Origin of the sequence: Photobacterium frigidiphilum (assembly GCF_003025615.1) — a bacterium.
Taxonomy (GTDB): Bacteria; Pseudomonadota; Gammaproteobacteria; order Enterobacterales; family Vibrionaceae; genus Photobacterium; species Photobacterium frigidiphilum.
The window spans coordinates 1-94,500 of the sequence record NZ_PYMJ01000026.1; the positions used below are offsets into that span (position 1 = coordinate 1).

General features: G+C 41.4%; 83 protein-coding genes, 3 tRNA genes and 3 pseudogenes. 46 read left to right on the top strand and 43 right to left on the bottom strand.

Annotated elements, in window-relative coordinates; translation table 11 throughout:
* Positions 1-186: 186 nt before the first annotated feature.
* The 3 genes from asnS to queE all read right to left on the bottom strand — a co-directional run bounded on the left by asnS (position 187) and on the right by queE (position 5,734).
* Positions 187-1,587 (bottom strand): asparagine--tRNA ligase, encoded by a 1,401-nt coding sequence (asnS, locus tag C9J12_RS20520; protein WP_107244462.1) that lies wholly within the window; start codon positions 1,585-1,587, stop codon positions 187-189.
* Between the two features lie 341 nt (positions 1,588-1,928).
* Positions 1,929-4,769 (bottom strand): hydrogenase expression protein HypA, encoded by a 2,841-nt coding sequence (locus tag C9J12_RS20525; RefSeq protein ID WP_107244393.1) that lies wholly within the window; start codon positions 4,767-4,769, stop codon positions 1,929-1,931.
* Between the two features lie 296 nt (positions 4,770-5,065).
* Complete coding sequence (gene queE / locus C9J12_RS20530; RefSeq protein ID WP_107244394.1) at positions 5,066-5,734, bottom strand: 7-carboxy-7-deazaguanine synthase QueE; 669 nt, start codon at positions 5,732-5,734, stop codon at positions 5,066-5,068.
* A 281-nt stretch (positions 5,735-6,015) separates the two neighbouring features.
* Between queE and mlc the strand changes: the two genes are divergently transcribed.
* Positions 6,016-7,230, top strand: coding sequence for a sugar metabolism global transcriptional regulator Mlc (gene mlc / locus C9J12_RS20535; protein WP_107244395.1), 1,215 nt, complete (start codon positions 6,016-6,018; stop codon positions 7,228-7,230).
* A 74-nt stretch (positions 7,231-7,304) separates the two neighbouring features.
* On the opposite strand, the gene C9J12_RS20540 is transcribed toward mlc, so the two are convergent.
* The gene (locus C9J12_RS20540; protein ID WP_107244463.1) at positions 7,305-7,868 is read right to left on the bottom strand and encodes an LON peptidase substrate-binding domain-containing protein; all 564 of its coding nucleotides are present in this window, start codon (positions 7,866-7,868) and stop codon (positions 7,305-7,307) included.
* Positions 7,869-8,002: 134 nt separating this feature from the next.
* Positions 8,003-9,268: an adenosylmethionine--8-amino-7-oxononanoate transaminase gene (bioA, locus tag C9J12_RS20545; protein WP_107244464.1), complete on the bottom strand. Its 1,266-nt coding sequence runs from the start codon at positions 9,266-9,268 to the stop codon at positions 8,003-8,005.
* A 173-nt stretch (positions 9,269-9,441) separates the two neighbouring features.
* Here bioA and bioB point away from each other — a divergent pair, with 173 nt between their 5' ends.
* From bioB to C9J12_RS20570, 5 genes are all read left to right on the top strand, one after another.
* On the top strand, positions 9,442-10,494 hold the full coding sequence (gene bioB, locus C9J12_RS20550; RefSeq protein WP_107244396.1) for a biotin synthase BioB: 1,053 nt from the start codon (positions 9,442-9,444) through the stop codon (positions 10,492-10,494).
* Positions 10,481-11,659 (top strand): 8-amino-7-oxononanoate synthase, encoded by a 1,179-nt coding sequence (bioF, locus tag C9J12_RS20555; RefSeq protein WP_107244397.1) that lies wholly within the window; start codon positions 10,481-10,483, stop codon positions 11,657-11,659. The genes bioB and bioF overlap by 14 nt, the downstream gene beginning before the upstream one ends.
* A complete protein-coding gene (bioC, locus tag C9J12_RS20560) occupies positions 11,649-12,488 on the top strand; it encodes a malonyl-ACP O-methyltransferase BioC (protein ID WP_107244398.1) in 840 nt (279 codons plus the stop codon). Before bioF ends, bioC begins: the two co-directional genes overlap by 11 nt.
* A complete protein-coding gene (gene bioD / locus C9J12_RS20565) occupies positions 12,481-13,161 on the top strand; it encodes a dethiobiotin synthase (protein WP_107244399.1) in 681 nt (226 codons plus the stop codon). Before bioC ends, bioD begins: the two co-directional genes overlap by 8 nt.
* 125 nt (positions 13,162-13,286) lie before the next feature.
* On the top strand, positions 13,287-13,469 hold the full coding sequence (locus C9J12_RS20570) for a hypothetical protein (RefSeq protein WP_107244400.1): 183 nt from the start codon (positions 13,287-13,289) through the stop codon (positions 13,467-13,469).
* Positions 13,470-13,577: 108 nt separating this feature from the next.
* Here C9J12_RS20570 and C9J12_RS30765 read toward each other — a convergent pair whose 3' ends face one another.
* The 3 genes from C9J12_RS30765 to C9J12_RS20580 form a co-directional block, all read right to left on the bottom strand.
* On the bottom strand, positions 13,578-13,742 hold the full coding sequence (locus C9J12_RS30765) for a hypothetical protein (RefSeq protein ID WP_170111833.1): 165 nt from the start codon (positions 13,740-13,742) through the stop codon (positions 13,578-13,580).
* 112 nt (positions 13,743-13,854) lie between these two features.
* A complete protein-coding gene (locus tag C9J12_RS20575; protein WP_107244401.1) occupies positions 13,855-14,703 on the bottom strand; it encodes a universal stress protein in 849 nt (282 codons plus the stop codon).
* Positions 14,704-14,713: 10 nt separating this feature from the next.
* A complete protein-coding gene (locus C9J12_RS20580) occupies positions 14,714-16,204 on the bottom strand; it encodes a SulP family inorganic anion transporter (protein WP_107244402.1) in 1,491 nt (496 codons plus the stop codon).
* Between the two features lie 587 nt (positions 16,205-16,791).
* Between C9J12_RS20580 and htpX the strand changes: the two genes are divergently transcribed.
* Positions 16,792-17,673 carry a protease HtpX gene (htpX, locus tag C9J12_RS20585; RefSeq protein WP_107244403.1) on the top strand — a complete coding sequence of 294 codons (882 nt, stop codon included), beginning with the start codon at positions 16,792-16,794 and terminating at the stop codon, positions 17,671-17,673.
* A gap of 151 nt (positions 17,674-17,824) precedes the next feature.
* Here htpX and C9J12_RS20590 read toward each other — a convergent pair whose 3' ends face one another.
* The 3 genes from C9J12_RS20590 to C9J12_RS20595 all read right to left on the bottom strand — a co-directional run bounded on the left by C9J12_RS20590 (position 17,825) and on the right by C9J12_RS20595 (position 20,400).
* Positions 17,825-19,063 (bottom strand): MFS transporter, encoded by a 1,239-nt coding sequence (locus tag C9J12_RS20590; protein ID WP_107244404.1) that lies wholly within the window; start codon positions 19,061-19,063, stop codon positions 17,825-17,827.
* Positions 19,063-19,236, bottom strand: coding sequence for a hypothetical protein (locus C9J12_RS30770; protein WP_006233584.1), 174 nt, complete (start codon positions 19,234-19,236; stop codon positions 19,063-19,065). The genes C9J12_RS20590 and C9J12_RS30770 overlap by 1 nt, the downstream gene beginning before the upstream one ends.
* Positions 19,237-19,464: 228 nt before the next feature.
* Positions 19,465-20,400 (bottom strand): LysR family transcriptional regulator, encoded by a 936-nt coding sequence (locus C9J12_RS20595; RefSeq protein WP_107244405.1) that lies wholly within the window; start codon positions 20,398-20,400, stop codon positions 19,465-19,467.
* Between the two features lie 141 nt (positions 20,401-20,541).
* Here C9J12_RS20595 and C9J12_RS20600 point away from each other — a divergent pair, with 141 nt between their 5' ends.
* From C9J12_RS20600 to C9J12_RS20610, 3 genes are all read left to right on the top strand, one after another.
* Positions 20,542-21,669 carry an efflux RND transporter periplasmic adaptor subunit gene (locus C9J12_RS20600; RefSeq protein WP_107244406.1) on the top strand — a complete coding sequence of 376 codons (1,128 nt, stop codon included), beginning with the start codon at positions 20,542-20,544 and terminating at the stop codon, positions 21,667-21,669.
* A 3-nt stretch (positions 21,670-21,672) separates the two neighbouring features.
* On the top strand, positions 21,673-24,774 hold the full coding sequence (locus C9J12_RS20605; protein WP_107244407.1) for an efflux RND transporter permease subunit: 3,102 nt from the start codon (positions 21,673-21,675) through the stop codon (positions 24,772-24,774).
* 208 nt (positions 24,775-24,982) lie between these two features.
* On the top strand, positions 24,983-25,414 hold the full coding sequence (locus C9J12_RS20610) for a DUF2442 domain-containing protein (RefSeq protein ID WP_227876419.1): 432 nt from the start codon (positions 24,983-24,985) through the stop codon (positions 25,412-25,414).
* A gap of 87 nt (positions 25,415-25,501) precedes the next feature.
* Here the strand turns inward: C9J12_RS20610 and C9J12_RS20615 are convergent, their stop codons facing one another.
* Together C9J12_RS20615 and C9J12_RS20620 are read right to left on the bottom strand one after the other, a co-directional pair.
* Positions 25,502-25,792, bottom strand: a complete 291-nt coding sequence (locus C9J12_RS20615) for a YkgJ family cysteine cluster protein (RefSeq protein WP_107244408.1) — start codon at positions 25,790-25,792, stop codon at positions 25,502-25,504.
* A gap of 100 nt (positions 25,793-25,892) precedes the next feature.
* On the bottom strand, positions 25,893-26,117 hold the full coding sequence (locus tag C9J12_RS20620; RefSeq protein WP_107244409.1) for a DUF6500 family protein: 225 nt from the start codon (positions 26,115-26,117) through the stop codon (positions 25,893-25,895).
* A gap of 150 nt (positions 26,118-26,267) precedes the next feature.
* On the opposite strand from C9J12_RS20620, the gene C9J12_RS20625 reads away from it, so the two are divergent.
* The 5 genes from C9J12_RS20625 to C9J12_RS20645 all read left to right on the top strand — a co-directional run bounded on the left by C9J12_RS20625 (position 26,268) and on the right by C9J12_RS20645 (position 32,792).
* The gene (locus C9J12_RS20625) at positions 26,268-27,878 is read left to right on the top strand and encodes an NAD(P)/FAD-dependent oxidoreductase (protein WP_107244410.1); all 1,611 of its coding nucleotides are present in this window, start codon (positions 26,268-26,270) and stop codon (positions 27,876-27,878) included.
* A 223-nt stretch (positions 27,879-28,101) separates the two neighbouring features.
* Positions 28,102-29,055 (top strand): HlyD family secretion protein, encoded by a 954-nt coding sequence (locus tag C9J12_RS20630; protein WP_107244411.1) that lies wholly within the window; start codon positions 28,102-28,104, stop codon positions 29,053-29,055.
* On the top strand, positions 29,045-30,019 hold the full coding sequence (locus tag C9J12_RS20635) for an ABC transporter ATP-binding protein (protein ID WP_107244412.1): 975 nt from the start codon (positions 29,045-29,047) through the stop codon (positions 30,017-30,019). Before C9J12_RS20630 ends, C9J12_RS20635 begins: the two co-directional genes overlap by 11 nt.
* The gene (locus C9J12_RS20640; RefSeq protein ID WP_170111834.1) at positions 30,019-31,143 is read left to right on the top strand and encodes an ABC transporter permease; all 1,125 of its coding nucleotides are present in this window, start codon (positions 30,019-30,021) and stop codon (positions 31,141-31,143) included. Before C9J12_RS20635 ends, C9J12_RS20640 begins: the two co-directional genes overlap by 1 nt.
* Before the next feature lie 779 nt (positions 31,144-31,922).
* Positions 31,923-32,792, top strand: coding sequence for a TPR end-of-group domain-containing protein (locus tag C9J12_RS20645; RefSeq protein ID WP_107244413.1), 870 nt, complete (start codon positions 31,923-31,925; stop codon positions 32,790-32,792).
* Between the two features lie 113 nt (positions 32,793-32,905).
* Here C9J12_RS20645 and C9J12_RS20650 read toward each other — a convergent pair whose 3' ends face one another.
* Positions 32,906-34,342 carry an aminotransferase-like domain-containing protein gene (locus C9J12_RS20650; protein ID WP_107244414.1) on the bottom strand — a complete coding sequence of 479 codons (1,437 nt, stop codon included), beginning with the start codon at positions 34,340-34,342 and terminating at the stop codon, positions 32,906-32,908.
* A gap of 152 nt (positions 34,343-34,494) precedes the next feature.
* Between C9J12_RS20650 and C9J12_RS20655 the strand changes: the two genes are divergently transcribed.
* Positions 34,495-35,400, top strand: coding sequence for a DMT family transporter (locus tag C9J12_RS20655; protein WP_107244415.1), 906 nt, complete (start codon positions 34,495-34,497; stop codon positions 35,398-35,400).
* A 31-nt stretch (positions 35,401-35,431) separates the two neighbouring features.
* Here the strand turns inward: C9J12_RS20655 and C9J12_RS20660 are convergent, their stop codons facing one another.
* Positions 35,432-35,767, bottom strand: coding sequence for a hypothetical protein (locus C9J12_RS20660; RefSeq protein ID WP_107244467.1), 336 nt, complete (start codon positions 35,765-35,767; stop codon positions 35,432-35,434).
* A 204-nt stretch (positions 35,768-35,971) separates the two neighbouring features.
* Here C9J12_RS20660 and C9J12_RS20665 point away from each other — a divergent pair.
* Positions 35,972-36,062, top strand: a tRNA-Ser gene (locus tag C9J12_RS20665).
* Positions 36,063-36,401: 339 nt separating this feature from the next.
* On the opposite strand, the gene C9J12_RS20670 is transcribed toward C9J12_RS20665, so the two are convergent.
* From C9J12_RS20670 to C9J12_RS20680, 3 genes are all read right to left on the bottom strand, one after another.
* Complete coding sequence (locus C9J12_RS20670) at positions 36,402-36,914, bottom strand: DUF1353 domain-containing protein (protein ID WP_227876420.1); 513 nt, start codon at positions 36,912-36,914, stop codon at positions 36,402-36,404.
* An 84-nt stretch (positions 36,915-36,998) separates the two neighbouring features.
* Complete coding sequence (locus C9J12_RS20675) at positions 36,999-37,709, bottom strand: NlpC/P60 family protein (protein ID WP_107244416.1); 711 nt, start codon at positions 37,707-37,709, stop codon at positions 36,999-37,001.
* Between the two features lie 343 nt (positions 37,710-38,052).
* Positions 38,053-38,949, bottom strand: a complete 897-nt coding sequence (locus tag C9J12_RS20680) for a dihydrodipicolinate synthase family protein (protein ID WP_107244417.1) — start codon at positions 38,947-38,949, stop codon at positions 38,053-38,055.
* 370 nt (positions 38,950-39,319) lie between these two features.
* Between C9J12_RS20680 and C9J12_RS20685 the strand changes: the two genes are divergently transcribed.
* The 8 genes from C9J12_RS20685 (at position 39,320) to C9J12_RS20720 (ending at position 47,796) form a co-directional block, all read left to right on the top strand.
* Positions 39,320-40,192 (top strand): MurR/RpiR family transcriptional regulator, encoded by an 873-nt coding sequence (locus tag C9J12_RS20685; RefSeq protein WP_107244418.1) that lies wholly within the window; start codon positions 39,320-39,322, stop codon positions 40,190-40,192.
* 562 nt (positions 40,193-40,754) lie between these two features.
* Positions 40,755-41,492, top strand: a complete 738-nt coding sequence (locus C9J12_RS20690; RefSeq protein WP_107244419.1) for an N-acetylmannosamine-6-phosphate 2-epimerase — start codon at positions 40,755-40,757, stop codon at positions 41,490-41,492.
* Positions 41,489-42,367 carry an N-acetylmannosamine kinase gene (locus C9J12_RS20695; protein ID WP_107244420.1) on the top strand — a complete coding sequence of 293 codons (879 nt, stop codon included), beginning with the start codon at positions 41,489-41,491 and terminating at the stop codon, positions 42,365-42,367. Before C9J12_RS20690 ends, C9J12_RS20695 begins: the two co-directional genes overlap by 4 nt.
* Before the next feature lie 50 nt (positions 42,368-42,417).
* Complete coding sequence (locus tag C9J12_RS20700; RefSeq protein WP_107244421.1) at positions 42,418-43,908, top strand: sodium:solute symporter; 1,491 nt, start codon at positions 42,418-42,420, stop codon at positions 43,906-43,908.
* A gap of 87 nt (positions 43,909-43,995) precedes the next feature.
* Positions 43,996-44,487 carry an N-acetylneuraminate anomerase gene (gene nanQ / locus C9J12_RS20705; protein WP_107244422.1) on the top strand — a complete coding sequence of 164 codons (492 nt, stop codon included), beginning with the start codon at positions 43,996-43,998 and terminating at the stop codon, positions 44,485-44,487.
* A 440-nt stretch (positions 44,488-44,927) separates the two neighbouring features.
* Positions 44,928-45,896 carry a sialic acid TRAP transporter substrate-binding protein SiaP gene (locus C9J12_RS20710; RefSeq protein ID WP_107244423.1) on the top strand — a complete coding sequence of 323 codons (969 nt, stop codon included), beginning with the start codon at positions 44,928-44,930 and terminating at the stop codon, positions 45,894-45,896.
* Between the two features lie 94 nt (positions 45,897-45,990).
* Positions 45,991-46,503 carry a TRAP transporter small permease gene (locus C9J12_RS20715; RefSeq protein WP_107244424.1) on the top strand — a complete coding sequence of 171 codons (513 nt, stop codon included), beginning with the start codon at positions 45,991-45,993 and terminating at the stop codon, positions 46,501-46,503.
* A gap of 9 nt (positions 46,504-46,512) precedes the next feature.
* Positions 46,513-47,796 (top strand): TRAP transporter large permease, encoded by a 1,284-nt coding sequence (locus tag C9J12_RS20720; protein WP_107244425.1) that lies wholly within the window; start codon positions 46,513-46,515, stop codon positions 47,794-47,796.
* Positions 47,797-47,986: 190 nt separating this feature from the next.
* On the opposite strand, the gene C9J12_RS20725 is transcribed toward C9J12_RS20720, so the two are convergent.
* The 3 genes from C9J12_RS20725 to aceB form a co-directional block, all read right to left on the bottom strand.
* The gene (locus C9J12_RS20725; protein WP_107244426.1) at positions 47,987-48,277 is read right to left on the bottom strand and encodes a hypothetical protein; all 291 of its coding nucleotides are present in this window, start codon (positions 48,275-48,277) and stop codon (positions 47,987-47,989) included.
* Positions 48,278-48,553: 276 nt separating this feature from the next.
* The gene (locus C9J12_RS20730; protein WP_107244427.1) at positions 48,554-48,985 is read right to left on the bottom strand and encodes a GlcG/HbpS family heme-binding protein; all 432 of its coding nucleotides are present in this window, start codon (positions 48,983-48,985) and stop codon (positions 48,554-48,556) included.
* Positions 48,986-49,028: 43 nt separating this feature from the next.
* The gene (aceB, locus tag C9J12_RS20735) at positions 49,029-50,675 is read right to left on the bottom strand and encodes a malate synthase A (RefSeq protein WP_107244428.1); all 1,647 of its coding nucleotides are present in this window, start codon (positions 50,673-50,675) and stop codon (positions 49,029-49,031) included.
* A 320-nt stretch (positions 50,676-50,995) separates the two neighbouring features.
* Here aceB and gcl point away from each other — a divergent pair, with 320 nt between their 5' ends.
* The 5 genes from gcl to C9J12_RS20760 all read left to right on the top strand — a co-directional run bounded on the left by gcl (position 50,996) and on the right by C9J12_RS20760 (position 56,616).
* A complete protein-coding gene (gcl, locus tag C9J12_RS20740; RefSeq protein ID WP_107244429.1) occupies positions 50,996-52,771 on the top strand; it encodes a glyoxylate carboligase in 1,776 nt (591 codons plus the stop codon).
* Between the two features lie 17 nt (positions 52,772-52,788).
* Positions 52,789-53,571, top strand: coding sequence for a hydroxypyruvate isomerase (hyi, locus tag C9J12_RS20745; RefSeq protein ID WP_107244430.1), 783 nt, complete (start codon positions 52,789-52,791; stop codon positions 53,569-53,571).
* 11 nt (positions 53,572-53,582) lie between these two features.
* Positions 53,583-54,470, top strand: coding sequence for a 2-hydroxy-3-oxopropionate reductase (locus tag C9J12_RS20750; protein WP_107244431.1), 888 nt, complete (start codon positions 53,583-53,585; stop codon positions 54,468-54,470).
* A gap of 345 nt (positions 54,471-54,815) precedes the next feature.
* Positions 54,816-56,156: a glycerate kinase type-2 family protein gene (locus tag C9J12_RS20755; RefSeq protein ID WP_107244432.1), complete on the top strand. Its 1,341-nt coding sequence runs from the start codon at positions 54,816-54,818 to the stop codon at positions 56,154-56,156.
* A gap of 97 nt (positions 56,157-56,253) precedes the next feature.
* Complete coding sequence (locus C9J12_RS20760) at positions 56,254-56,616, top strand: cupin domain-containing protein (RefSeq protein ID WP_107244469.1); 363 nt, start codon at positions 56,254-56,256, stop codon at positions 56,614-56,616.
* Positions 56,617-56,744: 128 nt separating this feature from the next.
* Here C9J12_RS20760 and C9J12_RS20765 read toward each other — a convergent pair whose 3' ends face one another.
* On the bottom strand, positions 56,745-57,851 hold the full coding sequence (locus C9J12_RS20765; protein ID WP_107244433.1) for a DUF6363 domain-containing protein: 1,107 nt from the start codon (positions 57,849-57,851) through the stop codon (positions 56,745-56,747).
* A 545-nt stretch (positions 57,852-58,396) separates the two neighbouring features.
* Between C9J12_RS20765 and C9J12_RS20770 the strand changes: the two genes are divergently transcribed.
* A complete protein-coding gene (locus C9J12_RS20770; RefSeq protein WP_107244434.1) occupies positions 58,397-59,005 on the top strand; it encodes a TetR/AcrR family transcriptional regulator in 609 nt (202 codons plus the stop codon).
* 153 nt (positions 59,006-59,158) lie between these two features.
* On the opposite strand, the gene C9J12_RS20775 is transcribed toward C9J12_RS20770, so the two are convergent.
* The 4 genes from C9J12_RS20775 to uraH all read right to left on the bottom strand — a co-directional run bounded on the left by C9J12_RS20775 (position 59,159) and on the right by uraH (position 64,274).
* Positions 59,159-60,523, bottom strand: a complete 1,365-nt coding sequence (locus C9J12_RS20775) for an 8-oxoguanine deaminase (protein WP_107244435.1) — start codon at positions 60,521-60,523, stop codon at positions 59,159-59,161.
* A 187-nt stretch (positions 60,524-60,710) separates the two neighbouring features.
* Positions 60,711-62,099: a nucleobase:cation symporter-2 family protein gene (locus C9J12_RS20780; protein ID WP_107244436.1), complete on the bottom strand. Its 1,389-nt coding sequence runs from the start codon at positions 62,097-62,099 to the stop codon at positions 60,711-60,713.
* Between the two features lie 180 nt (positions 62,100-62,279).
* Positions 62,280-63,629, bottom strand: coding sequence for an NCS2 family permease (locus tag C9J12_RS20785; RefSeq protein WP_107244437.1), 1,350 nt, complete (start codon positions 63,627-63,629; stop codon positions 62,280-62,282).
* Positions 63,630-63,920: 291 nt separating this feature from the next.
* Positions 63,921-64,274 (bottom strand): hydroxyisourate hydrolase, encoded by a 354-nt coding sequence (uraH, locus tag C9J12_RS20790; RefSeq protein ID WP_107244438.1) that lies wholly within the window; start codon positions 64,272-64,274, stop codon positions 63,921-63,923.
* Positions 64,275-64,646: 372 nt separating this feature from the next.
* Here uraH and puuE point away from each other — a divergent pair, with 372 nt between their 5' ends.
* The 6 genes from puuE (at position 64,647) to C9J12_RS20820 (ending at position 70,012) form a co-directional block, all read left to right on the top strand.
* Complete coding sequence (gene puuE, locus C9J12_RS20795; protein WP_107244439.1) at positions 64,647-65,570, top strand: allantoinase PuuE; 924 nt, start codon at positions 64,647-64,649, stop codon at positions 65,568-65,570.
* A 2-nt stretch (positions 65,571-65,572) separates the two neighbouring features.
* On the top strand, positions 65,573-66,088 hold the full coding sequence (uraD, locus tag C9J12_RS20800; RefSeq protein ID WP_107244440.1) for a 2-oxo-4-hydroxy-4-carboxy-5-ureidoimidazoline decarboxylase: 516 nt from the start codon (positions 65,573-65,575) through the stop codon (positions 66,086-66,088).
* Positions 66,089-66,185: 97 nt separating this feature from the next.
* The gene (gene alc, locus C9J12_RS20805; RefSeq protein WP_107244441.1) at positions 66,186-67,178 is read left to right on the top strand and encodes an allantoicase; all 993 of its coding nucleotides are present in this window, start codon (positions 66,186-66,188) and stop codon (positions 67,176-67,178) included.
* 79 nt (positions 67,179-67,257) lie between these two features.
* Positions 67,258-67,851: an ureidoglycolate lyase gene (locus C9J12_RS20810; protein WP_227876422.1), complete on the top strand. Its 594-nt coding sequence runs from the start codon at positions 67,258-67,260 to the stop codon at positions 67,849-67,851.
* A gap of 155 nt (positions 67,852-68,006) precedes the next feature.
* A complete protein-coding gene (locus C9J12_RS20815; protein ID WP_107244442.1) occupies positions 68,007-69,215 on the top strand; it encodes a urate hydroxylase PuuD in 1,209 nt (402 codons plus the stop codon).
* Between the two features lie 230 nt (positions 69,216-69,445).
* Entirely contained in the window at positions 69,446-70,012 is a 567-nt protein-coding gene (locus C9J12_RS20820; protein ID WP_107244443.1) for a cyclase family protein, read from the top strand.
* A gap of 126 nt (positions 70,013-70,138) precedes the next feature.
* Here the strand turns inward: C9J12_RS20820 and C9J12_RS20825 are convergent, their stop codons facing one another.
* The 3 genes from C9J12_RS20825 to C9J12_RS20835 all read right to left on the bottom strand — a co-directional run bounded on the left by C9J12_RS20825 (position 70,139) and on the right by C9J12_RS20835 (position 72,768).
* Positions 70,139-70,501 (bottom strand): hypothetical protein, encoded by a 363-nt coding sequence (locus C9J12_RS20825; protein ID WP_107244444.1) that lies wholly within the window; start codon positions 70,499-70,501, stop codon positions 70,139-70,141.
* 165 nt (positions 70,502-70,666) lie between these two features.
* Positions 70,667-71,500, bottom strand: coding sequence for a MalM family protein (locus C9J12_RS20830; RefSeq protein ID WP_107244445.1), 834 nt, complete (start codon positions 71,498-71,500; stop codon positions 70,667-70,669).
* A gap of 20 nt (positions 71,501-71,520) precedes the next feature.
* Positions 71,521-72,768 carry a maltoporin gene (locus tag C9J12_RS20835; protein WP_107244471.1) on the bottom strand — a complete coding sequence of 416 codons (1,248 nt, stop codon included), beginning with the start codon at positions 72,766-72,768 and terminating at the stop codon, positions 71,521-71,523.
* 284 nt (positions 72,769-73,052) lie between these two features.
* Between C9J12_RS20835 and C9J12_RS20840 the strand changes: the two are divergent.
* Positions 73,053-73,154: pseudogene (locus C9J12_RS20840) on the top strand (IS6 family transposase); the annotation flags it as partial.
* Positions 73,155-73,873: 719 nt separating this feature from the next.
* Here the strand turns inward: C9J12_RS20840 and C9J12_RS20845 are convergent.
* The 4 genes and pseudogenes from C9J12_RS20845 to merR form a co-directional block, all read right to left on the bottom strand.
* Entirely contained in the window at positions 73,874-74,104 is a 231-nt protein-coding gene (locus C9J12_RS20845) for a GDCCVxC domain-containing (seleno)protein (RefSeq protein WP_107244446.1), read from the bottom strand.
* Complete coding sequence (merP, locus tag C9J12_RS20850; protein WP_107244447.1) at positions 74,097-74,387, bottom strand: mercury resistance system periplasmic binding protein MerP; 291 nt, start codon at positions 74,385-74,387, stop codon at positions 74,097-74,099. The genes C9J12_RS20845 and merP overlap by 8 nt, the downstream gene beginning before the upstream one ends.
* 10 nt (positions 74,388-74,397) lie before the next feature.
* Positions 74,398-74,727 (bottom strand): annotated as a pseudogene (locus C9J12_RS20855) (mercuric transporter MerT family protein); the annotation flags it as partial.
* A gap of 70 nt (positions 74,728-74,797) precedes the next feature.
* Positions 74,798-75,181, bottom strand: coding sequence for an Hg(II)-responsive transcriptional regulator (gene merR / locus C9J12_RS20860; RefSeq protein ID WP_107244449.1), 384 nt, complete (start codon positions 75,179-75,181; stop codon positions 74,798-74,800).
* A 358-nt stretch (positions 75,182-75,539) separates the two neighbouring features.
* Here merR and C9J12_RS20865 point away from each other — a divergent pair, with 358 nt between their 5' ends.
* Together C9J12_RS20865 and C9J12_RS31210 are read left to right on the top strand one after the other, a co-directional pair.
* On the top strand, positions 75,540-75,806 hold the full coding sequence (locus C9J12_RS20865) for a thioredoxin family protein (RefSeq protein WP_107244450.1): 267 nt from the start codon (positions 75,540-75,542) through the stop codon (positions 75,804-75,806).
* Positions 75,807-75,900: 94 nt separating this feature from the next.
* Positions 75,901-76,162: pseudogene (locus C9J12_RS31210) on the top strand (DDE-type integrase/transposase/recombinase); the annotation flags it as partial.
* A 91-nt stretch (positions 76,163-76,253) separates the two neighbouring features.
* Here C9J12_RS31210 and C9J12_RS20870 read toward each other — a convergent pair.
* On the bottom strand, positions 76,254-76,490 hold the full coding sequence (locus tag C9J12_RS20870; protein ID WP_107244451.1) for a DinI-like family protein: 237 nt from the start codon (positions 76,488-76,490) through the stop codon (positions 76,254-76,256).
* A 422-nt stretch (positions 76,491-76,912) separates the two neighbouring features.
* On the opposite strand from C9J12_RS20870, the gene C9J12_RS20875 reads away from it, so the two are divergent.
* Positions 76,913-78,406: an alpha/beta hydrolase-fold protein gene (locus C9J12_RS20875; protein WP_107244452.1), complete on the top strand. Its 1,494-nt coding sequence runs from the start codon at positions 76,913-76,915 to the stop codon at positions 78,404-78,406.
* Between the two features lie 198 nt (positions 78,407-78,604).
* On the opposite strand, the gene C9J12_RS20880 is transcribed toward C9J12_RS20875, so the two are convergent.
* The 9 genes from C9J12_RS20880 to C9J12_RS20920 form a co-directional block, all read right to left on the bottom strand.
* Entirely contained in the window at positions 78,605-78,931 is a 327-nt protein-coding gene (locus tag C9J12_RS20880) for a hypothetical protein (protein WP_107244453.1), read from the bottom strand.
* A 111-nt stretch (positions 78,932-79,042) separates the two neighbouring features.
* A complete protein-coding gene (guaD, locus tag C9J12_RS20885; protein ID WP_107244454.1) occupies positions 79,043-80,380 on the bottom strand; it encodes a guanine deaminase in 1,338 nt (445 codons plus the stop codon).
* A gap of 27 nt (positions 80,381-80,407) precedes the next feature.
* Positions 80,408-81,241, bottom strand: coding sequence for a xanthine dehydrogenase accessory protein XdhC (gene xdhC / locus C9J12_RS20890; protein ID WP_107244455.1), 834 nt, complete (start codon positions 81,239-81,241; stop codon positions 80,408-80,410).
* Between the two features lie 23 nt (positions 81,242-81,264).
* The gene (gene xdhB, locus C9J12_RS20895) at positions 81,265-83,667 is read right to left on the bottom strand and encodes a xanthine dehydrogenase molybdopterin binding subunit (RefSeq protein WP_107244456.1); all 2,403 of its coding nucleotides are present in this window, start codon (positions 83,665-83,667) and stop codon (positions 81,265-81,267) included.
* Positions 83,660-85,108, bottom strand: a complete 1,449-nt coding sequence (gene xdhA, locus C9J12_RS20900; RefSeq protein WP_107244457.1) for a xanthine dehydrogenase small subunit — start codon at positions 85,106-85,108, stop codon at positions 83,660-83,662. The genes xdhB and xdhA overlap by 8 nt, the downstream gene beginning before the upstream one ends.
* 496 nt (positions 85,109-85,604) lie before the next feature.
* The gene (locus tag C9J12_RS20905; RefSeq protein WP_107244458.1) at positions 85,605-86,351 is read right to left on the bottom strand and encodes a GntR family transcriptional regulator; all 747 of its coding nucleotides are present in this window, start codon (positions 86,349-86,351) and stop codon (positions 85,605-85,607) included.
* Positions 86,352-86,696: 345 nt separating this feature from the next.
* A complete protein-coding gene (locus C9J12_RS20910) occupies positions 86,697-87,536 on the bottom strand; it encodes an energy-coupling factor transporter transmembrane component T family protein (RefSeq protein WP_107244459.1) in 840 nt (279 codons plus the stop codon).
* On the bottom strand, positions 87,536-89,230 hold the full coding sequence (locus tag C9J12_RS20915) for an ABC transporter ATP-binding protein (RefSeq protein WP_107244460.1): 1,695 nt from the start codon (positions 89,228-89,230) through the stop codon (positions 87,536-87,538). Before C9J12_RS20915 ends, C9J12_RS20910 begins: the two co-directional genes overlap by 1 nt.
* Positions 89,231-89,233: 3 nt before the next feature.
* Positions 89,234-89,785 carry an ECF-type riboflavin transporter substrate-binding protein gene (locus C9J12_RS20920; RefSeq protein WP_107244472.1) on the bottom strand — a complete coding sequence of 184 codons (552 nt, stop codon included), beginning with the start codon at positions 89,783-89,785 and terminating at the stop codon, positions 89,234-89,236.
* Positions 89,786-90,736: 951 nt separating this feature from the next.
* Between C9J12_RS20920 and uvrY the strand changes: the two genes are divergently transcribed.
* The 5 genes from uvrY (at position 90,737) to C9J12_RS20945 (ending at position 94,311) form a co-directional block, all read left to right on the top strand.
* On the top strand, positions 90,737-91,381 hold the full coding sequence (gene uvrY / locus C9J12_RS20925; RefSeq protein ID WP_006233648.1) for a UvrY/SirA/GacA family response regulator transcription factor: 645 nt from the start codon (positions 90,737-90,739) through the stop codon (positions 91,379-91,381).
* Positions 91,382-91,461: 80 nt separating this feature from the next.
* Positions 91,462-93,231 (top strand): excinuclease ABC subunit UvrC, encoded by a 1,770-nt coding sequence (gene uvrC, locus C9J12_RS20930; protein ID WP_407675695.1) that lies wholly within the window; start codon positions 91,462-91,464, stop codon positions 93,229-93,231.
* 58 nt (positions 93,232-93,289) lie between these two features.
* Complete coding sequence (gene pgsA / locus C9J12_RS20935) at positions 93,290-93,847, top strand: CDP-diacylglycerol--glycerol-3-phosphate 3-phosphatidyltransferase (protein ID WP_006233650.1); 558 nt, start codon at positions 93,290-93,292, stop codon at positions 93,845-93,847.
* Between the two features lie 293 nt (positions 93,848-94,140).
* Positions 94,141-94,214: transfer RNA gene (locus C9J12_RS20940), tRNA-Cys, on the top strand.
* Positions 94,215-94,235: 21 nt separating this feature from the next.
* Positions 94,236-94,311, top strand: a tRNA-Gly gene (locus tag C9J12_RS20945).
* The last annotated feature ends 189 nt before the right edge of the window (positions 94,312-94,500 follow it).

Consider the following 94,500-nt stretch of genomic DNA (forward strand, 5'->3'; position numbering starts at 1 on the left):
CAACGGCGGCTACAACCTGCAATTTAAAGCCCAAAGTATAATCGCGTTGAGTACGTTTAACGGAGGGGGTGATTGATGTAGTCATAATAAGTCCTAAATGTGTAAACACATTTCAGGACGGGACAACAGCTACAAAAAAGGCCACCAGAAGGCAGCCTTTTAATTCACGTTAGTTGCAATTTCAAATTAGAAGTTTGCAGAACGTGGTGCGCGTGGGAACGGAATTACGTCACGGATGTTTTGCATACCAGTAACGTAAGTAACCAAACGCTCAAAACCTAGACCGAAGCCTGAGTGAGGAACTGTACCGTAACGACGTAGGTCGCGGTACCATTCGATGTGGCTTGCATCGATACCCATTTCAGCAATACGCTTATCGAGATGCTCTAAACGCTCTTCACGCTGAGAACCACCGATAATCTCACCGATGCCTGGTGCTAGAACGTCCATAGCAGCAACCGTTTTACCGTCGTCATTCATACGCATGTAGAATGCTTTGATATCTTTCGGGTAGTTTTTAACAACTACAGGTGCTTTGAAGTGCTCTTCTGCAAGGTAGCGTTCGTGTTCAGAAGACATATCAATGCCCCATTCAACATCAAACTCAAACTTACGACCAGAATCTTGTAGGATCTGGATTGCATCAGTGTAATCAACTTGTGCAAAGTCAGATGTTACAAACTGCTCTAGACGAGTGATTGCTTCTTTGTTGATACGCTGTGCAAAGAACTCAAGGTCATCACGACGTTCTTCAAGTACGGCTTTGAATACGTACTTAAGCATGTCTTCAGCCAGTTTCGCTGCGTCATCAAGATCGGCGAAAGCAACTTCAGGTTCAACCATCCAGAATTCCGCAAGGTGGCGGCTGGTGTTTGAGTTTTCAGCACGGAAAGTAGGGCCGAATGTGTATACTTTGCTTAATGCACAAGCATAAGTTTCAGCGTTCAACTGACCAGATACTGTCAGGAATGTTTCTTTACCGAAGAAGTCTTTATCGTAATCAACTTCGCCAGCGTCCGTCATCGGAACGTTAGCCATATCAAGTGTTGATACACGGAACATCTCGCCCGCACCTTCACAGTCAGACGCTGTGATAAGTGGAGCAGACATCCAGAAGAAACCTTGCTCGTGGTAGAAGCGGTGAATTGCCTGAGACAGACAGTTACGTACACGCGCTACAGCACCAATCATGTTAGTACGCGGACGTAGGTGCGCAACTTCACGAAGGTATTCAATTGAGTGGCGAGTTTTCGCCATTGGGTATGTATCAGGGTCTTCAACTAAACCTACAACTTTAACTTCAGTTGCAGCAAGCTCAAAATCTTGACCTTTAGCTGGAGACTCAACAATTTTACCCGTTACCTCAACAGAGCAACCAGTAGTTAGTTTTAGGACTTCTTCTTGATAATTATTTAACTCATTCGGGACCACGGCCTGAATCGGGTCGAAACAAGAGCCGTCATAAATGGCAAGAAAAGAGATCCCAGCTTTGGAATCACGACGTGAACGGATCCAGCCTCGAACAGTAACTTCACTGTCTACTGCTAGCTTTCCGCTTAGTACGTCTGTTACAGGCGCGTAAGTCATGTTTAAAATATTCTCCGTTAAGGCACTCATACTTCATCATTAAAGATAAGTCGTGCTTTAAAATACATTCCGAATAATCAATATTACCTTTCTTACGTCAGGCATCAAGCTTTGTTATCACTTGAAAGCGTAAATAGCGAAAGTAATCGCTCTAGACGCTATGATTGCTGCCTAATAATTGCACGAATCTCTTAATGTTGAGGTTATTGTGCGTAATTTGACCAGAAATGGTGATGCTGAAGATGGCGTCATCCAATTAGGTAGGTGCAACGACTCGCGAAATAAATATAGGTAAAAAAAACAGGCAAGTATCCTTGCCTGATCATTATCATTTAAGTGGCCTAGGCTTGGTTAAGGTATTCACAGGTTTGACCGTCATTCAAAATCGTCCCTTTTGCAGGTACTGGTGGGACTTCTGGTTCTGCTTGTGGATCAACCGGTGTTTCTCCTTCTACTGGCACTTCAGGTTCAGGTGGAGGAGGCGGTGGAATGATGACTGCTTCAGGTATGTCATCAGCGCGGACTAAGGTCATAATGTCACTCCACATTTCACCTTCTTGCGTGGTGTACATTAAGGCTTCATCACTCTGCCAACGTGTTTGGTGATTAAAGGCTTTAATCGCAAAGCGCAGGCCATCAGATTCTGTGATTTTAATACGCTCATTCATTGAACCATCAAGTGCTTGATAATAAAGGGTGCCATCTTCTTCAATCCGCCACCTGATTTCGAAGTTAAAACCACAGCCATCAGTATCGCCGTATGAACCCTTGAAGTAGTCACCATCAAAATTATCCGTGAGTTTTAAATATCGTGAAGTATCGCCAGCAAACGTTAAAGCAAGGTCATCGCTGGTAACACCAGCATCATTAAGCAACATGTTTTCTGTAAAACGAGTGGTTCTTTGATCCCAGCTAACAAGGCAGGCTGCTGTTTGCGTGATGTATTGAGTCAGTGATTGCTTGGTGATAGGGGCAATGGTGTCAAAGCTCCAACCAGAATCATTGGTATCACAAGCTAAAAGCTGATCGGGCGCGTACTCTTTTATGATTTTAGAATAAATCGTTTCAGAGGGTGAGCCGACACCGTCATCGTCAATTGAATAGGTTTTTATCATATGTAATTTGTCGTTTAGATCGCGGCTTGTCCTTGCCCAGTAATCGAAGTTCTCATCATTGGCGGGTGATACCCAATCTAAACGTAAATAGCCATCGTCTGTTAAAGACCATGTTCTAGTTATATCTTCCTTAACGCTATTTTTGTAATACTCCCAATTATTACTTTCTTTTAAGATGATGGTATTTATTTTACCGTCAGGAGTGATTTGAACAATATGTTGATCGATTAACTCGCTAATGGTTTGAGTATTAAAACGATCATCGCCACCACATTCAGTCACAGCATTAAGGTATTTATCTTCATTCGCATTGGATGTGTTGCCATAATTACAAAAACCAAAAGCGGGAAGATTACTGCGTGAGGTGAGAGCAAAAATTTGTTCCTTAGCGGCAACGTTAAATCCTGAAAAATGAGATTTTTCACCATCGAGCAGTGTTTCACCGATATTGATGTAATTTTTATCATTTACTAAGAACAGTTGGCGTGTATTGAAGTCATAACTTGTATCAAGTTGGGTAATAAGATTGGGTACCTCGAAGCGAATGAGTTCTTTACCAAACGTATTGACTGAGCCCCATGTACCTTCGGCTTGAACTTGCCAATTATCACCTGCAACCTTGTACCAGTAAAAGACGGTATTGAAGTTATTACTAATAAATTCGGCCACGATATTATCTGAGATCTTAAAGCCATTAACGTTTAAGAATGTTTCGCTAGGCTCGTTGGTAAAGATATCGTCAAGGTCAGTGTAATAAAGAAGTGGGGCGATGATGGGTGCAATACGGCAATCAGCCACATCATTTCGGTTATTACATAATAGGTGTTGGTCTGTTTGAGGTTTCCATGTGAAATAAAAGCCGTATGCACCCTCTTCAAACACGCCATCTTCTTTTATGTATTTAGTCAGGCGGTGATTCTCTTCTGTCGCTAAATAATCATACATTTTTTTATCAGTTAACGCGTAAGCATTAACTTCAAGTGTTAGCCCTTTATCATCATCGTTATTGAGTGCTGCATTGGTCAAAATAGCGGTTCTTGGTGTAATAAACAGCACTTGTAAATAATCGTACAGCCCAACCCAACCTTCAGTGGTAAGAATTTGTTCCGTAATATCATTGTCACTGAATGCGGTTGTGCCGCTGAAGTAGGTGAAATATTCATTCAATGCGATGTCTGCATCATCATTTCTATCCCACTTATATTGAGCAGTTATGCTCTCTTGTCCGTCGTAAGACGTATGGTCGGCATTGATGTTATTACCATCGTTAGATGCTTGACTCTTTAGTTGCCAGAATCCTTCCGTTAAAATCGCTTCTACGTCTGAGATTTCGCTAGTTTGCTCAGTATATTTACGTTCAATTAAGCCTGATGTCATTGCTTTAACAAGGGTTAATGACATCATCTCTTCAATGGTTATTCCCCTTAAGCCAATTTGAGAAACTAAAATATTATTGAGTTCGGCACCTATTTCATCAAACATCTCTGTGGCAGTGCGTAATTCGATAAAGCCAGGTTTAGAAACGACCTCACTAAACATTCCCCAATCTTCATCATTAACTACTTTTTGTGCAACAGAGAAGTAGGCAAGTGTTGAGCTAAGCGTGACAGCAACATCGGTAGAGAGAAGTGGCGCAACAAAGACATTATCAGGCAGTGCTTCACCAAGGGTAAAGTCAGGTGTGTTGAAACGGCTAACAAGTACAACGGCATTAAAACGTGTAAGCGTATCGGCATCGATAATATACGTTCCTACTGGGTCTTCTTCCCAATGGGTTATATCAGCTTGTCGATAGATTTTACCTTCAGCATCAATCAGAACAATAGCAAAATTACGTTCACTAAGATTGATGAGTGCATCGGCATAGGTACTATTTATGATACTAGTCGTTGATTGATAAGCTGTGTTAACCCCAATCGGTACATCGACACTGACATTGAAGCGGGTTGAAATTGGCACTTGTGCCGCTGGTGCTGCTGCAACAGGATCTTCAGGTCCTCCGCCGCCACAGGCTTGTAATAAACCCAATGCCACAGCACAGAGTAATAGACTCAGATAATTGCGCATGCTGACTTCCCTAATTGGTAAATTTTTATGTGTCTTTATTTTTGCTGAGTATAGATATAGGGGAATTATTTTGTGTAAAAGGAGAGAGTCGATCTTGGCTATGGAACGAATTCTAATATTTGAGATTATTGTGAGACAGGTAATGAGAAGCGGGTTTACGATCTAGGCTTATGATGTTTTTTAAAGAAAAACGGTGCCTCATGATGAGCCACCGCTTTTCTTCATATATAACTGCTTAATACACAACAGTTGTCATATTTAACAATCGTTATAGGTAAAAATATGAACGTCAGAATTTAAGCAATAGCTAAATATTTGTGTGTCTGAATAGACAAGCGCCAGTTACGTTTAATGCAGGTTTCGATACATAAATCCGTTGCTCTCGGTTTCTGACTGATCGGCTGCAGGGCGATGGTCACGTTTTGTTTTAATGTTACGCCGTCAATAAGTGCATCAAGCTGTTCAATGTCTTTACTTGTGCCAACAGGGTGCTTGATTTCATCTGCACGTGAAAGTGCTGAAGCTAAAACGGGCAGCTTCGCTTTCATATTGATTTTAGGGGAAACCGTCACCCATGTGTTATCAGTTGCTAAAATCTCAGATGTACCACTGGTTTCTATCTGGCAGTTAAACCCAGCAGTTTCTAATGCTGCAGTTAATGGCACAAGATCATAAATACACGGTTCGCCACCAGTAATAACCACGTGCCTTGCTGTGTAGCCTTGATCTTGCAGTAGAGCGACAATACCTTGGGCGTCAATATTGGTCCAAAGGGGGGAGTCCCCTTTTTTTGCCATGATGTCATTTAGCGATGCGTAATCAGTTGGCTCTGCATCCCATGTTTGCTTGGTATCACACCATGAGCAACCAACAGGGCAAACCTGTAAACGAACAAATATCGCAGGAACACCAGTGAAAGTACCTTCACCCTGAATTGTCTCGAAGACTTCATTTATCTTGTACACCGCATAACCTCATGGCGAATCAGAATTGTGATGAGGAATTCTGATTCAAAAAATATAAAATTCATTTCCAAAATTAAATGTGCAAAAAACACAAGCGGGGCATTATGTCAGAACAAAAAGTGCTTGTCCTTACTCATTCCTCGTGACGTGTATCACGTACTGAGAATAATAGGCTTCATAATTACTTCGCAAAGTAAAAAAATTAGTTCGCAACGAAAAAGAATGTTATTTTTTATTTTTTATAGTATCTATTTTTTTACTTTTTAGATGGGAGTAATGGCATGTATGTCGCTCAGCCTGGACATATTGACCACATTAAACGAAATAATGCAGGCAGCGTGTACAAACTTATTGATTTATTTGGGCCTATTTCGCGAATTGAATTATCTAAACGAAGTCTGTTAGCACCTGCAAGTATTACAAAGATTACACGTGAGTTGATAGATGCGCATTTAATTAAAGAAGCACAGTGTCAAGAACCCCTAAGCCGTGGTCGTCCAGCGATAGGTTTATTGCCTGCTAATGAAGGTTGGCAGTTTCTATCAATGCGGCTTGGGCGTGGTTATTTAACCATTGCTTTACATGAATTAGGTGGCGATATCTTGGTTGAAGAACGCCAAGACATTGAAGAATTACAACAAGAAGCGGTTATTGATAAGTTACTTAGCGAAATTAACATTTTTTTTGCTAACCATGTCAGCGAATTAGATCGAATAACCGCGATAGCCTTAACATTACCTGGCTTGGTGAATTCACAAGAAGGCATTGTTTTACAGATGCCACATTACGATGTGAAAAATCTGGCGTTGGGTCCGACTATTCATGAAGCGACGGGGTTACCTGTATTTATTGGTAACGATACCCGATCTTGGGCGCTGGCTGAGAAGCTATTTGGTAACTCCCGAGGTGTTGCTAACTCCATTTTAGTCTCAATTCATAATGGTGTTGGTGCTGGTATTATTTTGGATGACAAAGTACTACAAGGCAGTACGGGCAATGTCGGTGAGTTAGGGCACATTCAAATCAAGCCTTATGGTAAACGCTGCTTCTGTGGCAATCACGGTTGTTTAGAGACCGTCGCTAGCTTAAAAGCGATTTTGGAACAAGTTGAACAGCGATTAAAAGAAGGTCACCCTTCTTGTTTGCATGGTACAACACTCACAATTGAAAGTATTTGTGATGCCGCAGTTGCTGGAGACACGTTAGCGCGTCAGATTATTATTGAACTTGGTCATCACCTTGGGCAAGCCATTGCGATTATGGTGAACTTGTTTAATCCAGATAAAATCTTAATCGGAGGGGAATTTAATCGTGCTAAAAAAGTGTTATACCCCGCGATATTAGAGTGTATTCGTAATCAATCTTTACCTGTTTATAATCGTGACTTAATTGTTGAAGAAAGTTGTTTTTATACACAAGCGACGATGCCTGGTGCCGCTCTGGTTAAACAAGCAATGTATGACGGCCACTTATTAATGAAGTTAGTTGATGGTTAGGCGTTTGTACTCAAAATAGAAAACGCAGTGAATCACTGCGTTTTTAATTTGAATATACAAATACAAAGTAGGTTTTATCTTTTTTTCAATTCTTCTTCAATCACAGTATGAAGAAAAGACATAGCGGCACGATTATCAACTCTGCTCATGAACCATTGTTTTTGATTCGTCTCGAGAGGTAATATTTCTAACCATCGCTGGCATACCCAGGTCATGTCATTGAAATCAGGTTCTTGATAGTACTCACCATGTTCAGGGTACTCCTTAAAAAGGGTTTTTAAGCTATTAGCAATATCGCGGTCAACAAATTTAATGTCGGATTTTGACCAATTTTCTAACATGGTTACCTCGCCGACAATTAAACCATCCTCTTCTTCCCAGTGGTCGTTAATTATAAATTTTTCAACACCTTTGATAGTGATACCAAGTAACCCATCAGGAAGAGCTTCAAAATCTGTAATGATGACACGAGTACCAAAGTGACAAAGTGTTTTATCATTTTTCATGCACAAGCCAAAGCCGTCATTGCAAGCCATCGCAAGCTTTACCAAACGTATGTAGCGTGGTTCGAAAATCCTAAGCTTACTGATACCACCAGGTAACAAATACATTTGCATAGGAAAAAGGGGCAGTTGCATCATTGATCACCCTTACTGTCGTTATATCTATATTACGTATGATGTTTCTTTAACGATCAGTATTCAGTATAAGCAGACAAATATAGGAATTTGTCTGCTTTTCGATAATACGAAAGAGTAATCGGCCTCTGAATTTATTGTGGTTTTAACGATCGCATTATTGCTACAGTGAGACAGCTAAGCTCTTGTGGCGTAATAATAAAAGGGGGCATGATGTAAATCAGTTTGCCAAATGGGCGAATCCATACCCCAGCGTCGACAAAACTTTTTTGAATTTCAGCCATGTTGACAGGTTCGTATAGCTCAACTACGCCAATAGCGCCTAACCATCTAACGGCTTTAACGCAATCAAGTTGACCAATTTCAGGCAATAGCTCTGATAATTGTTGTTCAATGCTTAAGACTTGTTGCTGCCAATTACCTTGCATTAAAATTTCGAGGCTGGCATTGCCAACGGCACAGGCTAACGGATTACCCATGAATGTGGGACCGTGCATAAAACAAGCGGCTTCACCACTGCATACCGTGTCAGCCACATGTTTGGTTGCTAGCGTAGCCGACAATGTCATATATCCACCGGTAAGTGCTTTGCCGACACACATAATATCAGGGCTAATTCCTGCATGTTCACAGGCAAACATTTTTCCTGTTCTACCGAAGCCCGTTGCAATTTCGTCTGCAATTAACAAAACATCATGTTCATCGCATAATTCACGAATGCGTTTGAGGTACATCGGGTGGTAAATACGCATGCCTCCTGCACCTTGAACAATGGGTTCAATAATCACAGCGGCTAATTGTTCTTTATTATTGTTTAGCTTCTCTTTGAAGTCGGTAATGTCACTTTCACACCATTCTTCGTAAAAACCACGTTCTGATGATTCCGCAAAAATGTGCTCAGGTAAGAAGCCTTTGTATAGGCTATGCATCGAATTATCAGGGTCGGTAACCGACATCGCAGCAAATGTATCGCCATGGTAACCGTGACGAACGGTTAAGAATTTAGGGCGAGGTTGTCCTTTTGCATGCCAATACTGCAATGCCATTTTTAACGAGACTTCAACCGCAACAGAACCAGAGTCAGCCAAGAAAACATGCTGTAAAGGTTCAGGCGTTATAGCGATCAGTTTACGGCAAAGTTCGACAGCAGGTTCGTGCGTAATACCACCAAACATGACATGTGACATTTTATCGATTTGATTTTTTGCTGCCTGATTAAGAGCAGGGTGATTATAGCCATGGATTGTTGACCACCATGAAGACATACCATCGATAAGCTTACGACCATCTTCCAACGTGAGATATACCCCATTGGCACTTTCAACCGGGTAACAAGGTAATGGATTTATCGTCGATGTGTAGGGGTGCCAAACATGCTGTTGGTCAAATTCCAAATCAATCTTGCTGGTTGTTTTTTGCACAGATGTAAACCTTGATGTCTATTGTATGTTGACAGTCTACTAACTCTCAGTAGACTAGCCAAGTATAGAAAGCCGCTAGATTCCATATATTTTCTTTTAAAGAGGATTCTAGTGAGAGCAACAATATTATTACTATAAAGAGGTTACATACTGTGGAAGTACGTCACGATTGGACAGTTACGGAAGTTCAAGCCTTATTCGAAAAGCCGTTTATGGATCTTGTATTTGAAGCCCAGCAAGTACATCGCCAATATCATGAACCGAACAAGGTACAGGTGAGTACATTACTTTCAATCAAAACGGGTGCATGCCCTGAAGATTGTAAATACTGCCCACAAAGTGCGCACTATCGTACAGATGTCGAGCGTGAGCGTTTATTAGAAGTTGAAAAAGTACTGGATGCTGCGCAGAAAGCGAAAGTATCGGGTGCGACGCGTTTTTGTATGGGTGCTGCTTGGAAGAACCCTAAAGAACGCGATATGCCGTACTTAATGGATATGATCCGCGGTGTTAAAGATATAGGCCTTGAGACGTGTATGACACTGGGTATGATCACGGGTGGTCAAGCCGATGAATTAGCGGGTGCCGGTTTAGATTACTACAACCATAACCTTGATACGTCGCCAGAATATTACGGTCAGGTTATTACAACACGTACTTACCAAGATCGCTTAGACACATTAAGCCATGTGCGTGATGCAGGCATGAAAATTTGTTCTGGCGGTATTATCGGCATGGGTGAAAGTTCACGCGACCGTGCTGGTTTATTGGTAGAGCTTGCAACATTGCCAACCCACCCTGAAAGTGTGCCAATTAATATGTTGGTAAAAGTAAAAGGCACACCAATGGAAAATGTGGAGGATGTCGACCCGTTTGATTTCATTCGTATCATTGCGGTGGCACGTATCATCATGCCAATGTCTTCAGTGCGTTTGTCTGCGGGGCGTGAAGACATGAATGAACAGATGCAAACGCTATGTTTCATGGCGGGTGCTAACTCAGTATTCTATGGTTGTAAGCTATTAACAACACCTAACCCAGGTGAAGATAAAGACATGCAGTTGTTTGCAAAGCTAGGTATTAATCGCCAAGAGCAAGCAGCGAAACCTGATGAAGTGCAAGAGCATGAATTATTAGGTCAGGTTGCACAACGTGTTGCTGCGCGCCCAGGTAAAGATGATTTATTCTACGATGCCACTGTCTAATCGTCGTTTTAACCACAAAATAAAACACGCGCTGGAAGCACGAGAAACCCAAGGGTTATATCGCCAGCGTGCTTGTTTGTCTCGTGCTGAGCAAAGTGTTTACCATCAAGGTGCATCATTACTTAACTTTTCGAGTAATGACTACCTTGGCTTGGCACAAGATCCCACCATACTATCGGCATGGCAAGAAGGGTTAACGCTATTCGGTGCTGGTAGTGGTGCATCACCATTAGTGACGGGTTTTCATTCTGCTCACAAAACACTAGAAGATCAACTTGCCGACTGGCTGGGTTACGATCGCGCGTTATTATTCAATAGCGGTTTCAGTGCGAACCAAGCGGTATTGTTTACGATTCCAGATAAGCATGATGTATTAATTCAAGATAAATTGAACCATGCATCATTGATGGAAGCTGGCATGTTATCACCTGCAACCATGCGCCGATTCGCTCATAATGATCTCTCTGCATTGGCTCGCTTACTTCATCAAACCAATGATAAATCTCCGTCTATTAACCCATTAGTGATTACTGAAGGGGTCTTTAGCATGGATGGTGATCTATCACCGTTGGCTACAATTTCTGAGCAATGTAGCCAGCATGATGCGTGGTTAATGGTTGATGATGCACATGGCTGTGGGGTATTGGGTGATAAAGGGCGAGGCAGTTGTGACTTTGCAGGGGTGAAAGCCGACATACTTATTGTGACATTTGGTAAAGCCTTTGGCTTATCAGGTGCTGCTGTCATGTGCAATAACGATACTGCTGAATACTTAATTCAATTTGCGCGTCATTTCATTTATTCGACGTCAATGCCTCCATCACAAGCTCACGCGTTAAGTGCGGCTTGTCGTCTTATTCAATCAGATGATTGGCGTCGTGAAAAATTGCACGATTTAGGGCACTTACTCTTTGAAAATGTCGAGAATTCAATACAACTGGTTGATACACACACGCCTATCAAACCCTTAATTATTGGCGATAGTCATAAAGCGTTATCGGTTTCCAATGCATTAAAAGCGAAAGGTTTATGGGTAAGTGCAATTAGACCACCAACCGTACCCGTAAATAGTGCGCGTTTAAGAATAACGTTAACAGCCGCACACACAGAACAAGATATTAAACGATTAGCAACAACGTTAAATGAGGTGATTAATGATGAATAAAGTTAATGCTGTCACCCATGACAAAGCAGAATTAAAAACAAACAACATTCCTCGAATTGATAAACAAGCCGTGGCAGAAGCATTTGGCCGTGCAGCTAAGCATTACGATAAAGCGGCTGCTTTTCAGCGCATTGTTGGTCATCAGTTGCTTGAGCGTTTACCTGCCGTTATTCCCACAGGTACTCGCGTATTAGATTTAGGGTGCGGCACGGGGTACTTTTCAGAACAATTAATGCAACGTGGTTATGATGTTTCTGCCGCTGATTTATCGATAGAAATGCTAGCACAGGCAAAGTCTCGTTGTGGCGATAGTGTTACCTATTTAGAAGCTGATGCTGAAAACTTACCAATTGCAGATAATCAGTTTGATGTTGCTTTCAGTAGCCTTGCCTTACAGTGGTGTGATGACCTGTCTGTACCATTGAAAGAGTTGCGTCGTGTGGTGAAGCCAGGTGGACGAATTATGTTTACCACTTTAGTAGAGGGTTCGTTATTTGAGCTTTCACAGGCATGGCAAGAGGTTGATCGATATCAACATGTGAATCATTTTCTTTCGCAAAAGGCGATAAAACTTGCGCTGGCGCAAGCGGGAGGGGCAATCGATACCCTAGACTTCAAACCAATTAGAGTGAATTATCCAGCGGCAGTTGGACTCATGAAGGACCTAAAAGGGATAGGGGCGACTCATTTACCACAAGGGCGCAAAGCAGGCTTGGCCGGTCGTAAAACGATCATGGCATTAGAGAGCGCCTACAATGAGTTTCGAGATGAGAATGGTCAACTGCCTGCTACATATCAAGTCTGTTTTGGAGTAATAATAAATGACTAACGCTTTCTTTCTTACAGGTACAGATACCGAAGTCGGTAAAACTGTAGCCTCTCGCGCAATTTTACACGCAGCTGGTAGCGCGAATATTAAGATGGCGGGTTATAAGCCTGTGGCATCAGATAGCACACCAACAGATGAAGGGATGCGTAATTCAGACGCATTGTATATTCAAGATGCTTCAGTGGTTGAACTGGACTATCAAGAAGTTAATCCATACGCATTCGAAGCCGCCATTTCTCCCCACCTTGCGGCAGAGCAAGAAGGGCAAGTGATAGATTTTGATGTATTAAGCGCAGGCTTAGAGCATCTTAAAAGTAAATCAGAAGCCGTACTTATCGAAGGTGCTGGTGGCTGGCGTGTGCCGATTTCTCATACCGATTTTCTATCAAGTTGGGTGAAGCGTGAAAAGCTGCCTGTTATCTTGGTTGTGGGTGTAAAACTGGGTTGTTTAAGCCATGCAATGCTTACTGCAGAAGCGATTAAAAATGATGGTTTAGAGTTGGTTGGTTGGGTTGCTAATCGTATTAATCCAGGCACAGAAAACTACGCTGATATTATTAAAATGCTAGAGCACAATCTGCCAGGTAAAAAGATGGGCGAAATCCCATATATGCCGGCAATTAAAAAACGTGACTTATCAAAGTTTATTGATTTAAGTGCGTTAGGTTTATAGCGCTGTTTAGTGTGTAAGTAAGCAATTACTAGATACTAGACATGAAAAAAGGCACTGAAAAGTGCCTTTTTTTGATCTTTCTCTTTATGGGGTACGTTTAGAAAAGAGAAAAAAGAGGGAGTTGGATGGAGTTATATCAAACGGTTTTAGTCGCTGCAGCAACTGGTTTTTGCTCTGCGTTTGGTACAGGCGTAGCCATGAAAACAGGCATTAAGTGGATGCGTGAAATGATGATAAAAATGGATGCTCGACTCACTCGCTTAGAGCAAAAAAATAAAGCCACTGGCTGGCAGTGGCTTTACTTATAATTACTTGGTGTGGACGCTGCGTGATCATCTATGTTTTAAATGCCATATAAAACATAATTTTGCGTTGTCACACAAAGCATTGAAATGCTTTTTTATAGCGTAATCATCTTAGCTGTTATCGCCTGTTAATCCGATAAGTGCTTCTTGGGTATTTGTCAGTTTAGGTTTACCTGATGCATCAAGCCCTAATTCCTTATGAGCTTCATCAACTGACATACCAAGATGACAGCAAAGAATATCAATCGCAACTTGGTAGTTCTCTTTGTCGGCCATCATTCCTCCTTGATAAATAGACTGGTGTTTAAAACACCTGACATCAACAATAATCAATATGCGCACTAGATGCAATAAGACTAAAGTCTAAGATTTAGTCTTATTTCCATTTCTAGCGAATGAGTAAGAGCGGTACTTGGCTTTTGGTTAGCATTTCAGTGGTATTACTGCCTAAGAAAAACTGCCTAACGCGTGAATGCCCATAAGCGCCCATCACAATAAGACCAATATCATTGTGTGTTTGATAGTGCACCAGTGCAGAGTGGATATCGCCCTCAATGATTTTTTCCAAGACATCGATATTTTCAGCATGTAATTTCTTAGCGGCAACATGGAAAGATTCTGTGCGATCATTCTCGTCTTTCACCATCACTAAGTGGCAGGTTAATCCATTTAATAACGGGGTTTTTATCGCTTTATCGATGAGTTTTTGGCTGATATCACTGCCATCAAATGCAATCATGAACGACTTTGGTTCGTTAAACGGCTTTATTGCGACTAAGGTATGTGCCTTTATAGAGCGAATAACACTTTCAAGCTGAGAACCAATCGCGGTGGTTTGATTTTGATGTGCTTCACCTGATTTACCAATCACCAGCAAGCGAGTTTCAGCTTCAATATCAAGCAGAGATTCAACAAAGTCACCGTGTCTTTGTTGTTTAATGACGTTAGGCAAACCTTGCTGATTCGCTCTTTCCATCATATCGGCAAGTAAATACTTCCCATGTTTAAGGGCCAATTTACTGCGTTGTTCATCTAGTGCCGTTAAATCTTCAAGAAGTTGCTCTCGGCTGCCTAATCCAATACTACCTGATAACTCACTTGTTACAGGGTATTCCGACTTATCTAATACATGCAGTATTTTTAAAGGGACGTCTAAGTGTTTGGCTGCCCAAATGCTAGCATCACACACAGTTGTCGACATGGATGAACCATCAATACACGCGATAATATTTTTCATTATAAATTCCTTAGTGACCAGCCATTAGTTTTTCAACTTCTTCAGGTTTGTCGTGAATACCAAATTTATCGACAAGGGTATTTGTTGCTTCATTCATTCCAATTAACTCAACGGTTGCACCTTCACGACGGAATTTGATAACGACTTTATCAAGTGCTGATACTGAGGTGATATCCCAAAAGTGGGCGGAAGAAAGATCGATAGTGACGTGATCTAACACTTCTTTAAAATCAAATGACTTTAAAAATTGCTCTGAAGAGGCAAAGAATATTTGTCCTATCACTTTATAGTGACGTGATGCACTAGCGGTATTGTTATCACTTTTCACTACCATAAAACGACTGATTTTGTTGGCAAAGAATAAAGCCGCGAGTAATACACCGACAAAAACGCCGATAGCGAGATTATGACTGGCAACCACCACAGCAACGGTAACCACCATCACAATATTGCTCGAAAGCGGATGCTTTTTTAGGTTTCGTAGCGAATCCCATGAGAATGTACCAATTGATACCATAATCATGACGGCAACTAACGCAGCCATTGGGATCTGCTTGAGCCAATCCCCAAGGAAAACCACCATCACTAACAAGAACACACCTGCCGATAAACATGACAACCGACCACGGCCGCCCGATTTAATGTTGATTATTGATTGACCGATCATCGCACAGCCCGCCATACCACCCATCAAACCCGCGCCAATATTCGCTAAGCCTTGACCTTTACATTCTCGGTTTTTATCACTTTCTGTATCGGTAAGATCATCAACAATGGTTGCTGTCATTAGGGATTCAAGTAAGCCAACAGCCGCTAACCCGAATGAGTAAGGAAGAATAATCAGCAATGTTTCTAGGTTTAAAGGAACATCAGGCCAAAGGAAGATAGGAAGTGTGTCGGGAAGCTGCCCCATATCACCCACGGTTTTAATATCTAAGCCGACCAAGATAGAAACAATGGTGAGGGAAACAATACACACTAAAGGAGAAGGTAATAATTTTCCGATAGCGGGTAGGTAGGGGAACAGGTAAATAATACCCAAACCAGCAGCTGTCATGGCGTAAACGTGCCAAGTTACATTAGTCAGCTCTGGTAACTGTGCCATAAAAATTAAAATGGCGAGCGCATTTACAAAACCGGTGACAACCGATCGAGAAATAAAGCGCATTAAGCTACCCAGTTTAAGATACCCAGCGGCTATTTGTATCACACCTGTGAGTACGGTTGCCGCTAATAGGTATTCCAGCCCATGATCTTTTACTAACGTGACCATCAGTAACGCCATTGCACCGGTTGCAGCTGAAATCATTCCAGGCCTGCCGCCTGTAAATGCAATAATAACAGCCATAGAAAATGACGCATAAAGACCGACTTTTGGATCGAGACCAGCAATAATTGAGAAGGCAATAGCTTCAGGAATAAGTGCCAAAGCAACAACAAGACCAGCAAGAAGATCGCCCTTCACATTGAAGAACCAATCTTTTTTTACAGTATCTAACATTCAATATACTCAAATTATTAAAATTTGCGCGAACGGAAACCATCAGGTAATAACCTGATAAAAATGTAGCGACAAATTTTATAGGGGTGCTGCTGGTGATTAAAACGCACAGCAAGATGGGCAGCAAAAGTGCTACCTAGATAGTGATTTGTTGGAACGAGAGTGTTCCGAAGTGATTGTCTAAGGCGGAGTGATCGTCAAAAGTTTATATCCACGAAATGTGTAGGCGCACATTGTAGAGATAAAGCAATGAAGAAACAAGTGAGTGCTTTACTCTTCGATTTACAATAGTGAACACTGTTCAGTTTTTAGACAGTCATGTTAGTTATAACAGTAGAATGATAATAATGACTAAATTTTGTCATTATGCCTCACTGGAATTGTAACGGTTTAATAACAAGACCTGTAAACCTTAAATTTACCTATGTAGCATTAACAATCATTCTTTAGCTTGATACGAATGGTAACAATTATGTTCTTTCACTTGTAATTGCTTTGAACGACCATATATAAAGTAGACTGTAGATGGCACATACCATCTATTATGTATTTGAAGCTTCTTTTATTTATTGGAGATAATTGGAAATATGAAGCGAATTGCTCTGTTCTTGGCAACCAACCTTGCCGTAATGCTGGTATTCAGCGTTGTCTTGAATGTTGTTTATGCTGTAACAGGTATGCAGCCTGGTAGCCTATCTGGCTTATTGGTAATGGCTGCGCTGTTCGGTTTTGGTGGCTCGCTATTCTCACTCTTCATGTCAAAGAAGATGGCTCTTCGTTCTGTTGGTGGTTCAGTTATTGAGCATCCTCGCAATGAAACAGAGCACTGGTTGATGGAAACGGTTTCGCGTCAAGCGCAACAAGCAGGCATTGGTATGCCAACCGTTGCGGTTTATGACTCTGCTGATATCAACGCATTTGCAACAGGCGCTAAGCGCGATGATTCACTGGTTGCGGTTTCAACGGGTTTGCTTCATAGCATGACACGTGATGAAGCTGAAGCGGTACTTGCTCACGAAATTAGCCACATCTCTAATGGTGATATGGTAACGATGACCTTGATGCAAGGCGTTGTGAATACCTTTGTTATTTTTGTTTCTCGTTTAGTAGCGGGTGCAATCAGTGGTGTTAACAACAGTGATGAAGAAGGCGGAGGCGGCAGTTACATAACGTACTTCATCGTCTCTTCAATTATGGAAGTACTGTTTGGCTTCTTAGCAAGCATTCTAACTATGTGGTATAGCCGACACCGTGAATTTAAAGCGGACGCGGGTTCTGCGAACTTAGTCGGTAAAGAAAAGATGATTGCTGCGTTAGAGCGTTTGAAAATGAGCCAAGAGCCACAGTTAGAAGGCTCTATGATGGCATTTGGTATCAATGGTAAGAAGAAGTCATTGTCTGAATTGTTTATGACTCACCCACCACTAGACAAGCGTATTGATGCTTTACGCAGTGGTGAGCACCTTTAATCAAGAATAGTTAAGCGTTTATAAACGTTACGTTATTTGATTATAGATGATCTTATTTGATTATAGATAAAGATAAGAAAACCCTTTTGACCTTTTGTTACGACGAGTAACAGGGCAAAAGGGTTTTTTATTGGATGTGGTATTACCCTTGTTATGCCGCTGCACTCAAGGCAGCTAAACGAGGAACGGGCTTGTCATTAATCGGCAAGTGAATTAATGCTGCGCAGAAGGCGAGAAAGACGGTAGACCACCAAATTGGATCGTAGCTGCCGTAATAGTCGTAAATACGGCCACCAACCCAAGCCCCTAAAAAACTGCCAACTTGGTGAGTGAAAAATACGAGTCCATATAGTGTCGACATGTATCGAGCCCCAAACATCTGACGTACTAAACCCGAGGTTAGTGGCACTGTGCCTAACCAGCAAAAACCGATCGCACCACCAAAAATAGCCGCGGTATCAACCGTTACAGGTAATGTCACAAAAGCTGCAATCACAACAGTTCGTATTAAATATAGCGATGTCATTACATAGCGTTTATCGAATTTATCACCCATCACGCCCCAAAAATACGATCCGAAGATATTAAAAATACCCACGTAGGCGAGCGCCATCGCAGCCGTTGATCCCGGCAGCCCTTTGTCGGCTAAATAACTAGGAAGGTGAGTGGCAATAAACATGACATGAAAGCCACAAACAAAAAATCCCGCATGAATTAACCAATAACTTTTATGGTTAAAGGCTTCCTTTAATGCTTCGCGCAAGGTTTGTGTATCATCTATTTTCGGTGCAGTAGACACCGCTTTTAATGAAGACTTAGCCTCTTTGTTGGCCGTTTTCATGAAACTGGCAAAAGCGATGATCACACAACATGCTAGGGCAAAAATTTGTAACGTTGTTTGCCAATCGTATGTATTCATGAGTGATTGTGCGCCAGGTATTACGGCAAACATGCCAAATGAGCCAGCGGCGGTGGTTAAACCAAAGGCTTTTGCCGTATGTTCTGCGGGTACTACGCGAGCAATAGATCCTAAAATAATCACATAGCTGGTGGCACTTAAACCAAAACCGATCAAAGCACCAAAGGTGACATAAAGAATGCTAGGTTCAGTTGCTAAAGAGGTCAGATACAAACCAGCCGCATACGATATAGCCCCAACGGTAATAATACGGCGTGAGCCCCAGCGATCGGCCGCCATACCTACGAATGGTTGGAACAGACCAAAAAGCAGGTTTTGCAGTGCAATTGTAAAGCTAAAGAACTCTCGACCGGTATTGAATGAATCAGATATTGGCATCATGAAAATGCCGAAAGATTGTCTTATCCCAAGACTAATAATTAGCGTCCCTATTCCCAACCATACTAATAGTGGAAAACGAAAAATACTCATTAATGGTGCTCTTTATTGTCGTGTTCGATAGATGATTGTTGGTGGCAACCACCGCTGGTGGCGTGTTGCGCCAACGCATCGAGTAAAGGTTGACAGTGATGCACGCCAAAAAGTGTAATTATGAGCAGTACTAGCATACGTAATAGCTGCGCAAATAATGATTGTGAAAACATCAGTGCCTCCGATCGCCAAAATTAGCGAGCGCGGATAGTAGAGAACTCAGTGACATTACACAAATGAATAAAAATCAGGACAGTCATGCATAATATGCACTTTGATAGGGAGGTGAGCATATTCAGGATAATTGAGGGCAGTTTGTTCCGAAATTTGCATTACGCCGTTGGTAGGCGTAACACAATATATTGATGATGATAGATTTTACGATAACCGATGAATAAAAATCACATTACGATTCCACGTACATCGGTTTTAATTTTCCCGCAAATTGGCTCTTTTTCTACTTCAGCCAGTATGAATTCCACAAAAGTACGAGCAGCTAAGGTCAGGTTTTTACGTGATGGGTAGACTAACCAACCATACTTAATCGATGGCTCAATGTGGTCGAATAAACGTATTAACATGTCACGTTCTTGATAATAATTACCAATATCTTCTGGAATAAAGACAATGCCTCGGTTCTGCAAACAAGCTTCCATACACAGTGACACGCTGTTCGTTACTAAGTTACCCGACACTTCTACCGTTTCATTTTTACCAAAAGGCAGCGTGCCGTATATTTGTCCGTTGGGAAAGCGAAAACGAATAACATTCAGTTGGCGTAAATCGTCAGCAGTTTGTGGCCTACCGTGTTGTTCTACGTATTCCTGTGTACAGAAAAACCCGAAAGAAGCATGTTTGAATGGACGCGCCACCAAGCTGGAATCTTCAAGGGTATTGCCTTCGCCAATACGCAGCGCAATATCTATGTGGTTCTCGACCATATTTTTATCTTCTGCGCTGGTAATGATCTCGACACTGATCTTTGGGTACATATCCATGAACGTGAAAATCATTCGGCCGATATCAAGAATCTCAGGAAAGGGCAGTAATTGAATACGCAGGTGTCCAGACACTTCATAAGTCGGTGCCGTGATTTCTTGAATACTCGCTTCCAAATCAATCAGCATCGCTTTGGTTTTTGTGTAGAACTTGGTACCTGCTTCTGTCAGCTGTAAAGCGCGGTTTTGGCGATGAAACAGCAGAATGTTCAGCTCTTCTTCCAGTGATTTGATACGTCGACTGATGTTCGACTTTGGTAAGTCGAAAATTTCAGATGCGCGATTTAAGCTACCCGTATCCACAATTTGGTGAAAGAGCTTGAGATCTTCTGTTTTCATGACGTTGCTCACAGTCTTAATGATAGATCAATAGATTAAGTGTTCCATAAAGTGAAACTCTCAGTTCTATATCGTTCGGTTATTCAGAACACGTTATCAGGTTATAGTTCGCGGTGAAAGATAACTATAAGGAATAATTCAATGATGTCAGCTAAACCGAGTTTGTTAGCACTGGTGCTAGGAACTGTTTTAATGAGCTCAGTTCTGACAGGGTGTGACTCTGCAGAGAGTGCTGTGGTAGCAACTGCCACCGTACGTCCGGTAAAATTAATCACAATTGGTGATGTAGCGTTTGAACAAAGTCGCATTTTTCCTGCTGAATTGGTGGCGAATCAACAAGCAGATTTAGCTTTTCGTGTGAGTGGTGAACTGGTTACATTAGATTTAATTGAAGGGCAGAAAGTTACAAAAGGACAACTACTAGCGAAGCTTGATGATCGAGATGCCAAGAATGCGCTATTAAATGCAGAAGCAAATTACGAGTTAGCCAATGCCGATTACAACCGTAAAGAACAGTTATTAGCCCGAAAACTTATTTCGAAAGCAGAGTTTGATTCTGCAAAAGCCACATTAAAGTCTGCCAAATCATCATTGAATTCAGCCAGAGATCAACTGCAATATACCAATTTAACGGCCCCTTTTTCTGGCATTGTTGCCAAAGTTGAATCTGATAACTATCAAATGATTCAAGCATCGCAGGTCGTATTATCGTTGCGAGGTGATCAGCTAATGGATGTCACTATTCAAGTGCCTGAGTCACTCATTATGCGTTTAAATAAAAAGAACTTAGATGAACATTACATGCCACGTGTGCGCTTTGTTTCTCAAGGTGAAAGTGTGACGACTTATCCTGTTCGTTTTAAAGAGAGCTCAAGTAAAGTTAGCCCTGGTACACAAACTTATGCCGTTACCTTTAGTTTTAAACCCGAAGATGGCTTGAACGTTATTCCGGGCATGAGTGCTGAATTATTACTCGATATGTCAATCGATCACCGTCGCTCTCAAGACAATGGGATAAGCGATTTCCTCACTATTTTACCGCAATCAGCCATCGTGAAAGCGGATGAAGATAACCAAATTAAAGTGTGGCGATACAATCAAGACAGTCACCGAGTTGAATCTGTAAATGTGACGTTAGGGCAAGTGCGAACGAATGGTATTGAAGTGTTATCTGGATTAAACAAAGGCGATCAAATTGTCAGTGTGGGGGCGAATGCGATTAAATCAGGCATGGAAGTAAAACCCCTTCGCTGGGAAAGAGGCGTGTAATTGATGAATATCGCGCATTACAGTATCAAAAACAAAGTCATCAGTTGGATGTTTATTTTACTGATGTTAATTGGTGGTGGAATTTCATTTACGGGATTAGGCCAATTAGAATTTCCTGAATTTACGTTAAAAAACGCCCTTGTTATTACCGCTTACCCAGGGGCTTCGCCTGAACAAGTTGAAGAAGAAGTAACGCTTCGGTTGGAAGATGCTATTCAGCAGATGCCACAGATAAAGCACATTACATCAATCAATAGTGCGGGTTTATCTCAAATAGAAATTGAGATGAAAGAGCAGTACGACGCGAAAGCCTTACCACAAATTTGGGATGAGCTACGTCGTAAGGTGAATGATGCGGTTGCCGATTTACCGCCAGGCGCTGTAATGCCGCAAGTGATTGATGATTTTTCCGATGTCTACGGTGTTTTAATGAACATTACAGGCGAAGGATATAGCTACCGAGAACTTAAAAATTATGCCAATTACCTACGTCGAGAATTGGTATTAATTGAGGGTGTTAAAAAGGTTTCTGTCGTCGGCGATCCGCAAGAGCAAGTCGTTGTCGAAATTAGCCAACAGAAACTGGCAACATTAGGGCTTGATCAAAATACGATATACAGCCAAATAAAGAATCAAAATGGTGTATCTAACGCCGGAAAAATTCGAGTAGGTGAAGGGCGAATTCGTATTCATCCTACGGGCGAGTTTATCGATGTTACTGATATGAAACGCTTATTGGTGAGCCCGCCAGGCAGTAAAGATATGGTGTATCTGGGTGATATTGCTAATGTCTATAAAACGGAAAGTGAAACCCCAAAGCTGATTTACCACAACATGGGCGAGAATGCGCTGTCTTTAGGGATATCCTTTAGCCAAGGTGTGAATGTTGTTGATATCTCGAATGAAATATCAGCAAAGATCACACAGTTTGAATCAGGTTTACCGGTAGGAATGAGCTTGAATACCGTGTATGACCAAGGTGCAATGGTTGATGTGTCTGTTACGGGTTTTTTGATCAACCTTGCTGAGTCTGTGGCAATAGTGATCGTGGTGCTATTGGTATTCATGGGCGTGCGCTCTGGGTTATTAATGGGTGCAGTGCTGTTACTGACTATTTTTGGTACGTTCATTGTGATGAGTGTATTGAATATTCAGCTGCAAATTATCTCATTGGGCGCACTCATTATTGCATTAGGTATGCTGGTTGATAACGCCATTGTGGTTACTGAAGGTATTTTAATCGGTATAAAACGGGGTCAAACCCGTTATGAAGCGGCAGGTCAGGTAGTTAAGCAAACTCAATGGCCATTATTGGGCGCGACAATTATTGCAATTTTAGCATTTGCACCCATTGGATTATCACAAAATGCCACCGGTGAATTTTGTAAATCGTTATTTCAAGTACTGCTAGTTTCACTGTTTATCAGTTGGGTTACAGCGATTACCATTACGCCATTTTTCTGTAATTTATTATTTAAAGATGGCGACGTTAGCGATACGCCGGAAGACTTATATAAAGGCTGGTTCTTTACGGCTTATCGTTCAATACTTTCGTTAGCCATGCGATTTCGTGTGCTCAGTTTAGGCTTAGTTATTGCGATGTTGTTTGTAGCGATAGTGGGTATGGGGCATGTAAAAAATGTATTCTTCCCACCATCAAGTACGCCTATTTTCTTTGTTGATGTATGGTTGCCAGAAGGCTCAGATATTCGTGCAACAGAAGGTTTTGTACGCGAACTTGAAGAGAAAATCATAGCAACCGACAAAGAGGTTGGCGTCGGGCTTAAAAATGTCACTTCGGTGATAGGTAAAGGTGCACAACGATTCGTCTTGCCGTATGTGCCAGAAAAAGGCTACGACTCGTATGCGCAGTTAATTATCGAAATGACAGATTTAGAATCGTTGAATGCAGGCGTACCTGAACTCACGAAAGTATTGCGTGATAATTATCCTGAAGCTGAGTTTCGCGTGAAATTGCTGAGTAATGGCCCATCACCAGCCGCTGCAATTGAAGCGCGGTTCTATGGTGAAGATCCCGTTGTACTGCGTCAGCTTGCTACTCAGGCAGAGCAGATCATGATTGATGAGCCGACAGCTGAAAATATTCGTCATAATTGGCGTAATCAGGTCAATGTTGTTCGTCCACAAGTGAATAATGCTCAAGCCAAAAAAGTGGGTATCAGTAAGCAAGATCTTGATACAGCCATGCTGATTAACTTTAGTGGCATGTCGGTTGGTACGTATCGTGAACAATCGCATTTATTGCCCATTGTTGCGCGTGCACCAGAGCAAGAGCGCCTTGATGCCGATAGTTTGTTAAAGCTACAAGTGTGGAGTGCTGAAAATAGTGCGTTTGTACCTGTTACCCAAATAGTATCGTCATTCGATACTGAGTGGGAAAACCCTATTATTATGCGTCGCGATCGCAAACGGGTATTAACTGTATTAGCTGATCCACTATTAGGTAGTAATGAAACAGCAGATTCAGTGCTAAAGATATTACGCCCTAAAATAGAAGCGATCCCTCTGCCTGCAGGGTATGAACTCGAGTGGGGAGGCGAATATGAAACAGCAGGTGAAGCACAAGCAGGTATTGCTAGCTCTTTACCATTGGGTTATTTAGCGATGTTCTTGATCACTGTTGTCCTGTTTAATTCCGTAAGACTCCCGCTGATCATTTGGTTCAATGTGCCTTTAGCGCTTATAGGTATTGCTGCTGGCTTATTGATCTTTGATGCACCATTTAGCTTCATGGCGATACTGGGTACATTAAGTTTAAGCGGTATGGTCATCAAAAATGGGATTGTATTGGTTGATCAAATTCAGGTTGAATTGGCTGAGGGTAAAGATCCGTATGATGCCGTATTTGAATCTTCAGTAAGTCGTGTTCGTCCTGTGTGCATGGCGGCCATTACGACAATGCTTGGCATGATACCGTTATTGTTTGACCCATTTTTCAAATCGATGGCGGTTACCATTATATTTGGTTTAGGTTTTGCCACGTTACTTACATTGATTGTGTTACCCGTTAGCTATGTTGTTATTTTCCGAATACCTAACAAGCAAAAAGAATCAATGAAGAATATACCATTGGTTACAGCGTAACTTTTTGAGTTTTCTGAATAGAAACAGCCTCAAAGAGAGAGGTATTAGCCTTTCTCTTTGAGGGTGATGCACTTATTGCTTGAATTGCTATAAATCTACCTCAGATAGTAATTCAATGATTTAATAGATAAAGTGCGCCAATTTGAATTTGGAGTGAGTTATTACGCTGAGTGGTGGGTTAGATGGAGAAAATGAAAGGCTAATACAAATGAAATTTATAAAAAGAATTAAGAGGAATGATCATATAACCACAGCCACATATATAAAAGATTTTACCTTGTATATTGAATTAAGTAGTGGCGAAAGGGGCGTGATTAACTGTTCACCATTGGCCGAACAACAGATTTTGTTTGAACAAGTTATTGCTGATGATAAACGTGATTCTTATTCGTTAAGTAACCGCGTTATTCAGTGGTACAACGATGCGTATATTCACATTGAGTGGATTAAGCGAAATATGGTCTCGTTAAGTATTGAACGACCGCTTGAAAGTGCAGCTTCCTACAATAACTGGGGCATAAAAATGAAAGATTGGTTTATTAATTTCACACGTTCTGATTTATCAGAAAATATAGGCTTTTTATTAATAGTCGTTTCATTTGGGATCGCAGGGTGGCTGATTGGCTCAATGTTTATTTAAGCGTATAAAGTCTCAGCTTTCACAATCCCTTTTTTGTCTGAAGTGAATTGATATGTTGACTAAACATGTACTGTAGAAGGAGTAGCGCTATAAATTAGCGTTACGCTCATCGATACATTCGTATTCCCCCATCTCAAACTCACGGCAGATAAATGGGCGAACTTCGTAAATTGAACACATTAATGTGTCGCGATCTAACGCGGCACACCAACCATCATCAAGACGGTTCATTACCTGACCACCCCAATCATCTGTTGCGATGTACTTTTTAGGTACGCCAGTATCGGTAATTAGCATTACCTCTAAACGGCAACAACAAGCCTGACAATTCGCACAGGTTATTTGAGGTTCCGGTATTACTTTAATTTCTATCGTCATAAACTACTACAGTGTCGACATTAATGGATAGCTTATAACAATGGTAGCACGTAGACGCAACTCAATTATGCGTTAGTCATCAACTCAGCCTGTACTGTTATTAGACTGGGTGCATATTTTCAACCATTTGTTTTATTTTTATCGCCTTCTCAAAATGATCTAATTGATGCGTCATTATCCACCATTGGGCGGCTTCCATTAATAATTCAGGGTTATCGTTTTTATTGGCGAAAAAAGCATAAAAAGATAATCCAACATTTTCGCCTTTTTGTGCAATTTTACGGTTACACACATCAATGATTTTCTGCTTTAAAATTGGGTTCATGTTGTCCTGTTTTTACTCAAATGAAGTAATGATGAAAATACACGGTTATTTAGTATGTTGAGCTTATCTTGCTAATTTCAATTTGGATCTAGATCACGTAAACTGCGCGCCATAGATTATGAACCATATGTCCTGTTAGGTGAACACACGATGATACGTCTAAACGAAGTCAAATTACCGTTAGATCATGATGAAGATGCATTGCGCAATTTTGTTTTCAATAAACTGTCGATTACGGCAGAGCAACTTGTCGACATCCATATCTTTAAACGTGGTTATGATGCTCGTAAACGTAATGTGATCACTTTAATTTATACGCTTGATTTAACATTGACCAATGTTGATGAAGACGAGCTATTAAGCCGTTTTGAACGTGATCAGCAAGTTAGACAATCTCCTGATACAGAGTATAAGTATGTTGCACAAGCACCTGCTGATTTAACAGAGCGTCCAATCGTTATTGGTATGGGGCCATGTGGTTTATTTACCGGTTTAATTCTTGCTCAAATGGGTTTCAACCCAATTATTTTAGAGCGTGGTAAATCTGTACATGAACGTTCAAAAGATACGTTCCGTTTTTGGCGTAAAGGTGAATTAAATACCGAATCAAACGTACAGTTTGGTGAAGGTGGTGCTGGTACATTCTCTGACGGTAAGTTATACAGCCAAGTGAAAGATCCAAACTTCCTAGGCTTAAAAGTAAAAGAAGAGTTCGTTGCCGCAGGCGCACCTGCAGAAATTATCTATGTGAGTAAACCACACATTGGTACGTTCAAATTGGTAACAATGGTTGAGCGCATGCGCCGCAAAATCATAGAGCTTGGCGGTGAAATTCGTTTTGAAACACGTGTTGACGAAATCAATATCGAAGATGACCAAGTAACGGGTGTTACGCTAAATGGCGGCGAAGTTATTAACTCAAAGCATGTAACGTTAGCGATTGGGCACAGTGCACGTGATACCGTACAAATGTTGCATGACAAAGGTGTTTACCTTGAAGCGCAGTCTTTCTCTGTGGGTTTCCGTATTGAACACAAACAAGAATTGATTGACCAAGCACGCTTTGGTACTAATGCAGGTCACCCAATTTTAGGTGCTGCTGATTACAAACTTGTTCACCACTGTGAGAATGGACGTTCTGTATACAGTTTCTGTATGTGTCCGGGTGGTGTTGTGGTTGCAGCAACGTCAGAAAAAGAAGCTGTTGTAACAAATGGCATGAGCCAATATTCACGTAGCGAGCGTAATGCAAACAGTGCGATTGTTGTTGGTATTGCACCAAGCGATTTTGATAATGATCCGCTTCAAGGTATCGCATTACAACGTAAGCTAGAGCGTAATGCTTATATTTTAGGTGGTAGCACTTACCAAGCACCTGCACAACGTGTTGGTGATTTCTTAAAAGGTGCAGAAGCGAAGCCATACGGTGAGATTGAACCATCATATAAGCCAGAAGTGACAATGACAGATCTAAGCACAAGCTTGCCTGATTTTGCCATTGAAGCAATACGTGAAGCACTGCCTGCATTTAATAAGAAAATCCGTGGCTTTGCACAAGAAGATGCAATGCTAACAGGTGTTGAAACACGTACTTCTTCACCAGTGCAAATCAAACGTGGTGCTGATTACCAGAGCTTAAGCACGAAGGGTTTATACCCCGCTGGCGAAGGTGCTGGTTATGCTGGTGGTATTTTATCTGCTGGTATCGACGGTATTAAAATTGCCGAAGCCGTTGCACTCGATATGCTGAAAACTGATTAATATTTAACTAGCTTGGTATAAGCTTTTTATATACAGATTTTTATATACAAATAAACAGCTCGCTAATTTTTAGCGGGCTGTTTTTTTTGATTATACAAACGTGAAGTTATTCAAATTCTGATCTTTGGCTGAATTGATTTAATTGTATACAAAGAAAAGAAGCGTAAACTTTTAACTAATTGTTTCATCAAAATTAATAATTGGATTCCTTATTGTGAATAGCATGCGTGTCGTTTTCATTTTGTTGATTGTTTTGTCTATTTTAGGTTGTGATCAAAATACCCCTTCGCAAGCGCTAGGTACACTAGAGCGTGACCGTGTGACATTGACAGCAACGGCAAATGAAATCGTTAGAGAGTTGCCAATTAAAGAAGGGCAATACATCAAAAAAGGTGATGTGTTAGTTAAGCTTGATACCACACAGCAACATGCCATTCTTGCCCGAGCAAAGGCAGAAGAAGCAAAAGCGGATGCGTATTTATTAAGGTTAACCAATGGTGAGCGAATAGAAGATATTGCTGCGGCGCAGGCTAAATTGTCGCGTGCTAATGCCATGCTAATTGAGGCTAAACTCAGTTACCAACGTACCAGTAAACTGGTGCTACAAAAATTAGCAAGTCTAGCTGCAAAAGATAAAGCACGTGCTGAAAAAGACGGGGCACAAGCCGATTATGATTCAGCAAATGAAAATTATGCCAAGATGACAAATGGCGAACGCCCAGAAGATATTAAGCAGGCACAAGCGTCATTAGCGGCAGCCAATGCGGAAGTGACACTTCAACAACAAATTTTGAATGATTTAACCGTTACTGCGACACGCAACGGGGTACTCGATAGCCTGCCTTACAACGTAGGTGAACGTGTTCCGATGAATGGTATTGTGGCAGCTATTCAAGCGGATACTGTTCCTTATGCACGTGTATATGTACCTGAACCTTATCGTGTGAAACTAAAAGCGGGTGACAAATTAGTTGTGCATGTTGATGGCTTAAATAACACCTTCACAGGCACATTACGCTGGATTGCAACAGAGCCTTCATTTACACCTTACTATGCGCTAAACGAAGAAGATCGTGCTCGTTTGGTGTATTTAGCTGAAATTGATTTACCCATTGAAGGGAAAGATCTTCCTGCTGGTGTGCCAGCACAAGTGGAGATGCCAATCAATGCTGAGTAATACAAATACAGTGGTTGAAGCTTGTGATGCTAGTGTGGCAATTGTTGCTAAGCAATTAACGCGTAAATTCGGCGATTTTACTGCGGTTGATGGTTTAAATTTAGTTGTTCCTAAAGGCAGTATCTATGGCTTTTTAGGGCCAAATGGCTGCGGAAAATCCACTACCTTACGGATGCTAACTGGGCTGCTTAGTCCTACATCTGGTGAGGTGAATGTGTTGGGTTTATCTATTCCAAAAGAAGCAGAAAAACTGCGTTTACGTATTGGGTATATGACGCAAAAGTTTTCCTTGTATGAAGATTTAACGGTATATGAAAATTTGCAGTTTATTGGGCAAATTTATGGCATGCCAAATAAACAGTTAACCCTGCGTATTCATGAACAAATGGCAACCTATGGGTTAGATCAACGTGCCAAGCAGCGGGCTGGCAGCATGAGTGGGGGGCAAAAACAGCGTTTGGGCTTGGCTGCTGCAACCATGCATAAACCTGATCTATTATTGCTAGATGAACCGACATCAGCGGTTGATCCTGAAAATAGGCGTGATTTTTGGGAGCAATTATTCGATCTCAGCGATCAAGGCACCACTATATTGGTGACCACTCACTACATGGATGAAGCTGAACGCTGTCATGGATTAGCGATTATGGAGTCAGGGGTTGTACGTGCCGATGGCGCGCCAGAACAGTTGATGGAGAACATGGGCGTGACGGTGGTAGAGCTGCAAGCGGAACAGTTACGTCATATTAAAGAAGCATTATTACGGTTACCAGAAGTGCGTTCTGCTGCGCAGTTAGGTATTCGATTACGGGTATTGATTCAAGCCTCGGTTGCTGACCCGATAGGTTGGTTAACGGCATGGCTAGCCGTGAATTTTCCTCAAAATACCCCACCGGAGCTGAGCATTGCTCGACCGAGTTTAGAAGATGTATTTGTAACCAGTACGGGTAAGGGGCGTCAATAATGTCGGGGCTTACTTTACATCAACGCATTGTTGGAAGCTTTTCTCGTATCAAAGCCATCATGATCAAAGAGATCCGTCAGCTATCGCGTGATCGTATCACGTTTGGCATGGTGGTGATGATCCCATTAATTCAGCTGTTGTTATTCGGATACGCGATCAATACCGATGTGCGTGATATTCCCATCGCAGTGGTTGATCAAAGTGAATCTGCTGTTGGGCGAATGATCACCGAATCGGTTAAAGCGACGCAAGTGATCACCGTTAAAGCGGCGTATGCGACAGTTGGTGAAGCAGAGCAGGCAATCACTGCGGGGGAAGTACGTGGCGCTTTAGTGCTGCCATCGGATCTAGCCCAGCGTATTGCTCAACACCGTACCGTGGGTCAGTGGCTGGTCGATGGTTCCGATACCATGGTGAGTGCTGCGTTATTGCAGTTGAGAGATATGCCCCTGCAAGAGCTGGTGAATTATGAACCTACAGGTCCTTCCACGTTTGAAGTTGCTTTGTTTTTTAACCCAGAGCGCAGGTCGGCGGTAAATATCGTACCGGGCTTACTGGGTATCATTCTAACCATGACAATGATTCTGTTTACGTCTGCTGCTATTGTGCGCGAAAGAGAGCGGGGGAATTTAGAGCTATTAATCACGACACCAGTACATTCACTTGAATTAATGGTTGCGAAGATTATCCCCTATATTTTCGTTGGGCTACTGCAAGTGTGCATTATTCTGGGGCTCGGGCATTATATTTTTGCTGTGCCTATTAATGGCGAATTGTCTCAAATATTGTTTGGTACGTTATTATTTATTTCCGCAAGCTTAACCTTAGGATTATTGATTTCGACAATAGCACAGACGCAATTGCAAGCAATGCAAATGACCATTTTTATTTTGTTGCCATCCATTTTATTGTCTGGCTTTATGTTCCCATATGAAGCGATGCCAATCGCCGCACAGTGGATTTCAGAGATATTGCCCGCGACACATTTCATGCGAATGATTCGCGGCATTGTATTGCGTGGTGCTGATTTGATGGACTTATGGCGTGATGCTCTGTGGTTATTTGGTTTTACTGTTGTCGGTATTATTATCGCCTCAATGCGCTTTAAGAAAAGTTTGGATTAAACCACATATCTTGGGTTAAAAATAAAGGGACAGGCGATAACGGCTGTCCCTTTTTCATGGCCTTTGAAAGGCGTAATGTACTGTACATGTGATGCTTTTTATAGAAATGGCTGCAAGATAAAGGCACCCAATACTGCCATGAGAATGCTAATACCAGTTGGAATAAGCCATAGATGTTTATCATCTGCTTTCATATTCTCTCCTTAGATCCGTTAATGAGAGGTGAATGTTGATTCAATGTTTCAGTAAACAAGCCTTATAGAACCTAGCTTGATGACTAAAAACAGTGTTCATTATTACGCTAATAATTATTAAATCAATAAAAACTTGTAACTTAATTGTTAATAGTGTGACTTGAGTTTACATGTTTTATATGTTTCTTTATTTATCAGTTGGTTATATGGTGATTTTGTTTGAAGTAAATGCGGAATCTTACAGCTGTGCAAAACGCTATAAATCTTTTGAACTTGATGTAATTTCTTTTATAAACCACGCCAGCGATGGACTTATCTTAATGAATCACTCCCGAAGGGCGAGTTTTGTTGGGCTCTATGCGGTGTTACTTATTTTCAACGTAGAACGACTAGGTCTATAAATCAGTGCCTTGCCTAGAGCCCAACAAATTCTCGCTGAAACGAGCATCTTGAGGTAACTTGGGTATAGATCTGTTAGGGTGTACATCGATTTATCGTACGAGATATGTGCGGCTACGTATTTTATGCAATATTGCGTACAGCGCGAAAAATATACTCCACATCAGACCGAAGGATTTTCGTATTATGCTCCCTAGAATTTTATTTGCTTTGACCTTGCTGTGCACAGCTTTGCCCGGATTGGCGCAAGAGCAGGCGTATGCAGAACAAAGCATTTATGATAAACCGCTAATGGAGCGATACGTACTCGACGAGTTGAAAACGCTTCGAACTGATCAGCAAGATCTCGAACGTCGATTAATAATACAAATTACTGATCGTGAATTAGCGGTAGCCGATAAATCGTTGAACTATGCCAATGTGACAGTGACGTATTTCTTCTACATTATCGCAGGTGTTGCGTCGTTAATTGCAATGATTGGTTGGCAATCATTACGTGAATTACGCACTAATACCAAGAAAATGGCAGATCAGCAGCTAAAAAATGCAGACGAAAAACTGCAAGAGATTGCAGAGTCATACGAGATGAAATTCCAAGCGTTAGAGCGTGAGTTAAAACGTAAAACACGCAACATCAGTGAGAACAACAAAGAAATTGAACGCATTAACGAAGTTCATAACTTATGGTTACGTGCGCAAAGCGCTCAGACATCAGAACAGAAAATTGAAGTATACGATGAAATCTTAAAAATACGTCCAGGCGACCTAGAAGCTTTAACCTATAAAGCGGATGCTGCTATGGAAATTCAAGAATTTCATTGGGCACTCAGCTTGTGTAATCGGGTGTTAGAAGTGGATGATACCAATGCGCATGCACTGTATCAGCGTGCCTGTGCGTATGCACGACTTGGGGTAGAAGAGCAGGCCATTTCTGATCTTGAGCGTGCCATTGTTGGCAGTGAATCATTACGTGAGCTAGCAGCGGAAGAAGCTGATTTTGAAACGTTATTTGGTAATGAGCGTTTTGATCTTCTTATTGAAAGTGGCGATAATTAATATTTTAATCATAAACATGCTTTTTATTTGTTGCTAATTTATCGATATTTAAAGTTGATGTTGGTGTTATTTATACACCAACATCGGTCCTTATCTTGCGCTATTTCCTGTCTTTATTTCGCTGTATCTTCTAAGTGAGCCGCGATAATTCTTGCTAGTAACGTGAGCCCTTGTTGCCACTGTCTATTATTCTGAAAACTAGCAAAGCTAAATCGTATACAGTGATTATATTGCCCTTGGGTAGAGAACATTTTTCCCGGTAATAAACTGATACCAGCAGCCAGTGCTGCTTGATAAATCACAAAGCCGTCAGCATGTTGGGGCAGGGTAAGCCAACACAAAAAGCTACCTTCAGGTTTAGACAAATGGTATTGCCCTTTGAGTGACGGACAGCGGTCGAAAGCGTGTGTTAAGCACGCAGTAAAGTCACGTTGGTTCACACGATAACTACGACGAATCTTATTCAAGTGTTGACGATATTTTCCGGTTGTTAAAAACTCACCTACAGCTGATTGCATCAAATTCAAGCTGCCCATATTATCGCTTATTAGGCGCTTTTCTATTTGGTGCTGGTATTTCCCCGCTAAAACCCATCCAAGACGTAAACGTGAATCAAGGGTTTTTGAAAGTGAATTGCAGTAAATAACACGTCCCTCAGTATCCAAGGTTTTCAAGGTTTGCGGACGGTTCTGGTAAGCCAAACCACCGAATACATCATCTTCGATAATGGGAATACCGGTAGTGAGGTTGAGTAGGGCATGCCGTGCAGAATCGGGCATTACTGCACCTGTTGGGTTGTTGTAACTTGGGTTTAATAGAATGGCTTTGACTGTCCATTGTTTAAGGGCTTTCGATAATTCCACTAAATCGATACCTGTGGTGGTATTGGTGGGAATTTCCAATGCTTTTAAGCCAAGTGATTCTAACAATAATAAGGTACCGAAATAACAGGGTGAATCCACCAATACAATATCACCTGCTTGAGTTAAGGCTTGTAAACTCAGGCTAATGGCTTGTTGTGCGCCATGGGTGATTAATATTTCGTTAGGGGAGGTGGCAACCCCTAATTCTTCATTGATATGTACCAGTTGCTTGACCAGAATTTCATTGCCTGGTGGCATTTGGTAATGGCAAGGAATGGCTGTTTGGTAGCGACTATGACGACCAATTTCAGCATACAACGACCGAATTGCAGGAAAGTCGGTATTCGGATGTGCAGAGCCCGCAGGCATTGAATACTGCTCTAAAGGATGCTTGAGAATGGTTTTGCTAATGGTCATTAAGTCGACATAGCTAGGTTCGTTAGCTGGTTGCGATGCAGGTTGGGTCGGTTGGCATACAACATAGCCCGAACGCGGCAGCGATGAAATGATACTAATAGCTTCTAATTCTTGGTAAGCACGAATAACCGTATTTTTGCTGACAGCCAATTGTTCACTTAACTCTCGAATCGATGGCAACTTATCACCGACTTGATAACTGCCTTGGTCGATACGTTTGGTGATGTACTGTTCTACATAATGGTATTTTTTACTTGTAGAGGCTGTCATTTAAGTTCGTCCTTTCTTAAAACATAATAAGTGTGGCTAACGCTGACCACTCAAATCAATCTGTACCCATAAAAAGAAAACAAACTGTCCCTTTTTAAAAATACTGTACCCATTAAAGTAATGGCAAATAAACAAAAAGAACAGAGGTTTTCATGTTAGCTCGCTTTGCACCTTTTATATTTGTCGTACTGTGGAGCTCAGGCTTTGTTGGTGCTCGCTTAGGGTTGGATTATGCTGAACCCGCCACATTTTTATTAATGCGTATGTTAGCCAACGTGGCTGTTTTTTTGGTGCTATTGGTGCTGCTGCGTGCCCGTTTACCCAGAGGTAAAGACTTGGGGCACTCTATGGTTGCGGGTCTGTTGATTCATGGTTTCTATTTAGGGGGTACTTATGAAGGCATTTCGATGGGTATGCCTGCAGGGTTATGTGCTTTATTAGTGGGGCTTCAGCCGATTTTAACCGCCGTATTATTAGTGAGTTTCAGTTCAGAGAAGCTGCGTTTATCACAGTGGATTGGCTTGGTCATTGGCTTTATCGGTATCACTTTTGTATTGCAAGGGAATATGGAATGGCAACAAGAAGGTCAACGTGAAGCGGCTTATAGTTTTGCAGTTTTGGCACTGTTAGGTATTACGTTGGGCACCTTGTATCAGAAGAAGTTTTGTCAGGGTGTCGATATGGTTGGTGGGGCTGTGTGGCAATATACTGCGGCTGCGCTGTTGTTTGTACCCATTGCGCTTACAACTGAAACAATGGTTGTACAGTGGACCACCGAATTTACGTTAACCTTATTATGGCTGGTATTTGTATTATCTGTAGTGGCGATTATGTTGCTGCTGTATATGGTGAAACACGGTGAATCATCTAAAGTCGCGTCAACGTTTTATCTTGTACCACCGATGACAGCATTCCAAGCATGGTTGGTGTTTGGCGAAAAGTTTGATGGTTACGGCGTGATTGGTTTTATGCTTGCTGCTTGTGCTGTTTTCCTTGTAACACGAAAGCCAAAGCTAAATACAGTGGCTGGCTCAACGGTAAAAAGCTCAGCATTATAATACCAATCCAAACAAGTAGTAGGTCAACTGCTTAATCAAGGCGACTGCTGTTAAAGCTTTGACCGACCTCTGCTTGTTTAGATTGTTTATTGTAAATACAAACCATTGATGAATCGGGGGCGCGTAACCCTGTGCTGCTTTTCAGTTTGCCTCTGGCTATCGCCATACCATAAGACTCTGTGCCGTATGGGTCGATATAGATATGATAACGAGAAAAAGAACGATCAAACTGAATACTGCATTGTGTTTTAACTGATTGCTCAAATTCTTCCCACGCCTCAGAAGAGGAGGCATGCACCGAGAATGCCGAAAAGACACCCATAATAAGGGTGAAGAAGAAAAGTGAAGGAAGTGCGTGTATTTTCACGGCATGTTTCTCGTTGTAGCTACATAGATTTAGTATCGCATGTTGTTTTAAGAGTGCAATGCTTGATTCAACGGCATTTTTTGATTGTTTTTGTATGTTATTTATTCTGATATAAGTTTTTATTACGATACTGCTCAATAACCATCCAGTTAGCATTGTAAGGTATTTACAACCCATTAGGGGATAGGTATTATTCGCCGCGTTGGAGAGATGGCTGAGTGGTCGAAAGCACCGGTCTTGAAAACCGGCAAGGGTTTATAGCCCTTCTAGGGTTCAAATCCCTATCTCTCCGCCACATTCAAAGAAGCCGCTACATTGTTAGCGGCTTTTTTACGTCTGTAGTTTGCCAAATAAGATAGGGATGCAGAATCCTAGACTGGGTTCACCTGAGCGTAGCGAAAGCACATTGCCTGTACCGAAGGTGCGAAAAGGCAATAGCCCGAAGGGTACGAGCTTGCGAGTAATAAATCCCTATCTCTCCGCCACCTTTTTGCATCTAGCATTTGTGTCTAGAGGGATTTGTTCCAAATCCGCCTTACCCAGAACACTCTGCCAGATTTAGAGAAGCCCAGCAGAAATGCCGGGCTTTCGTCATTTTGGGTCTGTGGAAATGAATTGAAAATACTCTCTTATCTCACTCTGGAACAACATCACCGTAATTTTTATTACGGTGTTTATCCCAAGAAAAGCGTCCCATTGTTGCTAAGGCCAGCCAAGCTAGAAAGTTGAGTGTTGTCATCCCGTTCACTTCAGTTCCGACCGAATAAAAAATCTGATCCCAATGGGCTTGTCCTGCTTTGTCATGTATTTTTTTATAGCTTTTACCTGCACCCGCATTGTGATCAGTCGCATCATGATCAATCGCCCATAGGTAATCGTAGCGGTAGCCAAAATCATGAATTAATCCTGGTACAAGTAATAAACCTGTTGGTGATAATATTCCCCACAGTGGGCGAGGTATAGATGCGCCATCAAAAACAAAGCCTTTAGGGATAACAATAGTTTCTTCATTAATTGTATATTGCCAATTCTCCATTACCTCCCATGAACGTACTTCTGTTACCCATGCCCAAATCCGGTTAAATGTGCTCTTACCGTTTGTTTTAATCGGTAATGGCCTAAGTACAGGCATATCTTGGTTATTCATTTGATTCTCCAAGTGGTTTAACGCGGCATGTATTAATGACTTAATCCAAGCCAGATCCGTAATAAGCGGTAACTGATATTTATATTAAGCTTCATTAACAGATAAAAGCTTACCGTTTGATGCCGCGATTCTTATCTGTACGTCACCCGGTAAACCTGTATGTGGCCACCTAGCGGTGATTAATCGACTCTTGGATATTCTGGTAACACTCACTGAGTCAGATTGATTGCCACCTAATACATGGTATGCATCGTCATCTTCTGCCCAATAAAAACCGACATGACCTTTCCAGCCATTTCGGCTTCCGCGCCAAAATACCAAAACAGAGCCAAAACGAGGACTGACTTCGTCACCAAACTGGCTCCACTTTCTTGCTCCTAGCGGGTTGGTGGGTAAGGGTTCTTCTGCCAGTTGTGATCCCACACAGTGTGCCACGAATAAACCACACCACGGAATGTCATCATCGTTGTATGATGTGATTTCAAGATCTTCCGCCCAGCCTAAAATAGCTTCATTTGAACCACGGCCAGGATTTTCTTGGGTGCCAATGAGTCGAAAAGCAGCATCCATCCAAGGGAGTGTAACTGGTATATCAAACTTACTATTTTCTGGCCGCTTATGGCCTTTAAATAAGAGGGCTGAAGTTTGAGGGCCGACGAGCCCGTCAGCCACTAAGTTATTACTGGTTTGGAATTGTTTTATCGCACGTACTGTTTTTCGGCCAAGAATTCCATCAATTGGCCCAGGATCAATCCCTTGATCTTGAAGTGCTTGCTGAATGGTTTTGATACTCATCTTATACCTCCGTTCAGGGTGTTTTTTAGCGCATTGATTATTTCGGCTGATAGCGAACTGTGCTCTTTACGAATGAAAGGCTACCGATTAGATCTTTTGTCACGGTGTGGTTTGCTCATTAAATAGCAGTACTCTAGGGGCTGGCTATATAAAGATATAGCACAGATTATTAGTCATTAAAGTCGATGTTATCGGCGATCTTAAAAACGAAACCCAAACAAGAACATTGACTTACTCAGCTATCTTATCGTGCATTTAGACTTTTCTATTTTATGAATAGAACAAAAAAAGCCTGTTAGCGTTTAACTAACAGGCATTTATAGTTATTAAGAGTCTTGTGTTGTTAGCGCTTAATAAAGTCTGCGTCGCGCATTTTATTGATTACATCTTGTTTTTGTTCAAGCGTTAAGGCTTTTAATGGAAGGCGAGGATCACCTGCATCAATATCATGTAATGCCATTGCTGCTTTACCCGCCGCTACGCCACCATATTCAACTAGCACTCGAATGAGTGAAATAACATTGTCCATGCCTGTAATAACGTCAGCATGTTTGCCGTTATGAAAATCTTCAATGATTTGATTAAAGTGCGGAGCGGCATAGTTGTACGTACTGCCTACCGCGCCAATAGCACCTACAGCTAGTGCGCCAGGTAAGAATTCATCAACGCCAAATGGAATATCAAATTTTCCATCGCATGCACGAAGGCAACGTTGGTATTCGTATAAATCACCGCTGTTAAACTTTAAGCCGTATAGGTTTGGAATACGGTTTTCCGCTTTGATTAAGAACTGCTCCATATCCAGATTTACACCAGACATACCTGAATGGTAGTAGTAGAAACCTTTTGATGGTGCAGCAGCAGCAACGGCAGCACAGTAATCGACAAGATCGTCAACACTACCTGGTTTGAAGAAGCATGGACCAATTGCTGAAGTGGCAAAAATATCAAGGGTGTCGGCATGGCGAGTTAATTCAAGCGTATCAACAATACTCAATGCGCCAGTATGAACGGTAATTTTTAAACGCCCTTGAGATACTTCAGCCCAACGCTCTGCGATTGCTTTGCGTTCTTCTACAGAACAGTGAATACCTTCACCGGTTGTACCGCAAATATAAACACCATTGACGCCATCTTTGATCAAGTGCTCTGCAATTTTATCAATGATCGGTAGGTTAACATTACCTTTCGCATCAAATGGGGTGTGAGGTGCAGCAATCAAGCCAGTAAGCTTTTCCATAGTAGCCCTTATAATAACCAGTGAAGTTAAACTTCAAATTGTTTGTCTTAAGTGGAGTTGGGGTTATTGTATGGAGTAATATTCCGAGAGGCAATTGACGATTACCGATTTAGACAACCAGAATTTAAAATTGTGACTTTGTCTACAAACCTTATTTTTAGTGGTCTTTTTTGAATATTTTATTGTTTTTTTCAGCTAATGATCACGGTAAATTTTATGTTTCCAATAATCAATCACTTTTGATTAAGAGCGAGATAGCTTCAATATTGATATTGTTTATTGAATTCTATGGAGTTTAGCTTCACATGAAGGTGTAAGCGTGTAAAATTACTTTTTAGAATTGAGATAAGCAAAAATAGAGGTAATAAGGATGACAGATCAACAAACACTTCTTAAAGCAGGAAAGGTAATCGACACCTTAGGCAGTCTATACGATAGCTTAACGCCTTCAGCGAAGCGTATATCTGATTACGTACTTGCTCATTCATCTGAAGTCACTAAGTTATCTATTGCGGAGCTATCTCAAGTTGCGAATGTCGGTGAAGCGACGATAATTCGATTTTGCCGAACTCTTGGCTTTAAAGGCTTTCAAGAATTTAAAATGGAGCTAGCGATAGAGCTTTCTAGTTTGAATCAACAAGAAAAATCAATTTTAGATACTGATGTTACCCCTCAAGATGATGCAGAGTTAATTGGGCAGAAATTACATAAAACCATTAATAATGTATTGGCAGAGACATTGAATTTATTGAATTTTGATACGTTAGAAAAAGTAGCAAAACAGATAAAGTCAGCTAAAGCAGTCTACTTTTTTGGGGTAGGGTCTTCGGGCATTACTGCTGAAGATGCAAAGAATAAATTTATGCGTATTGGTTTTAATGTTGATGCATTAACCAATAATCATTTTATGTATATGAAGGCCTCACTATTACAGAAGGGTGATTTAGCCGTCGGTATCAGTCATTCAGGTAGTTCGAAGGAAACGACAAAAGCCCTTCAACTCGCAAAAGAGGCGGGTGCCGATACCGTTGCAATTACCCATAACCCTCGTTCGGCCATCACTGAGTTTTCAGATTTTGTATTGGTGAATGGTAATCGACAAGGGAAATTGCAAGGGGATTCGATAGGGACGAAAATATCACAATTGTTTGTTCTTGATCTAGTGTATGCATTACTTGTTAATGAAGATGCGGAAAGTGCTAAAGAAAATAAAATTAAGACAACAAATGCGCTTGAAAGCTAACGCATAACCTCACCTCCTATCCCCCCAGATTAGCTGCCAATAATGCTTTTCTGGGTGAGTACCAACTTCTCTTAACTCCTCTATTATCGAAGATGTATATGCGCTGATTAATTGGATTAACGCACTGATCATTGTCCATATACTTCTTGTTATTCGACTTTCTGTTATGTCCCATTGGATAACAGCGCCTATTTATGCTGAATTCACTTCAAAATATGTTCTTTCATTTACGTTGTCATTATGGAGTTATATTTCATTCCCTTTCATGAGGTGACTGCTATTTTGTCAGTAATATGTTTTTATACATGGCGTAACGCTTAACTGATTACCTATGTTACTGACCTTTATATGCACCTACTTTGCGTTGTTGGAGTCTGACTCCGTATACGTTTATACGTAATTATAGGCTGAATAGTGAGCTGGATCTTATTTATCACCCCTATGACAATGAAAAATGAGGTAAGGATCGCTGTTTGAATAATTGTCTGTTGAAGTAAAACTTCATCGTGATTAAATTGGAGTCAAACTTCATTAGGTTATTAGTTTCGGAGCGGTACGACTTATGATTACCCAATCTAAGGCTTGTCTTAAAGTGAATAAGACACAAGAAAATGCTTTAAAGGCTTTGCAACAAGGATTTGTTGCATCATGTCAGCCTGTTGATGATGGACCTATGGATTCACCAATGATTGTCGCCGCTATGGCGCAAGCTGCTGTAGCGGGTGGTGCCGCGGGTATTCGCATTGAAGGTATAGAGAATGTTAAGGCGGTTCGCCCTCACGTAAATGTACCTATTATCGGCATTATTAAACGTGATTTGGAACATTCAGACGTTCGTATTACCCCTTTTATCGAAGATGTCTATGCGCTGAAAGAAGCAGGGGCAGATGTTATTGCAATTGATGCCACCCATCGCATTCGTCCAACTTCGGTTGAAGATTTGATTGATGCTATACACTCTGTTGGATGTTTAGCAATGGCTGATTGTTCAACGTACGATGAAGGTATGTACTGCCAAGCGCGAGGCGTTCAAATTATTGGTTCGACCTTATCTGGCTATACTGGTGGGCCTGTTCCAGCAGAACCTGATTTCGATTTAATTACTCGGCTTAAACAAGCAGGCTGCAGGGTTATGGCTGAAGGGCGCTTTAATACCCCAGAGTTAGCAGGCAAGGCCATTGAAGCTGGAGCATTCTGCGTTACAGTTGGTTCGGCGATTACACGTGTAGAACATATATGCAGTTGGTTCCAAGCGGAAGTTGAACTTGCTCATCAGGCACAATCTGAGGCTGTCGCATGAAAACGTGTTTAGCGGTCGATATTGGCGGTACTAAGATTGCCGCGGCTTTGGTTAAAGACAATGCTATCGTTACACGTGTTCAAATTTCGACACCCACTTCAAAAGAGGCGAGTGCATTAACCGTAGCGTTAACCGATTTATTAACTCCCCTTGCCCTAGAAGCAGATCATGTTGCTGTTGCATCAACAGGTATTATTAATCACGGAGTATTAACTGCATTAAACCCAGATAACCTTGGTGGCTTAAATCATTTCCCTCTACACCAAGTAATTAGTGAAATAACCCAGTTACCTGTTGTTGTTATTAATGATGCACAAGCTGCTGCTTGGTTTGAATATAAAGCACTTAATCAAGCCGTGTCTGATATGGCATTTATTACCGTATCGACTGGCGTTGGGGCAGGTTTTGTTCAGAAAGAAATACTCAATACCGGTGCTAGAGGTATTGCGGGCCATGCTGGTCACATGTTGGCAGATCCGAACGGACCTGTATGTGGCTGCGGTCGTAAAGGTTGTGTAGAAAGCATAGCATCTGGTACCGCAATTGGTGTTGCCGGACAGCCTTTTTTTGGCACTGATTGCGATGGTGAAACCGTTTATCAGCACTTACTTGCTGGCGATAAAAACGCGATTGCCATTGTTGATCGCTCTGCCAGTACGATTGCAAACCTGATTGCCGATCTTACTATCTCACTTGACCTCGATGTTGTTGTATTAGGGGGGAGTGTTGGGCTGGCGTCTGGATATTTAGCAAGGGTTAAAACTTACCTCAAACGGTTACCCAATGTATATGTTCCCGATGTAATTGCTGCAAGCTCTGGCGCTGATGCTGGTTTGCTTGGTGTCGCGTTATGGGCAGAGCAAAACATTAAATAAAAGATATAACAAATTACCCTTACCTACACTAAACAGAAAGGAGTCTCCGCATGGAAATGCACGCATTTGGGACCTTGAATTACATCGTTCTGCTGGCTTATTTGACTGCCGTTATGCTTGTTGGAGTATATTTTGCTAAACGTCAAAAGTCGGCAGATGATTACTTTAAAGCGGGTGGCCGTATACCCGGTTGGGCTGCAGGTATTAGCGTATTCGCCACAACACTAAGTTCTATTACATTTATGTCTATTCCTGCAAAAGCCTACACGGGTGATTGGACATTTTTAATCGGACAATATGTTGCTATATTAATTCTTCCATTTGTTTTCCTATACTATATTCCGTTTTTTAGAAAGCTAAACCTTACTTCTGCTTACGAATATTTAGAAAAACGCTTTGATGTTAAAATGCGTTTATTCGCCAGTATTTCATTCATGTTGTTTCATATCGGCCGAATTGCAATTATAACGTACTTAACTGCACTAGCATTGATCCCATTTGTTGATATTAATCCACTTACGATTGTATTCTTAATTGGTGTTCTGTGTATTGTATATACATTCATGGGCGGGATTGAAGGTGTCATTTGGACCGATGTAATTCAAGGTATTATGTTGTCTTTGGCTGCAATTTTAATTTTCATTGTTATTTGCTTTAATGTCGATGGTGGGGTGACTGAAATATTCAGTATGTCTGCAGAAGCAGATAAATATTTCCCTAAAGAACAATTTGCTTGGAGCTGGACTGAAGGTACTATTCCTGTTCTTGTTATTGGCTTTTTATTCGCTAGCTTGCAACAATTCACTGCGAGTCAAGATGTTGTTCAACGTTATATTGTGACTGACTCAATTGAAGAGACGAAGAAGGCATTAATTACTAATGCAAAATTAGTTGCAGTTATTCCAATCTTCTTCTTTGCTGTTGGTTCGGCATTATATGCTTATTACACTCAAAACCCTGGCTTATTACCAGGTGATTTTAATACGGGTGGAATATTGCCTTTCTTTGTTATATCCGAAATGCCGGCTGGGGTTGCAGGGTTAATCATTGCAGCAATATTCGCAGCGTCACAATCTAGTATTTCGAGTAGTTTAAATAGTATCTCAGCATGTTTTACATCTGATATTTACCATCGACTTGGCGGTGAAACATCGCCTAAGAAAACAATGTTTGTTGCACGTTCAGTTATTGTTGTAGCGGGTGTATTTGGTGTTATTGCGTCGACATACTTAATTATGTCGAATGAAAGTGAACTATGGGATGCATTTAATAGCTTAATTGGTTTGATGGGTGGTCCAATGACTGGCTTGTTCATGCTAGGCGTGTTTGTTAAACGAGCCAATGCTAATAGTGCTTTAGCTGGTGTGGTTGCAAGTGTTATTGCAATCTTGTGGGTACGAGCGGCAACGGATCTTAACTTCTTTTTCTACGGTGTAATTGGAACATTAATGGTCGTGTTTGTTGGTTATATAACAGCACCATTATTTAAACAAAATGCAGTTGAAGATGTGAATAAATCACTTATTGCACAAAATTCATAATCAGTGAGTAGGTAACGCCTCTTCTTTATATTCCCCCTGAAGGCTTAAGTGCTACATGCTTAAGCCTTCTTTTTTGAGAGTAACATAATGATTTTTGGAAATATTCTATCTTCACAAGACTTTGATTTTCTTCCTAGTGCGTTAAAAAAAGCACTTGAGTATGTTCAATCTTCAGGATTGAACAAACTACCATTAGGGCGACATAACATTGATGGTGAGCTGATGTTTGCCAATGTGATGGAGTTTGAAACTGGGGTTGCCGAACAAAAGTTAGCTGAAGTTCATAAAGAGTATATTGATGTACAGTTTTTAATATCAGGCTTTGAACGTATTGGTTATGGTTTAGCAAATAAAAGCAACCCAATATCAACAGAATACGATAGTGAAAATGATTATTACCTTGTCGAGAGTATGAAGCATGAATGTGAGGTGCTTCTTGAACCAGGTATGTTTGCAATATTCTTCCCTGAAGAACCCCATAAACCAGGATGCCGCTATGTCGATGAACACGCTTCAATGACTTGCGATAATTACATGCTAAAAAAAGTGGTAGTTAAAGTTCATCGTTCATTGATTTAATTGTTGCTATTACAATCATCTTTTCTCGATGGTTGTAATTAAATAATGGTAGTGACGATTTATTTTTCCGGTGACATAAAGTTTGAGTGTAACGGAAGTCGTCACGCACGATTTTCAATAATATCTATAATCTTATTTCTTTTTGTTATATGTGTTTATTTTTAATGTCTTGTTTTATGTTGATGTGTTCATGGGAATAAATTAATTTTTGGTTTTTTATGATAAATATAAAATATCTAGCGCAATTTTTAATGAAGATTATAACGGCTAGATAGTTTGTGAAATTTATGTTGCTTGTTGTCACACTTCTTAGTTATTAGGTTTGAAGAAAATCTTCATAAAGATAATAATTGTGGTGTAAACATTCTTCGACGTGATGGGTAAGATTTTAAATCCAATATTATAATTAATAAATCTAATTAAATATAAAAGGTATAAAGATGAATAACATAAATAAAATCACTCTTTCCTTACTAGCTATGGCATTTACTACTACTGCTGTACAAGCAGAAACAATACTTAAAATGGGCTTGCAGGCCAATGTTGGCTCGGTTGAATATGATTCAGCAAAATTATTATCAGACAAAATTTCAGAGCTAAGTGACGGAGAGATGAAGCTCTTATTATATCCAGGCGCACAACTTGGCGATGATCGAGCAATGCTACAACAATTAAGTATGGGTGATCTTGATATAACATTTGCTGAGTTCGGCAGAATGGGGCTATGGATTCCTCGTGCTGAAGCCGTGATGTTACCTTACGTCGTGAAAAATTATGCGCATATTCAACGTATTTTTAATTCTAAATTTGGTCAAGGTGTGCGTGAAGAAATGTTAACCAATTTTAATTGGCGAGCATTAGATACTTGGTATAACGGTACGCGCCAAACCTCTTCAAATCGCCCTTTAAACACTATTTCTGATTTTGAGGGATTAAAGCTACGAGTACCAAATGCTAAAGCAAACTTGGCATTTGCGAAATATGCAGGTGCATCACCAACACCAATGGCATTCTCAGAAGTTTACTTAGCGTTGCAAACTAATGCCGTTGATGGTCAGGAAAATCCGCTACCTACATTTAATACCATGAAGTTTTATGAGGTACAGCCAAACTTGGCAATGACCAATCATATTGTAAATGATCAAATGGTGTTAATCAGTGAAGATCGTTGGCAGAGTCTAAGTAAAGATCAACAAGCAACTATCACTGAAGCGGTTAGTGTTGCAGGTAAACGACATACGAACTTTGTAAACAATCAAGAGAAAGAACTGATTACATTCTTTAAAGCGGAAGGGGTAAATATTACATACCCTGATCTAGCACCTTTCCGAGAAGCAATGCTGCCAATTTATAAAGACTTTGATAAGAAAATAGGCAAGCAGCTAGTTGAAGAGCTAAGCGATATTTAATACCAACATAACCTGATATCTGAACGCTTATTTATTCAGGTTGGTATAACTACCGTCTGGTCGGTGCTAAGCCGACTAAGACTAGGAGTCTGTAATGTTTCGTAAGATCATTGATAATATTGAAGAAATAATCACTGTTCCTCTTATGATTGCTCTACTGTGTATTCTAACTTGGCAAATATCCTCGCGTTGGTTGTTTGACTCTCCGTCATTGTGGAGTGAGGAGCTTGCACGAGTGCTTTTTTTGCATATGGCAATCATTGGGGGAGCAATAGCCATTAAGAAAGATGACCATGTAAAAATAACTTTTTTTTCTGACAAACTACCGCGGAATTTTCGTTATAGCCTACTGTTTGCTTTAGAGCTCTTGGTGCTGATTACGATTGTTGCGATGATCTATTATGGATATGCACATGTTCAACGTACCGCTTTTTTCGAATTAATTACGCTGGGTATCTCTAGCTCTTGGATGACTTATGCACTGCCTATTGGTGGATGTTTTATGTTAGTGAGGCAATGCCAAAAACTGTATTTTGTATTAATTGATTGGCGTATCGAAGAAAATAAAAATACATCCCATCTTACTGCCTGTGACATTAATGAATAAGGATTTTTCATGTTTACATCCATATTGGGCTGGCTAGGGCTTCTTTTCGCAGGTATGCCAGTAGGGTTTTCTTTAATATTTGTTGGTCTTGCCTTTTTAGTCTTAACAGAGAGTACGGGAATAAATTTTGCCGCTCAGCAAATGATCGGAGGCTTGGATAATTTTACGTTGCTTGCTGTACCATTTTTTGTCTTAACTGGGCACCTAATGAACAGTGCCGGTATTACAGAGCGTATTTTTAATTTTGCCAAAGCAATGGTGGGGCATATAACGGGTAGCTTAGGTCACGTAAATATTCTGGCGAGTTTGTTGTTTTCTGGTATGTCGGGATCGGCATTGGCTGATGCTGGCGGCCTTGGTCAGCTTGAAATCAAATCGATGAGAGATGCGAAATATGATGATGACTTTGCCGGTGGCTTAACCGCTGCATCCTGTATTATTGGCCCCTTAGTACCACCATCGATTCCTCTTGTTATTTATGGTGTTGTGTCTAATACCTCAATTGGTGCGTTATTTCTTGCTGGTGCAATACCGGGATTATTATGCTGTATTGCCTTGTGTATCATGACGTATTTCATCGCGAAGAAACGCGGTTACATGACGTTACCTCGTGCATCGAGAAAAGAAAGATTAATCGCATTTAGAGATGCATTTTTATCTTTATTAACGCCGTTCATTATTATAGGTGGTATTTTTTCTGGTAAATTCACCCCCACTGAAGCGGCTATTATCTCGTCGTTATATGCACTTTTTCTAGGCACTGTTGTATATAAATCTTTAACAATGGACAAGTTTATTAAACTTGTTCAAGAAACGGTAACAACGACATCTGTTGTCGCTTTAATGGTGATGGGGGTTACTGTATTCGGCTGGATAGTTGCTCGCGAACAATTACCACAGCAGTTAGCAGAGCTCTTTTTATCGATCAGTGATAATCCTTTGATTCTATTGCTACTCATTAATCTGTTGTTACTATTTTTGGGTACCTTTATTGAATCGTTAGCATTGTTACTATTACTTGTACCGTTTCTAGTACCCGTTGCTACATCCGTTGGTATTGACCCTGTACATTTTGGTGTTATGGCTATTCTTAACTTAATGATCGGTATATTAACGCCACCAATGGGAATGGCTCTATACGTTGTATCAAAGGTCGGTAATATTCCATTTCATGTACTAACGCGTGGTGTTTTACCACTACTCGTACCTTTATTTGTTGTACTTGGTTTAATTATCGTCTTCCCACAAATCACGCTGTTTTTACCGCAACTTGTACTTGGATATGGGCTTTAAGTTATAACCATTAAATAGAAGCAACTTATATGAATTTATAAATGCATTCCAGTAGCTAAATAGCTACTGGAATTTCTTTATTTCTAAATTCTGTCTCTACCGTTTTATTTGCGAAAATTACGGTAAGAAAGTGATGTTGAAAGCATTAAAAACTGAGTAGGTAGTTTTATTTTATAAATATTGGATGAATTTAATATTTGTTACGAACATCTGCCAATGTTTCGTCTTTTGGTTTGTTATCGTAGAAATCATCGTAATTAATACGATCAATAATTGTTACCCAAGTAATGGAGCATTGACGGTTCAGTTTTGTACTTTCTGTATGACGAATAGCATCTCCTCTTTTGTTTAGGCAGACAGGTGTACCTATCTGACTTCCACCCGTTAGAATTGCAGGGTTACCACCAAGACTGCCACCGCTACCAAATGCTAAAACAAATCCAGATGCTGTTAATAAGAACAATGCGAGTAGAGTTTTCATTATAGATCCTCTGATTAAATAAGGGGAATGTACTGTTGTTTGTGATGTTTACCCCTCAATACATAATATAGACCTGTTTTGGCGTGAATTATTACTATAAAAAAACACCTTGAAGTCAGAATATTCAAAGGCATGTTAATTATCGGTTTTTTTACCGTAATCAGTGAGCGTGATTAACGATGATTTATCAAGGATAAAAAATCCCCTTGAATAGGTTACTTATCCAAGGGGATTATGGTGGGGAGCTATGCTAGAGCCATTGAAGGGTTAACGGGGTTAGTATTCATCAGAATATAGATCTGCAAACTGAATCCCTTTGATGGCACAGTTTTCGTCAAGGTCTGAATGATCACCACTGACGCCTACGGCGCCCATTACGTAGTTGGTATCATCTTTAATAAGAAGCCCACCAGGAACAGGCACCATATTACCGTTAGCGAGAACATTTATAGCAGATATAAATGCGGGTCTGTTATCGGCATCTTGCGCTAATTTTCGGGATGAACAGCCAAGGGCTAATGCTCCCCAGGCTTTGGCGATAGCGATGTCTGGTCTCATCATACTTGAGCCATCTTGACGCTGGAGTGAAATAAGTTTTCCGCCACTGTCTAAAATTGCGACAGTTAATGGCTCGCTTTGCTGAGAAATACCGGCACCAAAGGTACCTTCGGTTATTTTCAGTGCTTGCTGAAGTGTCAAACTAATCATCTTATCTCCTGACTGTGCCACCTGCCGAATTAGCGAGATGGCGTTAGGTTAATGTTTGAATTCTTTGTCCTGTTAGTAGGGAATAACTCGGTAAAGTTAAGAATGCTGCAAATTCGTCAGCGGTCGAAATTTGGTCAAATAGTGCAGCAGTTTCTTCGAAGCGACCGTTGTTATAGCGGGTTTGCCCAACCTCAATTTTAATCGTGTCGAGTTCTTCGTTTAGCCACTTGCGGAAAAGAGGAGCCGTGAATACTTGACCGTCATCGAGTGATACACCGTGGTGAATCCATTGCCAGATACTGGCACGTGAAATCTCGGCAGTGGCCGCATCTTCCATTAGCCCATAAATAGGCACACAGCCAACTCCCTGAATCCATGACTCGATGTAATAAAGGGCAATACGAATATTTTTACGGACACCTTCTTCATTACGAACACCTTCACAGGGTTCAAGCAATGTCTTGGCTGTAATATCGCCGACATGGCTTGAATCGAAATCGAGTTGGTTTGTTTTACCCGCAAGGTGCTTATCAAAAATATCCATCGCGGTTGAAACAAGGTGAGGGTGAGCAACCCAAGTGCCGTCGTGACCGTTATTGGATTCACGGTTTTTATCTTCAACGACTTTTGCTAACACTTGATCCATAACTTTAGGATCTTTATGGGGAATAAATGCCGACATGCCGCCCATGGCTAACGCACCACGTTGATGGCATGTACGTACAAGCAACTGGCTGTACGCGTTTAAGAAGGCTTTATCCATACCGACACCATGGCGATCAGGCAGAATACGATCTTCATGGTTTTTGAGGGTTTTGATGTAGCTAAAGATATAGTCCCAACGGCCACAGTTCATTGCCACAATATGATTACGCATTACATACAGTATTTCATCCATTTGAAATACTGCGGGTAAGGTTTCGATTAATACAGTGGCGCGAATTGTGCCAGTTTCAACCTTGAAATAGTGTTCGGTAAAGTTGAAAACATCATCCCACCACTGGGCCTCTTCCATGTTTTCTAGCTTAGGAATGTAGTAATACACTCCAAGCCCTTGTGCTGCGCGTGTTTGATAGTTATGGAAAAAGTACAGTGCGAAATCCATCAAACTACCGGGAATGGGTTCACCGTTATATTGAATATGATCTTCAGGCAAGTGCAAACCACGCGGGCGAGCAATAAGTAATGCTGGATTATCGTTTAGCGCATAATGTTTGTTCTTTGCTTCATCGGTATAACTGATTGTGCCTGCATTGGCATCGCGTAAATTGATCTGACCATTGATCATATTTTCCCACGAAGGTGCTGATGCATCTTCAAAGCAGCACATAAAGACTTTTGCACCAGAATTCAGTGCGTTGATCACCATCTTACGATCGATAGGACCGGTAATTTCCACGCGACGATCTTGAAGTGCTGCAGGGATCGGTGCCACTTTCCAGCTTTTATCATCACGAATATCTTTAGTATCTTGACGGAAATCAGGTAATTCGCCGTTATCAAATGCGAGTTGGCGTTGATCACGTAAAGCTAATAATTCATTACGGCGAGTAGTAAATTTCTTTACTACTGCATCAAGGAAAAGAAGTGCTTCTGTTGATAACACTTGTTTGTACTCTGCATTATCCGTTGTGCCGAGTACATCAATACACATTGATTGTCGTTCAATCACCATATCTTCTGAAATCATTATTGCCGTCTCCTTTGAAACAATATCTACATATTGTTGTATACATAAATCTTCTTATTTAAGTCTAGATATATCGTGTTTTTAAGAATCAAGCAAAGATAATTTAACATTACGTTTTCATTTGCTTGGATGTTTAAATATTAAGATCACATCGGACCTGTTTTTATTTTATTGATTTATATATATTATATTTATGATTGGGGCTGCCTGTTGATGTGAGATGTTATTTATTTGTATCACATGACTTGCTTAAACTTTGAACTGGTGTTTAGAATGCAATTGTTCCTTAAATTGTATACAATCATGATATGGAGTTCAATATGGCGAGAATGACAGCAATAGAAGCAGCAGTAGAAGTATTAAAGCGTGAAGGGGGAGACATTGCTTTTGGTGTACCTGGCGCAGCAATTAACCCTATGTATGCGGCGATGAAAAAATTGGGTGGAATTGATCACGTATTGGCTCGACATGTCGAAGGTGCTTCTCATATGGCTGAAGGCTATACGAGAACCAGCCAAGGCAATATTGGTGTCTGTATTGGTACATCTGGCCCTGCTGGAACCGATATGATCACAGGGTTGTATTCTGCATCGGCTGATTCGATTCCAATTCTTTGTATTACGGGGCAAGCACCGCGTGCTCGATTGCATAAAGAAGATTTTCAAGCGGTAGATATTGAAACAATTGCAAAGCCAGTCACTAAGTGGGCAACAACAGTATTAGAGCCAGCTCAAGTACCTCGTGCATTTCAAAAGGCATTCCATTTAATGCGTTCAGGACGACCTGGACCTGTCTTGATTGATCTACCGATTGATGTGCAGTTAACAGAAATTGAATTTGATATTGATAGCTACGAGCCACTTGATGCCTACAAACCAACCGCAAGTCGCGCTCAGGTTGAAAAAGCAATCACCATGCTGAACGATGCTAGCAATCCGGTGATTGTATCGGGTGGTGGTGTGATTAACGCAGGGGCATCAACACTGTTGCAACAATTTGCAGAAATTACCGGTATTCCGGTTATTCCTACGCTGATGGGCTGGGGCTCAATACCTGATAATCATGAATTGATGGCGGGTATGGTAGGCCTACAAACCGCGCATCGTTATGGTAATGCTACTTTGCTAGGTTCTGACTTTGTACTGGGCATTGGTAACCGCTGGGCAAACCGTCATACCGGCTCAGTCGACATATATACCGAGGGGCGCAAGTTCGTTCATATTGATATTGAACCGACTCAGATTGGTCGTGTTTTCTGCCCTGATCTTGGCATTGTTTCTGATGCCAAAGCAGCATTGGAGCTACTGGTTGAGGTTGCTCGTGAGTGGAAGCAAGCCGGTAAATTAAAAGATCGCAGCGATTGGGCGGGTGAGTGCCAGCATCGTAAGTCGACCATGTTACGTAAAACGCATTTCGATGAAGTACCAATGAAACCAATGCGTGTTTATGAAGAAATGAACAAAGCATTCGATGAAGATACTTGCTACGTAAGCACCATAGGTTTGTCTCAGATTGCGGCTGCTCAGTTCCTACATGTTTATAAGCCTCGTCATTGGATCAACTGTGGTCAGGCTGGTCCTTTAGGTTGGACGATTTCTGCTGCTTTGGGTGTACGTGCTGCTGATCCAGACCGTCCGATTGTAGCGATATCGGGTGATTACGATTTCCAATTCATGATTGAAGAACTGGCTGTTGGGGCGCAGTTTAATTTGCCCTACATTCATGTAGTTGTGAACAACTCATACCTTGGTTTAATACGTCAAGCACAGCGTCAGTTCGATATTGATTACTGTGTTCAGCTGGCATTCGATAACCAAAATGCGCCAGAACTTGAAGGGTATGGTGTCGACCATGTCGCGGTTGTTGAAGGTTTAGGGTGTAAAGCCATTCGAGTGCGTGATCCTGACCAAGTAGGTAATGCGTTTGCTCAAGCCAAAGAGCTAATGGCTAAGCACAAAGTACCTGTTGTCGTTGAAATCATGCTCGAGCGTGTTACCAATATTTCAATGGGTGTAGAGATAAACGGTGTTAATGAATTTGAACCGTTAGCAGAAGGCAGTGCCGATGCCCCGACTGCGATTACGTTTAATCAATAAAGATGAAGGGATCAACCATGCCAAAGTTTGCTGCCAATTTATCCATGTTATTTACAGAATTTGATTTTCTCGATCGTTTTGAAATGGCTGCTGATGCCGGATTTCAAGGTGTGGAGTACTTATTTCCATATGCGAATACGCCTGAAGAAATTAAACAGCGATTAGATAAGTTTAATTTGAAACAAGTACTGTTTAATTTACCTGCAGGCAATTGGGAAGCTGGGGATCGAGGAATTGCTGTTGATCCTACCCGTACCGATGAATTTCGTTTAGGTGTTCCGCAAGCTATCGCGTATGCAAAGGCGTTAGGTTGTAATCAAGTGAACTGTTTAGCCGGTATTGTGCCGGCAGGTGTTAGCCAAGAACAAGCAACAGAAACGTTTGTGGCTAATCTTCGTTTTGCCTCGAGTGAATTAGAGAAAGCGGGAATCAGTCTGGTGATTGAAGCCATTAATACCCGCGATATTCCGGGTTTTTACCTGACCAATACGTCTCAAGCTCTCGATATTATTGAGCAGGTTGGCAGTAAGAACCTCCGTTTCCAATATGATATTTATCATATGCAAATTATGGAAGGTGATCTCGCCCCAACGTTAAGCCAGCATATTGAGCACATTCAGCATATTCAATTAGCTGATAATCCTGGGCGACACGAACCGGGTACTGGTGAAATTAACTACCCGTTTATTTTACAGCATCTCGATAGTATCGGTTATCAAGGTTGGGTTGGTTGCGAATATAAACCTAAAACCACTACGTTAGCGGGTATCGGCTGGCTTAAAGCATTCAATCAAATCTAAGGAGAGAAACAATGAGTACAATTGCATTTATTGGTACAGGCATTATGGGAAAACCAATGGCAGTGAACTTGCAAAAAGCAGGTCACCAGTTAGTTTTTTCTGAACATTTCAATCAAGTGCCTACTGATTTGATTGCGGCTGGTGGCATTGCATTTCCAACGCCGAAAGCGGCTACAGAGCAAGCGGATTACATTATTTTAATGCTACCGAATACACCGCAAGTGGAAGAGGTGTTATTTGGCAAAGATGGCGTAGAAGAAGCGCTTACGGCGGGTAAAGTTGTTATCGACATGAGTTCGATTTCGCCAATTGAAACGAAACAATTTGCCGCTCGAGTGAAAGAGTCGGGTGCGGAATATTTAGATGCGCCTGTTTCTGGTGGTGAAGTGGGAGCAATCAATGCGGCATTAACCATTATGGTGGGTGGTGAAGAGTCAAGCTTCGAAAAAGCCAAACCTTTGTTTGAAGTAATGGGCAAAAATATCACGTTAGTTGGTGAAAGTGGTGCAGGGCAAATTTGTAAAGTGGCTAACCAAATTATTGTGGCCTTAAACATTGAAGCAGTATCAGAGGCATTGGTATTTGCATCTAAAGCAGGGGCAGATCCGGCTCGCGTACGCGAAGCACTAATGGGAGGATTTGCTAACTCGAAAATTCTAGACGTACACGGCGAGCGGATGATTAAAGGTACGTTTGACCCTGGCTTTAAAATTGCGTTGCACCAGAAAGATCTAGATTTAGCCATCAGTGGCGCAAAAACGTTAGGGGTGAGTTTACCCAATACGGTGATGGCACAAGGCTTATTCGACCAATGTGTTGCAATGGGGGGCGAAGGGTGGGATCACTCAGCCATGATCCGTGCTATCGAGCAGTTAGCTGATCACGAAATACGTAAATAGAGCGTCTATTTATTATCAACTTATGATGACTGTTAGCCATTCGACATTCGTTGGCTAATTATTTCAAGCAGACACATTAATAAAACGCGTATGTTACGTCTCCTTAGTACGTGTTCCCGAAGCAACATGGATTTATGGGCTATCAAGCCATGTTTTTAGACACCAAGACCAAGGTAACTAAGATCACATGGTTTGAAGGTTCAAACTCTGACAGGCAATCTGTGTATAGCTTCGGGATCCTTTCTTCTTTCTTTTTTGTATCTTATTTTTTGTTTTTATTATCACTATTTACATAATTTGAATTTTAATCACTTTTGTTTAATAGACCGCGCAGGAAGCCAATGTATGAGCTATATCAATAACAACAATATCAATAGCAATGCCTTTTTATTATCACTGTTTGAATGTGCCATTGATAAAGCCTTACCCTACGGGCATATTGCGAAATATTTACCTGATGATAAAACAGGGAAAGCCATCGTAATTGGCGCGGGTAAAGCGGCTGCATCTATGGCAGCAGAATTAGAAGCCGTTTGGCAGGGTGAGTTAGAAGGTGTTGTGGTAACGCGGTATGGTCATACAGTTGCAGCGAACAACCCTCACACGGCTTCTGATTCATCGAAAAGAGCTTCTACGTCGTCAAAAATAGACATTATTGAAGCGGCACACCCCGTTCCCGATGCCGTAGGGCAAGCTGTTGGCGAGCGTATTCTCTCGTTAGTGTCTGATCTTAGTGAAGATGACGTCGTGATATGTTTAATGTCGGGTGGTGGCTCTGCATTAATGAGTTTACCCGCAGAAGGGCTGACCTTAAGCGATAAACAAACGATTAATAAAGCGTTACTGAAATCGGGTGCTGCGATAGATGAAATGAACTGTGTGCGTAAGCATTTATCAGCCATTAAAGGCGGGCGATTAGCCCAAGCAGTTCACCCTGCAAAATTGATTTCATTGGCGATTTCAGATGTGCCTGGTGATGATACTAGCGTAATAGCGTCGGGTCCTACGGTGGCTGATTCAACAACCCGTTTTGATGCACTGGCCATATTGGAACGTTACGACATTGAAATACCTGCAGCTGTTTTTCAATGGTTGAATAACCCGAAGTCCGAAACAGTAAAGCCAAATGATCCATGTTTAGCGAACAGTGATATTCATATTATTGCTACCCCGCAATCAGCATTAGAGGCGGCAGCGAATAAAGCGGTACTGCAGGGTATTCCTGCTTATATATTGAGTGATTGTATTGAAGGTGAAGCGCGAGATGTCGCAAAAGTGCATGCCGCCATAGCGAAACAAATAGCTGAAAAAGGTCAGCCGTTTGAAGCGCCTTGCGTGTTGTTATCTGGTGGTGAAACAACCGTAACAGTAAAAGGAATGGGACGGGGTGGGCGTAATAGTGAGTTTTTACTTAGCTTATATAATGAGCTGCAAGGGCACCCTCAAATACATGCGCTAGCAGGTGATACCGATGGTATCGATGGCGTAGAAGACAATGCAGGGGCGTTTATCACTCCTGATAGCTTTACTCGAGGTCAGCAATTAGGGTTGAATGCGCAGCATTATCTTGATAATAACGATGGCTATCATTTTTTCTCGGCATTGGAATCATTAGTGATTACGGGCCCAACGCTCACAAATGTAAATGACTTTCGTGCTTTGTTGATTTTACCTGCTAAAGAATGAGCTGATGGGTTATCATTTGGTGTGTTATTTGAGCTATTGTTTAAAACGAAACGTAACCCGCCAAAGGGTGACGATTGATCAGCAAGGAGGCTACCCAGTGTCTAAGCATGCAGTGAAATATTGGAATGTACTATCAGAATCGAGTCGAAATCGGTGGAAAGCTCTCGAACAAACCAATGGTATGATCGAGCAAGTGACTCTCAGTAAAGATGATGCAACAGGGGAATATACCCGTTTAACTCGATTTAAGTCAGGGGCAGATACGAGCTCATTTGGTAGTGACCACCACCCGTACCCTGAAGAAGTCTTTATTATTTCTGGTCGGTTATATGATCAAACAAATAAGGCGTGGCTTGAACAAGGGCATTATGCGAACCGTTTACCTAACGAAGTGCATGGTCCGTTTTTGTGTGAACAAGAATGCATTGTATTAGAGATATCGACATCAAAGACGCTTTGATTATAAAGCCGTTTTTTTATTCCTAATAGAAGAACTATTACTTAAGATACAGTATTAGGACTGGCAGTGACCGGTCCTTTTTATTTAGGTCAGTTTTTTATTTAGGTAAGTATCAAACCGTTTTCGGTTTAAATATAGCCTACCGATTGTAAAAAGCGTTCGCCTACCATTTGCCCGTGTTCATAATCTTCCAGTAAATGATCTTTTTTACTTAACAAAGGACGACTGCTTAGTGATCTATCTGGTGCTATTTGAATTAAATTAACGTCATCGGGGGGATTGGTTAAAAAGTCTTCGACAGCATTATGATTCTTATAATGTGCGATCATAATATCAAGCATTTCAGAGCTCATACCAAATTGAGAGACTTTGGCTTGCAAAGTGACTAAACGATATAAGTGATCGTCATCCATCAACCAACGTTGGTTATTAAGCTTATACTTTGTATGTTCATGGTTTTGCTTCAACTCATTGAGTTTATCTGAGAGTTTTTGGTGAAAATGAATGAGATGATGCTTCTCTTTAAACATTCCAATACGTTTTAGGTAATGATCCATATTAACTTCGAACTGTTTCCTTTTTTTCTCAACCTGATTAATGGCAAAGTTTTCACTATTGCTCGTCTCTACTCCGTTAATTATCGGTGTAGTACGTATTACGACGATGTTTTTAAACCCTCTGCGATGTGATTCGTGCACCGGAATTGCTGCTGAAACACTGCCATCTATCCATTGCTTATTATCAAAGGTGATGTCGTTGTAATACAGCATTGGAATACCACACGTTGCTTTAAGTGTGTTGAGCCATTGGTCGGTAAAAATAGGGTAGTAGTAATCTTGTAAGTCAGATTTATTGGTAAGACAAGCCAGCGCATGTTTACCATTTTGTAATACATTGGTGGCAGTCGTGAAATCAAGAGGAATAGCGCCATCTTGCTGTACCATATTTAATGCCCAATCTAAATCCATCGGTTGTTTTTTTCTGATAAATTTATTGAGATTAAAGAAGCGGTCGTGCGTGGTGTAATTCAGTACAAAATTAAAGCCTAGGCCTTGCTGACGAGCAACATACGTCGCGACGTTAAGTGCCCCTGCTGATGTACCAATATAGAGTGAAAAAGGGTCGAAGTTACGCTCTAGAAATTTATCTAATACACCCGATGCAAAGATCCCTCTTTGACCTCCGCCTTGAACAATAAGTGAAAAGTTGTTCCCATCTAAAAAATGCTGATTCAATCGACTTACTCCACACTACAAGAACACTTTTTAGATTTAATACGTAAACGTATACTGTCTGTTATGGCATAGTAAACATCACCCTTCATCGAATATGATTTAACGCCTAATCTTAAGCAAGCTTTATTCGTTTGCTGTTTTGGTTTTTGCTTAATCCGTGAGGTACATGTCGCGAGGTGACAAAAGGTATGTATCTTGCGATAACTGAGGTATATACCCAAGTTACCTCAAGGTGCTCGTTTCAGCGAGAATTTATTGGGCTCTAGGCAAGGCGCTAATTTATAGACCTAGTGGTTCTACGTTGAAAATTAGCAACGCCGTATAGAGTTCAATAAAACTCGCCCTTCGGGAGTGACTCAACGTGTCTATTTCTGTGTCAAATATGTTTGAAAGGAAGTGCCATTCCTACACATATTTTCCTTGAATTAAACACATTGTGGTCGCTCTGAATCCTGCACCTTGAGGTGACTTGGGTATAACACCTTTACAAATCAAAGTGGTGCATTAATATGAATTGGCTAATATAAGGATGTAAAGGTCGATATATGTCAAAAATAAGAGAAAAGAATCAAGTTCTTATCATTGAGGTTGCATGTCGACAATTTGCCTTGCAAGGATATGCAGCAACAAAAATGGCAGATATTGCCAAAGAAGCGAATATTCCAAAGCCTAATGTTTATTATTATTTCAGTACTAAAGATAACTTGTACCGCGCTGTACTTGAAAGTGTTATTCAGCCGTTATTAGATGCCTCTAAACCTATAGAGCAGCTCGATGATCCTGCTGAAGCCTTGACTGAATATATCAAAACCAAACTACGGATCTCTCGTGATCACCCGTATGCATCAAAAGTGTTTGCGAATGAAGTCATGTCGGGGGCGAAGTATCTGCCTCAAGACATTGCCGATGGCTTATTACAACAGTCAAAAATGATTGTTGAAAAATTTGAGTCATGGATTGAGCAGGGCACGATGGCAAAAGTCTCCCCTCAGCACCTTATGTTTACTATTTGGGCATCGACGCAGACATATGCCGATTTTAGTTGGCAAATATGTAATGTACTTAACAAGCCAGCATTAGATAATAATGATTATGCTGAAGCGGCAGAGTTTCTAACCCAGTTTGTGATCAATGGCTGTCAGGTAAAAAAGTAGGGATTGTGCTATTCACCCCAGTATCATTCGTTTTCGGGAGCGAGTCAGCCCTTTGTGTCTTGGGTATAAAGATAAGACTAGTTGTATAGTTGGTTTAACTAACAGCTAGCCTTACGAATATTAAGGTTTCCCTTGCTATGGATTTCTGATCTATTAACGCATGGCTAATGCTTTTTCAGCTAAGCGTTTCGCTGCATTGCGGTGTTTATACAACAGCTGTTCGAGATCCAAACCAATGACTTGTCCGTCGCTAACTCGCCACTTACCTGCAATCATCACTTTGTCTGCCTGATGTGCACCACATAAAATAAGCGCAGCTAGCGGGTCGTGTGAACCAGAAAAACGAATTTCATCCAGCTTGAACATTGCAATATCAGCTTGCTTGCCAACGGCCAATGTACCAATGTCTTGGCGTCCCATGGCTTGAGCTGAACCTTGTGTTGCCCAGCGCAGCGCATCGAAATGACTTACGTTAGCCGAGCCATAACGTAAACGTTGTAAGTACAGCGCCATACGGACTTCACCAATCATGTTTGAGCCGTCATTCGATGCGGAACCATCAACGCCAAGCCCGACTTTTACGCCTGCTGCTTCAAGTTCGTTATTACGACAAATACCCGATGCCAACATCATGTTTGAGGTAGGGCAATGGCTAATACCTATTTGGGCTTTACCGAGTCGTTTGATTTCTTCGTCATTAAAATGAATGCCATGGGCTAACCAAGTGCGGTGGTTAAGCCAACCAACATCTTCAAGGTAATCGACAGGTCGTAGGCCAAAACGTTGTAAGCAGAAGTCTTCTTCATCAATGGTTTCACATAGATGGGTGTGCACCATTACGTCTTCATTCTTCGCGATACGGGCTGTTTCTTTCATTAACTCAGTGGTGACAGAGAACGGTGAGCAAGGGGCGAGGGCAATTTGAATCATCGCGCCTTCTTCGCGCTGATGATATTCACGGATTAAACGGTGACTGTCATCGACGATTGTTTGCTCTGTTTGAATGGTATTACGAGGCGGTAAACCACCGTCATCTTCGCCTAAGCTCATAGACCCTCGGGTAAAGATGGCGCGAATACCGAGTTTGTTTGCGGCTTCGACTTGTAAATCAATCGCGTTTTCTAACCCGGTAGGAATAAGGTAATGATGGTCTGACGCGGTTGTACAACCTGACATCATCATTTCGACAAGCGCAACTTCTGTTGCAAAGCTCATCATCTCTTCATCTAAACCAGACCACACCGGGTAGAGCGTTTTAAGCCAATGAAAGAGTTCTTTATTGAGTGCGTCAGGGTAGGCGCGAGTCAGTGTTTGATAGAAATGATGGTGGGCATTAATCAATCCCGGTGTCACCACATGCTGGCTAGCATCGACCACGACATTAACGTTGTTTTTGGGCTCGCAGCCTAAACCAACAAGTTCAATAATCGTTGTGCCAGAAATGACTATGCCACCTCGGGAATCCTCATTTGTGCCGGTGTACACCGCTAAAGGATTTTTAAGCCAGATTGTTTCCATTCATAGTTGTCCTTAGCCATCTCAGCCTTTTCAGGGAAGAGGGTCTTTTTTCATTATTGAGTGAGTAAACGTGCTTTTTATAACGTTATAAAAAGCACTTACAGGTATAACAATTACCGATTGATGTTGCTGAAATAGTGTTTTAAAAGCGATTAAATTACATGTGCTTTGTTCACATTATTATACATTAGCTGTTTTTCTGTGTTGCTAGTGGCTCTGCTTCTTCATCAAGATCTGAATCAGGGCTTAAGCTAACTTCTTTGTAGACTTCATCATCTTCCAGCGCTTCTTTCGCTGAAGGTTCAGGCAAGATCTGGTGAAGTAATACTGTAATTATCGTACCCGTCGTAATGCCTGAGTGGAAAAAGTTTGCGATTTCATGTGGCAGGTGCTGAATAAGACGAGGCTCAAAGGTTACCGCCAACCCTGATGCTAGCCCGACACAAATAACTAACGCATTGCGTTTTGTATCAGCCGCTTTTATCAGCATGCGAATACCAGCGTAAGCAATCATACCGAACATAACAAAACCAACGCCGCCAAGAACGGGTTTGGGTATTGTTACGGCGAGTGCCGCTAGTTTTGGAAATAGACCACCAAGAATCAACAAAGCGCCTGTTCCAGCAACAACATAACGGCTCGCTACACCCGTAATACCGACGATACCCACGTTTTGGCTGAATGAAGCAAGCGGCATAGCAGTCAGGATTGCTGACAATGTACTGCCGAGACCATCACCTAATAATCCTCGTTTTAAATCTCTTCCCGTGACTTTTGCATGGCAGTTACTGCCCAGTGCCATAAAGTCGCCCGTTGCTTCTGCAATAACGACGATGTACACCAAGCTCATACTAATGATGGCACCAAACGAAAAGGTGAAGCCGTATTTAAATGGCTCTGGTCCACTGATCCATTTAGCGGAAGCAACTTGTTCTAGGTTAACCATACCCATTGATAATGCGACGATGTAACCACCTGCAAGACCAATAACAATGGCTGATGCTGCGACAGCACCTTTACAATAAACCGATACCGCAATAACGATAGCCAGCGAGATCATCGCTAGAAATAGCTTAGGCAGTGTGGCAAATTCTGAACTTATTGCTGGCGCATCACCCACCCAATTCATCGCAACGGGTAGAATAGTTAAACCAATAAGGGTAACAACAACGCCACTTACAACAGTTGGAAATAGCTTTCTGATCTTATCCATATAGAAGCTGGCCAGAATTACCACGAAAGAGCCAACTAACGACGCCCCCATAATGCTACTGACACCGCCTTCTTTACCTATGGATATAGCCACACCTAAAAAGGCAAAGCTGGAACCCATAACAACGGGTAACCGAATACCGACAGGGCCTATGCCAACACATTGGGCAATGGTCACAATACCTGATGCTAACAATGCAGCGTTGATCAGTGTGACGACTTCATCGACGGGTAATCCAATTGAAGTACCGACGATTAAAGGGACGGCAACGATCCCACCAATAGAAGCCAACATGTGTTGGAGTGCTAGTAAAAATGTTAACCCATGTGGTGGGCGTTCATTGAGTGTATAGAGAAGTTTCATTGTTATTCCCTCTGTCAATTCAATCCATTTATTAGGAATTGACTGGTTTATGAACAAAGTTTGACCTTCTACAAACTGCGTAGCGTCAATAGAGTTCCTGATTAAGGTTCGTATTTCTACTTTGAATGATGCGTTTTAAGGTGCAATAACGTCGACAGCCCCTTAAATAGGGTTTAATGACTAGCCGATATACACTAACTTGGCGATAAAAATGGCGGTTAACGCATACATGCTAATTGAGACTTCTTTGGTTTTACCTGTTGCCAGTTTTAGTACGGTGTAAGTGATAAAGCCCAGCGCAATACCATTTGCGATTGAAAAGGTAAGTGGCATCATCAGTGCTGTAATGGCGGCGGGTGCTGAATCGGTAAATTCTTTCCAGTTAATATGTTGCATGCTGCTCATCATAACGAAAGCAACGTAAATCAATGCCCCTGATGTTGCGTAGGCTGGAATCATACTAGCCAAAGGTGATAAGAAAATAGCAGCAACAAACAGCAATGAAATAACAATCGCAGATAAACCTGTTCGACCGCCAGCGGCAACACCCGCAGCACTTTCAACATAACTGGTAACAGGTGGACAACCCACACATGCACCTGCAACACTTGCAATACTGTCGGCTTTCAGTGCTTTACTTAAGCCTTCAATCTTGCCTGTGTCTTTATTGATTAAGTTGGCACGATCTGCCACCCCCATTAGTGTACCTGCCGTATCGAACATGTTGACGAATAGGAAGGCTAGAATCACACTGACCATTGAGATATTGAGTGCGCCTTGGATGTCCATGGCAAAGAGGGTAGGTGCAATACTTGGCGGTGCTGCAAAAATGCCTTGGTACTGAACGATACCTAACATCATGCCAACCAGAGTGACGCCAATAATACCGATAAGAACAGCACCAAAAACTTTACGCTCACTCAGTACTGCAATAATAAGGAAACAAATTGCAGCTAATAGCGCATCGGGTTGGGTGAAGTCACCCAGTGATACTAATGTCGCAGGGTTATCAACAACAATACCAGCCGTTTTCAAACCGATTAATCCAAGAAATAAACCAACACCAGCAGTCATCGAATAGCGTAGGCTCTCAGGTATACTCTCTATTATCCATTCACGAACTTTATAGAAGCTCATGCCAACAAAGAGTATGCCTGAAATAAAGACCGCCCCCAGTGCAACTTCCCAGCTATAACCCATTTCGCCAACAACGGTAAAAGAGAAAAATGCATTTAAGCCCATTCCCGGTGCGAGGCCGACAGGCCAATTAGCAAATAAACCCATCAATAGTGTTCCAAATGCAGCACCTATACAGGTTGCAACAAATACCGCACCGGGATCCATGCCAGTCGCTGCCATAATACTGGGGTTGACAAAAATTATATAAGCCATTGTTGCAAAGGTAGTAATGCCGCCTATTAATTCATTTTTAACATTGGTTCCATGTTCTTTTAATTTAAAAAATCGTTCTAAAAAAGAGGACGATATGCCTTCCTTACTGTGTAGCTCTTCTGCTTTGGTATTGTTCATTATGAATCTTCCTTTCTTTGCTCATATTTGAATTTAAATGAATACAATTTCCATTTGTTTTAGTTCATTGATTTATCATTTATCTAAATAACGGTCGTTATTTTTTGATATATCAAGATCTATACCAGCTTGAGTTTATTTAAATTAGCTACATATATAGTTTGGCTTTTATTTCAATGTTGAAAATAAAGTGAGAGAAAGCGCAATCACTGTTATTGGTGATTGTATACAAGGTCTCTCGTCATATATTTACTGTTGTATCTATAGACGTAGTGTTTCTATGGTGCGCTATTAACTGCCTCTATAAGTAGAGAAACTATAAGGCGAGACTAATAAAGGCACATGGTAATGAGCCTGGGAATCAGCAATACCAAAACGTATAATAACATCATCAAGAAAAGGCACATCAGGCAGCTCAACACCGCGTAATGTAAAGTACGGTGCAGTATGAAACACTAATTGATATTTACCTGTGGCAAATTCTTCAGTGTCGAGAATTGGACTATCTGTACGCCCATCAGTATTGGTAAATACGGTTTTTAACAGTTCCAGTGAAGAACCGTTAACACGATACAATTCTACTTTTATCTCTGCACCTGGAACACCGTTTGCCGTGTCTAGAATGTGTGTTGTTAATCTGCCCATTTTATATTTAGCGCTATGCGCTCTCCTGAATGATTGTTTCTAAGTTTTACTAACTATGTACACAATTTGACTGATAGTAAAGTGCGTTGTGATAAAAATGTTAATTGAATTTGTGTGGCCTTTCTAGCTATAGCCTGTCTGATGCGTGATGGATAAAGGCTTATTAGCCTTTATTCACGCTATAATTAACATTGGAAACATTTATTTTACATTTGACTTGTAGATTGTATACAATCCATGGTACAAATTTAAATCGTAAGATGTGAAAAGAAAAAACAGATTCAGAAACGTGCTCAAACTATTTACTCGAAATAGTGTTTGGCTACATACAGCAGCGAGTTCACGTTGGTATTTTTTTTAAGGAGTCTCTCGATGAGTAATGACTATCCCCGTAATCTCGTTGGTTATGGTTCCATACCACCGCACCCACATTGGCCAAATGACGCACGCATCGCTGTTTCATTTGTATTGAACTATGAAGAAGGTGGTGAGCGTTGTATTTTGCATGGTGATTCAGAGTCTGAAGCATTCTTATCAGAAATCCCTGCCGCTCAACCGTTTGCTGGCGAACGCCATATGAGCATGGAATCAATCTATGAATATGGTAGTCGTGCTGGTGTATGGCGAGTATTACGACTGTTTAAGCAATACGATATTCCACTCACCGTATTTGCTGTCGCCATGGCATTAGAACGTCACCCTGATGTAGCTAAAGCGATGGTTGAAGCCAAACATGAGATTTGCAGCCATGGCTATCGTTGGATTGATTATAAACATATGGATTACTCGGAAGAGCGTGATCATATGTATAAAGCCATCGAGATCATTGAACGTATTACGGGTGAGCGCCCACTGGGTTGGTATACCGGTCGTACTGGGGTAAATACTCGAAAGATTGTGGCTGAAGAAGGTGGTTTCTTATATGACTCTGATGCTTACGATGACGATCTACCGTATTGGCATGAAGAGGGCAGCAAACCGCAATTGGTTATTCCTTATACTCTTGATGTTAACGATATGCGTTTTGCCACCGTGCAAGGTTTTAATTCTGGCGAACAGTTTTTCCAGTACCTAAAAGATACGTTCGATACCTTATATGAAGAAGGTGAAACAGCCCCAAAGATGATGTCGGTGGGATTACATTGCCGTCTGATTGGTCGCCCAGGTCGAATTGCTGCTCTTAAGCGTTTTCTCGAATATGTACAACAACACGACAAAGTGTGGCTTTGTCGTCGTGTCGATATTGCGAAGCATTGGCATGAACATCACCCCCATCCAAGTATGAAGGAATTTTAAGCATGGTAGGTTTTTCACATTGTCAGCCTACGACAATGAATCGCAGTGATTTTGTTGCTCACTTCTCCGATGTTTATGAGCATAGCCCTTGGGTCGCTGAATCTGTTTTTGATGCAGTATTAACAGAACAAGATGATGACATTGAATCATTGCATCAACGTATGGCCGCTATTTTATTAGCAGCAAGCAAAGATAAACAACTCGCGTTAATTAATGCTCACCCTGATTTAGCTGGCCGAGCAGCAGTTAATGGTGAATTGACCGAGGCTTCAACTTCTGAACAAGCTGGTGCAGGTATTGATAAATGCTCTGAGGAAGAGTTTGAGCGGTTCACGCATTTTAATAACCGCTATAAAAGCCGCTTTAACTTCCCTTTCATTATGGCCGTGAAAGGTGCTAATCGTTATCAAATTCTTGAGTCTTTTGAAGCTCGGCTTGATAACGACAGTGAAACTGAATTTGCCAAGGCGATAGAAGAGATCAATAAAATTGCTCTTTTTCGTTTGCGAGATATGTAAGTTAAGAAAACAACGACTTCGCATTATTGTGTTCTCGATGAATCGAAATAAAGAATAACACTCTTATTCTTTATGAACTTAATTAAACAGGATGATTATGGAAAAGGCATTGAATTTTGAACAATACGTAAACCTTGCAGACCCTAAATTAGGCGCTGAAGCAATCTTTGCAACCGATGATTTTTTTGCAGATAAAAGCCGTTTGATCCGTACCGAAGCTGCGGAATGGAAAGAGGATCTTTATGATGATAACGGCAAGTGGATGGATGGTTGGGAATCGCGCCGTAAACGTAGTGAAGGCTATGACTTTTGTGTCGTTCGACTTGGCCTTGCGGGAACGATTGCGGGTTTAGATATTGATACCTCATTTTTCACTGGTAATTTTCCACCATCAGCGTCTGTTGATGCCTGTTATAGCCCTGACGGTGAACCGTCTGATGGCACTGAATGGCAAGAAATTCTGTCGTCACAAAGCCTTCAAGGTGACAGCCATCACTTACATGCATTAGGCAGTGAGCAAGTATTTACCCATGTCCGTTTAAATATTTACCCTGACGGTGGTGTAGCACGTTTACGTGTGTATGGTCGTCCGAGCGTTAACTGGGATCAAATCGGTACTGACCAAGAAGTTGATTTAGCGGCTGTTATTAATGGTGGTCGTGCATTGGCTTGTAGTGATGAACACTTTGGAAAGAAGTCCAATATATTAGGCCCTGGCCGTGGTGAAAATATGGGCGATGGTTGGGAAACCGCACGTCGCCGTACTCCGGGTAATGATTGGGTGATTGTTGCCTTAGGCCGCCCAGGAAAAATTGGCAAAGTCGTGGTTGATACCGCACACTTTAAAGGCAACTTCCCTGATAGCTGTTCAATTCAAGCCGCGTATGTTCAAGGTGGAACAGATGATCAGGTAGAGACGCAAAGCTTGTTCTGGCGTGAATTAATGCCTTCGCAAAAGTTATCGGCTCATAATATCCATGAGTTTGTTGAGCAGGTGAATAATCTTGGAGCAGTCACGCATGTGCGCCTAAATATTTTCCCTGATGGTGGTATTAGCCGTCTGCGTCTTTTCGGCTTTAAAAGCGAATGATACCAATCTAGACAAGTATCTGACCATTTACTTATCCAGAATGGTATGACTGACGCAATCCAACTAGAAGGAGAGGGTAATGGACCTGCAAAATACCACTGAACAATCGATAGAAGAGCAATCAAAAGAAGCATCTGTGACTGAAACGTTAACGTTGAATAAAACATTGAAGATTGAAACATTAACACCAGAAGCCTTTAAGCCATTTGGTGATTTAATTGATAAAGAAACCAGTGAGTTCTTTATGATTAATAATGGATCAACACGACGCTATCACCGTATGGCAGATGTCGATGTTGCAGATAATGGTGGTGAGCCGATTATCAGTATATTTCAAGCAACCCCATTGCAGTACCCGCTATCAATAAAGATGATGGAACGCCATCCACTGGGTTCACAGGCGTTTGTTCCTCTTTTGGGTAACCCTTATTTGATTCTTGTTGCCCCTAAAGATGACTCGCCAGATCCTAGTGCAATACGTGCTTTTATCAGCAATGGCCGGCAAGGTGTAAATTATCATAAAGGTGTTTGGCATCACCCAGTTTTAGCGTTGACAGAAGAAGATCAATTCTTGATTGTTGATAGGTCAGGCCCCGGCAATAACTGTGATGAAGTGTATTTTTCAGACAAGGTACAGGTTGAATTAACATTGAATGATTTGGTGTCGATTTAGCATCAAGAATAGCGTTACCTTTTAGTTTATACGTCTTTCTTTCTTACTCCTCAGTTGAAGAAAGCGATATACCAAAAGGCAAGGAAGAACAATTTAATTAAATATGTTGATAAGCCATAGGCGATGAACATAGCAATGTATTCGAGGAGTTTATTATGGATCCACATATTACTGAATGGCTGAACTTAGCAATCCGCTGGGCTCATATGGTAGTAGGTGTCGCATGGATTGGCGCATCATTTTATTTCAACTGGTTAGAAAACAACCTGAATCGTGTGAACCCTAAAACAGGTTTAACGGGTGACTTATGGGCGATTCATGGCGGCGGTATTTATCACCTAGAAAAATACAAACTTGCCCCACCGAGCATGCCTGAAAATCTGTATTGGTTTAAATGGGAAGCGTATTTCACGTGGATCACCGGCATGTGCTTGTTGTTTGTCGTCTACTACCTAAATGCTGAACTGTACCTTATCGCACCAGGCTCAGGTTTAGATTCTACGACAGCAATTGCGCTAGGGCTGGGTGTTTTAATCACTGGCTGGTTTGTTTATGACTTCTTGTGTGATTCTGCGTTAGGTAAAAAGCCCGTATTGCTTGCGGCAATCTTATTCTTCCTCTTAGTCGGGGCAACATATGGCTTAACCCAAGTATTCAGTGGGCGTGGTGCTTACATTCATATCGGTGCGATCATCGGTACGATTATGGTGGGTAACGTATTTCGCGTCATCATGCCTGCACAGCGTAACCTTGTAAAAGCGATTGAAGAAAACCGAGCGCCAGATCCAGCGTTACCAGCAAAAGGGCTTTTGCGTTCTCGTCATAATAATTACTTAACACTACCAGTGCTGTTTATTATGATCAGTAATCACTTTCCTAGTACGTATGGTTCACAGTACAACTGGTTGATTTTAGCGGGCCTTGCTGTCTTTAGTATCTTGGTTCGTCATTACTTTAATACGCGTCATGGTAGCCAGAAATACGCATGGACAGTGCCGATTGCAGCGCTAGGTATGATTGCTTTAGCGTTTGTGACATCACCTTATGGTTCTCAGTCATCGACAGTTACGTCGGCGTCAACGACAGAAGCAGCGTCTGCAGGAGTCAGTTTTGACTCGGTAAATACCGTGATTCAAGAGCGTTGCAGCGTCTGTCATTCCGCAACACCAACGCATGCTGCATTTAAAACAGCACCTGCAGGGGTCATTTTAGATACCGCTGATGAAATTAAAATAAACGTACCACGAATTATGGCTCAGGCGGTTCAAACGAAAGTGATGCCTCTGGGTAACCTTACTCAAATGACCGATGATGAGCGCAACCTCATTGGTACTTGGGTCGAGCAGGGGGCTGTTATTCAATAACAGTGCCATGCTAAATGTAAGCGCTAGATGTAAGCTTTACTATCCGTAAATACAATCTCATTCGCATTCGATAATGTGCTCCCCAGTGATACTTACTCGATATAAGTCGTGAGTATCACTGGGGATTTTTTTATAATGTCCTTATTTTGATGTTTATTGTCTTAATATTTGTAATGGAGTGTGCTTATTGACGCTAGAATTCTCCCTATCAATTTAGAGGAGAAACAAACATGAACCGAAAGAATATCAGTATTGAAATTTTAGATGATCATCCTGCCCATCAGTGGGCGAAGCGGCAGTCTGATTCTGTGAATGCACTGGGGCATATCGGTACGCACATTGATTGTTATACTAAAATGCCGACAGAGACGGAATATACTACGCCTGTTCACATTATTGATTGTACGCAAGCAATGCCAACGTTAGAGCAAGTTGAATCGCTTGAGTTGTCTGGAAAATCATTGATTTTATTTACAGGAAACGTAGAAGAAAATGACTACGGAAATCCTAATTACGGTGCGAAATCTACGGTACTAAATAGCGATGTATTGGATTCTATTCTGAAACGCTCACCAATGTTTATTGTGATAGATAGCTATGGCATTGGTGCGCATGGTGACGAACATATTTCGTTTGATAAGCGCTGTGAAGACAATAATTGTTTTGTGATAGAAAACGTTCGCCTGACTAAAGCAATGCTGGGCACTTTAGATTCGTTAGAGATCAGTTTCGATTCATCCTCTACCTCCACGGGTAAGCGCTGTGAGGTTATTGCGCTTAGCAGTAAGGAGGAATAATGCCAGCTCGCCCAAGAGTAACCGCGAGTTTGAGCTACATTTGGGTGGCGTTTCAAAAGAGAGCTCTTTAGCAAACGGCGTCATGTATTTCCAGCAATGCTTTATCTAATTATTTGTAACAGCCCCTTATTTTCTTGTGTGGTTGTAATTTACATAGCCCGGTTCGTAAATACCATTTTTGTTGTAATATCCCATATCAGAAAGCCGTTCTAACTCTGTTTTGTTATCAACCTTTTTGCTCTCTGGACTAGGGTAATTTACGTAGTTAGGCTCGTAATGACCAGATGCATTCTTAAATCCAATCTCGTAGAGGTTGGAGCCTTGGTTTAGTGTTGAACTGTGTTCTCTTGCATGCTTGTAATTTACGTAACCCGGTTCATAAAGCCCATTGGCATCGTATCGACCAATATCTTTTAAATCGGCAAAGGTAGGAATACTGATAAGTAAAATGCTACCTAACAATGGAAGTAGCGTAAGTTTGCTCTTCATAGCAGGTATCCTTGTTTGGAGGTACACAGTTAAGAAGACCGAACCTTAACGAATAACTTTCAATTACTCTCTGGGAGGATAGAGTGTATTTATCCTCTATTCATCATCAATGCTAATGCATTCTTATAGAGAGTAGGACTCTTTTTCATTAGAAAGATTTCGCTGCTACTTATGCTCATTTCGACTTTGAACTGCATTGATGAACGTCGCTCTGGCACTTGGGATGCCCAATTTTTCAGCTTCACTAACTAACGTCATGGCATGATCAATATCGCCTTGCTCTACGCTGTTCTGAATAGAATTAAGGTAGTAAGCACTTTTCGCTTCGAGCTCAGGCACATAATCAATAGCAGGTCGAATTGGGTTTAGATTAGTTTGACTCATAGCCGTTACGGTTAAATTTAGTTGACCATACTCGCTGTGCAACGCAGTAAGATCTGGGATCATCGGTGGTTGCGTGCCTGTTCCTATAGCGAAAGCTTTAGCTGGATTAATAACGGTTGTACTGCCTTTTAGATCTTCGGAAGTGGTGTAGATTAAAACATTGACCTGATCTGCCCCGATTTGCGGAACAATGGTAAATTGTTTCTGAATGCGATCACCATCTAAAAGCTTTGCCGGTATATATTTGAATTCATTTGATTTTATGTGATGGATTACCTCTCCTTTGGAATTGGTAACCAATACATTTGGTTCATAAAGGGTCAATTCCTTACCTACATGGCTAGTCAGCACCATGTCTACGGGGCCTCTGTCTGCCGGAATAACAAAACTTGCGACTGGGCCAGTACTGTTATTGTCTAGCAGTACTTGGCTTTTCTCATTAAATTCAAAATTAATGTCTGCCGGAAGGCTCAGCTCCTGCCAGTTCAACTCTGCCAGCGAAACGGTTTTATTGTTTGCGGGATTTTGGGCCTGAGTGCTGACTTCAGGCACCGAGGTACAACCCACAACAAATACGGCCCATAGGTACAACGTTAAGTTTTTTAGCTTTACCATTTCCCTGAGCCTTATCTGGTTTACCACCAAGCTTCAACTTGGACACCCAAGTTGTATTCTGTGTCGTTCCCTATGCCAAAGGCATTATCATTTTCATAGTCTTTCAGGTAACTGGCATATACACGTAGCTCAGGGCGGGCCCAGAAGCTAGAGCCGGCCGACCAAGCTTGTGCCACGGTAAATTTGCTACCGGAGCTATCGACCTTATTGTCCTCTTCTGTAAACCAACCGCCCTCAAACACAGTACGCATGTTTTCGTCCCACTTATACATTGGTCGAACAACTACATTGAAGATAGAATGATCATCTTGGCTGTCAAAACTTGAATTGGCATAAACGATCTGATGTCCGATTTCCCATGTATTTGTTGGAGCAATTACCCCCCAATTAATGATTCGGTAGCCGTCAATACTATCGTCAGAGGTTGCATCAGGTGAGTTACCGGCTCCCAATCCAGCCATTTGTTCACCGTAGCTTTCGGTCGCATATTGGAATATCGTTTTGTTCAAACCACCAATAACGTTGGCCATGGTCATTTCAGCGGTAAGCATCAGTGGGTCTTCGCCAACCACCGCTTTCTGCGCATCCGTTTCGTTGATGAGGCCATAGTTAAAACCAAGCTCTAAATTGGCATCTTGCCAAAGTGCAATTTCGGCGTATCGGATATCGAAGTTATTTACATTGATATCACCGCTATCTTGACGAAGTACCGCTAATGAAAGTTTGCCCGTACCGACAGACAGGTTTTCCACACCGGCACCGGATCCGGATGTATCCCAGTAGTAAAAATCAGAAATGTGAATATCATGTCGCTGATAGTAACGTTTGCCTGCCCAAGAAACAGTATCAGGATTGCTTGGAATGAGCCCCTTAGCCTGAACATTGAACTGACGAATGGCAAATTCCGCATCATTGTCACAGGAGACATCATCAACATCACCCGCTGAATTTTTGAGCAACTCACATGATGTATTCGTGCCTTCGAAATCATTGCTTCCGTCAGAAAGTAAAGCCATCATAGAGTCAACATAAAAGGATTTTCCATCTTGGCTGTAGAGCTCTTTGCCCAATAGGATTTCAGAATAGAGGTCGTCTTCGTTACCGAGGCGACCTACTTTATTCGACTGGTAACGCACCTGCTGGCCGTTTTCACCGCTGATGCCAATACCAGCACGCACATACCCGTGAAAATCGACCTCAGCAGTAACGGTCGAAGAGACGAATACTGTTGCAATTGTAACGGCCTGGCCCAGTGTATTTCTGTTCATTGGTAGCATTCCCCACATGGATTATAGTGCTTTATTCTTCGTTTTTATTTTCTCCTTAAACAGCATAGTCACCTCTGAGAGGCCTTCCATTACATCCATCGAGCAACCAGTAATTTATCTTTTCTAAACTTACAATTGAGACAGGGTTGCGCAAAAAAAACGGGTTTTCGCAAAGTTAGGGATTGCTGCAAAAAATTCAGTTCGGGCTCAGAATCGCTTCTTTCCCCATCGAATCCAGCTATTCAATGACAACCCAGAATTCAAATGAAAACACTTTACCCACAATGAGTTACGCAAGACTTAGTGACATGCTGGCAGCTCGAGAGATTTCTGTTAATCGTTGGTTCATTGAGTCTTCCCCAAAATTACGTAAGAAGTTACGCCGCACCATGCTGTGCCGCTTCCTTAAGGCTACTGGTTATAACCTCAACCATTATTGCAATGAATAAGAGTACAAAAGGCATGCGATTTACTTGAAAGTTCACAACAATATTTTGAGTATATAGCCGAGAGAGTTCCGTATGAGATTCACTCGAAACTAAGTGTTTTACTGGGGGAGGGGACAGGTGTTGGATTTATCAACGAGGGGTAATTCTTGAGCGAGCGTTATGATGTATTAAAGGTGACCTTCTAGAATTCAGTTTACGGGCGTTAAATTACTTTTATATTGTTCAAATATTATCCGTAAAAATTTATCACGCGTACGATTCGATGCTTCCTTGGCTAATCGTATAGATACTAATTTTTTCTGCTTCATCATACATACCTCAATTTGATTACTTTAATTTTATACTCATAATCCAAAATGAAAGCTGAATGGAAACTTATTATGTTTATCTTACTTTAAAATGTCCGGCTTTATTCCCAGATAGAAATGTCTCTTTTTAAGGTAGTTCATTCTGATCAGTAATCACTTTCTTAGTACGTATGGTTCGCAGTCATCGACAGTTGCATCAATAGCGTCGACAACAGTAGCAGAACAAGTGGGTGGGACGGCAGAAGCTGCTTCAGCAGGAGTCATTTTAGATACCGCTGATGAAATTAAAATAACGTACCACGAAATTGTCGTTGAATTTTCACTTTGAGGTGACTTGGGTATATCACGTTAACTATTGCAGCATCCCTGATCTTTTTCAGATGGGTTCTGCTGTATCGGTGGGCAAGGTACTGTGCCATAGGAGCAATAAACGCAACAATCCCCTTGCTTAGGTTTTAATAGCTGGTGACATTTTTCACATTCATAAAACCACTGACAGGCGTTGGTTGGCATTGCTTCAACTTTTTTATTACCGCAGTATGGGCAAGTTAATTCAGACTCTAAGACAATATCATTCATTATTATTTCTCTGCTTAGCTGTTGATGGGTAACCTGCTTCAGCGGTGGATTTCTCTATACTTGCTATGTCAGTTATTTCATCATCGAAAGTGACTCGTGCGAGCTTATCATCAAGAGATGTTTCGACATTGGAAACTCCCTCAACCTTCTTCAACGCAGCCTTTATTGTTAAAGGGCATACTGGACATGTCATAGTGGGGATATCTAACTCAACAACTTGTTCTTTTGCACTGACCGAATTTAAGAACACAACACTAAACAATGCTAATGCTAACCTTTTCATATCAGATCCTTTAAGCAATCACTGGAATCCAGTAAGGGCTTGTTACCAAAGCTAAAGCGATAACAGATGTAATCCATAGTGTCGCCTTTTGATGTTGGCGTGCTTTAGGTATTGCGCATATCGCCCCTTCTTTGCACTTTTTTACAGGACGATAGATACGCCTTGCAGCTAAGAGAAAGGTAACAATAACCGCGATGATGAAGAAAGGGCGATATGGCTCAAGCAATGTTAAGCCACTGATCCATGAGCCGCTAATTCCAAGCAGAAGCAATATAAAAGGGCCTGCACAGCATAAGCCTGCTCCAATAGCTGCGATCATTCCGCCAATCAAAGGGATTGATGGGCTTTTCTCCTTAACTGCATATTATTGATTAAATGTAGCAGCCGTACTTAGGTACGGAGTCAAGTCACTATTCTTTGAAAGAATCAACAATCGGACAGGATAAGTCAGAGGTGCTGGAGCATTGGTCAATTAGGTGACTAAGGTTAGATTCAAGGCGTTGAAGATCGGCGATTTTTTTGCTTACAAGTACAAGCTTTTGTTTGGCAAGTGATTGAACTTCAAGGCAGTCTCCATCTCCTAGCGTCAGGAGGTTTATAATTTCGTCAAGAGTAAAACCTAACTCCTGTGCTCGCTTGATAAAACATAACCTTTGTAATACTTCCGAAGGGTACTGGCGAAAGCCCTCAGTAGGTTTCTGTGGTTGAGCGAGCAAACCTTTTCTTTCGTAAAAACGAATGGTTTCTACATTAACTCCTGCGGCATTCGCTAATTTTCCAATTGTTAACGTCATAACTCACTTCTCAATCGTTTCACACCGTTCAACTACATACTATACCCAAGTTACCTCAAGGTGCTTGGGTATATAGTCGCGAGGTGATTCAGGATACTTAATACCAACTTAAATAAGTATCTGTTCATTCTTATCGATTTTTTATGCGCAAATTTATGACCATTTACTTATCCATATTGGAATAAGAATTACTCAGAGGAATATATTAAGAGACATATGTCATGATGTGCTTGGCTTTGACTCAACTCCAAGGTCTAAAATATATTTAGGGGGACGGATGGCAAAAACACCGACAATTGGAAAATTAACATTGCCTATGGTCATCTGCTATCACCATCGCTTTAAGGAGTAGTAGGTTATGACAGCTAAACGTAAAATTGAGATTTTCAGTGCGGGCTGTGCTGTTTGTAACGAGGTTGTTGAACAGGTAAAGAGTATGGCTTGCCCATCTTGTGATATTACCGTTCTTGATATGCACGAACAAAGCATTGCCGCCCGCGCAAAGGTACTTGGAATCAAGTCACTTCCTGCTGTTGTTATCGATGGCAAACTTGCTGATTGCTGTGCCAAGCGTGGTATTGACGAGTCGGTACTTAGAGCTGCAGGGGTAGGTTCACCTATCTGACCTAACCAGTGCCTATTCCTAGAAATAGATAACCGTGCTTGAAGCACTCGTTAGCAGTCATAGAGGGCAGGAAAGGGGTAACGGGAACGAAACCGTTGATAAATACGGTGATGTGATTGATTTTATCTGTGTGATAAGCGAGACGAAAAAGCAGCTCGAGCTTTTTCCAACAAGGCGATAGGCCAGCATGGCTTACCTGAAAAAGTGGAGCTAATGAGTTAGCGCTGCATAATATCAATGTCCAACTTTGGTTTGCGGGTAAGGTACTCAACCTGATTGAAGTGCTTCAAGTTAACTCTTTAAATAACATAGTTGAGCAAAGTCACCGGAAAATGCCGTCATGTCACTCATTGTGAGTAAAAGCCAGCGAGGTAATCAACACTTTGTCTCGGTATTTCACCCCGCAGATTGCCCCAAAACAGCGACCGTTAACCCACAAATGTGACGTTAATGTTCATAAAGCCATTCGTCTGCTTCATCAAACATTTCTTCAAGTAGCTGACTGACTAATTTTTTATCTGTGCTCAAAGCCCTGAGTACAGTTAACGCATTGTTGTTCCCTTTACGAACGCGAATAACCGCTTCCGGCCAACGTAATAAGATACGACGAGTAAATTCGTTTTCGAGCTTTGGAAATCCGTTATCAGGGAGATTTTTTTTATTCACCATCAATTCAATTTTCATACAACACCTCAAAGAATACTGTATATAACAACAGTGATTATATAGTCAGTGTCATGAAAAGCAATGGCTTTATCTCGATTCTGTCGCAAGCTGGAGTCGTGAATTATGAACTCAATCAACATTCATCACTTCCAAAGCCAGCTTGCGATAGAGAAGAAATGTGAGTTAACTCATTAATTGTATAGCGCTTTCTCTGTTACCGTACCCTGAGTGTTTCTAGCATCAGTCGTATATTGGTTTTGCAGCTTAGTACACGGTTTTACATAGTGAAGGATAAACAATGGATATCGCCAATGCACTCCAAGGTGATTGTCTGGCTTGTTCTGGTGTCTATAAGAAATGTTTTTTAATGAAATGTTCATTTTTATTGGTTCAGCTCAGTGATTTTGAAAAATAGAAATAACAGAAATTTTTGGTGGAATATGATTAATAAAACGAGAACGTTAAGGTGTTTTACTGGGTGTATTAGCGCAACGTTACTTTTGGTTTTGGTTGGCTGTAAAAGTAATATCGAGCTGGGTTCAACAGCATCAACTTGCTCTCTAGTAGGTGGTACCTGGGATTTAATAGCTGATACCGATTATTCACAATGTGGTGGTTCAGGAAAAAAAGAAAAAATGATTTTTACTGTCACTCAGCAGGGGTGCCAATTATCAAATGATTATGGGGTTACTGGTACGATTGATGGCACAGATGTTCAATGGAAGGTACCTCCTTGGTTTATTAATGGTGGCGAAGTCACCTATCTTGAAGCTACTGCCAAAATTCAGGATAAGAAAATAGAAGGGGGCTATTACTGGACATGGAGTGATGGCAATACTGAGTGTTCAGGCACTACCAAAGTAAATGGCACTATTTTGGCGAAGGAAGATGCGATAAGTGCCCAATCGGAGGTGAAAGAAAAAAATCCGATGTTATCACCAAAAGAGGGAAATATTGCCCACACTTTTTCATTAAAAACGCCCAGTGCTAAAGCCGTTTACCTTGCTGGAGAGATGAGCGATTGGAAAGAGAATGTTTTTAAAATGCAGCAAGGAGAAAACGATAATTGGTCTTTAACGCTGTATTTACCACAAGGGGCCTGGCAGTATAAATTTGTTGTAGATGGGCAGTGGAAATATGATCAAAGCAATCCCAAAACAACAGATGATGGCTTTGACGGTTTAAATTCGGTTATTGTTTTAGGGAAAGAGATTGCAGAATTAAGCGTTAACCAGAATATTCCCCATGGCTCAGTCATCAATAGTGATTTTGACAGTAAAGCCCTTGGTGAAAATAGTCCTTTTACTGTGTATCTGCCCCCAGCTTACTCTGCTGATAGCCAAAAAAGTTATCCCCTTTTACTATTACTGCATGGTTATGGTAGCGATCAAGAACAATGGGTCAGAGATGGGAAAATACAAAATTTCATGGACAATCTTATCCATGCCGGATTAATTGAACCATTTATTATAGTTATGCCCTATGGTGATAAAAGTCAGTATGTGAACAACACAGAAACCCATATTATGGACGAATTAATCCCCTATGTAAGGGAACAGTATCGTATAAAGTCGGGTAAAACGTTCACCGCTATTTCAGGGGGATCAATGGGAGGTTTTGGCGCACTCTATTTAGCGCATCGCCATCAGGATGTTTTTGGGTTGTCTGTGCCACTCAGTGGTTATTTTGATCTAAGCTATTACCCAGAATTCAATCCGAAAAAATTCACTATGGAGCCAGAACTTTATATCTATTGCGGTACTGATGATCATATTAGTTTTGCTCGTAATGAAGACCTTGTTAAATTGCTAAAAAAGGAAGGGGTTGATTTCACATATAAGACTGCATCTGGAGGTCATACTTGGCGATATTGGAATGGTATCACCACAGATTTCCTGACGGTTATATCTGATTTCTTTAATAAACAAGCTTAAGTTTAACGAACTCAGAGAGTGGTTAGGTTTCATGAAAACCATATTTCGTTTACGTTCAAATCATGCAGGATCTGACTATGTGCCAACAATAAGCGCGGCTTGTTAGAAAATCGCCTGTTTATACTTTTTAGTGAAAACAGGCGATGGGGCGTTTACTGTTAAATGTGGTGATATGAATTTGAAGATGAAGGGTACGGTCTACTTAGGATAGACAGCCTGGCGACCGCAACCTGCACAAACACCATGTTGAATACGAAGCTCGCAGTCATGAGTTGTAGGATTACCATGCGGGCATGCATCATCAACACCTTCTATATGGTTTAACGAAAAGCTGCCTTGCGTCGCATTACCGCGGGGATCATATTCGCCTTTTTCACCAAACCCTTTATTTGCTTGAATTGTATCAAGCATGGTCGACAGGTCGTGAGCAAATAATTCTGCATAGCGTGCATCTTCTGCGACCATTTCACTCATTCGATGTAATACAGTGGCAACGCGTGTCTGAGCGTTTTTATTATCTGCCATAGTAGTTAAAGCTCCTGTATTGAGGTTGTTATGGCTTCGTTGAGGTAACCATAACAACCTTATATTTGTGGGTAATATGTTCTTAATGTGCATCAGTGCTTTCGACGGCGCTTACACTGCAATTTTCGCTTTAGGCGTTTCACCATGAATGTCGTAAGCTTTCTTGCCATAAATATAGGTTTGAGACACGGTTCTATCGTCTCCAAGGCTCATTAATACAAACAGCTTTTCTTCAAGGTTGATGGTTTGCCTCATTCGAAAACGCATAAGCTGTGTTGCATGAAGGTCTAGTACAACGAAATCGGCTTCTTTCCCTATCGCAAGGTTGCCAATTTTATCGTCAAGGTGCAGGGCTTTTGCTCCGCCTAATGTGGCTAAAAATAGTGACTTGATGGGGTGAAGCTTCTCTTGCTGCAATTGCATGATTTTGTAGGCTTCACTCATGGTTTGTAGCAATGAAAAGCTTGTGCCGGCACCTACATCTGTTCCCATACCTACATTGATATTAAACTTTTCCATTTTAGGTAGGTTGAACAAACCTGAACCTAAGAAAAGGTTAGATGTGGGGCAAAAAGCAATGGATGAATCAGTGTCTGCGAGTCGCTGGCATTCACAATCTGAAAGGTGAATACCATGGGCGAACACCGAGCGTTTGTGCAATAGACCGTAGTGGTCGTATACATCAAGGTAGCTTTCACGATCTGGGAAAAGGTCTAATACCCATTCGATTTCTTTTTTATTTTCAGAAAGGTGGGTGTGCATGAAAACATCAGGGTATTCCTTTAACAACTGACCGACAGTGGCGAGTTGTTCATTGGTACTGGTGGGTGCAAAGCGCGGTGTTACTGCATAATGCAGCCGCCCTTTATTGTGCCAGCGTTCGATTAGCTCTTTAGATTCTTCGTAACCTGATTGCGGTGTGTCGGTAAGGTAATCTGGCGCATTACGATCCATTAGCACTTTACCGGCGATCATGCGTAAATTACGTTTTTCGGCTTCTTCGAAAAAGACATTAACCGATTCTTTATGTACCGTGCCAAATACCAGTGCGGTTGTTGTACCGTTACTGGCGAGTTCATCAAGAAACAGTGTCGCGACTTGATGGGCATAAACTGGATTTTTAAAACGTAACTCTTCGGGAAAAGTATAGTTTTCTAACCAATCTAAAAGCTGTTCACCATAAGAGGCAATCATGCCTGTTTGTGGGTAATGGATATGGGTATCAATAAAGCCCGATGTAATGATTTTATCTTTAAAGACTTTTACTGTGATGTGTTTAGGTTGTCTTGCTAATACATCTTCTGCTGGTCCAATATCAACAATATGACCATTTTCGACAACCAAAACGCCATCTTCAAAATACTGGTAAGAATCGTCGAGTCCGACATCTTTAGGGTCAGCCACGCTGTGTACAATGGCTGAGCGGTATGCGATTTTTTGTGATGCCATTTCGTTCAATCCTATTGTTCGTTCAGATTAAGCCAGCTTGCTCTGTCGAATGGCCGATGCTGTATCAACCGGGCGTTTTTGCTCCAGTTCTTCACCTTGATAGTGAGCAATCAGTTCGCCAGCGACAGAAACGGCAATTTCAGCCGGGTGTTTTCCTTTCACCGCTGCGATGCCAATAGGGCAAACCATGCGTTCTACTGTTGCTTGGTCGTAGCCGCGTTCTGTTAATCTGTAATCAAATTTTTTGCGCTTGGTTTGCGAACCAATCATGCCGAAATAAGCGACGTCTTCACGCTTTAAAATGGCTTTTGCCAAATCGAAATCAAGCTGGTGGTTGTGTGTCATAACAAGGTAATAGCTGTTGGGTGGCATATGTTTGACTTCAGCAACAGGATCGTCACTCACTAGCTTATTAATGCCTGTTGGAAGGTGTTCTGGAAATTCATTTTCGCGCTCGTCAATCCAAGTCACTTTAAAGGGTAGCGTTGCCACAATATGTAGCAGTGCTTTCGCCACATGACCGGCACCAAATAGCACCAAATGATTTTGCTGTTGACCTATGGGCTCAAAGCTTAGTGTTGCCATACCACCGCAGCATTGACCCAAGCGTGCACCAAGGTTAAAACGCTCCACTTTTAAGTGGTTATCGCCGATTAGCAGCATTTCGCGTGCCATTTTTGTCGCCAAATGTTCAAGATGACCGCCGCCAATAGTGGCGACGAGCCCGTCACGAGTTACTAGCATTTTTGTACCTGCATCGCGAGGTACAGAGCCTTTGTCTTCTAAAACGGTGACCATTACGCAAGCTTCACCTTTTTCTTCCAGTCTCGCTAGCTCATGAATCCAGTTATCATTGAACATATTGACGCTCCTAATCCGTTACATTATTTTTCTTCTTCATTGAGCTCTACTGTTACTTCTAACTCTGGTTGATCAACGTGTTGTACATTTTGTACTGCCCATAGCACGCGTTCTGGTGTTGCTGGCGTATCCAGTTTTGGAATAGCATTGTTTACAGCAACAGAAGCGATGGCATCTTTTAATGCACTCCACACAGACATGCTAAGCATGAATGGGGGTTCACCGACAGCTTTCGAATTAAAGACGGTATCTTCAGGGTTGCTGCGGTTTTCCAGTAAATGAGTGCGGAAATCGATAGGCATATCAGCAATCGCTGGGATCTTGTAGCTTGCCGGACCATTAGTCGTGAGTTTGCCTTGTTCATTCCACACTAATTCTTCAGTTGTTAACCAACCTACGCCTTGAATGAAACCACCTTCAATCTGACCGATATCAATGGCAGGGTTTAAGGATGCCCCTACATCATGTAATAAATCGGCACGCAGTATTTTGTATTCACCAGTTAAGGTATCAATAACCACTTCAGAGCAAGATGCGCCATAGGCGTAGTAGTAGAACGGGCGACCACGTGCTTTTTGGTGATCGTAGAAAATCTTCGGTGTGCGATAAAAACCGGTACTTGAAAGTGAGATTTGATTGAAATAAGCCAATTGAATCAGTTCTTCAAACGGCATGTATTTATCGCGAATTTTTACAATACCACTTTTGAATACCACTTCTTCTTCGCTAACCTTGAAGTGTGAACTCGCAAATTCAACTAATCTGCGTTTAATCGTTTGCGCGGCATTTTGTGCTGCTTTACCGTTCAAATCGGTACCCGATGAAGCTGCCGTCGGTGAGGTGTTTGGCACTTTATCGGTATTGGTGGCCGTGATTTGAATGCGGTCGATATCGACTTGGAACTCTTGAGCAACAATTTGTGCCACTTTGGTGTTTAAACCTTGTCCCATTTCAGTACCACCGTGGTTTAGGTGAATACTGCCATCGGTATAAATATGAAGTAGGGCGCCCGCTTGGTTCAAGAACGTTGCTGTGAACGAAATACCAAATTTAACGGGTGTAATGGCTAAGCCTTTTTTGAGTATTGGGCTGGTTTTGTTAAAGGCGTTAATTTCTTTACGACGTTCGTGGTACTGGCTGGTGGTTTCAAGTTGTTCTGTTATGTCGTGTATGAAGTTATCTTCAACGGTTTGGTAGTAGTGCGTGATATTACGGTCTTTATCATCGTAGTAGTTGTGTTTACGCACTTCTAGCGGATCTTTCTTTAGGTAGCAGGCGATTTCATCCATGATATGTTCAATGGTCATCATGCCCTGCGGGCCACCAAATCCGCGGTATGCGGTGTTAGAGGCGGTATTGGTTTTACAGCGATGCCCCGTTACTGTTGCATCGCCCAAGTAATAGGCGTTATCAGAGTGGAACATGGCGCGATCGACAATAGAACTTGATAGGTCTGGCGAATAACCACAGTTACCCGCAACCGTAATATCAATACCTTGGATACGGCCGTTGTCATCAAAGCCGACTTTATATTGGTTGTAGAACGGGTGGCGTTTTCCCGTTATTTGCATATCATCATTACGCAACAAGCGCATTTTTGTAGGGCGACCTGTTAGATGGGCAACGACTGCCGCCATACAAGCAGGGCCTGCCGCTTGCGTTTCTTTTCCGCCAAAACCACCACCCATTCTACGCATATCAATGACGATTTTATGCATTGGCACACCCAGTACTTCAGCAACCAATTTTTGTACTTCGGTCGGGTTCTGTGTAGAGGTATAAACGATCATGCCACCATCTTCAGTTGGCATTACGCTGCTGACTTGTGTTTCTAAATAGAAGTGCTCTTGCCCACCGATATGCAGATCACCTTCAAGCACATGCTTGGCTTTCTTCAATGCAGCAGCCGAATCACCACGTTTTTGTTGATGGCTTTCAGTCACGAAATGCTTCTTTTCTAGCGCCTCTTTAACATCAAGAATCGCTGGAAGAGGGTCATACTCGATAATGGCTGCTTGTGCGGCTTTACGTGCTGTTTCTAAATCATTGGCAGCAACGGCCAAGATAGGTTGTCCGTAGTATTCTACTTTTCCATCAGCCAGTAGTGGATCGCCGGGTAAAATCGCACCAATATCCAGTTGCCCGGGTACATCTTTACTGGTGATAACAATCTCGACACCCTCGAATTCGTAACACGGGCTAACGTCAATTTTGGTGATATTGGCGTGCGCTTGAGTGCTTAAACGCGCATACAAATGAAGTTGGTTAGGAAACTCTAAACGGTCATCGATATAGACAGCTTCACCAGTTACTTGCTTACCAGCGCTGTCGTGCTTAACGCTTTTACCTACGCCAGTTGTTAAATCTTGTTTTACAAGCGCCACCATCTCTTCGTGGCTCAATGCATTACCATGATGATTAGACATAAGAGGTCACCCTTGTTTCAATTTGATTATTCACGTTTTGCTGTTCGATAAAGAAGCGATAAAGCATGTTGGCGGCTGTTTGGCTGCGGTATTCTTTACTTGCTCGGAAATCAGAAAGAGGCTCGAAATCATTCTCTAATGTAATCATTGCGGCTTTCACTGTGGCTACATTCCATTTCTTCCCGAGTAACGCTTGTTCACACGTAGCTGCGCGTTTGGGTGTTGCAGCCATGCCACCGAAGGCAATACGCATTGAGGAGACTACGCCGTTATTTAATTCGAGATTAAATGCGCCGCATACTGCAGAGATATCATCATCGAGTCGTTTGGAAAGCTTGTAAGCACGGAACTCTTTGTGGGCTTCAGGCATAGGGATAATGATTTTTTCGATAAACTCTGAAGGTTGTTGTGCGGTCACTTTGTAGCTAATGAAGTAATCTTCAATCGGAATAGTACGAGACTCTTTACCACGACGAAGCGTAATGTTGGCATTGAGTGCAATCAGTAGAGGGGGCGTGTCACCAATAGGGGAAGCATTCGCAATATTGCCACCCAGCGTACCTTGGTTACGAACTTGCAGCGATGCAAAGCGGTGAAGCAAATCACCAAAATAAGGGTAGTGTTTGCTGATTACCTCGTAGCAATCGCTGATCGGTAAATTTGCACCAATGATAATATCGCTATCGGTTTCCTTTAATACTTTCATATCGGCAACTAGATTTACGCTAATCAACTGTTCAATTTCGCGGTGGAATTGTGTTACTTCAAGTGCTAAATCTGTTCCGCCTGCCAGTAGGCGTGCTTCAGGGTAGGTCAGTAATAGTTCCGCCAGTTCATCTGTTGTTGTAGGTGAAAAGCTTGATAGATTCTCATAGTTAAGTGTAGCGGGTTCATTACTGATACTTTTAAGATTTTCGATAGTATGTAGTTCAAGTTCGGCAAACTGATCGAGAATGGGTTTATCGGTGCTCAGTGACATCGCCGCATCTATAATGGGGCGGTAGCCTGTGCATCGGCAAAGGTTGCCAGCTAAAGACTCTAAAATATCTTCTTTGTTGGCTTGAGGGCGATTCTTACTGAGTGCAAACATCGACATGATAAAACCGGGTGTGCAGTAACCACACTGTGAGCCATGAAACTCAACCAAGGCTTGCTGAACTGGATGAAGAGATTTATCGGTATTCTGCAAATCCTCTACCGTGATTAATTGTTTTCCGTGTAGGGCCGAAACAAAGGTTAGGCACGAATTAACCGAGCGATATTGTAGTTGTCCATTCACTAACTCACCGAGTACAACCGTACATGCGCCACAGTCACCTGAACCACAACCTTCCTTAGTTCCTGTCTTATTTACTTGAGTGCGCAGATAATTGAGCACGGTCATATTAGGTGAAAGTTGAGTTTCTTCTCGTACTTTCTGATTCAGTAAGAATTTAATCAAGAGACCTCCTTGGCTAGGTTGCGATTTTTCTGACCTTTGAGTCAATATTGTTCAAGCTGACTTTTTAGTCAACTATTATTTTACAACTTTGCAACAATTTTGGATGAGCCAGTGTTTGTTATAAATTTCTTAATAATCAATTGTTTGGTATGTTTTTTTGGTTTTTGTTTATTGTTTTAATACTTTTTATGCGGAAAATGTTTTGTTGTAACATTTTGTTTTCCATATTGCATACACTACTAAATACAATTATGGCAGAGATATCGATGGCTATTGTGTGGATTGTCAGAATAATTGATTGATACTTGGCATGATGTTTATTTAAGTAGATAAGATTATGTCAGGTGAGTTTTTTTAAATAAAAAAGGGCTGTAGATACAAGAAAGTGAAATAGTTGTTTTGGGGTGATAAGCGTAGAGGATATTAAAAAACAGGAAGATGTGTGCAGGTTAGGGGGGTAAGTTGGCTCTGTTTATGGCAACAGAGCCTATGTGAATTATGCTTTGTTTAAGGCATTACTCTTAATGACATTAGAGAAAACGACATGCAAATCATTAGACGCAGTTTCACCATCTAGGCTCAGTTTGGAGCGAATATGATTTAAATGTTCTGTCATTAACGATAGAGCTTTTTCTTTATCACCAGCTTCAATGGCATCCAATAAAATGGTGTGTTCATCTAAAGAACAATTAGCATTGTTGCCTACTTCGTATTGCGCAATTAATAACGAGGTTTGAGAAACCAGGCTTCGCTGAAAATTGAGAAGAGGGGCGTTGTTTGCCATCTCTGCAAGTTTGAGGTGAAATTCACCAGATAGGCGAATACCACTACCAAAATCCCCTTTTTCAAAGGCATTTAATTCTGCTGTTACCAGCTTGCGGATTTGCTTTATTTGCTCTTGGGTAGCATTTTCAACCGCTAATTCAGTAATAGCGAGTTCCATTACTTCTCGTGCTTTAAAAATTTGCTTTGCTTCTTCAATCGTTGGTGCTGCAACAATAGCCCCACGGTTAGGACGAATCACAACAACTTGTTCAAGGGAAAGGCGCAGCAGTGCTCGGCGAATAATGGTACGGCTAACACTGAATATTTCACTTAAAGCCTCTTCATTCAGCTTGGTGCCTGGCGGTAATCGTTGTTCTAAAATAGCATCAAAAATATGACAGTAAACAACATCATCCTGAGTCTGATTTGGGGATTTAGTTTTTGATTTTTTTTGTATTGATTTGCTGAGACTTGTCATTCGGATGATAAACCTTCTAATCCTGCATCTTGAGGTAGCTTGGGTATAGGTATACTTTGTTATAATTTGCTACCTTTAATATTACTCGTTTTGTGTACAATTTCTTAGCTTTATTGTCTTTTTTGTTACAGCAATCGACTTAGTTATCAAAATTAAGCATCAATATTGTCTTTTGGTCTAGCTACACATGATTTTGCTGAATGGTTTGGCTTAGTAGCTTGACTGAAGGCGGGGATGAAAACAAAAAAGCCAGCTATATTCTCTCTTTCTAGTTAAAAGTATATAAGAACTGGCTTTCATGATGTTTGGCAATATTCAACCTAGGTTACGCTAGGCAAATAACACTCAGAATGGATACCAAAATAACTGTTCTGATTGATAACGCTTGATAAAGCCTAATGTCAGAACAATCGCGATGACCAATAGAGTAAGGTAATCATTTTTGGTCATTGGCTTTAAGCTGTACCAAGAGCGCCGCTTATTACGACCAAAACCGCGTAATGTCATGGCATTGGAAATAACATCGGCGCGATCAAGGCTAGAGAAAATCAATGGACCAAGAATTTTAGCAACATTTTTAATGCGCTTCATTACCGGAACATTATTAGAAATGTCAACACCACGGGCTTGCTGCGCATGCATGATATTCATGAAGTCTTTCATTACTTCGGGTAAATAGCGCAAGGTCAAACTGACGGCGTAAGCGATCTTGTAAGGCACCCCTAATTTGTTCAAGCTAGCTGAAAATTCAGTAGGGTGAGTGGTAAAGACAAAGACCAACGCAATAGGGAACATACTGAAATACTTAAGTGTGACAGTAAGCAGGTAGAATAATGTTTCAACAGTGACTTTATAGTCACCAAAGAGTGTTAACAGTACCGTTTCACTACCCATGTACTCGACACCTTGTAAGGGTGCAATTAGAAACATAAATAATGCGTTCATCAAAAGAACAACAGACGTACCGATTAAAAGAGGTTTATAGACTGAGAACGGCACTTTACTGATTTTTAACAGTGCTAAGCCGACTAAGATCATTGCGCAAATAACACGTAAATCAAAGGTGATCAGCACCATGGTTACCCAGCTCATGAATAAGATGAACTTAGTGATACCATTTAACGCATGCAAGGCAGAGCCGGTATTGACATAGCTAATGCCAAATTTAATTTTATTTGTTTTCATTATTTATTCTTTGCCTCATGTTCAATAAAGTAATGAATGAAGTTATCGATACGTTCAATCCCCATTGCATGTGCTAATGAATACAGGCTGGTTACGGTTAAGTTGGCTTTTTCTAGCAGAGTTGGCTGGCTAAAAATGGTGTTTACAGGTGCATCGGCTAATAATTGGCTATTAGCAATGACGATGGCACGCTGGGTATATTCGAGAACAAGGTGCATATCATGCGAGATGATCAGAATGGTAATGCCGAGTTTGCGGTTAAGCTCTCGCACAAACTCCATCATTAATGTGTAGTGATGGTAGTCTTGACCTGCTGTCGGTTCATCCAGAATTAAGAGTTCAGGCTCAAGCACTAAGATAGTGGCAATCGTTACGCGCTTCTTCTGACCATAACTTAAAGCATCAATTGGCCAATGGCGGTATTTTTTCAAACCGCATAGCTCAAGAATATCGAAAACTTTGCGTTCTACTGTGGCTTCATCGATTCCTCGATTTCGTAAACCTGATGCAATTTCATCAAAAATCATATGGTGTGAAATCATATGATTGGGGTTTTGTAATACGATACCGATCTTTTGGCTGCGTTCAAAAATAGAGCTTTGTGCTAAATCTTGACCGTTCATGAAAATAGACCCAGTATCAGGTTCTAACACACCCATGATTAAACGCGTGATCGTTGATTTTCCTGAACCATTCTTCCCTAAAATGGAAACAAATTCCCCTTTATTGATATGAAAGCTCACATCTTCAAGGGTGTTTTTAATACCATCGTATGAGTACGAAAGGTTATTGACAGTAAGCAAGCGCTCACTGTTTTCTGGAGTACATTCCGCTGATGATTGGCGATACCAATTTTCGATCTGTGGCTTAAATTTATCAAGATTTAATGTCGAAAAATATGCTGGTTTATCGTCTTCGGTTATTTGGCATCCAGCCGCTTTTAACGCCGATATATAAAGAGGCTCACGTATTCCATGCTGCTCTAATAGATCACTGGCAATGAGTTGGTCGGGCGTCATGTTGGCAACAATTTCACCTTTTTCCATCATAATGATGCGATCAACGGGGCGATGAAGAACATCTTCAAGGCGATGCTCAATAATGATAACCGTTTTGCCTGTATCACGATGAAGGTGATCAATAATGTCGATGGCGGCTTTGCCTGTTTTGGGATCCAAGCTCGCCAGCGGTTCATCAAACAATAAGATATCGACATCATCGACCATAACGCCCGCAAGAGATACGCGCTGTTTTTGACCACCACTAAGGTCAAAAGGAGACACATCTAAGATGTCATCAAGCTCAACCATTTTGGCGGTGTCTTTAACAATAGTATGCATGTCTTCTTGAATAACCATTTGGTTTTCAAGTGCAAAGGCAATATCTTCGCCCACGCTTAGACCGACAAATTGTCCATCAGTATCTTGCAGTACAGTGCCGACGATATTGGTGCATTGGTGAAGATCTAATGATTTGGTGTCTTTACCGTTAATTTTAAGGCTACCAGAACAATCGCCTTTGACGGCAAAGGGAATTAAGCCATTCAAGCATTGGCCTAGTGTTGATTTGCCACTACCGCTTGGACCAACAATGACAACTTTTTCGCCTTTCCCAATGGTTAGGTTGATATTTTTTAGGGTTGGCTTTTCTAACGCCCAATACTTGAACGTGAAATTAGTGAATTCAATAGTCATCAGTTAATCAGCTTCTTTAAGGTTGTAGCTTTGTTGTTTTCTTTTTGCCACAGCCGTCAAAATGTAGTGACCAACAATCGCAATTAATAGGGTGTTACCTGTGGCAATAATGGTGAGCTGCGCCATCACTTTGGTAAAGGGTTCGGCATAAAGCACAGAATCTAAATAGGCAGAGCAGCCATAGCCAATAACATTGCCAAGAAAAGCAAGGAAGACAAACAAGGAGAAATCAAATTTAGTGAATTTCCCCATATCTAAACGGCCTCGGGTGATTTTGGGGTAAAGACCAATGATCAGTCCGACTAACCCCGAGCCAAGTACCCACGTTAGCCATACACCCCAGCCCGCAAACATATCGGTAACCCAATGGCCAATAAAGCCAACCAGAAAACCAACAAGGGGCCCAAATAAAACAGAAAACAACGCCAATACCGCCATTGCAGGCTTAAGCGTTGTGTTAGCAAATACGGGGATACCAAACATAGGTAAACCGCCAATGCCGTAAAGTGCAGCACCAATGGCGATTAAAACCACCGTTTTAGCAGAAAGATTCATGATATAACCTTCAGTCAACTCTTGGTGATTGCTCGTCATAGAGAAGGCAAGTTTGGATAGCCTCTTTGAAGTGAACAATCTTCGTTATAATGGATGTCGCAAATACTGCTTTAATTTTACGGTTACTAACTAACCACCGGTAAAACGTAAATCGTCAAGACTCTGATTCTGAGTGCGAATAATCCATTATTGTGCAAGAGCGATGATGGTATATGTGTAGCGTTGTAACCTTTTAATCGGCGGCAATACTACATGAAGCTGTAACAGAAATAAAAGCTTTCCATCTAGACGTCTAAGTATTGAGCGAAACTCATAAATTCTACGGTATTTCTAGCTTAAACAGCCTTCACGCTTCATATATAAACAGGAGATATGATTACAAAAGGGAAGTGATGAACATTTTACAGAACGTAATAATCATTTTCGTCTAGATTCAGTGAAAGTTAGGCAGGGTAAACTAATCTTGTATTAAGAGTTAGTCATAATTTAGTTGTCGTGCAGGAGTGCTCTATTTGTTGTGTTTTCGTTATAACTTATTGTTTGATAAGTAGTTACTGATAGGGCTATCATAAAGTGTGGTGAAGACGCCTTCTTTAGGTAAACACTGTAGTAATAACGTTGAAATTAGTGTGGATGTATTTCTAATCGTTACCTTGTTTGTTAAATAACTTACCTGTATGTAATGTAAATAATTGGATATACTGAATTTTCTACTTTATTTTTTTTGATGTATGGTAAATACTGCTGGTTGCCTTGTTTTATTTTGAAGCATGCAATAAAAACATTTTCGTTATATAGTGTCTTTGTTTGTATTTATTCGAAATTTTGCGCTATCACACAAAATCAGTATGTGTACTGATTTTAAGTTAGGGTAAAATTAGGGTAAAATTAGTAATTGCAATCCCGCCAATTCCGGCAGGGTGCAGAGCCAAATCATATTGGAGATACAGCTTGATTAATGTATTCCTTGTAGATGATCACGAACTGGTTCGCACAGGGATCCGACGTCTTCTTGAAGATGTCCGTGGAATAAAAGTGCTAGGAGAAGCCGACAGTGGTGAGGAAGCCGTAAAATGGTGTCGTGCGCAACATGCCGATATCGTTCTTATGGATATGAATATGCCTGGTATTGGTGGTCTAGAAGCTACACGGAAGATTCTTCGTTTCAATCCCGACATCAAAATTATTGTATTAACGATTCATACTGAAAATCCTTTCCCAACGAAAGTGATGCAAGCTGGTGCGGCTGGATACCTTACTAAAGGTGCTGGTCCTGATGAAATGGTTAATGCTATTCGTATGGTTAATAGTGGGCAACGTTATATTTCGCCTGAAATCGCGCAGCAGATGGCGTTAAGCCAGTTTGCACCTGATTCTGAAAATCCGTTTAAAGACCTTTCAGAACGTGAACTTCAAATTATGATGATGATCACGAAGGGGCAAAAAGTCACTGACATTTCAGAGCAACTCAGTTTAAGTCCAAAAACAGTGAATAGTTACCGTTACCGTTTATTCAGCAAACTGGATATAGGCGGTGATGTTGAGCTTACCCATCTAGCAATTCGTCACGGAATGTTGGACACAGAGACGTTGTAGTGTCAGAAGCATTAGATGAAAAGAGCTTTGATGCAAAAAGCTTTCTAAAAACAGTTACTCACCAACCTGGCGTCTATCGTATGTATGATGCCGTTGGTGACGTAATTTATGTTGGGAAAGCCAAAGATCTTAAAAAGCGCCTATCGAGTTATTTTCGAACTAACGTAGCTGGAGAGAAAACCAGAGCGTTAGTGAAAAATATCTGTAAAGTGGATGTTACGGTAACCCATACCGAGACAGAGGCGCTGATCCTTGAGCATAACTATATTAAATTGTACTTGCCTAAGTACAATGTACTACTGCGCGATGACAAATCTTACCCGTATATCTTCTTGAGCAATCATCATCATCCCCGTCTTTCTATTCACCGAGGCACTAAAAAGCGCAAAGGTGAATATTTTGGTCCATACCCCGACGCGGGGGCGGTACGTGAAAGCCTGCATTTAATGCAGAAACTATTTCCTATTCGCCAATGTGAAGATTCTGTTTACGCAAACCGAAGCCGCCCTTGTTTGATGTATCAAATTGGTCGTTGTTTAGCTCCGTGTGTTAAAGAGCTAATAACCGAGAAAGATTACGAAGACCAAGTCAGTTTTGCGCGTTTATTTTTACAAGGTAAAGATCGTCAAGTAATCGCTTCACTGGTAGAGAAAATGGAGCAAGCTAGCCAAAGTTTGAATTTTGAACAAGCTGCGACTTTCCGCGATCAAATTCAGGCGCTACGCCGTGTTCAAGAGCAACAATTTGTCAGTCATGACAGTGAAGATGATCTTGATGTGATTGGAATTGCCCATCAAAACGGCATGGCATGTATTCATGCGCTTTATATTCGCCAAGGTAAAATATTAGGCAGCCGCAGCTATTTCCCCAAAATGCCAAGCGATGCTGAATTAACTGAAGTCCTATCGAGTTTTATTACGCAGTTTTATCTGAATCAAGCGGAGGGTAGGGTTATTCCGTCGGTCATTATCTTAGGTGAAAATTTAGGAGATGATGCTGCGGTTATTACGGAAACGTTGTCTGACATTGCGGGTCGGAAAATTGAACTAAAAGTGAACCCTCGTGGTAACCGTGCGCGTTATCTGAAACTGGCGCAAACCAACGCAATGACAGCGCTCACAAGCAAGCTTAGTCATAAGATGACCATTCATGAACGGTTCTCTGAGCTACGTAAGGCTCTGAACCTCGAGACTATTACTCGAATGGAATGTTTTGACATTAGCCATACGATGGGTGAAAAAACGGTAGCTTCTTGTGTGGTATTTAATCAAGAAGGTCCGTTTAAGCAAGATTATCGACGTTATAATATTACGGGTATCACTGGTGGTGATGATTACGCTGCTATGGGGCAAGTATTAGAGCGTCGCTATGGTAAGCCGATGGAACCCGAAAAAATCCCCGATATTATTTTCATTGATGGTGGACGAGGTCAGCTATCAAGGGCGTATAATGTCGTGAAACCATTTATGGATGAATGGCCTAAGCAACCACTACTCATTGGTATTGCGAAAGGGGTAACACGTAAAGCAGGGCTTGAAACATTAATTTTTATCACGGGTGAAGAATTTTCTCTGCCCAGCGATTCACCCGCATTGCATTTGATTCAGCATATACGTGATGAAAGCCATAATCATGCGATTAGTGGTCACCGTGCACAACGTGCCAAAGTGAGAAAACGTAGTGCTTTAGAAGATGTGGAAGGTATTGGCCCTAAACGCCGTCAAGCGTTACTTAAATTTATGGGTGGTTTACACGAATTAAAACGAGCAAGTAGAGAAGAGATCGCTAAAGTGCCTGGAATAAGTAAAGCTTTGGCAGAAAAGATATATGACGCATTGCAACACGGGTAGCTTTGCGGCACTCTTGTATCTGTAGTGGTACTGTCGTTAATTATAAGAATTAAGAATTATGCGTTTATCAATTCCGAACATATTAAGCTTCATTAGACTTATACTCATCCCTTTCTTTGTTATTGCTTTTTACTTGCCTTATGAGTGGTCTGCATTTGCAACTGCGTTAATATTTTTTATTGCAGGTGCTACTGATTGGTTTGATGGTTACCTTGCCCGCAAACTGAATCAAACAACTCGTTTCGGCGCATTTATTGATCCAGTTGCTGATAAGCTAATGGTAATCACGGCGATGGTGTTGGTTGTTGAACACTACCACTCTATTTGGGTAACTATTCCTGCCGTTACCATGATAGGTCGCGAAATCATTATTTCTGCATTACGTGAGTGGATGGCTGAACTCGGTAAGCGTGCAAGTGTTGCCGTTTCTTGGGTCGGTAAAGTGAAAACTGCATCTCAGATGTTTGCATTATTGTTATTACTTTGGCACCCACACGAATGGGTAACATGGTTAGGTTATGTATCACTTTACGTTGCAATGGTATTGACTTATTGGTCTATGTACCAATACCTTAAAGCCGCAAAAGGTGACTTGCTGAATGCTGAGCATCATTAAGTCTCAAGGTATTACCTTATTCTAAAATAGATTTTGGAAGCGGCTAATTAGCCGCTTTTTTATTATCTGATGCAAAGGTGAATTTTATTTCTTTGTTGATTAATTCATCTCTTTGATGTCGTTATAGTGTCTTTGGCTAAAAGGTAAGCGAACAAACGCTTTTGTTGCATTTTTTCCGTGACAGCATCATTTGAATCTGTAGAATGGCCGACATACCGCAGCAGGGCAACCTACTACGGTTAGTGATTGAAAGATTACTTAATTCTTTAAGATGTTTTGGCTTTAAAGAATATGGCGCGTTGGCAGAGTGGCTATGCAGCGGATTGCAAATCCGTGTACCTCGGTTCGACTCCGGGACGCGCCTCCATTATTCCTTGAGAATAATATTGCGACACTAGCTCAGCTGGTAGAGCGCAACCTTGCCAAGGTTGAGGTCACGAGTTCGAGCCTCGTGTGTCGCTCCAAATTTTGTACTAACGGTCACGTTACATTGGCAGACCGTTATTAAAGATGGTGTCTAACCGCTTTTTTATAAAGCACATTGGTTAGGAGCATCGCAATAAAGAATTGCGTGCCCTGGTGGTGGAATTGGTAGACACAAGGGATTTAAAATCCCTCGGCGTTCGCGCTGTGCCGGTTCAAGTCCGGCCCGG

What these genes read in the sequence shown, in the direction of transcription:
- C9J12_RS20875 (WP_107244452.1), top strand. Translation starts at nt 76,913, where the DNA reads ATGATTAATAAAACGAGAACGTTAAGGTGTTTTACTGGGTGTATTAGC.
- C9J12_RS20625 (WP_107244410.1), top strand. Translation starts at nt 26,268, where the DNA reads ATGATACGTCTAAACGAAGTCAAATTACCGTTAGATCATGATGAAGAT.
- C9J12_RS20770 (WP_107244434.1), top strand. Translation starts at nt 58,397, where the DNA reads ATGTCAAAAATAAGAGAAAAGAATCAAGTTCTTATCATTGAGGTTGCA.
- C9J12_RS20755 (WP_107244432.1), top strand. Translation starts at nt 54,816, where the DNA reads ATGAGCTATATCAATAACAACAATATCAATAGCAATGCCTTTTTATTA.
- C9J12_RS20690 (WP_107244419.1), top strand. Translation starts at nt 40,755, where the DNA reads ATGATTACCCAATCTAAGGCTTGTCTTAAAGTGAATAAGACACAAGAA.
- C9J12_RS20825 (WP_107244444.1), bottom strand. Translation starts at nt 70,501, where the DNA reads ATGAAGAGCAAACTTACGCTACTTCCATTGTTAGGTAGCATTTTACTT.
- C9J12_RS20905 (WP_107244458.1), bottom strand. Translation starts at nt 86,351, where the DNA reads ATGACAAGTCTCAGCAAATCAATACAAAAAAAATCAAAAACTAAATCC.
- C9J12_RS20820 (WP_107244443.1), top strand. Translation starts at nt 69,446, where the DNA reads ATGAACCGAAAGAATATCAGTATTGAAATTTTAGATGATCATCCTGCC.
- C9J12_RS20910 (WP_107244459.1), bottom strand. Translation starts at nt 87,536, where the DNA reads ATGAAAACAAATAAAATTAAATTTGGCATTAGCTATGTCAATACCGGC.
- C9J12_RS20920 (WP_107244472.1), bottom strand. Translation starts at nt 89,785, where the DNA reads ATGAATCTTTCTGCTAAAACGGTGGTTTTAATCGCCATTGGTGCTGCA.
- htpX (WP_107244403.1), top strand. Translation starts at nt 16,792, where the DNA reads ATGAAGCGAATTGCTCTGTTCTTGGCAACCAACCTTGCCGTAATGCTG.
- pgsA (WP_006233650.1), top strand. Translation starts at nt 93,290, where the DNA reads ATGCGTTTATCAATTCCGAACATATTAAGCTTCATTAGACTTATACTC.
- bioD (WP_107244399.1), top strand. Translation starts at nt 12,481, where the DNA reads ATGACTAACGCTTTCTTTCTTACAGGTACAGATACCGAAGTCGGTAAA.
- C9J12_RS20865 (WP_107244450.1), top strand. Translation starts at nt 75,540, where the DNA reads ATGACAGCTAAACGTAAAATTGAGATTTTCAGTGCGGGCTGTGCTGTT.
- C9J12_RS20605 (WP_107244407.1), top strand. Translation starts at nt 21,673, where the DNA reads ATGAATATCGCGCATTACAGTATCAAAAACAAAGTCATCAGTTGGATG.
- guaD (WP_107244454.1), bottom strand. Translation starts at nt 80,380, where the DNA reads ATGGCATCACAAAAAATCGCATACCGCTCAGCCATTGTACACAGCGTG.
- mlc (WP_107244395.1), top strand. Translation starts at nt 6,016, where the DNA reads ATGTATGTCGCTCAGCCTGGACATATTGACCACATTAAACGAAATAAT.
- nanQ (WP_107244422.1), top strand. Translation starts at nt 43,996, where the DNA reads ATGATTTTTGGAAATATTCTATCTTCACAAGACTTTGATTTTCTTCCT.
- C9J12_RS20750 (WP_107244431.1), top strand. Translation starts at nt 53,583, where the DNA reads ATGAGTACAATTGCATTTATTGGTACAGGCATTATGGGAAAACCAATG.
- aceB (WP_107244428.1), bottom strand. Translation starts at nt 50,675, where the DNA reads ATGATTTCAGAAGATATGGTGATTGAACGACAATCAATGTGTATTGAT.
- xdhB (WP_107244456.1), bottom strand. Translation starts at nt 83,667, where the DNA reads ATGTCTAATCATCATGGTAATGCATTGAGCCACGAAGAGATGGTGGCG.
- C9J12_RS20610 (WP_227876419.1), top strand. Translation starts at nt 24,983, where the DNA reads ATGAAATTTATAAAAAGAATTAAGAGGAATGATCATATAACCACAGCC.
- C9J12_RS20620 (WP_107244409.1), bottom strand. Translation starts at nt 26,117, where the DNA reads ATGAACCCAATTTTAAAGCAGAAAATCATTGATGTGTGTAACCGTAAA.
- C9J12_RS20730 (WP_107244427.1), bottom strand. Translation starts at nt 48,985, where the DNA reads ATGATTAGTTTGACACTTCAGCAAGCACTGAAAATAACCGAAGGTACC.
- C9J12_RS20525 (WP_107244393.1), bottom strand. Translation starts at nt 4,769, where the DNA reads ATGCGCAATTATCTGAGTCTATTACTCTGTGCTGTGGCATTGGGTTTA.
- uraD (WP_107244440.1), top strand. Translation starts at nt 65,573, where the DNA reads ATGGTAGGTTTTTCACATTGTCAGCCTACGACAATGAATCGCAGTGAT.
- C9J12_RS20830 (WP_107244445.1), bottom strand. Translation starts at nt 71,500, where the DNA reads ATGGTAAAGCTAAAAAACTTAACGTTGTACCTATGGGCCGTATTTGTT.
- merR (WP_107244449.1), bottom strand. Translation starts at nt 75,181, where the DNA reads ATGACGTTAACAATTGGAAAATTAGCGAATGCCGCAGGAGTTAATGTA.
- C9J12_RS20915 (WP_107244460.1), bottom strand. Translation starts at nt 89,230, where the DNA reads ATGACTATTGAATTCACTAATTTCACGTTCAAGTATTGGGCGTTAGAA.
- C9J12_RS20675 (WP_107244416.1), bottom strand. Translation starts at nt 37,709, where the DNA reads ATGAGTATCAAAACCATTCAGCAAGCACTTCAAGATCAAGGGATTGAT.
- C9J12_RS20870 (WP_107244451.1), bottom strand. Translation starts at nt 76,490, where the DNA reads ATGAAAATTGAATTGATGGTGAATAAAAAAAATCTCCCTGATAACGGA.
- C9J12_RS20635 (WP_107244412.1), top strand. Translation starts at nt 29,045, where the DNA reads ATGCTGAGTAATACAAATACAGTGGTTGAAGCTTGTGATGCTAGTGTG.
- uraH (WP_107244438.1), bottom strand. Translation starts at nt 64,274, where the DNA reads ATGGGCAGATTAACAACACACATTCTAGACACGGCAAACGGTGTTCCA.
- alc (WP_107244441.1), top strand. Translation starts at nt 66,186, where the DNA reads ATGGAAAAGGCATTGAATTTTGAACAATACGTAAACCTTGCAGACCCT.
- bioC (WP_107244398.1), top strand. Translation starts at nt 11,649, where the DNA reads ATGATGAATAAAGTTAATGCTGTCACCCATGACAAAGCAGAATTAAAA.
- C9J12_RS20575 (WP_107244401.1), bottom strand. Translation starts at nt 14,703, where the DNA reads ATGAAAAATATTATCGCGTGTATTGATGGTTCATCCATGTCGACAACT.
- C9J12_RS20710 (WP_107244423.1), top strand. Translation starts at nt 44,928, where the DNA reads ATGAATAACATAAATAAAATCACTCTTTCCTTACTAGCTATGGCATTT.
- puuE (WP_107244439.1), top strand. Translation starts at nt 64,647, where the DNA reads ATGAGTAATGACTATCCCCGTAATCTCGTTGGTTATGGTTCCATACCA.
- gcl (WP_107244429.1), top strand. Translation starts at nt 50,996, where the DNA reads ATGGCGAGAATGACAGCAATAGAAGCAGCAGTAGAAGTATTAAAGCGT.
- C9J12_RS20775 (WP_107244435.1), bottom strand. Translation starts at nt 60,523, where the DNA reads ATGGAAACAATCTGGCTTAAAAATCCTTTAGCGGTGTACACCGGCACA.
- C9J12_RS20640 (WP_170111834.1), top strand. Translation starts at nt 30,019, where the DNA reads ATGTCGGGGCTTACTTTACATCAACGCATTGTTGGAAGCTTTTCTCGT.
- asnS (WP_107244462.1), bottom strand. Translation starts at nt 1,587, where the DNA reads ATGACTTACGCGCCTGTAACAGACGTACTAAGCGGAAAGCTAGCAGTA.
- C9J12_RS20600 (WP_107244406.1), top strand. Translation starts at nt 20,542, where the DNA reads ATGATGTCAGCTAAACCGAGTTTGTTAGCACTGGTGCTAGGAACTGTT.
- C9J12_RS20880 (WP_107244453.1), bottom strand. Translation starts at nt 78,931, where the DNA reads ATGGCAGATAATAAAAACGCTCAGACACGCGTTGCCACTGTATTACAT.
- C9J12_RS20580 (WP_107244402.1), bottom strand. Translation starts at nt 16,204, where the DNA reads ATGTTAGATACTGTAAAAAAAGATTGGTTCTTCAATGTGAAGGGCGAT.
- C9J12_RS20785 (WP_107244437.1), bottom strand. Translation starts at nt 63,629, where the DNA reads ATGAACAATACCAAAGCAGAAGAGCTACACAGTAAGGAAGGCATATCG.
- C9J12_RS30770 (WP_006233584.1), bottom strand. Translation starts at nt 19,236, where the DNA reads ATGTTTTCACAATCATTATTTGCGCAGCTATTACGTATGCTAGTACTG.
- C9J12_RS20680 (WP_107244417.1), bottom strand. Translation starts at nt 38,949, where the DNA reads ATGGAAAAGCTTACTGGCTTGATTGCTGCACCTCACACCCCATTTGAT.
- C9J12_RS20655 (WP_107244415.1), top strand. Translation starts at nt 34,495, where the DNA reads ATGTTAGCTCGCTTTGCACCTTTTATATTTGTCGTACTGTGGAGCTCA.
- xdhC (WP_107244455.1), bottom strand. Translation starts at nt 81,241, where the DNA reads ATGTTCAATGATAACTGGATTCATGAGCTAGCGAGACTGGAAGAAAAA.
- C9J12_RS20590 (WP_107244404.1), bottom strand. Translation starts at nt 19,063, where the DNA reads ATGAGTATTTTTCGTTTTCCACTATTAGTATGGTTGGGAATAGGGACG.
- C9J12_RS20670 (WP_227876420.1), bottom strand. Translation starts at nt 36,914, where the DNA reads ATGAATAACCAAGATATGCCTGTACTTAGGCCATTACCGATTAAAACA.
- hyi (WP_107244430.1), top strand. Translation starts at nt 52,789, where the DNA reads ATGCCAAAGTTTGCTGCCAATTTATCCATGTTATTTACAGAATTTGAT.
- C9J12_RS20630 (WP_107244411.1), top strand. Translation starts at nt 28,102, where the DNA reads ATGCGTGTCGTTTTCATTTTGTTGATTGTTTTGTCTATTTTAGGTTGT.
- C9J12_RS20595 (WP_107244405.1), bottom strand. Translation starts at nt 20,400, where the DNA reads ATGAAAACAGAAGATCTCAAGCTCTTTCACCAAATTGTGGATACGGGT.
- C9J12_RS20835 (WP_107244471.1), bottom strand. Translation starts at nt 72,768, where the DNA reads ATGAACAGAAATACACTGGGCCAGGCCGTTACAATTGCAACAGTATTC.
- merP (WP_107244447.1), bottom strand. Translation starts at nt 74,387, where the DNA reads ATGAAAAGGTTAGCATTAGCATTGTTTAGTGTTGTGTTCTTAAATTCG.
- C9J12_RS30765 (WP_170111833.1), bottom strand. Translation starts at nt 13,742, where the DNA reads ATGGCCGACAAAGAGAACTACCAAGTTGCGATTGATATTCTTTGCTGT.
- C9J12_RS20695 (WP_107244420.1), top strand. Translation starts at nt 41,489, where the DNA reads ATGAAAACGTGTTTAGCGGTCGATATTGGCGGTACTAAGATTGCCGCG.
- uvrC (WP_407675695.1), top strand. Translation starts at nt 91,462, where the DNA reads ATGTATGATGCCGTTGGTGACGTAATTTATGTTGGGAAAGCCAAAGAT.
- C9J12_RS20725 (WP_107244426.1), bottom strand. Translation starts at nt 48,277, where the DNA reads ATGAAAACTCTACTCGCATTGTTCTTATTAACAGCATCTGGATTTGTT.
- C9J12_RS20780 (WP_107244436.1), bottom strand. Translation starts at nt 62,099, where the DNA reads ATGAAACTTCTCTATACACTCAATGAACGCCCACCACATGGGTTAACA.
- C9J12_RS20540 (WP_107244463.1), bottom strand. Translation starts at nt 7,868, where the DNA reads ATGCAACTGCCCCTTTTTCCTATGCAAATGTATTTGTTACCTGGTGGT.
- C9J12_RS20570 (WP_107244400.1), top strand. Translation starts at nt 13,287, where the DNA reads ATGGAGTTATATCAAACGGTTTTAGTCGCTGCAGCAACTGGTTTTTGC.
- C9J12_RS20815 (WP_107244442.1), top strand. Translation starts at nt 68,007, where the DNA reads ATGGATCCACATATTACTGAATGGCTGAACTTAGCAATCCGCTGGGCT.
- C9J12_RS20615 (WP_107244408.1), bottom strand. Translation starts at nt 25,792, where the DNA reads ATGACGATAGAAATTAAAGTAATACCGGAACCTCAAATAACCTGTGCG.
- C9J12_RS20720 (WP_107244425.1), top strand. Translation starts at nt 46,513, where the DNA reads ATGTTTACATCCATATTGGGCTGGCTAGGGCTTCTTTTCGCAGGTATG.
- C9J12_RS20650 (WP_107244414.1), bottom strand. Translation starts at nt 34,342, where the DNA reads ATGACAGCCTCTACAAGTAAAAAATACCATTATGTAGAACAGTACATC.
- C9J12_RS20715 (WP_107244424.1), top strand. Translation starts at nt 45,991, where the DNA reads ATGTTTCGTAAGATCATTGATAATATTGAAGAAATAATCACTGTTCCT.
- bioF (WP_107244397.1), top strand. Translation starts at nt 10,481, where the DNA reads ATGCCACTGTCTAATCGTCGTTTTAACCACAAAATAAAACACGCGCTG.
- C9J12_RS20645 (WP_107244413.1), top strand. Translation starts at nt 31,923, where the DNA reads ATGCTCCCTAGAATTTTATTTGCTTTGACCTTGCTGTGCACAGCTTTG.
- C9J12_RS20700 (WP_107244421.1), top strand. Translation starts at nt 42,418, where the DNA reads ATGGAAATGCACGCATTTGGGACCTTGAATTACATCGTTCTGCTGGCT.
- C9J12_RS20685 (WP_107244418.1), top strand. Translation starts at nt 39,320, where the DNA reads ATGACAGATCAACAAACACTTCTTAAAGCAGGAAAGGTAATCGACACC.
- C9J12_RS20845 (WP_107244446.1), bottom strand. Translation starts at nt 74,104, where the DNA reads ATGAATGATATTGTCTTAGAGTCTGAATTAACTTGCCCATACTGCGGT.
- C9J12_RS20810 (WP_227876422.1), top strand. Translation starts at nt 67,258, where the DNA reads ATGGACCTGCAAAATACCACTGAACAATCGATAGAAGAGCAATCAAAA.